Genomic DNA, 115,343 nt, shown 5'->3' on the forward strand with positions numbered 1-115,343 from the left:
AAAATGTGCTGTGGACGAACGCCGATGGCGACGTTCGAAGACGGCAAGCGAATCTGTCGAGAGAAGTCGATCGCGTAACTTGATCTGACAGACAATCACCGGAGAGCCGGGTAACTGTCAGATCGAGTCGAGACTAGTACATTTAAGCACATCGTCTGATAGCGTACAGCTTTTGTCGAAACTGCAATACTTGAGGTTCGAGCACCTCACTTGACATTCAGATCTGAGTTTGCGGGTTATATGGGGTTGGCGTGATGGCTCCCGCCTTCATGAACCTTCTCAATCCGCTCGATAGCCGCGAAGTCAACGCACGCTCCACTTTTCCAGCGCGCAGGTTTGGCATGGCCGCGAAGCCTTGACTCATCCAGTCTTATGCTGTGAGCAGACCCGAAGAAAAGCGCGTCGCATTGACCGCCCTGCCGCAGGCGGTCCCCGTCGGGAAATCTGTTGAATCTCTGCCTCGTCATGCGCAAGTTTCGGATGGCATCGTTTGCTGTGGTCTCAACGGTGTGGTGTCGAATGAAGGCGTGAAGGACCTGTATGAACGCCACTCCTTGCTGATTCGGGCGAGATGTGCACCAATTCAGGAACGAGCAACGAAGCAACCTGGTTTGATCGAGAGATTGCGCATGCTTCTTGGCTCGCCTAACGATTCAGTCGCCGACTGGATCCTCTAACTCGCGTTTCAATCAGATCTTCCGGCGTCGCCATCATGGGCCGGCGCCATGTCCAGCCCTCAGGCGAAGGGCGAACTTTACCTTGTATACATCTCGATCTATTTCTGCGACGACACGCTGTCATGTTCTCGCGATCCTTCGCACTTGACATAGGCGAAACTAATGATACGTAATTTCGCCTGAGTTTCCGCCTCCCGATTCTGGGACGCTGCTGTTCAGTCACGTCTCATCGAGACGTGGTGAGAGAATCATGATGAAAGGAATCATCCGGAGTTATTTGCCGGAAAAGAAGTACGGGTTCATCGAGGGGAGTGATGGCAAGGCTTACTTCTTCCATGAGAACGAATTTCGAAACAGAAGCCAGATCGCACAGCTGTGCGAACAAGCGATCGTCGAGTTCGACCAACAAGCCACCCCGAGAGGATATAAAGCGAGAAATTGCATCCTGGTCGATGCCTCGCAGGTACCTACCTATACGACACCTGATGAATTCATTGCTTCGCGATCAAGCAGTGTCCGGGGCTGGGAAATCATCGAGCGTGGGAATTGGATCGTTCACGGAACATCTTGCGACTCACCCGATTCAGCTCGCCAGGCTGTCAGGGAAAACGCTATGCGCGTCGGTGCCAATGCCCTGGTGGAACTTCATTATTACAAGACCACAGGCTCTGAAGCCGGCACTGGCTGGGGTACGCATCATTTCACCATTCACAACTATCGAGGACGCATCGTCACCCTCGCCAAGAGAACGGCCAGCGGCAGGTACACTGCGAGTCAGCTGGCCGGACTCAACCAACGCGCCGAATTGCTCAAGACGCATCTCGTACGACGAACAACAATGAGCAAGCGCAACCGAAATCTCTTCTGGTTGGTGGTTATCGTTCTGTCGCTGCTGTCGCTTGGCTTGGCACCAGCAGTATCGCTGATCTTGCTACTTGTGGGATTGGTTTTCGGCCGCTTCACTGATTACGACTGTTGGCTGCAGCGGGCCTAAACCCTTATAGGTGACCGCATCCGTGTTCCTGAGGCTCAAGAGGGAGCAAGGCGGAGCGGCGAACGCTCTATCCCTCGGGCAAGGAACGGAACACCCTCCCTCGAACCAACACTTACATCTTCTGACCTAATCGAGGTCAGTCGAATGCCGCACTCAGGCGACCATAGATTTGTCGGCCCGCAAGATCGCCCTGGGAAGGATCGAACCCGAGCGAACCGCCGACGTGCGCAAATGGCGGCTCCTCGTTGGTCACATTGAACGCCCCGGCCGTGAAGCGGAAATGATTTCCGATGTCTCGCGCGACGTGGAGATCCCACACTGCCCCGCCGCTCACACGGCGTTGCATCGGCTCACCCGTGATCAAATCCCTATCCCGATAAGAGGAGATCACGCGCGCATGAACGGATGCGCGCCACTGGTTGCGCGTATAGGTGAGCGATGCGATCGCGCGCTTTTTGGGAATAGTCCCGAATTCCGAAGCGGTGCCGGCGCGGTCCTCCCACCAACTGTTTCTGATCGGCAGATCGCTGTATAAAAACTTATCCGTCAGTGACATCAGCAATCTGGGCTGAAACGTGCCGACCGATGTCGTGAAGACCGCTTCAGCGGACAGATCCACGCCTTGGGTCGTCGCGCCGCCCACATTCGCTCGAGAAACATCGAGCCACGACAGCTTTCCAGGGCGTCCCATGCGCGCGTCTTCAGCCGAGGGAGGTTCTCGCAGGATTCGTCCAGGTAACACGAAATCCTCGTACGCGAGCAGCGTTCCGGGCGCCAACGCGGCGATATGGCCACGCGTCTTGATCCGCCAGTACTCCGCAGAGAGCTGCCATGACTCTCTTGGCTGAAAGGAGACGCTGACGCTGCTGGACTGCCGTGAGGTGGCCCGCAGTTGTGGATTGCCACCGGTGGTTATAGTAATGGGCGCTGTTTCGTCCCGTTTCGGATCGTAGATCACCATCGGAGCGACCACGCGTCGCCAATAGAGCTCGGCCAATGAGGGTGGCCGGAAGGATTCGGCGCGCGACGCTTGCCACCGGAGCGAATCGGTCATCTGCCAGGACACACCGAATTGCTGCTTGGTCACCCGACCAATGTCACTGTAGTTATCTCCTCTGATTCCGAGCCCCAGGTCCAACGCCTCAATCACTGGAAAGCTCATATTTGAATCAATGAGCGGGACCCGACACGCCGCGAAGCTTGACATCACCGCTCGATCGGCATCCTTGAGCCGCAGATTGAAACCCATGAGTTCGCGACGATAGTCCACGCCGACGTTGCAGCTCAAAGCACCCGCCGGCAACTGCAACAGCGGCCCGCGTAGAGAAGCCTGCACCTGCGATGCATTGGCCATATAACGTTCGACGGGCCCGTCCTCCAAGAGGTGCTCAGGGACCGCGACGGCGCGCGACGTACTGTACAAACTGAGCGCATCGCTCGGCTCCTCCGCAATGAGCGCCTGCGCAATCGCGGCCGGATCCGGCAAGTTGCGTAGCTGCGCCTTCGCCTCTTCATTCGCGCCGACTATGAATGCGTCGTACGTCCAGCGGCCCCAAGATCCTCCTAGCGCCACAGCCGAGCGGGTGGAAACGGTCTCCACCCGATAACGCTGCGCGGGTAAGCCTGCAAGCAGCGCATCCACGTGCACGGGCACATCATAGGGATTCTCTGGATGAGTGGCGCCCATCCAGCCGGATACGATCGAAGGATAGAATTGAAGTTCGCTCTCACGTCGGACCGCGAGGGCTTCCAGCGAAAGATCGATGGCACCCAGACGCGCAGAACCCTTCGCGACCAAGCTGGCCCGCGCGCCTTGAGGCACGATGGCCTGATATGCGCGCAAGCTGGTTCGATTCTCTCGGCCCGCGAGGAACTCGAACGTCCGGTGTCCGCGCTGATCTCCGCGACCGGCGCCGCCGTGCCCGGCAAATTCCCACCGTCAACCGACTGTATGTTCGGTGGCGAGGCGAGTCGTGAACGATAGTCGTAGCCTCCGAAGCGCCGAAAATCCTGGTCCCTCCATCGGTCACGCTCGCGGCCGAGCAACTCGTCCTGTTGCTCCGCATCGATAAAGATGGAGAGGCGCATCCGTTCGCTGCACGCGCCCCCACTAATGGACGCATGTTTCTGCGCCCCACCCCCGCGGAAACTCCCATATCCCACCGCCAGCGTCGGCTTGACCTGATCGCTCAGGATCACGTTGACGATCCCGCCGATCGCGTCTGTGCCCTGGGAGGCTGCGCTAGTGAGTGGGTTCGTTTGGGACGTAGATGAGCACCTTCGCCGCTGCCTGCTCGACCAGATCCGCGACTCGCGGCAGCTTCATCGTCTAAGTCCTGCCGCCTAGGACATCAGCCAAACAGGCGGCACTGTTGGACTATTCTCACCCTGCGAGTCATTCGTGTCGTGCTCCAGGTCCACCGTGCATTCGGTGAGCACCTGAAACAACGCTGCAGCAGCTTCCAATCTCCGTGCACGGCCGAATTGCGGATCAAATGCACAGAACAGCGCACTATCGATGTCGCTCATCGCGAGCAGTTCCTCGCGATGACTTGCGGACGCGTGCAACCACGCCCGCAGTTCTCGACGTTCGCTGACGGAAAGTTCACCGTCGATGCACCGGAGGTACCACCTGGCGGCAAACTCGGCCAACGATCCAGTAGCTGATGACATTTGCGTGACGCATCCTTGGGTGAAAGCGAACCCCCTTCCATGAGAGACCGGCGAGGCTAGGGAGTACACCCTCGTCGAAAGAGACACTGGCGTGAATGTGCAACTTCCGACTTGCCTGCGAGAGGCATCGGGAGGGGCAGCCTGTGAAGGCAAGTCTTTGTATCGACAGGAAAGGCGGCGCGCGCGACAGGGATCGAACCTGTGACTCCTTACCGTGTCAAGGGTACAATCAGTGAGCTGATTCAGGGGGACTCACAAGATCAAGCACGTCAAGCGAGACTTCGCCGTTTTCCAATCCGTTTGCATACAAATGCATCCGCATCAGAGCGAGGGCGGCTTGTTGCGCTCCTGAACCACTCCGATCCGCGTCTTGGAGGAGTTGGGCCGCTGATACACCTGTCCTGCCGTCAATTTCAAAGTCATTGCGCCGGCTTTGGCTTGCCGCTCGGTGACCCCGACGACTCCTTCATACACCTCCACGCGAACCGTCGGCGCGAGCGAGACCCGGAACTTCGTGCCCAGCGCAGTTGCTCTAAGACCATCCGCCAGCACGATGAATGGCCGATTAGGGTCTTTCGCAACGTCGAACGTCGCTCCACCCGCACGCAGGCGCACGACGCGCTGGCCCGGCGTGTAATCGACATCCACCGTGGCGTGGGCCGACAGCTCGATCTCGGTGTCGTCCTCAAGTGCTTGTGTGCTCACCTCATTAGTGCTGATCGTGAACGCAGTCGCCGTCGCGCTCACACTAGCCTGAGTAGGCGCCTGGGCCATCCTCGTCTTCATGAAAGCACTCAAAGCATTCACTGCGCCTAATGCATAGGCCGCCCCCAAGACTGTTGCGAGGGCGATGGAGCCGTAAGCGACGTTTCGCCGCACCTTCTCCTTCGGAGTCAACGACCTTCCATGCCACGGGCGTGGCAGCCTGATGACCTTACGTATCTTACTCTTTGATTCTTCGTTCATCGGCAGTTCGATCACCTGAGATTGTTGATTGATGTTTTCCTGCTCATCGAACTCGCAGCCGCATCTTCGACCGCGACGGCATCCTGCTCGCCGGAAGACTTCGTCCTGAGAGAGCGCGCCAGTTCGAACACATTGCTACAGGCGATCTGAGGCTTGGCACCCTCGCGGTTCACGTGTTTAGCCATTCTTGCGCTGTAACCCTTTTCCGCTGCCGGGCGCGATCGTCATCACTGAATCGTTGTTCTGCGATCGCCCCGGATGGTTGTTATCTAGCCACCATTGAATACATAGACCGAGCCGGGGCATCGGGCAGCCTCTGAGCAGCGCATCGCGCGATTTACGCCTCCCAGAGAGGGCCGCGTCGCAGCCTGAGCCGGTCTCCGCTGCATTTACGCGGGATATCTGCTGGTGCTGCGCACTACTTATTGACGTAGTTGTCACACCTGAGGACCGTATGTCGCGCGGTCATTCTTACCGGAGGATCCGCGCAATGAACGCTCAGCAACATGACGCTTTTGAGTTGTTAGATCTAGGTAACGCTAGTGCAGAAACAAAACAGCACTGGATATCACAGGAATACCCTGACCACATCTTTGGAAGAGGACCGTACCCCGGCTGGCTAGAACTTTCTGTTGATCGTGACGAAGATCTCGCGGCCCTCGAGCGAGCCCTGTGAACTATCGTAGCCTAGGGGGCCGCCCACATACGCATACGGCGGCTCCCTGTTTGTTACGTTGAAGGCGCCCAGAGTCACGCGAAGCCGATCCGAGAGAGCCTTGGAGACATTGAGATCCCACACGGTGCTATGTGGCACCTCACGCTGCATCGGCAGCCCAGTGGCGGGATCCCTGTCGCGATAGGAAGAGATAACCCGCGCGTGTACAGAGGCGCTGAATGCCCTGCCATCGTAAGTCAGCGAGAACACGCCTCGTTGTGCCGGAATGGTTCCATACTCGGAAGCCACGCCCACCCTATTTTCCATCTCCATTGACGCGGTCGGCAGATCGCCATACTCGAATTTGTCCGTGAGCGTTACTGCAACTCGTGGTGTGAACCAACCAATACTCGTTTTGATGGGCATCTCGGCCGCCACATCCACACCCTCGCCGAATGCGCCGCCGACATTGGCTCGCGAATAATCCACGTGCGTCAATCTACCGGGTCGTCCCGCCGCCAAGTCCTCCTCAGTTGGCATCGCTCGCCGGATGCGCCCAGGCAATGCGGCGTCCTCATGCGCCAGCAAAGTCATCGGCGCCAACAGTTTGACGTGGTCCCGAACTTTGATGCGCCAATACTCAGCAGACAGGCTCAAGCCACTCTCTGCCTTGAACGAAACACCGAGGCTGGTCGATTGCCCGGTGGATGGTCGAAGCTGCGGGTTACCGCCCGTCATCAACTCCACTGGCGTTGTTTCGTTTCGCTTCGGATCGACGAGTTCCATCGTTATAGCCACCCGGGGGAAATAAAGGTCGACCAACGAGGGTGGACGGAATGACTGGGTGGTCGCGATCTGAAGGCTCATCGATTCAGTCATTCGCCATAGCAACCCCAGCTGCTTTTTGGTGACAGTGCCGACATCGCTGTAGTGATCCGATCGCACGCCGAGGAGGAGTCCCACGTCGTATGCCCCCCAAACATCCATTGGCGGATCGATCAGCGGCAGACTCACGTGTGCGAAGCCAGAGGCAATCTCGCGCTGTGCTCCACGAATGCTCGTATCGAAATTCATGCGCTCGTGTCGGTACTCCACGCCCAGATGGGTGACCAGCCGACCTGCCGAAAGATGCAGCAGGGAGCCCTGCAGAGATCCTTGGAGGTGAGTTGCACTCGTCCGGTACCGGGCCGCCGGCGCGTTCACAAACAGAGCGGCGGGGATGGCTGTGGGACGCACCGTGCTATACAGGCTCAAGACCCCGTTGGGATCGTCGCCCAGCAGCCCGCTAGCAAGGGCAGCGTCATTGGGCGCGTTGCGCATGCGCGCCTCCGCTGCTTCGTCGGAGTGAACCACGAAAACAGAGTAATCCCAATCACCCAGCGGCCCGGCAACCTCCCCGACGGCGCGCATCGAGTCGGTGGTGTACTGCTGTCGCCGCGCAGGCAATCCGGCAAATGATGCCTCGACCCTGACCGGCACGTCGAATGGGTTTTCCGGATGATTCGCGCCCCAGATATACCCTGGAGCGATGGCCGGTACGAGTTGCAGTTCGTTGTCACGTTTGCTCGCGAGAAACTCGAGTGTCGCGACCGAACGACCGATGCGCAGCGAGCCGTTCGCCCACAACGTTGCCCGGTACCCCTCGGGAACGATGGCCTGAAATGCTCTAAGACTCGTGCGATTCTCTTCTCCAGCCCGGAAAGCGAACAAGCCTGTGTCCGGATCCACTGCGGCAACAGCCGTCGAAGCAGGCAGGCCGGGCAGATTCTCACCATCCACCGAGGTCAAGTTCGCTGGATATGCCAATCTTGAGCGATAGTCTCGGCCATCGAAACGCGTGAAATTCTGGTTGTTCCAGCGATCTCGCTCGCGCCCCAGCAATTCACTCCAGTGCTGATAATCGAAGTAGACCGCCATCCGGCCCCGGTCTCCGCGCGTGCCGCCGCTGATCGATGCATGCGTTTGTGAACCTCCCCCTGCAATGTAATCATGTCGCACCGTTGCGTCGGGCTCGACACTGTCGTTCAACACCACGTTGACGATGCCGCCGATCGCGTCCATTCCATGTACCAGGGAATTGGCGTCCAGGCTGACCTCAACCCGTTTTACTGCACTAATGGGAATGGCCGAGAGATCGAATGCGCTGGTTGTAAGGTCAGACGCGGTCCCGAAGGCGCGACGCCCATTGACCAGGACGAGTGTATATTCGGCGCCGAGCCCACGAAGTTCGGCGTACTGGGCTCCCGAGCCACGAAACCCTGAACTACGGTGAAACGCCGTCTGCGAAACATAACGTAGTAGATCAGGAATGCTGGGAGCCCCTGTTTCCTCGATGTTTCTACGATGGATCACCACGACCCTGCTCGGAATAGATTCTCCGAGCATCGGTAACGGAGAACTCGTCACCTGTAAGCTCCGAGACTCAACGGGCGTGAATTCGGGAAATCCAAAACTGCACGTGCACTTCGTCGTATTCGCAAATAGCATCATCTTCCCGGACTTGGCGTCGCGGCGCTCTTCCAAGCGACATACGCCATCTACCAGCGTCCGCCATGCCTCCTCGCCCGTGTACTGCCCATCAGGCAGCGGACCGAGCATCACGTTGCCGCATTCGCCCGGGTCTACCTCGTAGCCAGTGAGAACACCAAGACTGTCGGCGTGTTCACGAGCCGACCTGACGCCAGCAGATAAAGAGAATCGAATTTCACTCTCGTCGCCGTTCGGAGATGCGTCGCTCGGGGAAGTAGCGATGCATGCAGCGCTGACCAGCGTCAGGAGCACGGCCAGATGTGAGTAAGCGCACGTGCTCTTCCATGACAATGAAACGGACATGCCTGATGCCCTGAACCCCTGCCACACGCACTTCTATTCTTGTGAGTCAGTCCATCGATGCGACTCCGAGACGAGCGCGTGACACTTTGGGATCTCAAGAGCCGTGCATCCGTGCTGGTCCATAGTGCATATGACCGCTTCATTTGCGCCGCTGACTCTCACGTACTTAACACTTGGCGCAGTGCTCTCCCGATTCTGATTCTGTTGTGGCGACCTCGTACTCGAACGAGTGGGCGGCGCGGTCCACCATCCGACGTCGAGCTCACAGCAGGGAGCGAGTCAGGATCGCGAGTGATCAAGCCAGGCGAGTTCGATCAGGAATGGAGCTTCGGAGCGGTCCGTCCGTGCAGGGGGCTCAGGAAGGCTGTAGACCGCAGATCTGTAGCGATGATTTAAATGGAGGTCGACGCGAGACCGCGTGGACGATGATGCACACGCCACCAGGAGGTGCGCCCTGTTTCCAGGGATTGGACAGCGAGAGCGCGCGCAAGGACTTGCGCACCAGTTCGCCACCAGGAAGGCACCCGCCGGCCATCGCCGATGCAAGCTGTTGAATCTACTGCGATTGATGGTGCGCGCGACAGGGATCGAACCTGTGACCCCTACCATGTCAAGGTAGTGCTCTACCGCTGAGCTACGCGCGCATTTGGGTGCGGATCCGAAGGGGCCGGAAGGATAGCGGCGACTTGGGACGCTGGCAAGCGATCCCGCTTCGATTCCCCTACCCCGCCTTCGAGGTCGCGATCCCGAGGCTCGACTTCCGCAACTGGGCGATCTGGTCGCGCAGCTTGGCCGCCTCCTCGAACTCCAGGTTCCGCGCGTGCTTGAGCATCTCCTGCTCAAGCTTCTTGATACGCCGAATGACCTGATCCGGGGTCAGATGCGAATAATCCGGCGTCGCCTCCGCCACCTTCCTGAGTGGCCCGCGCTCCGCATCCGAGTACGCGCCTTCGAGGATGTCCGCCACCGCCTTCTTGATGCCCCGGGGCGTAATGCCGTTCGCCTCGTTGAACGCCAACTGCTTGGCGCGACGGCGGCTGGTCTCATCCAGCGCTTTTTTCATCGAGCCCGTCACGTTGTCCGCGTACAGGATCGCCTTGCCGTTGAGATGGCGGGCAGCGCGACCGATGGTCTGGATCAGTGAATTCTCCGAGCGCAGGAAGCCCTCCTTGTCCGCATCGAGAATCGCAACAAGCGACACCTCGGGCATGTCCAGGCCCTCGCGAAGCAGGTTGATACCGACCAGCACATCAAACTTGCCCAGGCGCAGATCGCGAATGATCTCCATCCGCTCGACGGTATCGATGTCCGAGTGCAGGTAGCGCACCTTCACGCCGTGCTCATCGAGATACTCGGTGAGGTCCTCGGCCATGCGCTTGGTAAGCGTGGTGATCAACGTGCGCTCGTCTTTCGCGACGCGCAGCTTGATCTCCGAGAGCACATCATCGACCTGCGTGCGCACGGGGCGAACCTCGACTTCCGGGTCGACGAGTCCCGTGGGGCGCACCAGCTGCTCGACGACGTCGCCCGCTGAATGCTCGAGCTCATAACGACCCGGCGTCGCTGAGACGAAGATCGCCTGCGGCGCGAGCCGCTCCCACTCCTCAAATCGCAGCGGACGATTATCGAGCGCCGAAGGCAGACGGAAGCCATACTCGACCAGGGTTTCCTTGCGCGACCGGTCGCCCTTGTACATCGCACCCAACTGCGGAATGGTCTGGTGGCTCTCATCAATGACCAGCAGCGCATCCTGCGGCAGATAGTCGAACAAGCACGGTGGAGGCTCGCCAGGCTCCCGGCCCGACAAAAACCGCGAGTAGTTTTCGATGCCGTTGCAATACCCGAGCTCGCGAATCATCTCGATATCGAAGCGCGTCCGCTGTTCCAACCGTTGCGCTTCGAGCAGCTTCCCGGCGTTCTTCAGCTCAATGAGCCGGTCATGCAACTCATCGCGAATCTGATCCACCGCCGTCACGAGCCGATCACGCGGCGTCACATAGTGCGTACCCGGGAACACTGTGTAGCGCGGAATCTTGCGCTTGATCTCCCCCGTCAGCGGATCGAACAGCAGCAGCGAGTCGATCTCATCATCGAAGAGCTCCACCCGGAGCGCCTCCCGCTCCGATTCCGCGGGGAAAATATCGATCACATCGCCACGCACGCGGTAGGTGCCTTGCGTGAGATCAAGCTCATTACGCTTGTACTGCATGTCCGTCAGCCGCCGCAGAATCGCGCGCTGATCGATATGCTCACCGCGGGACAGGTGCAGCACCATCGACAAATACGTCTCCGGCGCACCCAGGCCGTAGATCGCCGAGACCGTCGCGACGATGATGGAATCCCGCCGCTCCAGAATCGCCTTGGTCGCGGACAACCGCATCTGCTCGATGTGCTCGTTAATCGACGAGTCCTTCTCGATGTACGTGTCCGAGGACGGCACATACGCCTCGGGCTGGTAGTAGTCGTAATACGAGACGAAATATTCCACCGAGTTATCCGGGAAGAAATCCTTGAACTCCCCGTACAGCTGCGCCGCCAGCGTCTTGTTATGCGCGAGCACCAGCGTCGGGCGCTGGATCTTCTGAATCACGTTCGCGATGGTGAAAGTCTTGCCCGAGCCCGTCACGCCGAGCAGCGTCTGGTGCGCCAAGCCGTTCTCGATGCCTTCGATCAGCTTCGCGATCGCCGCCGGCTGATCGCCCGAGGGCTTGAAATCGCCCTTGAGCTGGAACGGGGTCTGGGCGGGCTTATCGGTCATGGATGGCAGCGAGCGCGGGGATACTGGCATAGAGGATCCGAAGACATAGGGCTCGAACGGCGGATTTCCAGGCAGTCAAGGCCGGTTCGTATAGAGCCGAAGACTGAATCGCTCTACAATCGCACGAAAACATCCCGTCGTTTGTCAGGGATTTTCCGTTCCTTCAGGTCATTCGGTGCCGCTGTGAGTCTACCAGTTTCAAAGCGCGTCCAACGCGTGAAGCCCTCCCCCACCGTGGCCCTGACCGGACGCGTCGCGCAGCTGAAAGCCGAGGGCAAGGACATCATCGGCTTGGGGGTCGGCGAGCCGGATTTCGATACGCCGACTCACATCGCGGACACGGGCGTCGAGGCCATTCGCAAGGGTTTTACGCGCTACACGCCGGTCGAAGGCGTGGCGGAGCTAAAAGACGCGATCATCGCGAAGTTCAAGCGCGAGAACGGCCTGGACTACAAGCGCAACCAGATCCTGGTGTCCACGGGCGCAAAGCAGACCATCTTCAATTTGATCCTGGCCGTGGTCGATCCGGGCGATGAAGTCGTGATTCCGGCGCCGTACTGGGTGTCGTACCCGGACATGGTGCTACTCGCCGATGGCGTGCCCGTCACGCCGTATGCCGGGCCTGAGCAGGGTTACAAGCTCACCGCCGCGCAGCTAGAAGCCGCGATCACACCGAAGACGCGCTTGTTCATCTTGAACAGCCCGAGCAACCCGACGGGCGCGGCCTACACGGCCGCTGAACTGCGCGCGTTGGGCGACGTGCTCGTGAAGCACCCGCAGGTCATCATCTGCACCGATGACATGTACGAGCATATCTATTGGGCGAAGGAGCCGTTCGTCAGCCTCGCGCAGGTGTGCCCGGCGTTATACGACCGCATCGTGACGACCAATGGCGTCTCGAAGGCGTACGCCATGACGGGCTGGCGCATCGGCTACTGCGGCGGTCCCATTGAGCTCGTCACCGCGATGTCCACCATCCAGAGCCAGAGCACCTCGAACCCCTCCTCGATCGCTCAGAAGGCGGCGATCACCGCGCTCAATGGCGATCAGAACTGCGTGCGCGAGATGAACAAGCACTTCAAGCAGCGCCATGACTTCGTAGTCGAAGGACTGAATAAGCTGCCAGGCGTCAGCTGTCTCGAAGGCGCCGGCACGTTCTACGCGTTCGCGCACGTGGAAAAGGCGATGAAGATCGTCGGCGTGAAGGACGACAACGCCTTCGCCGAGCACTTACTGATTCACGGCGGCGTCGCTGTCGTTCCGGGCAGCGGTTTCGGCGCGCCGAATCACATGCGCCTGTCGTTCGCCACCAGCATGCAGACGCTGGAGGAGGCGCTCAAGCGCATGGAGAAAACGCTGCGGGCCGCCCAGGCGGCGTAATTGGCCGCTTGACCTAGAGCACGCTCTAGGCCGTAAGAAATAGGTCGCAACCCAAGGAGGCGACCTATGACGAGCGTTACAGAAAGCAATCGAGCCATCGTCACGGGCATCATGGAGGCGCTGTCACGCGGTGACCTGCAGCCCTTCGGCGAGGCGATGGCGGATGACTTCACGTGGCACATGATCGGCACGACGCCCTGGTCGGGCACGTTCACGGGCAAAGCCCATATCCGTGAGCGCCTGACCCGCCCGTTGTTCACTCAGTTCGGAACCCACTACACGAACACGCCCAAGCGCATCCTCGCCGATGCCGACTTTGTCGTGGTGGAGTGTCGGGGCAACGTGACGACGAAGACCGGCAAGCCCTACTGCAACACCTACTGCCTGGTCATACGCATGCACGAGGGCAAAATGGTGGAGCTCACGGAATACCTCGACACTGACCTTGTGAACTCGGCGCTGGAGCCGCCCTCCTGGGCCGTCGCATGAGCCAGACCAGCACGCGCTTTCACATCGGCCGGCTCGCTCGCGAGACCGGCCGCAGCGTGCACACGATTCGCTGGTACGAAAAGCAGGGATTGATGCCCGGTGTGACACGCGATCCCGGCGGACGGCGCGTGTACACCTCGCACCATGTGGGGTGGCTGATATTCCTGGATCATCTGCGTTACGCCGGGATGACAGTACGGGAGATGCGCCGCTACGCCACCCTCGCCGCGCAGGGCAAGAAGACGATCCGACAACGGCTGGAACTCCTTGAGGCGCATCACGCCCGAACCTCCGCGCATATCGCGCAGCTTCAGTCCGCCCTGCGCTTCGTCGAGCGAAAGCAGGCCTACTACTTGAAATGGCTTGAGGATGACCGGCGACCGGGCGAGTTCGATCTCGCTCTGGAGGGCGCCGCAGGCCGACGATTGCCTACAGCCGTGAAGGTGGCTCCCCGGGCCGGACTCGAACCAGCGACCAACGGATTAACAGTCCGTCGCTCTACCACTGAGCTACCGGGGAACAGGCGGGTCAAATCGAAGGCGCGCGATTTTGCGTAATGCACCGCGGCTCTGTCAAGGAAAGCCGATCAGTTGGCTCGGATTTGTGAGCGGCGTCCGGCTAAGCCCGCTTGGTCGGCTCCATCGCATTGCGACTATCGCCAGCCGCCGACCACGGCGCCGATGTGATACGTGAGGACGATGATCACCGCCAGGAGCCAGCAGAGCCAGCCAATGAACCCGCAGTGGATGATGCTGGCGCCGTACGAGCTACCGAGCGTCAGTTCCAGCTGGATCCTGAACTCCTGCGCGGAGAGAGGCTCTCTGGCGCTGGATTTCAGCTGCTGTAGATCCTGTGCGCCCATGAGCAGAAAGCCGGAGCCGATGACCAGGCTGACGACGAGCGCCAGGTTCACTTCCCAGGGCCAAACCGTCTCGTTCATCGAGAAGAGCAGATTCGTCGCCATCGACAGCACGATCACCGCAGCGGTCTCGAGGCCCCGAGTCGGGAGCGTCAACCACAGCCATCTCACGAGCTTATCGATCATGATGCGGTGTCTCCTCCATCCGCTTCATCGTGTCCTGCATCGTCGGGCTCCAGAAGATCGCGGATTTCGGCGCTCAGCCGTTCGCACCGCTCCGCAAAGTCACCCGTCCCGTCCTCACACGCCTTCTGATATTCCTGCTGCTTCTTGCGCAGCAGAGCGGACTTGGCCACCGTGAGCTTTTTGCGCTTGAGCCACGTTTTACAGACGATAAAGATGTGCTCTTTTCCGGGCTGGTGGAAGGGCGATGCGTGCTTGGTGAGCCATTGGTCGTGATGGTCGAACTCAGCATCAGCGGCGAGGCTGTCGCCGCCCGGATTCTCCAGCGCTATGCCGTAGCGTGCCTCGATCTCATCACGGCGTTCCTCGATATTGAGAAACCATTCTTTGATCGCGTGGCCAATGCGTTCTGCCGTGGCTTCATGGTGATTCAACCACATCAGTGCCGGGATGGAGAGACCGATACCCAGCGGGATGTCGAGGCCGTGCTCGATATCCCAGATCTCCAGAGGCGGGCTCAACCCGGTAGCCAGCTCCTGCAATTGCAGGAATTCAGCCACGCCAAGATCGGAGACGACGCAGACAAACTCTCCGCGCTGGCGCTCAATCAACTCATCGAGAACTCCCCTCGCCTGCGCTCTTTGCAAACCATCGCGGAACGCCTGGGTGTGAATGACATGATTGTCATCAGGCTTCCTGTTTCCCAACATCTGCATGACAGCCCGGGCACGAGCGACTTTGACCTTTGGCAGAGAACGGCAATAGTCCAGCGTCTGAAGGAAGGTCGTGCATGCCTTCGGGTCCTCGATGGTGCGCGCCAGTATCTTCGGGGCGGCATGCCCGAGGCCGAAGTGGATGAATTGCGTTTTTCTCCAAGTGGCGCTACGCGCGATCTCCGCGATCAGCTTTCCGAATTCCTTGCCGGTGACATATGGATTGTTGGCCGGTCGCGGCTGCGGCCTCCAGTTCAGGTCTGCCAGTGCCTGCGCCATGCCGGCGGACATCACGATAGCGACGCGGCGCTGCTTGCCAAGAGGGATAACGCGCCAGGCGGCCCGACGATCGCCAAACAGATATAGCGGAAAAATCCCCAGCGTCGGCTGCAGTTCGTCCGCCCATTGAAACAGGTCGTAGCGCTCCGTCGGCTCTACGAAGTCGACCCTCGCGCACCGAACGTGTTTCTTGAAGGATTCATGCAGCCTCGTGAACTCCTGCCCGCCCCAAATGACCGGCACCGCCTTGAGCTGGCTGCCTTCGACCGTCGTCAGCCACCTGCGGATGTTGCCGGATGGCTCGATCCATTCCTTGCTGAAGGCCAGATGATTGCTCAGCTCCGTGGCCTCGCTCTCGCCGATCAGGCTGGCCACCTTGCTGAAATCCGGGCCGTTGCTCTGCCCTGCTCCGCTCATGACTCGGGTCCGCTCTCCCCATCACCCTGCAACCTGAAGCTGCTGATCTCCGGGTCATCGGTGCGGAAAAACGCCGCTTTACTCAGCTGCAGGCATTCTCCCGCGCTTCGCATGAAGATCACTCCATCGGCCACCAGTCGGGCGAGCTCCACGTAATGTGTAACGAACACCGCACACATCCCGCTGCGTACGACACGGTCGCGCAGACGCCGCATGATATCGAGCGCCAGCGGCGGATCGATGGAAGCGCTGATCTCATCGAGCAGCAGGACCCGAGGCTCGTAGATCAGCGACCGGGTGAGTAAAGCGCGTGCGTATTGTCCGCCGGAGAGTTGAGATGGATAGCGCGTCAACAACGAGTCGATGTCGAAGTCGCGCGCCGTTTGCATCAGGCGCTCTTGCAACACACCGTTCTTCGGCAACCCATAATCCGCGGCGAGCACCAGTGCGTTCTCATCGATGCGCAGGTATGGGAGCAACGCCTGCCCCTGGCCGACCACATGCACGCGGCGGCGCCAATTGTGTGCTGCCTCATCAACCTCGTGCAGCGGCAATGCGCCGAGCTCGTCGTGTTTCACGATGCCGCGCACACGCGGCAGAACGCCGGCGATCGCGCGCATCAGCGTGCTCTTGCCAACACCGCTCGGGCCCAGAAGCGCGATCAAGTGGCCAGCGGCGACATGCAGCCGATCGACGGTGAGCCAGAATCGGTCGCCCCGATGCACGAGCAGATCTGCGACCTCCAACGTCACCGGCGCTGAAGCGGTCTGCGCGCTCACTGTCGGAATGCCGCCAGACGCTCGACGCGCCGACCGAGGATCAGAATCGGTACGAACAGGAGGACGTAGACGATCGAAACCGCGATCCACGCCTCGAACAGCCGGAACGTGTTGGCTGCAGCTACGCGAGCAACGTAAGCGAGATCGGGTGCGCCAATAACGGACGCCAGGCTGGAGAGCTTGAGATTGCCTATCCACAGAGCGATGTGCGGCGCCCACGCCAGACGAAAGATGTTTGGCAGGTAGACATGCCGGGCAATGGCCTCGCGCGAAGCTCCCACGGCCTTGAAGCCCTCGATCTGCGCGGCCGGCACTTGCGGCACGACCGTCCTGATCACATCGAATGTATAGGCGCACTGCGCGATGGCGAGCCCGGCGATCGCCGAGGTGATCGGGCCGGGCGGCACGAGGCCGAACGAGTTGTAGGGAAAGTAGTAGACGAGAAAGATGATCACGAGGTTCGGCACGATCCGCACCACGTCGGCGGCGAGTACGAATGCGGGCTGCAGCGGCCCGCGCGAGACGCCCCACAGCGCGATGCCGGCGGCCGTGCCGATCACCGATGAGACTACTGTGATGAGCAGCGTCACCAGCGCCGCACGCCACAGCGCTTCGGGTGTGACGAAGAAGAACTCGAACATGGATCGTCATTGTCCGGGCGAAGGAGCAAATTCCCGCTGCGGAAATTCGTTGAACAGCCGCCACTTCGTGGCGATGCGCGCGAGCGTGCCGTCGGTCCGGAGAACTTCGATGGCGACATCGAGGAAATCGCGCACGTCGGATGCAGTGCTGGGAAGCAGGAAGCCTGCAGCGACGCGAGCTGGAGGATTGTCCAGGTTGAGGGCCTTGAGCGCATTGCTGTTGGCCTCCACAAACTGCGCGACTGTCGGTACGTCCTGCAAAGCTGCGTCCGCGCGTCCCGCGAGCACTTTCTGTAGCGGGACCGTGCCGTCATCGCCCACTGGAACGATGTCGAGTTTGGCGCGCGTGAATACACGCTGCGCATATTCAGTTGACGTCCAGCCCTGCGCCAATGCGATCGTGACGTCTTCGCGATCCAGATCGGCCACGGTGGTAAACCGGGTATCGCTCCGCCTCACGATGCCCACGCCGATGCCGAAGTACCCAAACGGCCGCGTGAACAAAAAGTCGGCGGCGCGGGGAATGGTTTGATAGACGGCGTCGGCGAAGATGTCCACGCGGCCCGTATCCATGTCGGCCCGCAGCGATTCAAACGTCACTGGCGTCCATTCGATCGCGAGCGGCGGATCCATTCGGGCTGCAATCTGCCCCAGTACGTCGACGACGAAGCCACCCGGCTTCGCGGCATCGGCGGGATTGGCGATGGTGTATGGCTTGAAGCCAGAGAAACCAGCACGAATCCGCCGCCGCTGACGAATCGCACTGAGTGCCGATGTGGCGACTGGCTGCTGTGCGCTTCCGCTGCTCTGTCTGCAGCCAGTGGCAAAGCCGCCGACGGCGCCAGCGCTGAGCAGAGCGATGGCGCCAAGAAGGCGCCGCCGGGCGCCGTTCGGCGCATAGCTCGAAACTTCTGGAATGGGCTGCGCTATCACGTTACGGCTCATTCGTGCGTCTCCAGCAATTCGTCGACCAGTCCGTGAGGAATCCATTGCTCATCGAGAGCGATGTTGGTGTCGAGGACCGCGTATTCCTGCATGACGTTGGAGATGGAATACCCACTCGCCTTCAGATCGGCCAGCATGCGGCCGAAGCACGCCAACGCGCTGTCGCGCGTGGTCTTGAAAAAACGCTGAGTGATGAACACACAGTAGTTGCCGTCGGCGAGCACGTTGGAAGGATTGCGCGAGAGATGCCCGTCATGGCGATCACACAATGCCATGAGTTCGCGGCTCGGCCCGGACGGAGGCACTGCAACCTTCACGTGACACTCGAAATACTGGCTGTCGAGCATGCGCTGCGCTTCGGCCGGCGAGTTCGGCACGATCGGGTTGTTGATCATCGCTTCCAGCTTCACCCGCTTGGTCGCAAATCCTCGATCGCGCAGCGCGGAGGCAGTCGCATGGGCTTGCTCCACAACGCGCGCGAACTTGCCGCGGTGGAAGGAACCGGTGATCGTTTGTCGCTGGACATCTCCGTCCGGCAGGATGATCTGGATGCACTTGATGCCGAGCTCCGCGCAGGCGCGACGGAAGCGCTCGAATTCCGCCGCGCTGGCACATTCGACGGTCAGGTGCAGCTCATAGACGTGGTTGGCGAGCAGATCGCCCGCCGCCTCGGCGATGTCATAGGCGAGCCGTTCGACCTTGCCCACCATGACCGAGGAGGAATGGATACGAGCCAGTGGCTTGTCGAAACCATCGGGCCGGAACAGATGACTCCAATGAATCCCGTCGCGAGAGGCCGCCGCTCGAAGACCCGACAGCAGAACGCCGGAACACGATCGCTGGTAGCGCTTGAGCTCACCAGCCGCATCGCGAACCCACGCCGAGAGGACCACGCATCCGGGCAGCGGACGACTCAGCACCGCGGCGCGCTGGTGCAGTTTGGTGAGTGGCGCACGACCGGCGTGGTCCGAGCCGCTTTCAAACCGTCCGACATAGAGGATGCTGCTCTCGGGCACGTGCGCCGCTACAGCGTCGTGCTCATCCGATATGCACAGGGAGTCGATGAGTGCTTCATCGCAAGCGCGAGCCGGTGAGGTGGTCCACGCAGGCAGGATCGCCTGTAATGCGTCCGCCAGTTGCCAGTCCATCCCTAAATAGCTGAAATGCTTCATCGATGCGGGATCCGTCATTCTGGTTTTGATGGCCGGAGCAATTTCTTCAAAGAGAAGCGCTACGGTAACGGAACCAGACGCTGGTGTTATCGATCCCGGCAGCCCCTGCGTCTTACACGTAATTTCCTGTCACGTGTTGCAGGGGCGTGAGCACTCGGCATTTAGTGTCGTTTGGGTTCATCGAAACTTACATTGATAGCCCCGCCTTCAATTCCGCCAGGCCCTGCGCGTCGCTGCCTTCAATTCTGCGAGCGACGCGGCCCTGGTCGTCAATGATCACGAGCGTCGGCACGTTCATCACCCGAAAGGAACGGAACAATTCGCCGGACTCATCGAGCGTGATGGGGATGCCGACGTTGTACTGCTTGCGGTAGTCACGCACATCGTCCTTCGAGGCCCAGATGCCGGAGGCGACGCCGAGCCAGCGGGCGCTACTGCCCTTCGCCTGCTGCTCGACGTGCTCGCGTACGGAGCGGCAACTTGCGGAGAGGCCCGGGCGGCTGGTGGACAAGTACGACTCGCACCAGGGCGATAAGAACACCAGCACGGTCGGACGCTTCGTCGCAGGCTCCAGCACTTTGAATGTGGCCCCGTCGACGGTGATGGCGGAGAGATTCGCGACGCTGTCGCCTATCTTGTACTGGGCCGCCTCATTCTTCTTGACTACAGCTGTTGAGACGGAGATCGGTGCGGCCGTTCGTGCGGCGACGAGCGCCGCTTCCAGTCGCTCGTCGGCGAAGTGACCGACGTACTGGATGCGCCCATCGCGACCAATGATGACGTGCTGGGGAGTGACGCGCAGGTTGAATGCCTCACCCAACTGACCGTCGTCGATCACCATGGGCATGGTGATACCGTGCTTCTTGCGGAACTCCTGTACATCGACGAGCGTGTCGTTGAAGCCTGCGTTGATGGCGATGACGGCCAGCTCCGGGCCCGCTTTCTGATACGTCTGCTCGAAGTGCGGCATTTGTTTGATGCACGGGACGCACCAGGTCGCCCAAAACTTCAGGTAGACGGCCTTCCTGCCGTACAGCTCGCTCAAAACGATGCGCTGACCGTCCACAGTCTTCAGCGTCAGCCGTGGCGCAGGCGTTCCAACCAGGCCGCGACTCGCGGCTTGGGCGTGGTCTTCGGCAGTCGCGGCGTACGCGTTGAACGTTTGACCGCAGGAGAGTGCCGCCAAAGCAACAAGACTCAGCAACCATTGACGCATGTTTATTCCTTGAAAGCCGCGAGGTCGATCATCAATTGGCGGCGACGGGCCGCGAGATCGGTTTGCCAACGTCCTTGACGAAGAACACGACGAGCTTCGCCGGTTCGGTCTTGCTGGCGTTCCGGGCGGTTTTGTGGATGTCGCCTGGAGCCTCGTAGAACGTCTGCCCTGCCGTGAGCGTCACAGGCGCCTGGCCTTCCACTTGCGTGACGATCGAGCCCTCGACCACATAGAGGAACACCTGAGCGTCGTGACGATGCGGCATCGACTCACCGCCCGGCAGATACTCCACACTCAACATGACCGCCTCCTTGCCGGGAACACCGATGAGCTCTTTGGTGAGCAAGGGCGTGGCCGTCACGGTGCTTTTCGAGGTTTGGGCGAAGACCCCGGCGCTGCCGGCGGGGAGCAAACAAACCAGGAATATGCATGCAATCCGCTTGCAGCCCTTGAGCCGTGAAACGTTCAGCATCGGCGCGCTCCTTGTGCGTTTCCGTTGAAACGATACTGCCAGGGCCTCGTGCTTTCAATCGTTGCGCCGGGAGACTCGCGTCCACGGGTCAAGATAAATAGGTCAAGTGGGTCACCGCATTTCCGGCACTTACTGTATATAGTGGCTCGGCGGGTCCGGGCGAGCCGGTGATCGGCTGTCGCACCGGAAAAAACAATTCTCATGGATAAAGGATCGATCTGATGGGTTTCAGGATCTGCGTACGGAATCTGTTGTTGAGCTGTGTGCTGGCGTCCGGTTTCGTCATGCAAGCTCAAGCCGAAGATGACCCAGCCTCGGAAGCCACGCCCCCGCCTGCAACTGACGAAGCTGACAAAGAGCGACGGGAGACGGTGGAATTCGAGCGGGTGGCCAAGCAGTATCAGAAGAGCGAAAAGGACGGCGAGACGCTGTACTGCCGGAAAGAGAAGACACTCGGCACCCGGATCGCCAAGACCGTGTGCCTGACCACCACACAGCTTCGCGATCGCATTCGCAACGCCGAGGCTCAAGGGGTCGCGAAACCACAAGTGGGCGGATGTCGGCCACCGACCTGCTGAACGCTCGCCGAGCCGGCAATACTTTCCCAATCGTGAAATTGTTCTTGCACTCGTCGGCGCGCGCCGCGATACTTTGCCAATTGGGAAAGTAATTGCGGCGGGCGCGGCTCCGCCGAAGGAGCTGACGTGTCTTTGAAACTCTATTCGCATCCGCTCGCGTCCTACTGCCACAAGGTGCTGATTGCGCTGTACGAGAATCAAACGCCATTCGAAGCGGTGCACGTCGATCTCGGGGACGCGCAATCGAGGGCTGCATTCATCGCTCTCTGGCCGACCGGGAAAATGCCGCTGCTGGTCGATGAACGGAACGCTCGCACGGTGCCGGAGAGCAGCGTCATCATCGAGTACCTGGATCAACATCATCCCGGGCGCTCGCCCCTGTTGCCGCACGATCGGGATGCAGCGCTCGACGTGCGGTTGTGGGATCGCTTGTTTGATAGTTACGTGATGACGCCGATGCAGGCGATCGTCGCTCAATTCTTACGGCCCGAGAGCGAGCGCGACGCGCTCGCCACCTCGAGCTGCCGTGGCACGCTCGACATGGCGTATGAGCTCCTGGAACGTCAGCTTGCGGGTAAAGCGTGGGCGACCGGCAGCGCCTTCACCATGGCGGATTGCGCCGCGGCGCCGGCGCTGTTCTATGCGAGCATCGTGCATCCGTTCCCCGCTGCTCGCCGCAATCTGTCGGGCTATCTCGAGCGACTCGTGACGCGCCCGTCCGTTGCACGAGTGCTGAGAGAAGCCCGGCCCTACTTCGAGTTGTTTCCGCTGAAGCACGACATTCCGTCACGCTTCCTGCACGATTGAAAGGAACACGGACATGCAACGCGTCGAGGATGGTCAGCAGCTGGATCGGATGTTTCACGCATTGGCCGATCAGAGCCGGCGTGGGATGTTGGATCGGCTGTCGAAAGGGCCTGCTTCAGTCTCCGAGCTGGCGGAGCCGCTGGAGCTCGCGCTGCCCTCCGTCGTCAAGCACCTCGCCGTGCTCGAACAAGGCGGCATCGTCATCTCACGCAAGGAAGGTCGAGTGCGCACGTACGCACTTGCGCCGAAGGCCTTCGACGCCATCGAAGCGTGGGTCGCACGACGCAAGCGCGGGCTCGATCGCCAGTTCGACCGGCTCGAACAGTTTCTGGCCAAAGGAGCAGGCCCTTCCGGAGAAGGTAAATGACCGAACGATCCGTTTCCCACACGAGTTTCGTCATCGAGCGGGACTTCCCTGCTCCGCCGGCGCGCGTTTTCAACGCCTGGTCCGATCCCGATGCGAAACTCAGCTGGTCGGACTGCCACACGGATGCGAGAGAAAGCGAGTTCAGCATGGACTTCAGACACGGTGGTCATGAGCGCTATCGCGTGCGGCTGCCGGAGGGGCTACTCATTGCGGTCGAAAAGGTGTTCTTCGACATCGTGCCCGACCAGCGAATCATTTTCGGCTATGACATCCTCATCGGCGATAAGCGCATTTCGGCTTCACTCGTGACCGTGAGTTTCGAATCCAGCCGCAAGGGAACTCACATGACCTACACCGAACAACTTGCGCTGCTCGACGGCTTCACCGACGTCGAAGAACGCATCCACGGCACGAAGGAAGGATTCGATCGGCTCGAACTGCTCCTGAGAGACGCGGCGCACGCCTGACCCTCAAATCGGCTCGGCCACGACGATGTAATCAGATCCGTGGCGGATGCCACCTTCACGAGCGACGAACGCCAGGGCGCGGTCGCGGAGCGCTGCGATGTGGGATTGCAAAGCAACCGCGACAGAGCGATCGCGCAGCTTGTCGAGGGCCTGGACGCACATGTCGAGCTGGCTGTTGACGAAGCGCTCGCCGTAGCGGACGGGAAAGCGCTGGGCATCGAGTACGCGGAACCTGGCGAGCTCCAGATGGCGCAGCACCCAATGCAGTGGATATTCGCGATACGGGCGATCGTTGCTCAATAACAAACATGCGTCGCGGAGCCGGCCGATCTCGTTGACGAGACGCCCTGCCGCATCGCTAGGAACGTGAGGGACGTAAGGCTCGAGACCCACCACATAGAGCCGTCCGCCGACATGTGGCCGCAGGCGTGGAAGCAGCTGGTCCTGCCAGTACGGCGCGAAGCCATCGACAGCGCCGAGCAGATAGTCTGCGAGCGCCACGTCGAACGTTTCGCCGGCGAGCAGCTCGGGTTCGAGCCAGTTGCCGACGATCAAGCGATCGTTCGATCGCATTTGCTCGCCGACCTGCTTGCGAACCACATCGGCCATTCGTGGCGAGCCGGTTACCGCGGTCCAACGATCGGTTGCGAGAGACAACAGCCACCGCATCGAACCCGGGCCGGTGCCTGCGTCCAGAACCGAGCCCCACGGCATGGCACCGTGGAGCTCGTGGATTCGCTCGTAAAGCGAAAGGTTCATGGCACGCCTAGAAGGACACGCGCAATCCCGCCGTCACGCCGCGCCCTGGCAATGGCACGACGTTGGCAAGGTACGACGCGTGATTCCACACGATCTCATCGAGCAGATTCGTACCGCGCAGATACATCACCGGGCCCGCGCCTTCTCCCATGCTGTAGCTCAACGTGAGATTCAGCATGTCGTAGCCGGGCGTGACGCTTTCGAAGTCGGCGATGTCGTCCTGCTCGTTCACGCGGTAGTACTCGAGCTCTCCCGAGATCCCTTCCGCCGTCGCATTGAGCCGCGTGCCATAACGTGCCGCCGGAATGCGAGGCAGATTGCCGCCGTCATTCAGCTCCGCGCGGACGTAGTCGCCGAAGACGGTGGCAGCAAACATCTCGTTCACTCGATACGTCGCCTCCGCTTCCACGCCTGTGAACTCCGCATCGTCCTGCGTGTACTTGATCAGTCGGAAGTCCTCGAACTGATCGAGGGTACGCGCGTAGATGTAATCGTCGATGTCATTGCGGAAGGCACCGACGGCGAACGTTACGTCACCGACGTTCTTCTTGAGCGTGAGTTCCACGTTGTTCGCTGTCTCCGTTTCCAGACTCGCGTTGTTCTCGATCCCACCGCAAGTGAGGGGATGCGGAACGAGCCCGCACTCATACGTGTTCGTGGCGAGGTGGATGCCCCGGGCATACAGTTCCTGGGCGTGAGGCATGCGCTCCGAGCGCGTGACGGCGAGCGTCAGTGAGTAGTCAGGCACGAACTCCCAGATCGCGGCCGCCGACACCGAGGTTGCGGAGTCATCGAACTCCGGCCGGCCACGGGTATCGTTGATCGGAGTGTGCTTCTGCCATTCGTGACGCCCACCCAGCTCGAAGTGCCAGCGGTCGTTCAACTCGATGTGCTCGACCGCGAACAGGCCGAGGGTGCGGCTCTCCACCGTAGGCATGAACGCCTCCGCCCCAAGCGCGCTGAATTCATTCTCAGCGAACTGCATGCCGATGACGCCTCGGAGCGGCCCGATCTCGGCATGCTGAACCTCGACGCGAGCCTCATAGCCATCATTCAAAAACGTGGTCGCGATCTCTCGCTCTTCCAGCTCGTAATGACGGTAGTCGGTGTGGCTTGCGCGCAGCCGGATTCGCTCGACACCCGCAAACGGCTCGGCCAGCTCGCCGCGAAGATCGAAGCGCTTGCTGAGCAGCGAAATCTCCGGGGCGGGCTCGTGCTCATGCTCATGATCGTGTTCATGCTCCTCCCCGCCATCGTCTTCATGGCTGCCACAATGCAGCGCGCTGCCGTGGGGATGGCAGCCTTCGTACTCGTGACTATGACCCGGAATTCCGTAGCCATCGTCGCGATAGGAATACGCAAGGCCCAGGAACCCGCGCTCGCCCACCCAGGACAGGCCCAGGCTCGCGTTTTCGGATTCGGAGAACGTGCCCTCGACACGGGATTCATCCAAACCACGGGCGCGGTAATCATCCGCATCGCGCATCATCGCCTCGGCATGCAGGACGAGGTGATCCGTTGCCCGCGCCGTGATCTCGAAGGCGCCCGCCTTCTCCTCCGCGGCACTCGAACCACGCAGGCCGAACGAGCCTTCGATGCGATCTTCTGGCAGCGCATCCGGAATCTTCTTGTCGAGCACGTTCACGACGCCGCCGATGGCGCCGCTGCCATAAAGCAACGTCGCAGGCCCCCGAAGCACTTCGATACGCTCGATGAGCAGCGGCTCCGCCGTGACCGCATGATCGGGCGAGATATCCGAAGCATCGAGCAGCAGCGAGCTATCCGAAAGCACGGCGACGCGCGGCGCGGTCTGGCCGCGAATGACGGGCCGGCTCGCACCGCCACCGAAGGTGTCCGAGTTGACGCCGGGGAGCGAATTCAGCGTGTCGCCGAGCGTCGGCTGGGAGCGCTCGAACAAAGATTGACCATCGAGAATGCTGTAGGACGCGGCGAGATTCTGCGGATCTTCATTCACGGCGCTCGCCGAAACGCGCACCGTTTCGATGACGCGATCCTCGCCGCCATCCTGCGCTTGAACGCCAAAAGCCGCGCCTGCGAGTGAGCTCGCGAGAGCCAGTCGAATACTCCATGCCAGAGTGTTGTGAGATTTCATGGGGGTCTCCGAAAAAATAAAACGAATTCGGGACCGGACAGGACGGACCACCGCGATCGATGACGGCGCAGCGAACGAATCGAGCGCGCGAGCGCCCGCAGCCGCGACACGCGCGATGAGGCGCAAACGTCATCGATGTAATCCAAGCTCTGTCCGGCGGCCGCGCGAACGACGCGCAGCCGAAGCGCCGCGAAGCGCAACGCGCGTCACGACGAACTCAAGGGACGATCAGCTGAAGCGGAATCGCTGCAAAGGAAAACTCACTCGGCGGCACGCAGCCGCAGCGAGCGAGAGATGCAGCGACGATCAGAGCGCCGGAGGACCCTGGCTCAGATAAAAGGTAGGAACATCGAACGCGACCCGCGGCACGTCGACGTCGACGACGGCGTCGACCGCGACCAGCACCAGCCAGGAAACGACGGTTTGAGTAGGCGCAGGGGCGCCCGCGGGCAGCGACAAACAAAAGCTACACGCCGTGGACGGCCCATTCGAGGGCAACTCATCGCCCGAATGGATGTGAGTCGCAAATGCAACCATCCACAAACACAACGCCAGCCCCAGCAGGACGACGCGGGAGCGTTGTCCTGCTTTCGATCCACGCAAACGTGACATCGAGGCGCTATGCATGCGCGCGAGTGTCGCAGTGCATGGCACGATTTTCAAGAGCATGGAATGTGCTTACGGAACCGAATGCTTCAGCGCGAATTGATGCGTCACATCCGCCGCCATGGGAGTGCTCTCATGCCACATCGACGCAAGAAATCCCTGAAGGAAGGTCGCCCGCCCAAACGTCGAGGCGCGAACCGTCGCAAGGCCAAGCAGGATCCGATTGCAGCCGGCTATGCGGCCAGAGAGGAAGAACGACCCACGGTTCGCACCAAACAGGCACGCAAAACCGCCGGCGGCAAACGCAAAGCCAGCGGCCCGGCCCGCAAGCGAGGCAAGAAGACGCAGGCTGTAAAGAATCCAACGCGACGCTCGAAGGCCCCACGGACCGCACGCGCCCGCTAAGGCGCCGCACCTCCAACGCGTGGATCGGTGCCGTCACTGACGCGGATTGCTATGATCCGACGCATCGTGCACCGGTCTTCGCCATGACCCTCACCGAACTGCGTTACATCGTCGCCCTCGGCCAGGAGCAGCACTTCGGACGTGCCGCCGAGCGATGTAACGTCAGCCAGCCGACCTTGAGCATCGCCGTCAAGAAACTGGAAGACGAGCTCGGCGTGACGTTGTTCGAGCGAGCCAAGCAAGGCGTCATGATCACCCCGCTCGGTGCGCGCATCATCGCGATGGCGAGTGGGGTGCTCGAGCGGACGGCGGAAATCAAGGATGTCGCCTCGGGCGATGCCAATCAGCTGAATGGCCCGGTGGCGCTAGGCACGCTGCCCACGGTGGGCCCCTACCTCCTGCCCCAGTTCATTCCCTTGCTCAAAGAGATGGCGAGCGGCATGCCGCTCTTCGTCGAGGAAGGCCCTCAGCAAACATTGGCGGCCAAGCTGCGCAATGGCGATCTGGATGTGCTGTTGCTCACGGCGCCCTTCAGCGAGCCGGACATCGTGACGCAGCCGCTGTTCGATGAGCCGCTCGTGGTCATGCTTCCGGCGCGCCATCGCCTCGCAAGCCGGTCCCACATCGATGTGAAAGATCTCGATCCTGCCGAGGTGCTGCTGCTCGATGAGGGTCACCTGTTTCGGGAGCAGGTCCTCGCGGCATTCCCACAGCTGCGCCCACAGGACGCGGCACACGGCTCGATGAGAGGCAGCTCCTTCGAAACCCTGCGTCACATGGTCGCCTCGGGGCTAGGCGTGACCATCCTGCCCCAGGCCGCGGCCCACGCCCCGCTCTACTCCTCCGATATCCTGGTGACGAGACCTTTTACAGACCCTGCGCCCAAGCGCACCGTGGTGCTCGCCTGGCGGGTGAGTTACCCCCGACACAAGGCCATCGACGTGCTCCGAAGGGCCATCCAGGCGAGCAGCGCCGCGTATTGGAATTACAATAGCGCCCGCGAGCCGGGATCTGCCGGCGTGATGGTCGAGAACCGGGACTGGTAGAGGAATGCAGCCGTTATCGAAAATCGTGGTGGTGGGCGGAGGCAGCTCCGGCTGGCTGGCGGCTGCCATGCTGTGCCATCACTTGAAGCGCGAGCTTTGCGAGATCGAGCTGATCGAATCCGAAGAAATCGGCACGATCGGCGTCGGTGAGTCCACCGTGCCGCCCTTCGTCGGCCTGATCCAGCGCCTCGGCATCGATGAGCAGGACTTCATCCGCGCGACGGATGCCACCTACAAGTTAGGGATCCAGTTCGTCGGCTGGCATCGACGCACTGACACCTACTTTCATCCCTTTGGCGGCATCGGTAAGCCCATTGGAAGCTACGATTTCTATCAATGCTGGCTCAAGGCCCGCGCGCGAGGTCACACCTCCTCGCTCCAGGATTTCTCACCATGCAACGTCATGGCCGAGAACGGTCGTTTCTTTCCACCCTCACGCGCACGAAATACGCCCATCGGCGGCGCCAACTACGCGCTGCACGTGGATGCCGCGCTCGTCGCCCGTTACTTGCGCGACTACGCCGAAGCGCGCGGCTTGCAACGAACCGAAGGCCGGGTCACTGACGTGCACCGCCGGGATAACGGTTTCATCGATCACCTGGTGCTCGAGGACGGCCGGCAGGTTCGTGGTGACTTCTTCATCGACTGCACCGGCTTCCGAGGTCTCTTGATCGGTAAGGCGCTCGGCGTGGAATCGATCGACTGGTCGGAGTACCTGCCCTGCGACCGCGCCATTGCCGTCCGAACCGAGAACCAGGGACCGCGACTGCCCTACACGCAAGCCATCGCGCAGAAATCGGGATGGATGTGGCGCATTCCGCTCCAGCGCCGCATGGGACAGGGCTATGTCTATTCCAGCCGCTTCTGCAGTGACGCCGAAGCAAGATCGACCCTGCTTCGCAATCTCGGCAGCGCCTGCCTGGATGAGCCGCGGGTCATTCCTTTCAGCACCGGCCACCGACGCGAGCTGTGGAAACATAACTGCCTGTCGGTGGGACTGGCGGGTGGCTTCATCGAGCCGCTCGAGGCGACGGCGATTCACCTGATCGCCCGAGGCATGGATTTCTTCCTGCGTTACTTTCCCGCGCGCGACTGCGATCCTGCGTTGATCCGCGAGTACAACCGCCGAATGACCGCAGACTACGAAGAAGTCCGTGACTTCATCGTGCTCCACTACAGCGCGACCGACCGTGACGATTCGCCCTTCTGGCAGGCGTGCCGGCAGATCCCGCTGCCTGAGTCGCTCGAGGAGCGCATCGAGCTCTTCAAGAGCCAGGGCGCGACACGAGAAGGCGTGGATGAGCTGTTCCGTGCCTCGAGCTGGCAGTCGATTTTCGAAGGCATGGGCATCCGGCCCCGCGCCTACTCACCCCGCGTCGACAACATCGACTACTCGCAGATCGAAGCGACCCTGCGCACGGCCCGCGCCGCCATCGCGGGAATGGTCGAACACCTGCCGACGCATGAGCAGTTCCTGAGCAGCCAGCTCGGCGAATCCGCCTCGCCATAGCGAGAATCAATCGACCGTCGATTGTGACCGTTGCTAGCGGTCTCTTATAAACTGGCCCACTGATGACGCTGTCCACGGACGCCGGCTCTCTGGCGGCCCGACAACAACGATGATGGGGCTCGAGATGTCGCTCGCCAAGCTGTCCGTAGCCTTTTTCCTGCAGATGTTTTTTATCCTGGCCACTTGCCGCCTGGTCGGCTGGCTGGGCCGCCGCTACTTGAAGCAGCCGCAAGTGGTCGGCGAGATGATCGCGGGCGTCATCCTCGGCCCCTCGCTGTTCGGTTTGTTCCTACCGGAGCTGCAGAAGGCGGTGTTCCCGACCGAAACCAAGGGCGTGTTGTACGTGGGCGCACAGCTTGGCGTCGGCCTCTACATGTTCCTCGTGGGACTCGGCTTCAGAACCGATCATTTCAAGCACAGCCTCGGCAAAGCCGCGGCCGTGTCGATCTCCGGCATGGCCGCACCGTTTCTGATTGCGATCGTCGGCACGCCCTGGCTCATGACGTTGCCGGGCCTGTTCTCGCCCGATGCGACACGCTTCGATGCCACGCTGTTCATGGGCGCAGCGATTGCGATCACCGCGTTTCCGATGCTCGCCCGAATCATCCATGAGCGCGGCTTGAGTCATAGCTCGCTCGGCACGCTGTCACTGTCCGCAGGCGCCATCGATGACGCCGCCGCGTGGTGTGTGCTCGCCGTGGTGCTCGCAAGCTTCGGTGCGGGCGCGAACGTCGCGATCACGGCGATCGTGGGCGGCATCGCTTTCGCAGGCTTCATGCTGCTGATCGCGCCCAAGCTGCTCGCGCCGCTGGGTCGCATGGCTGAGCGGGATCTGGCGCTCGGCCATGGGTTGAGCCCGACGCTGCTGTCGATCGTCCTCATGCTCTTCATGCTGGCGGCGTATGTGGCGGATCTCATCGGCCTGCATGCGGTGTTCGGTGGCTTCCTGCTCGGCACCGTCATGCCGCGAGGCGCGCTCGCCGATCAACTCCGAAAGTCGCTCGAGCCTTTCACGGTCGTGCTGTTCCTGCCCATGTTCTTCACCTACTCCGGGCTCAACACGCAGCTCACCATGGTGAACAACGTGGAACTGCTCTTCGTCGCGCTCGTGATCCTCGCCGCCTCCGTCCTCGCGAAGTTCGGCGCGTGCTGGGCCGCCGCGCGGCTGTCCGGTCAGGACAACGGCACGGCGCTCGGCATCGGCGCGCTCATGAATGCTCGTGGCCTCATGGAGCTGATCATCATCAACATCGGCCTGCAGGCCGGCGTGATTGGACCTGCGCTGTTCTCCATCCTCGTCTTGATGGCCATCACGACCACGCTCATGGCCTCGCCGCTGTTCGAGTACGTCTACGGTCGCGACGCCCGGGCTCGCGGCGAGCTAGACGCTCTGCAGAATCCGGCGAACTAAAGCCGCATGCGGCCCGCGCCCGCAAGTGCGCGGCGGTGTGCGCGAGGTCAATGGCGCATGGAACGTCATTGCCCGGCTTGTACAGCAACGTGCGGCGTGCACGCAGCGTGTCGTCCAGGATCGTGACGAAGTGATCTGAGGTTCGTTGCGCCTCCGAAGGCAGAAGATCATTCGCGACGTGCCGCGGAATGAAGCGACCGCCGGCTTGTGAGATCCAGTCGGCGCCGTCGCCGTAGCCGATGCCGATGCCGATGGGCCGCAAGCGCTGACTCACGAAGGCGTCGCGCACATAGACCAGCCAGCGATCCGCTTCGAATCCCGCGCCTCCGAAATCCTCCGGATGAGAGAACAGCAGCGCCCATCGACCCTCGAGCCACCGACGAAGCGGATCGGACGAGGTCATCGCATCGAAGGCACAGGTGCCGTAGTCGAGTCGTACCGACAGTTGCAGCATGGCTCCTCCTACTGATTCGCGAGTGCTTGAAACTTGCGAATACGATGCGCCGCAGGGCCTTTCATGTCAGTCGGGGCGCGGTCATATATCGGTCACCATCGCGGGCTGCCGGTCATACTTGCTTCTCTAGCGCGAGGCGTGAAAGCGGATTCCCACGCCATAACCTGGGCGCTGTCACTTTTACATATAAACAAACGCGAGCGGAGATTGCTCACAAATCCTGTTGACACCCAGCGAGCGGCGAGTAACATGCGCGCCCCCGGCACAAACCGGGTCTACCTCGGAGACGGACATGCACGCATCGCAAAATCTTGAAATGAACATGAACAACGCGCGTTGATCCGCAAGATGACTTGCGGAGCACGCCAGCTCCCCAAGTCAGGTGCGAAGCATATGTCTTCCGCGAAAGCCCCTGGCGGGGAAACCCGCCAGGGGCTTTTTGTTTCCCGCAGGGTTCTCGTGGGGGAAGCTGGCCTACACAAGGTTTTATTAGGTATGCCAGTACAAATCACTTTGAACAAAGCTCGGGTCCCGGTGAAGGTCTTCACCAACGACATCGAGCACGACGCCATTCAGCAGTTGCTGAACGTGGCGCAACTGCCCATCGTTCACGGCCATGTGGCCGCCATGCCTGATGTTCATCATGGCATCGGCGCGACCGTGGGCAGCGTCATTCCGACCAAGCAGGCCATCATTCCGGCGGCGGTTGGCGTGGACATCGGCTGCGGCATGAATGCCGTTCGCCTCAGGCTGCACGCCAAGGATTTGCCGGATAACCTGGCCAAGCTACGCAGCGCCGTGGAGGCACGCGTACCGGTGGGTTTCAACCAGCACGAAGCCGATAAGGTACGTGGCAGCGCTCACGCACGTCAGGGTCGCACGCTCGACGATCGACTCGACAAGATCGTCGGCAAGCATCCCGGCGTGATGAAGATGCAGCGTCAGTTCGCGCGGACCTGGGTTTGCCAGCTCGGCACGCTCGGCGGCGGCAATCACTTCATCGAGCTGTGCCTCGATGAAGAGCAGCGCGTGTGGGTGATGTTGCATTCGGGCTCGCGAGGCATCGGCAATGTGTTCGGCCGATACTTCATCGAGGCTGCGCGCAAGGACATGCGTCGTCACCAGATCAATCTGCCGGATCGGGACCTCTCCTATTTCAGCGAAGGCTCCGATCTGTTCGATGACTATGTCGAGGCGGTGGACTGGGCGCAGGACTACGCGCTCTTGAATCGCAGCATGATGATGAAGCTGGTGCTCGATGCGCTGGCCCCTCACCTGCCGCCGTTCAAGACCGATGGGGAGGCGATCAACTGCCATCACAACTACGTGGCGGTGGAACGTCACTTCGGCGAGAAGCTGTTCATCACCCGCAAGGGTGCGATCAGCGCGCAGGAAGGTCAGCTCGGCATCATCCCCGGCAGCATGGGTGCGAAGTCGTACATCGTGCGCGGCAAGGGCAATCCCGAGTCGTTCTGCTCCTGCTCGCACGGCGCGGGTCGGCGCATGAGCCGGACGGAAGCGAAGCGTCGCTTCAACCGCTTCGATCTGGCCAGGCAGACCGAAGGCATCGAATGCCGCAAGGATGGCGGCGTCGTGGATGAGATTCCGGCGGCCTACAAGGACATCGATGTGGTCATGGCCAACCAGTCGGACCTGGTCGATGTCGTGCACACCCTGAAACAGGTGATGTGCATCAAGGGCTAGGAAACAGGATGGCTCCGTGCAACGCGGAGCCATCCTTTCGCATCACACCTGCCTCACCATGGTCATCGCTCGTTGCTCGCGAGCGCGGTCCCAGATCACCACGGCCGCACCGATCGCCAGAATCGATGCGATGAATAACAAGCTCGCTGCGAAGCTGTTCGTGTAGGTCTTCGCCATGCCGATCGCGGCGGGCCCGAGGAAGCCGCCGAAGTTGCCGAGCGAATTGATGAGAGCGATTGCGCCGGCGGCCGCCGCACCCTGCAATCCCCGGCTCGCCAATGCCCAGAATGCAGGCAGGCCGGAGTAGATGCCGACGGCGGCGAGGCACAACGCTACGAATGCGATCAATGGCGAGGCGGTCCAGCCGCTGACCGTCAACGCAGCGGCGCCCAGCAGCGAAGGCAATGCGACGTGCCAGGAACGCTCCTCCGTCGCATCGGAATGTCGTCCCCACAGCACCAGCGCGATACACGCGGCCGTGTAAGGAATCATGGTGACGAGGCCGACCTGCGCGTTCGTCATGTCACCCAGTGACTTGATGATCTGCGGCAGCCAGAAACCGAAACCGTAGAGCCCGACGAGAATGCAGAAGTACACCAGACCATTGCGCCACACGCGCGGCATCATCAGCGCCTCGCGCAAACTGCTCGCGTGACCTTGGGTGTTGTCGGCGTGCTCGCGAGCCAACTCTCCCTGGAGCCAGCGCTTCTCTTCAGCGTTGAGCCAGTTCGCATCGGATGGACGGTCCGGCAATAGCGCGAGCACGGCCAGCCCCAACAGGATGGTGGGAACGGCTTCCAACAGGAACATCCACTGCCAGCCCTGCAAACCCAATGCATCGATGCCCAGCAACGAGGTCGAGATCGGTGCCCCGATGACGCTCGACATCGGCAACGCAATCATGAACAGCGCGATGATCCGGGCACGATGCTGCGATGGGAACCAGCACGTGAGATAGAAAATGATGCCGGGGAAGAAGCCGGCCTCGGCGATGCCGAGCAGGAAGCGTACGGCGTAGAAACTCGTCGGCCCCTGCACGAATGCCATCGTTGCCGACAGGATGCCCCAGCTGATCATGATGCGCGCGATCCAGATCCGCGCACCGAAGCGCTCGAGCATGACATTGCTCGGCACCTCAAACAGGATGTAGCCGACAAAGAAGATGCCCGAGCCGAAGCCGAACACGGCGGCCGAGAGCCCCAGATCCGCATTCATGGTGAGCGCCGCGAACCCGACGTTCACCCGATCCAGGAACGCGAAAAAGTACAGCACGCCCAGAAACGGAATCAGCCGCCACGCGACTTTGCGAAGCGTCGAGGCGCCAACGTCATCAGCCAATTGCGTCATCGACACTCCCTAAGCCGCCGGACATTGTTTGCTCGACCCGCGACAGCGCGGCGACCGATAGATCGAAGTGCATCGCCATCGCAGCCCCGGCACCCACCGCATCGCCCGAGCACACGCGGTCAACGATCGCTTCGTGCGCATCGACGATGCGCCTCAGCTCCTCATCACTGCGACGCCTGTCCAGATTGATGTGCAGCAGATGTTCGAGCGGCTCACGGAGCGCAGCCAGGAGTAGTGAGTTGAGTGGATTGAGACTCGCCTCGGCCAGCGTCGTGTGAATCGCGATATCCGCCGCCATGCGCCGTGCGTGATCGTGATCGTTCAACGCTGCGCGCATCTGTTGAAGCTGTTCCTGCAGACACCGCTTTTGAGCATCGCTCGCGTGACGCGCGGCGAGTTGGGCGCCCTGCACTTCGATCGCACGTCGAGTCTCGATGACATGCGTCGCGTTGACCTGTGCGGTGTTGAGCGCATATCCAAACACCTGCGCGAGCACATGCGCGCTCATCGCTTGCAATCGCGGACGACGGCCGCTTTCGATTTCGAGAATGCCGAGCGCCGAGAGAGTGCGATACGCCTCGCGAACACTGCCCCGGCTCACACCCAACTGCTTGCAGATCTGAACCTCGCTCGGCGCGGTATCGCCGGGCTTCAGGCGCTCGCGGGAGATCAGATCCAGCAGGTGACGCGCCACCTGCGCGGGCAACGTGGGTCGCGGCGACGTCGGCACGGATTGCAGTGTGCTCACTGAAGGCCCCCCTGAAGTGCGGGCGAATCTAGCAGCGGGTTTGCGAACCTGTCAAACAGGTGTCGCCGCCATCCGCGGCCTCTCTGCCCTTGCACTGCAATGGAGGCGTGACCTGTCGCATAGGTTGGATCCGTTCCGACCCGAAAAAAATAATCAAACTTCCCCCTCCCGTTCACGGGAGGGGGCCAGGGGGTGGGTCTTCCGGCGTGATCGCGTGACCATGTAATGAAGCAGCGTCGCTGAGCTGCAAGCTCGAGGTAACGCGAGCGACATCTTGGCTGCCTAGCCTTATGACAAAGCGCACTCCCCGCCCTGTCACAGGAAGCCAGGCATGTCCGATCAGACTCGCGATCCGCGTTTTTCCCGTCGTTCGTTCTTGCAACAGACTGCACTCGGCAGCGTCGCGCTCACCGGCATCGGCGGCATCCTCTATTCCAAACAGGCGCCCGCAGTCATCGCGTCGGATGCGGCGCGTCCGATGGCGAACTGGGGAATGCAGATCGGCGATGTGATCGATGGTCGCGCGATCATCTGGAGCCGTGCCGATCGCGCCGCTCGCATGATCGTCGAGTGGTCGTTGGATGAAACATTCAAGCGCTCGCAGAAGATTCGTGGCCCGCATGCGCTCGAGATCAGCGACTTCACCTCGCGCATCGATCTGACGCAGTTGCCCGCCGATTCGGAGATCTTCGTGCGCGTGAGCTATCAGGATCTGGATTCAGGCCGCGCGAGCAGCGAGCCACTCGTGGGTCAGTTCCGCACGCCGCCCTCGCGGCGTCGTGACATTCGCTTCGTGTGGTCGGGCGATACGGCGGGCCAGGGCTGGGGCATCGATCTCGGCTTTGGCGGCATGAAGATCTACGAGGCCATGCGCCAGGTGCGACCGGACTTCTTCATTCACTCCGGCGATACCATCTATGCCGACGGTCCGATGGTGGAGCGTGTGACCGATGCGACCGGTAATCTGCTCTGGACCAATCATTTCCTCGATCAGGTGCCCGAGAAGCTGAAGGTGGCGGAGACCCTGCACGAGTACCGCCGCAATCATCTCTACAATCGTTACGACGCGAACGTGCAGCGCTTCTCCGCCGAAGTGCCGCAGATCTGGCAGTGGGACGATCACGAAGTCACGAACAACTGGTCGGACAGCAAGGTGCTCGACTCCCGCTACACCGAGCAGCGCATCCAGACGCTCACCGCTCGCGCCACGCGCGCTTTTCTCGAACACTCACCGATGCGCTGGCATGATCAGGCCGAGGAAGAGCGGATCTATCGTCACATCCCGTACGGTCGCGACCTCGATGTGTTCGTCCTCGACATGCGCAGCTATCGCGGCCCGAACTCCCACAACACGCAGGAGCAACCGAGCGCGGAGACGGTGTTCCTCGGCAAGCCGCAGCTCGCCTGGCTGAAGAAGAAGCTGCAGGAGTCGCGCACCACGTGGAAGGTCATCGCTGCCGACATGCCGCTCGGCGTTCAGATTCCCGATGGCCGCGACGACCAAGGCCGCGCGCGTTGGGAAGGCCCGGCGAATGGCAATGATGGTCCCGCGTCGGGTCGTGAGCTCGAGATCGCCGAGCTGTTGCGCTTCATCAAGCGCGAGGACATTCGCAACGTGGTCTGGGTCACGGCCGACGTGCACTACTGTGCAGCTCACTACTACGATCCGAACAAGGCGCTGTTTCAGGACTTCGCGCCGTTCTGGGAATTCGTCGCCGGCCCGCTCAACTCCGGCAGCTTCGGCCCGAACGCCATGGACAAGACCTTCGGCCCGCAGGTGATCTTTCAGAAGGCCCCGCCGGTCGCGAACACGCCGCCTTCCGGCGGCTTCCAGTTCTTCGGTCAGATCGACATCGACGAGCACAGCAAGGCGCTCACCGTCTCGCTCAAGGACCTCAACGGCACGAAGGTGTTCGGCAAACGCCTCGACCCCCAGCCCCTGCGCCACGACCGCGGCGGCGACCGCTGGGACTGACCGGCCCGCATCGGCCACTCTCCATCCGCTCCCCGCCTCTATGCTAGGATGCGCGCCCCGAGCTGACCCTCGGGCCGCGCTCTTAAGCAGTGTGGAAGGGTGGCAGAGTGGTCGATTGCACCGGTCTTGAAAACCGGCAGGCTCTCACGAGTCTCGTGGGTTCGAATCCCACCCCTTCCGCCAGGAAGATGGAAGCCCCCATTGCGGGGCTTTTTTGTTTTTTTGGAGCTCAGCCATTCCAGCCCGTGGGTGGCAATCTCGAACGGGCGCAGGTTCGGGAGATGACGACTCGCGACCATCCCGAAAATTCAGCGCGCCTGGTCTGTGGATCACCCTCGGTGGGTATGGTGTTGACCGAGCCGGGCGGGTGGGTATCATAACCACCATGACCAGCGCGGACCTGATAAAAAAACTCCAACAAGCAGGCTGGAAGCTTCGCGCGGTGCGCGGTAGTCATCATGTGTTCCAGCATCCGGACCGCCCGGGGCACCTGACGGTACCGCACCCCAAGAAGGATCTGGGCAAAGGACTGGTCCACAAGCTGATGAAGCAGGCTGGACTCAAGTGAGGGAGACGACGATAGAGGATAGAGGGATCAATATGAAATTCACGATTGCGATCGAACCGGGCACCAAGAAGTCCGCCTTCGGCGTTGTGGTTCCTGATCTGCCGGGCTGCTTTAGCGCAGGTGACACCATCGAGGAGGCGTTCGACAACGCAATCGAGGCAATCGATGCCTTCTGCGAAATCCTCGCCGAGGACGATGGTGACTTACCGAAAACCCGACCGATGTCCGAGTGGCAGAAGGATCCTCAGTTCAAGGGTTGGACGTGGGGCGTCGTCGACGTACCAATCGAGAGGTACTTCGGGCCGGCGGAGAAGATCAACATCACCGTTCCGGCGCGCGTGTTGAAGCGCATCGATGAATTCGCCCGCAAACATGGCGAGACGCGCTCCGGATTCCTGGTGCGCGCGGCTGAGAAGGCCATGCAGTGAATGCGCCGGGCCCGTGAGTCGACCGAGGTAGGGCCGGGAGAAGCGTGACCCCGCGCCCTGCGCATAAATGAATTTTTCGCTCGGGATGGACGTCAAGGGCGGCTACTAACCCGCCATCAGCCTTGGTCGCTCATCGTGGGTGCGACCGCTATCGTTCGCAAGCTTTTACATGACGCGCACGGGCCATGTCGCTTAGCACCGCTGCGATGTACGCCGGATCGTCCGCCGCCTCCTCCATCACAGCGTCGAAACAAGCCGCCAAATCTTCTTCGCTATTGAGGTAACGCGCCGCGTCCCAGCGGCGGTATCCGGACGGCGATTGTTCCTTCACGTGAGCGTGGCGCAAGTTTTTTGCGTGAGCGCTCGTAGCCATACCTTCCAGTTCATCCGCCATCTCGATCGCACGTGCGATTCGACGGCCTTCAAACATGCGCGCAGGTGTAAACAATCATCTTCAGCTGGTCAACCGCATTCAGTCGATCTGTGTCATCGTCCCGTGGACCTGGGATGAGGGTAGGCCCTTCGACCGCCCGCGAGCGGTCGAACGCGCCGGGGCTGGATCATTCCGACGAATCGCAGCCCGGCTAACGCAAGCCAATTTGCGAAGCACTCCCTGCGGCCGTACCGAAGTCAGGATCGCCCTTGCCAAGCAGCGGCGAGCCCTCCTGCAGGCGATACTCCGCATCCACCTTCGGATCAGCCTCGATCACATTCGCCCCTTTGCGCACGATCGCCGAGTCCTTCGCGAACAGCGCATTCTCATTCCCAAACATCGCGCTATACCCCACCCAGATCTTGCTGTTTCCCGTAGCGCGAGCCACGTAAGGCTCATTGTTCAGGAAGATCGAGTTGGTCGCATAGATCGTCGCCTCCTGCTCCCCATACAACGCATCGTCGAGGTTGCGATCGAACACCGAGTTCGACACATGCGCAGTCGAATTCGTGTAGGCGGCGACGCCCGCCGAATCGTTGCCGCGAATCAGCGCATTGCTCAAGCGCAGATGCGCATACTCATCCAGCCAGATGGCGACGTGGCCATCCAGGATGCGCAGGTCTTCCACATCGAGATCGGTATCACCGCGTCCGGTGAGCCCCATCTTCTGATACTTCTCGATGGTCACATCGCGAATACGCACGCGGCTGTTCATGGCGAAGATTCCATGCCCTTCGTAAATCTCGTCCTCTTCGACATCGAACTTGAAGCCGGTGAGCTTCAAGCCACGCACCTCGACCGTCGATCGATTGATCACGAGCCCCGTGGTGCGAGGCCCCGTGCTGCCATCGAGCACGACGCCGGGTTCGCCTACCAGGCTCAGGCGTTTGCCATCGACGACCACGAAGCCGCGAATCGTGTGAATCTTGTAAGGCACATCACGCACGGCCGTGGGCGTGTAGGTGCCGGCGCGGATCTGCACGATGTCGCCATCGGCTGCCGCATCGACGGCCGCCTGAATCCCGCTACCCCCGCCGAACGCACAGTCCGGCGCCATCGAGCGCGTCGGGCACACGAGATGAATCCTCGGCCCCGGTGAGCTCGTCCCCGTATGAGGCGAGCTCGCCTGCGGGCTGCGCGAGCAACCGGCCAGAACGCTTGCGATCAGAACGACGAACAGGCTCAGGCTTGCGGGCATGCGGTTACTCACGACGTTGGTGAGTCAAGTATGTTGGCAAGCTGCCGATGCCCGGAGATGCGAAGTTGGCCCCGCCTGGTGCCGGGCACACACCGCAAGGACGTGGGTGAAGCACGGACTTTTTCGTGCGAGTGCCTCTCATGACAGGTCTCGGTCAGCCCCGCCGCCTATGCTGCGCGTTTTGCAGCGTGCTCTCTTCTCGAGATCGGTAGTTGTTGAGAATGAATCGCGATCACAAACATTCGCGCCGACGCCGGAGCGTCCGTCATGCGGTTGCTGCTGGTTGAGGACAATCCGCAGCTGGCCGAGCTGGTCCAAGAGGGCCTCGCCCGCCAGGGCTTCGCGATCGATCGCTGCGGCTCGTTGAAAGACGCCTTAGCCGCGCGTACGGCGGCGAGCTACGACTTGATCCTGCTGGATCTCGGCCTGCCCGACGGCGATGGCATGACCCTCGTGCGTCAGCTGCGTCAGGCGAACGACTCCACTCCGATTCTGATTCTGACCGCGCGTGGCGGATTGAATGATCGCTTGATCGGCCTCGATAGCGGCGCCGATGACTATCTGGTGAAGCCCTTTGAAATCGCGGAGCTCGCCGCGCGCTGTCGAGCGCTTCTGCGACGGCCCGGTGCGAGCCTCGGCGTGGTCCTGCAATTGGGCAACGTGGCACTCGACACGACCTCACGCACGGTGTCGGTCAACGCAGAGCGCATCGAAGTCCCGCCCCGCGAAGTCGCCCTGCTCGAACAGCTGCTTCGACGTGCAGAACAAGTCGTCCGCCGCAATCAGCTCGAAGAGTCCCTGTACTCCTTCGGCGAAGAAGTCACGCCCAACGCACTCGAAAGCGCGGTGTCACGCCTTCGCAAACGGTTGACCGCAGCCGAAGCCAACGTCGTCGTGCGCACCGCGCATGGCATCGGCTACGCGATCTTCCAACAGGCCTGAGGCCATGACGTCCGGTCCCAGCCTCGCTCGACAGATCTCCGCACGCCTGGTCGCGGCCGCGGTGCTGGTCTCGTTGCTGGAGATCGTCGGCGTGCTGTTCCTGTACAGCGCCAATCGACCCAAGCTCGCGGAGGAATGGGTGACCGCGCAAGCCGAGCGCATTCACGAATCGCTCGCGAACGGCGACGCCGCCCAGCTCGCACGGCTGGAGTTTCCGTATGGCGCCGATGATTGGACCTTCACGGTCCATGACAGCAACCGCACTACGATCTTCCAGCAGGCGCCCCGAAGCGGCGCCCGCTTCGAACCCCTGCCCACTCCGATCGATCACGAGTGGACGCGCATCGCCGGCGACGGCGCCCCTCTCGTGCTGTATGGATCACGACACCTGCCCAACGATGCATGGGTGACGATCGGTGTCACCGGCAACACGTTGCCTCTGTTCGCGCCCGTGTTCCTTCGCGAGGCGTACACGCACGTCATCGTGCCCGTCGCGCCCGTCACCATTCTTCTGCTGGTCCTCAATGTTTATATCGTGCGGCGGATGCTGGCCCCGCTGTCCGCAGCTGCCGCCGAAGTCGATGCGCTCGACCCATCACGAATGGAAACGCGATTGACCGTTCCAGCGACGCCTCGCGAGGTGCGCGCGCTGGTGCTTGCCATGAATCGGGCGCTCGATCGGCTGGAGCAGGCCATGCACACGCTCGAATCCTTCACCGCGGATGCCGCTCACGAAATGCGCACGCCGCTTTCGATCCTGAAACTGCGAGTCGAGGCGCTCGATCCCGGCCCGGCCAAGAACGCGCTGCGCGAGGACGTGACCGCCATGACGCGCCTGGTAAACCAGATGCTGGATCTGGCCCAGGCCGACACGCTCGACTCGCAGATCAACCAGACGGTCGAGCTCCCGAGCCTCGCTCGCGACGTTGTCGAGCGCATGTTGCCGGTCGCAGTCGCCCGTGGTTGTGACATCGAGCTCAAGAACGACGGCGGCGGCACGGTCAAGGGCCACGCCGAAGCCTTGTCGAGAGTCCTCACCAATCTCATCGACAACGCCATCGCCCATTCACCCAAGGATCGCAGCATCGATGTCGTCGTGGGTCCCGGCTCGCGCCTGGTCGTGCGGGATCGCGGCCCCGGCTTCTCGCGCGAGAACGCCGAGCATCTGTTTCGAAGATTCTGGCGCGGCGCGACGCCGGGTCGCGCCGGCGCAGGCCTGGGCCTCGCCATCGCGCAGAGCATTCTTTCCAGGCACGGCGCAACGATCACTGCAGACAACGCCACCGACGGTGGCGCTGTATTCACGATTCAATGGACCCAAGAAACCCTGTCATGAGAACTTCGAGCGTGCCTGCCCTCCTCGCGGCACTGTCACTGCCGATCTACGCCGATGCGACCGAGTCGCCCGATGACTCTGGCGCCGCGCTCACCATCGAGGCGGCGTACACCGGCGAAGCCTGGCGCAACGTCGCAGGTGGCGTGCGTCGCGACGGGACGTATCTCGAGAACATCGATCTCATTGCAACGCTCGATGCAGAGCGCGCCTTCGGCTGGACCGGCACGACCTTCCTGGTCTCGGGCCTGCACAACAACGACTCGACGCTCTCGGATCGAATCGTGGGCGACATCCAGACGGTCAGTAACATCGACACCGACGGCGCGACCCGCCTGTACGAAGCCTGGGTCGAGCGCGCTTTCGATGCGGGCGCGGTGAAGGTCGGTCTGATCGATCTGAACAGCGAGCTGGATGTGAACGAGACGGGCGCGCTGTTCATCAACAGTTCGCACGGCATTGGGCCCGACTTCAGCCAGGTCGGCGAGAACGGCCCCTCGATCTTTCCCATCACCGGACTCGGCGCCGTGATGCGCTGGGATTACAGCGAGCGTGTGCAGGCAAGGATCGCAGCGTTCGAAGGCACAGTGGGCGATCCCGATCGTCCGCATCGCACGACGCTCGATCTGGAAGGCGGCGAAGGCGCCCTGCTTGCGGCCGAACTCACATTCCGCCCCAGCGAGGCCAGCCGATATTTGCTCGGCGTGTGGCGTCACACCGGACGCTCGGCCGATTTCGCCGATGAGGAATTGCAACATCGCACCGAATCGCTCGGCGTGTACGGCATCGCCGAAGGAACGCTGCTTAAGAGCGGCGAGCGCTCACTGAATGGCTTCGTGCGCCTCGGCGTTGCCGATGCGGACGTGCATCAGGTCTCGCGCTATGTCGGCGCGGGCGTCGTCTGGTCGGGGCCGTTGCTTGCGAGCGCTGAGCGCGAGGAACAGTTGGGACTCGCGGTCGCCACCATCACCAATGGCAGCTCGTTCCGTCGTGCCCAGGCGCAGCTCGACTCGACGTTCGAGCGCCATGAGACAGCAATCGAGCTTACCTACCGCGTGCAGGCGCTGTCGTGGCTCGCGCTGCAGCCGGACGTGCAATACGTGATCAATCCGGGCACCGATCCTGCGCTCGAGGATGCGTGGGTGGTGGGACTTCGCTTCGAGCTCAGCTGGAGCAAAGAGGCGGGCTGAGCGCCCGCCTCTACCAAAACACTCTCGAATCAGACGGGGACGTTGGCCGCCTGCTGCTTGCGGGCGCGCTGGCGCTCTTCGACGCGTCGGCGATCGAGATACATCATCCAGCCGGTGATGACGAACAGCGGCAGCGCGAGGCTCGATAGCATCAACAGCACCGATCCGATGACCCCGAAATAGCCGCCCTTGTGAATCGAGAGCATGCTCGCGAGCAGCCGGGCGCCCGTGGTCTTGTCTGCATAGCGCTCGTGCGTCAGCAGCTGCGAATTGGTGGGATCGATCTTGACGGTGCTGAACGCGGTCGCGTGCGGCGGATCGAAATCCAGATACTGGATTCGCAGCGGCTCTTCCGCTTCCTTCGGCAAACGGAAGCTGATCTGACCGACGCGCTGTCCCGCCGTCGCCTGTTCGAACGCGCTCCACACCTGCGCCACGTCCGGCGCAACCAGCGGCTTGCCAGCCATCTGTTCCTCGGCCACCGGCGACACACCCGCCATGCGCTCGAGCATCGAGCTGTACCAGTTGTAGGCGAAATACAGTCCGGTCAACGCCGACAGTAACAACAGAGGCAACACATAGGTGCCGATGACCGCGTGCAGCGAATAAAGAAACCCGCGGCCACGCAGCTTGCGGTCGATGACGAACCATGCCCGCCAGTTCGTCGTCCGGCGCGGCCAACGCAGATACAAGCCGGTCGCAACCAGCCCCACCAGCAACACGGCCGCGGCATCCAGCACCCGACGGCCGACGTACTTGCCGCCCACGCGATCGGTGATGAGGCCCCGATGGATCTCCTCGACGATCTCGAAGAACTTCTCGCCGCGAGCGCCGCCGGTTTGCCATTGCGCCGTATAAGGATCGAGATAACGAACGATCTCGCTGGGCCCGGACAGGAACAGCACCCGCACGGCGCCGTCCGCATTCTGAGGCGCAGTCACCGTACGCACGCGTGCGCCCATACGCTCAGCTTCGGCTTGGGCATGCGCCACGATGACCGGCATCGCGAGCCGCTCGCCCTGCACCGTCACCTTGCGCGCATCGGCGTTCAGCGCCTCCAGGATCTGATCCTGAAACGACATCGTTGCGCCTGTGATTCCCATCAGCGCGAGCAACACGCCCACCGTGATGCCGACCAGCCAATGGGCCTGAAACCAGAACCTGCTTTTAGCCATGCGCTTGGGGGAGAGGGAATGGAAGAAAGGACGGTGGCAAGCCTAGCCGCAGCTTGCTGACAGAGACCTGACACGGCATCGCGGCAATCCCTGAAATGCCGAAAAACCAGAGAGCCACCTCACGGTGCAAGGAACTTAACCACCCGGCTACACGTGTATTTCCCAGCTGCATCCTGGCCTTCGAATCCGACGCCATGCACGTCGCATCGATGCAGCAACGAGTTCGAATGTAACGAACTGTAAGGGGGGTGTCCCATGAACGCTCGCACCTGCTGGCTCGGCGGATTACTGGCGGGCTGGCTCGCGCCGTTGGCGGTGTCAGCGGGTCCCAGAGTGTTCGAGGAGACGGCGAGACTACCCGCGCCAGATGCCACTTACACGTTTCCCATGAGCGTCGCCATCGATGGCGACTGGCTGATCGCCACGGGCCAGAAGGAGGTGGTTGGCGAGATCTTCACTCAGGACAACTCCGCCTGGCTGTATCAGCGGCAGACGAACGGCAGCTGGACGCTGGTACGCCGGCTGCTGCAACACTTCAGTGGTGCGGATCCCGACGAGCCGTTCCTGCACGTGGACATGCAAGGCGGCGTCTCGGCCTTCCTCAAGGAAGGCGCGAGCTATATCTTCGAGCGCTCAGGCACGAATTGGGTCTCTGTCCCCTCGCCCATTGCAACCGATGGCATGGACGTGGAAGTGGACGCCGGCACGATCACCGTCACCGCGGGCAGATGCGCGTGGGCCACCAACAGCTATCGCAAGAACTCGAACGGCGCCTGGGTCCTCGCGCGACAGACGCCGGCGGAGCCCTCGCCCGATTGTGAGAACGAAGACCTCCGTGGCGATGTGGATGTTTCAGGCAACGCCGTCATCGTCGCGACGTTCTTCGACGGCGTGAACCCACCCTCGGCGCGCATCTTCGAAGGCCCCTTCGGCACGACGCCCATCATGACTCGCCTGGTCGCGCCGCGAGGCAATCCATTTGCATTTGGCGAACCGGTGGCTATCTCACTTCCGGCCGCCGTGGTCGGTGACAGCACCCCGGATATCGGTCCACAGGCCTACACCAAAGACTCCGCCAGCCAATGGGTTCGCACCGGCGCCCTGCTTCGCCCGGACAATCTTGCGTTACAGACGCCTTCGCAGATCGAGTTGCGTGGCGGACTTGCGATCGTGAGCCAGGCCGATGACAACGCATACGGCACGCGCTCTGGATCCATCTCGGTCTTTCAACGCAACACCAACGGCTCGTTTCGCTATATCGCCAAGCTCCTCGCGAGCGATCGAGGGCCGGAACAGGGTTTCGGCTTCGGCGCCGAGATCAGCGGCCGACGAGTCGTTGCAACCAACCTCGGCACGCGCGCGGCCTACGTGTTCGAGCTGCCGACCGATCTCACGCAACCGGCGGCGATGCAGGACAACTTCGAAGATGGCAATGCGGCGGATTGGACGCCACAGGCGGGCGGACTGTTCTCGGTCGCAACCACCACGACCTCGCGCGTGTACAGACAAGCCAGCACCGCAGGCAATGCAACCTCGCTCTGGAACAACACGACGCGCGGCAATCAGGCGGTCGAAGCAGACATCAAACCGACGGCTTTCTCGACGACGAGCGGTGACAAATGGTTCGGTGTGGTCGCCCGCTACACGAGCCCCACCAATCATTACTACATCACCTTGAGAAACAACAACACGCTGTCGCTGCGAAAGATCGTGAACGGCGCAGTCACTGCGCTCGCCTCTGCGCCCTTGACGGTCACGCTGAATCGCAGCTATCGGGTGCGTCTGGAAGCCATCGGCACGCGCTTACGCGTCTACGTGGACAACCGGCTGCTTCTCGAAGCCTCCGACCGTGCGCACGCTCGGGGACAGGCAGGCGTCGTCACGTTCCGAACACGGGCCGACTTCGACAATGTGCTCGTGAGCTCGAATCAGCACACGACGCTTGCGACCTACAGATTTGGCATCAATGACGAAGGGGACTCCTTCAGCAACTGGCAGTCCGTGGGCACCTGGACGCGGGATGCCGTTGCTGGCGTCTATAGACAAACGAACACGACCGCGAGCGCACGCTCCATCGCAGGCATCGCGACCGACGATCAGACCGTCACCGCGCGCCTGCGACGGATCGGCTCATCGGGCACGAGCCACTGGTTTGGCCTCGCCGCGCGCTATCGAGATGCCGGCAATTACTATTACGTGAGCCTTCGTAGCAACAACACGATCTCACTTCGTAAGCTCGTGAACAACGCCATCACCGAGCTCGACGTAGCGCCCTTCACGGTGACGACGAACACGTGGTATCGCGTGCGACTCGAAGTGGTCCGCACGCATCTGCGCGTGTATGTGAATGACGTGCTGCGATTGGATGCCACGGATGCCTCACATACGCAGGGCCGATATGGTCCGGTGATGTTCCGATCCGCCGCCGAGTACGACGAAATCCTGGCGGTCCAGCCGTAAGAACATGATCCGCGTCCCGGAGCCGGCACGCCCGGCTCCGCTCGACTCGATCGCGCCGCGGCCGCGTACGCCGGGAAATCGGCGGCCGAGATCGCAGGCTCGTGCGGCGCATGAATGTGATCGAGCAGTAAACCGCCCCCTCCGTGGAGGGGCGCGAGCCCGGCCCGCGAGCGCGTAGAGTCCGATCCGTTCATAACAACGGATTGGCTCGCTACGGAGAGAACCCATGCTCAAGCGCTCAGGGGGAGTCGCCCGGTTCGGGCGATGGTTGGCGTCGAGCGGCGCATTGTTGATGGCATCGATGATTGCGCCCGCGGTGCAGGCCGCACCGTCCTTCATTACATTCGAAAGCGGTCACGTGCGACCGCTCGCGTTATCGGCCGACGGCTCGAAGCTGTATGCCGTGAACACGCCCAACAACACGCTGGTCATCTACAACGTCACCTATTCCGGCATCGTCAAGCACGCCGAAGTCTCGGTGGGTATGGAGCCGGTCGCGGTCGCGATTCGTAACAGCGGCGAAGTCTGGGTCGTCAACCATCTTTCCGACAGCATCAGCATCGTGTCGGTGTCCGGGACGCCACGGGTCACACGAACATTGCTCGTCGGCGATGAGCCTCGTGACATCGTGTTCGCCGGCGCCGGCGGTCGCGCGTTCATCACGACGGCGCACCGTGGCCAGCAGCGCACCGATACATCGATTGCATCCGTCCCCGGCGCGGGCGATCCGCAGTTCACCACGCCGAGCGTGGGCCGCGCGGACGTGTGGGTGTTCGATCCTGCGAATCTCGGCACGACGTTCGGTGGCACGCCGCTCAAGATCATGACTTTCTTCAGCGATACCCCGCGGGCGCTCGCCGTCAGCCCCGATCGCAAGACCGTTTATGCCGCGGCGTTCAAATCGGGCAATCAAACCACCACGGTGTTCGAACTGATGGTGTGCGACGGCTTCGATCCGAACACGCCCTGCACTTTTGCCGGCAACACCTTGCCCGGCGGCAACCCCGGCCCGCTCACCAACTTCGAAGGCAAGCGCGCGCCGGAAGTGGGCCTCGTCGTCAAATTCAACCGCGCGAGCGGCCATTGGGAAGATGAGCTCGGCCGCAACTGGGATGCAGCGGTTCGCTTCCGCTTGCCGGACCAGGACGTGTTCTCTATCGACGCGAACGCGCTGACGCAGAAGGCCTCGTTCTCGCACGTCGGCACGACGCTGTTCAACATGGTCACCAATCCACGCACCGGCAAGCTCTATGTCGCCAACACCGAAGCAGTGAATCAGGTGCGCTTCGAAGGTCCGGGCGTGGTCGGCGGCTCCACGGTGCAAGGCCGGCTCGCCGAGACTCGCATCAGCGTGATCTCCGGCACGACCGTGACTTCACGGCATCTCAACAAGCACATCAACTATGGCTTGCTCGCGAACGACCCGGGCTTCGATCCGACGGTGAAGAATCACAGTCTGTCGACGCCGCTCGACATGGTCGTGAGCCGCGATGGACGCAAGCTGTACGTTGCGGCCTTCGGCTCGAGCAAGGTTGGCGTGTTCGACACTGCGGCGCTGGAAGCGAACACCTTCAATCCGGTGACCGCGAGCGCCAACTACATCACGGTGAGCGGCGGTGGCCCGAGCGGCCTTGCGCTCGATGAAAGCCGCAATCGCCTGTATGTGATGACGCGCTTCGACAACTCAGTGAAGGTCATCAATCTCACGACCAAGGCGGAAGTGGCCGCGCTGCCCTTGTTCAATCCTGAGCCTGCGCACGTGGTGGCGGGTCGTCCGCTGCTCTACGACGCGGTGGAAATGTCGGCCAATGGCGAGGCGGCTTGCGCGAGCTGTCACATCTTCGGTGACAACGACGATCTGGCCTGGGATCTCGGCAACCCCGACGACATCGTCACGAGCAACCCGATTCCCATCCGCCTCGGCTTCGCCGCGCTCAATACGCAGCCGCGGATCAATGGCACGGGCGTCGTCAACGAATTTCACCCGATGAAAGGGCCGATGACGACGCAGACGCTGCGGGGCATGCGTCATCACGGCGCCATGCACTGGCGCGGCGATCGCTCGCACGGCTTCTTCGGCACCGATGCGTTCGACCCGGAGCTGTCGTTCAACAACTTCGTGGTGGCGTTCGACGGACTGATCGGCCGGTCGACCTTGCCGGATCTGCCGACCATGCAGCGCTTCACCAACTTCCAGCTGGAAGTGCAGTTGCCGCCGAACCCGGTCCGCAATCTCGACAACTCGCTCACCGATTCTCAGCAGCGCGGACGTGACTTCTACTTCGGTCCACGTCGTGCTGACGGTGCGCCGCCGGCCGCAGGTCCAGGCACGGGCTTTACGTGCGAAGGCTGCCATCGCCTGGATCCCTCACAAGGATTCTTCGGCACGGATGGCCAGGCGAGCTTCGAGGGCCTGCCGCAGATCGTGAAGATCCCTCACCTGCGCAACGCCTATACGAAGGTGGGTATGTTCGGCTTCCCCAGCATGCCGTTCTTCACGACGCCCGACACGGGCAACACGGGCGATCAGATCCGCGGCTTCGGCTTCCTGCACGACGGCTCGATCGACACGATGTTCCATTTCTTCTCGGCAGTGCTGTTCGCGCCGACGCCGGAAGTGGGCTTCCCGGCAGCGACGTACGAACAGACCCGGCGTGATGCGGAACAGTTCATGCTCGCCTTCGAATCGGATCTCGCGCCCATCGTCGGTCAGCAGATCACGCTGACCAAGACGAATGCAGCCGCCGTCGGGCCGCGCATCGATCTGCTGCAGGCACGAGCCGCCGCGCCGTTCACCTCCAAGCTTCTGAATGGCACGGTGACCGAGTGCGATCTGGTGGCGAAGCTCAACCTCGCCGGTACGCCGAAAGGCTTCCTGTACAACGCGAGCGCCGATGCGTTCGTGGCGTCGGGCAGCAGCGTCAGCGTGCCCGATGCGCTGTTCCGGTCGCTGGCGCTGATTTCGGGACAGGAAATCACGTTCACCTGCGTGCCGCCGGGCTCCGGTGCGCGCATCGCCGCCGTTCCCTGACCGATAACGAACTCGAACTGCAGACCCTTCTCAGGTCGCCGTCACCCCACTCTGACGGCGACCTTTTTTTATCGCGCCGGGAGCGAGGGCGGTCGCCCATCGACCAGGCGCAACTCCTGCGCACGGAACACCGCTTCCATGCGCGTGCTCACACCGAGTTTCGCGAACACGTTCTTCAAATGCCATTTGGTGGTGAGCAAAGTGATGTTGCTGCGTTGACTGATATCTCGATTGCTCAAGCCCAGGCAGACGAGCTTCAGCAGATCCAACTCACGCTGCGTGAGCGAGGCTGCGGGCTCGATCACCGGACACGCCTCGTAGGGATCGAACTCCAGCACGTCGCGGAATCGCTTGAAATATTCCGCCGAGGGCAGCTTCGCCACGCGTGACAGCTTGAGGGCGGCAGCAAATACTTTGGGCAGCCCGAAGACGTCGTCGAACACGGCCCGGCTGAATCCTCGATGCTCGGTCAGCGTGAGCGCGTGATTCATCCAGCGAAACGCAGCCTCTTCATCGTGCGCGTGCCAGTTGCACGTCGCAAGGGCCGCTTCCAACCTCACCCGACCATAAACATCGCCCGCCGCCTCCGCCCGCTCGCACAGATGCTGCAAATGACTCGCCGCGATGTCGAACGAGCCGCGATGAATGAGTATCGCAACCCGCGACAACGCAAACTCCTCCCAGGAATGTGCCGCTGCCCGAGCATCGTCCAGGTGAAACGATTGGCCGCAATCAGCGAGCACCTTGAGCGCCCGCAATGGCTGTTCCTGCAGCAGCCACAGCCGCACTTTCTCGAAGCACACGCGTGCGAGCAGTCGCTGGCAGTTGCTGCTTTCGAGCACGCTGTGCAGATAATCGAGCAGGCGCAGCGCCTCGCCATGGCGCGCCGATGCGCACTTCAGACGCGCAGCGACGACGTGCGCGACGGTGAGATTTTCGAGCGACGGCGCCATCGACACCAACGGCAGCACCTCACTGCACAGCGCCTCGGCCTGCGCCAATCGATTGTGGTGATAGTGCACCGAGGCGGCCGCCGTGGTGGCGGTGACCCAGATGGGATTGCGACGCCCTGCGCGCGCCCGCGCGTAGAGCTGCATGCAAGTCTCAGCCGCCTCTTTCGCATGCCCTTCGGCGCGATCGATCAGCATCAGCACGACGGAGGCCTGCGCCGCGGCGTACAGGTGCTGACTTGCCTCCAGCAGCTCCTTGCCACGCAACGCGAGACGCCGAGCTGCATCGAACTCTTTATCGACCAGCAACTGATACGCCGCGACGTTGAACAGATTGGCCGACAGATACGGATCCTCGGCGATGCTCAGCGCCTCGACATCGGCCGCCGTGAGCTGCACACCGGCGTCGGTCATGATGTCCAGCATCAACTTCAGCGCAGGCAGCGAACGTCGCTGCGGATCATCGCAAGCGGCGTGCTCTGCGGCCTGCAGCGCGAGGCGCGCCCGGTCGAACTGGCGTAGAAAGATCAGACTCATCAGGTGCGCATCGCGGACTACGACGCTGCTCATGATTTCGGCTTGAGTCAGCCGCGCCGTCCATTGCAGCACTTCGGGAAATTCGCCGGTACGCAGCCACACCGACACACATCGGGCGAGCACCTGCACGCACCATGCGCGATCGTCGGTTGCGAACGCGTGATGCAAAGCTTCGCCTGGCCGATCGTGCCCGGCAAACCACTCGCTGCTGATCCGATGCAGTCGCTCGAGTAACCGGGGTTCGAATCCCCGTGGGGACGCCATCTCTTCCGAAGGCGTCGGTAAGCCACGAGACCCGTGGGCAGGCTCCAGCTTGCGCAGCTGAGCGAGCAGGAACTCGCGATACAAGCCGTGATAACGGAACCAGTGATGTTTGCCATCGAGCGGGCGCACGAACAGCTGCAGATCTTCGATCTCCTCGAGATACCGCGCAGCGGTGTCGCTCCCAAGCAAGTTGGTCGCAAGCTCACTGCAAAATCGCTCCGGAACGCACGTCGCGAGCAGAAACTCGCGCAATGGCTCGGAGAACTCCTGCCATGCGGCCGCTGCCAGATATGCGCTGATGTCGTGATTGAGCCCTTCGACGCCCTCCGCTGCGCCACTCTCCAACAGTATGAGCTTCACGCCTGCTGCCCACCCTTCGGTGCGGCGACAGCACTCGGTCGCATCGGACGAGGACAGCTCGGCGCCACGGAGCAACCACGCAAGCTCGCGGATGTGCTCGGGCTCAAAGGCAAGCTCGGCGGCATCGAGCAGCGTCAGCGCGTCATCGAGCTTCAGGCGCTGCAGATCGAAACGGGGCACACGTCGCGTGGCGAGCACCCAGCGAACGCTCGGTGATGAATGCAGGATGAGCGATGACAACACCCGCTCGCCCTCCGCACAGTCGAGACGGTGCAGATCATCGATCGCGATGATGAGGTCCTGGTCGAGCGAGCCGAGCTGCTCTCTGAGCGCATCGATGATGGGATTGTCGGCCTGCCTCACGGAACATTGCAGCGCCTGCTCGATGCTGGCGGCAAGACAGGAGAAGAACTGCGCGGGCTCGCGATCGCGGCCGTCACATAACAACCACGCAATCGCGTGCCCTGCTCCGAACCGAGCGTGCCATTGGGTCAGCAGCGCCGATTTGCCGGATCCGGGCGGTGCGATCAGCAGGACCACCTTGCCCGCGTTTTCGATCCGAGCCTGCAACTGCGGGCGTGGAATCAGCGCCGCGGCGCCTCGCGGTGCGCTGTACCTGGCAAGGCTCCGTGCCGTGCCGACGATCTGCGCCAGATCGCGCTTCCTTGCCGTGCGCATAGGTCCCCATGCAGGCGTTGCGATGGACGAGCCACCGCAAACCGATGCGGCGGCAATCAGTTGGGCCAGGCCGGCGAATCTACGAGCCTGCTGACAGGAGTGTCAATGCGCCTGCCCGGCGCTTGCCCGCGCCGGATCGTGACTTCCTTATGACAAGCCAGGGGCCACGGAACCCCTTGCAATTCACAGCGTTGCAACCACATAGTCGCAACCGCTCCCGTGCCTGTAGAATGCCCGGGATGGCGCGCCGGCCCTTGCAACTCGCGAGGCGGAACGCGGTCCAACAGGACGACATACCGGAGGAGTTGAAAACTCATGGCCCAATATCCAAGCACAGTCGCAAGTACGACCCGCGGCTCCGCGCTGACGACCAATAAAGTTCTGCGCAACACCTACATGTTGTTGGGCGCGACGCTCGGATTCAGCGCGTTGACCGCCGGCATCTCGATGATGCTCAACCTGCCCCATCCGGGCCTGTTGATCACCCTGGTCGGCTACTTCGGCCTGCTGTTCGCGGTCCACAAGACAGCCAACAGCGCCTGGGGTCTGCTGTTCGTATTCCTGCTGACCGGCTTCATGGGCCTGACGCTGGGTCCCATCATCAGCGCGTACCTGAAGTTCCTGCCGAACGGCTCGGAGGTCGTGACGACTGCGCTCGGCATCACGGCGATCACCTTCGTGGGTCTCTCGGCCTACGCGGTCAAGAGCCAGAAGGATTTCAGCTTCATGGGCGGCTTCCTGATGGTCGGCATCCTGGGCGCCTTCCTGCTGGGCCTGGTGGCGATCTTCTTCCAGCTGCCGACCCTGTCGCTGGTCGTCTCCGGCGTGTTCGTGGTCGCGATGGCTGGACTGATCCTGTACGAGACCAGCAACATCATTCACGGCGGCGAGACGAACTACATCCTCGCGACGGTGACGTTGTACGTGAGCATCTACAACCTGTTCACCAGCCTCTTGCACCTCTTGGGCGCGGCTTCGGGCGACGACTGATCACGCCGCCACGCGTGGCAAAAAACAAAGGGCGCTGCGAATGCAGCGCCCTTTTTATTTGGGACGACGGTTCTGTTTATGGCCGGCGGATGACGTCCAGACCGCCCATGTAGGGCTTGAGCACCTCGGGCACTTTCACGCTGCCGTCGGGCTCCTGGTAGTTCTCCAGAACGGCCACGAGCGCCCGGCCGGCGGCGACGCCGGAGCCGTTCAAGGTATGCAGAGGCTCGGGCTTGCCGGTGTCGGGATTGCGCCAGCGGGCCTGCATGCGACGGGCCTGGAAGGCTTCGAAGTTCGAGCAGGAGGAGATCTCGCGATAGGCCTCCTGCCCCGGCAGCCACACTTCCAGATCGTAGGTCTTGGCGGAGCCGAAGCCGATGTCGCCGGAGGCGAGCGCCATCACGCGATAAGGAAGATTCAGCCGCTTCAACACTTCCTCGGCATTGCGCGTCAAGAGGTCATGTTCCGCATAGGAATCCTGCGGCCTGGACAGATGCACGAGCTCGACCTTCTCGAACTGATGCTGACGGATCATGCCGCGCGTGTCCTTGCCATAGGAGCCCGCCTCGGACCGGAAGCACGGCGTGTGCGCCACATAGCGAATCGGCAGCTCGTCGGCTTCGATGATGGTATCGCGGGCCAGGTTCGTGACCGGCACTTCGGCGGTCGGAATCAGGTACAGGCCTGACTCGCCCTTGATCCCGAACAGGTCCGCTTCGAATTTTGGCAGGTTGCCGGTGCCCGTGAGCGAGGCTGCGTTGACGAGATACGGAACGTACGTCTCGCGATAGCCATGCTCGCTCGTATGCAGGTCGAGCATGAACTGAATCAAAGCGCGATGCAGGCGAGCGAGCGGCCCGGTCAGCACGGTGAAGCGCGCACCGGAGATCTTGCCGGCGGCGGCAAAGTCCATCTGACCCAGCTTCTCGCCGAGCTCGACGTGATCGAGCGGCTTGTACGCAAATTTGCGCGGCTCGCCCCAGCGGCGAATCTCGACGTTGGCGGTTTCGTCCTTACCGACGGGCACGCTCTCGTGGAGCATGTTGGGCAGGCCAAGCGTGATCTTCTCGAGCTCCGCCTGGACCTTGACGAACTCCGCCTCGGCCGCGGCCAGCTCAGTACCGAGCGTCTCGACCTGCTTCAAGAGCGGCGCGATGTCCTGGCCCTGCGCCTTGGCTTTGCCGACGCTCTTGGCGTGCACGTTCTTCTCGTTGCGCAACTCATCGGCGCGCACCTGCCATTTCTTGCGCGCCTCTTCTAGCGAGTTCAGCTGAGCCACGTCGAGCTTGAAGCCACGTCGCGCGAGGTTGGCGGCGACCGCCTCGGGGTCGGAACGAAGGAGTTTCGGGTCGAGCATGACGATCGGGTGACTGATGACGACAATCGCGGCAGTTTACCACCGCCGCTAGGCTTAACGTCCGCGGACAACAAGCCTATTTCTTCCGGCGTGCCAGGGCCTCGGCGATCTTGATTTCCATGCCTCGTGGCACGGGCTGGTAATAATTCCGCGGCTCCATCCCTTCAGGGAAGTAGTTCTCGCCGGCCGCGTAGGCATCCGGCTCGTCGTGGGCGTAGCGATAATCCTTGCCGTAGCCGAGCGACTTCATGAGCTTTGTCGGCGCATTGCGCAGATGCAATGGCACATCGAGCGAGCCCAAGGTCTTGGCGTCCTGCATGGCCTCATTGAACGCCGTGTAGACGGCGTTGCTCTTCGCGGCGCAGGCCAGGAACACGACCGCCTGCGCGATCGCAAGCTCTCCTTCTGGCGAGCCAAGCCGCTCGAAGACTTCACACGCTTCGAGCGCCAATGTATGCGCGCGAGGATCGGCAAGGCCGATGTCTTCCGAAGCCATGCGCAATACACGCCGAGCGATGTATCGCGGATCGCAGCCACCATCCAGCATTCGACACAGCCAATACAACGCCGCATCCGGATCGCTGCCTCGCACGGATTTATGCAGCGCCGAGATCTGATCGTAGAACGCCTCGCCCTGCTTGTCGAAACGTCGCAAGCCGCCGGAAGCCACTTCACTTGCGATCGCCTCGGTGATCACCGATGGATCATCACCACTCGCCAGATCCATCGCGAGCTCGAGCATGTTCAGCGAGCGCCGCGCGTCGCCATCGGCGGCTTTGGCCATCAATTCCAAGGCGCGCTCATCGGCAGTGACCTTCACATCGCCCGTTTGTCTCGCGAGCGCACGATCGAGCACCTGCCGGATATCCGCTTCAGTCAGCGCACGTAACACATAGACGCGCGCCCGGGAGAGCAACGCGTTGTTGAGCTCGAACGACGGGTTCTCCGTGGTCGCACCGATGAAGACCAAGGTGCCATCCTCCACCCATGGCAGAAACGCATCCTGCTGCGCCTTGTTGAAACGATGCACCTCATCGAGGAACAACACGGTGCGACGCCCCGCCCTGCGCGCGTCCGTCGCCTGCTCGGCGGCGGCGCGAATGTCTTTGACGCCGGCCATCACCGCCGAGAGCGCAATGAACTGCGCATCGCACTGCTGAGCCACCAGCCGCGCGAGCGTCGTTTTGCCAGTGCCGGGCGGGCCCCACAGAATCATCGAATGCAGATGGCCGCCTTCGAGCATCCGGCGCAAGGGCTTGCCGGGGCCGAACAGATGGCTCTGGCCGATATATTCATCGAGCGAAGCCGGCCGCATGCGATCCGCGAGCGGTCGCGCGTCCAGGGCTTGCTCGAGCGGCAGATTCACGATTTTTCGACCTGAAGCTTGCTCACCAGCGATTCAACCCATTGCACCCAGGCGCCCAACCCGAACCAGCACATCGACAGCCCCGCGAGGATCCCGCTGGAGTTGGCGATCACGTCCCGAAAGTCGCCGTGACGGCCGAGGCCCATGCCGCTCTGGGCGAACTCGATCAATACGCCCATAACGAGCAGGCCCACCGCAATGATCCAGTAACGGCCACGCTGATAGATGCCCGCGAACCACACCGACAGCATCAGGTAGGCGATGAAGTGCTCGGCCTTGTCGCTCAACGTGGGCGGCTGCGGTAGCTTCTCGATGGGAACCAGGCAGACGGCGATGGCAGACGCTACAGCCAGCCAGCCCAGGCTGAGCCATAGCCGAGGAAATCGCAAAGGCAACATGTATTCCTGTTGAGCAGTCTTGATAGACGCGCTTTCAGCGCGATGCATCGCCGATCACGTCGGCCCCAGGCGGCACCGTAAACGTGAATCGTGACGGATCGAGGGCAGGATTGCGTTCCAATTGTGTGAATTCGAGGCTGGTGGTCTGACCGAGCTTGTCGGCCAGCTGCATGAACCTGAGCGCGGCGCCCGAGAAGCCGAGCCGCACCCATTTGAAATCCGTGTCATCGCGCTTGGGCTCCATGCGCACCCAGGACACCCCGTTCTCCTCGGAGGTTTGGGTGACCGTGAAGTTGTCCTGCAGATTGCCTTGCCCACTGAGCAACATCGCAGGCGTCGCAGACAATGTGTCATCGAGCTTGCGCACCGTGACCTGCTCGAGATCGGCGTCGTACAGCCAGATGCGCGAGCCATCGGCGACGATCACCTGTTCGTTCGGGTCGCGATAGTCCCAACGGAAACGATCCGGCCGGCGAATCGCGAGCGTGCCGCTCGCCTCCTCGACCTTGAGCCCGTTGCGATCGGTGAGCGTTTGTCTGAACTGCGCCTGCAGCGACTGCAGGCCCTGCAGAAAGCCTTCGACCTTCTGCCGGCCGGCCGCAGGATCGGACGCCGCGAGCGTGAGCTGAGCGATGAAGCCAAGAAACAACGCGGTCACGATGCGAGCCGCAGACAGAAAACGTGTCATCGCTATTCTTCCGCCGGCGGCGGCGCCAGCACTTCGCGCGAACCATTGGATTGCAGCGGCCCGACCAGACCCGCCGCCTCCATGGTCTCGATCATGCGCGCGGCGCGGTTGTAACCAATCTTGAGGCGACGCTGGACACCGGAGATCGAGGCCTTGCGGGATTCGACCACGATCTTGACGGCCTGATCGTACAAGGGATCCGACTCGCCATCGGAGCCCTCGCCGCCTTCGCCGCCGCCCTCGTCCTCCTCGCCTTTGAGACCAGGAATCGGCGCAGAAGGTCCCTTCAGAATCTCATCCACGTACGACGGCGGTGAGGCGCCCTTCAGGCTGCCGACCACGCGATGAACTTCCGCATCCGAAACGAACGCACCATGCACGCGTACCGGCACGGAGGTGCCCGGCTGCAGGAACAGCATGTCACCGTGACCGAGCAATGCCTCGGCGCCCATCTGATCCAGAATCGTGCGCGAGTCCACCTTCGCGGACACCTGGAAGGCGATACGCGTCGGAATGTTTGCTTTGATCAAGCCGGTGATCACGTCCACGGACGGACGCTGAGTCGCGAGGATCAGGTGGATGCCCGAGGCGCGCGCCTTCTGCGCGAGCCGCGCGATCAGCTCTTCCACCTTCTTGCCGACGATCATCATCATGTCGGCCAACTCATCGACGATGACCACGATGAACGGTAGCGGCTCGAGGAACGGCACCTCGTTGGGATTGCCTTCGGGCCCCAGCATCTTCATCAGCAGCGGATCGCGGATCGGCTCCTTGGCCTCCTGCGCTTCCTTGATCTTGCGGTTGAAGCCTGCGAGGTTTCGCACGCCGAGCGCGGCCATCAATTGATAGCGGCGCTCCATCTCGGCCACGCACCAACGCAACGCGTTGGCCGCCTCCTTCATGTCGGTCACGACCGGCGCGAGCAGATGCGGAATGCCTTCGTACACCGAAAGCTCCAGCATCTTCGGGTCGATCATGATCAGCCGCACGTGCTCGGCGGATGCCTTGTACAGCAGCGACAGCACCATCGCATTCACCGCCGTCGACTTACCGGAACCGGTGGTGCCACCGACCAGCAAGTGCGGCATGCGGGCGAGATCCGCGCAGACCGGACCGCCACTGATGTCTTTGCCGAGCACCAGCGCGAGCGGCGACGCCATATCGTCATAGGCCTTGGATTTGATGATCTCGCCCAAGGTGACGATCTCGCGCTTCTCGTTGGGAATTTCCAGGCCGACCGTCGACTTGCCCGGGATGACCTCCACCACGCGCACGCTGATCGCGGACAGCGCACGGGCGAGGTCCTTCGCGAGGTTGCTGATCTGGCTGACCTTGACGCCGGTGCCGAGACTCAGCTCGAAGCGCGTGATCACGGGGCCCGGATTGACTGCCACCACTTCGGCCTCGACGCCGAAGTCACGCAGCTTGAGCTCGACCAGGCGCGACATGGCCTCGAGCGCCTCGGAGGAATAACCCTGCTGCTTCGGCGGCGGATCATCGAGCAACGACAGCGGCGGCAATTCCTTCGAGGCCGGCGCCTCGAACAACGCGACTTGACGTTCCTTCTCGACGCGCTCGCTCTTCTCGACTTTGGGCGCGACGGGCTCGATCTTCGGCGGCGGACGCGAAGCGACGCGTTTCTTCTCCTCGCGGATGACTTCGCTGCGCGCCTCCTTCACCTCACGGCCTTGTTTGATCTCACGTGCGGTGCTGAGCCGACCCGAAAGCCATTCGAAGGCCTGCAACGTGGCGCGGCCCGTGGCGTCCATCACCTGAATCCAGGAATGACCGATGAAGAGCGACACGCCCGCGAGCCACAGCGCGAGCAACAACAACGTCGCGCCGAGAAAGCTCAAACCCGCATCGAGCCCCTGGCCCACGAGCGAGCCGAGCACGCCGCCGGCGGAATCCGGATAGCTGCGGATCGTGAAGTGCAGGCTCGCAAGACCACAACTGGTCGCAAGCGTCAGCAGGAAGCCGAAGCCACGAAAGGCGAGCGTGGCGCGCGACTGCGCGTCGTCCTTGCTGCGATCCCGATACAGCAGCCAGCCGGCGAACGCGATCATCACGGGAAACAGGAACGCCGGCGCGCCGAACAGCAGCACCAGCAACCCCGCCATGTGCGCGCCGAGAGGGCCAATGACATTGGCGATGGGTCCGGGCTCGCCCGTCGTCGCGAACGACGGATCGTTCCTGTCGTAGGTCAGGAGCGCCGCCAGCACGATCAGCGCGAGCGCACCGAACACCCACAGCGCTCCCTCGCGCAGCGAGCGCACGACCGTGGAAGCCAACCCCAATCCGTCGCGAACCTCAGCCCTACTGGCCAACTCGATTCACCCCAAAAGATTGCATAAGAAAAGCTGCGTAAACGCCTGAAAAGTCAAACAGTACTACTATACAGCAACCGGGCCTTGCCGGGCTAAGCCGAAACCTGAACGCCGCGGCTGGGGCGCGCCCTCGTAAGTGTCCGTCGATCACCGGCATCGAGGCAGTCTATTTGGCGGGGCCAGGGCGCATTTCATACCATTCGCGCCCGGGCGCAGGTTGCCGTTCAGGTCGAACGGCGCGGCGTTGCTATTGGCAGCCCTCGCCCTCACAGATTGTCAGACTGTTACGTCCACGCTATAGGACCGTGAAGGTGAATCATACATGACCACTCCCCGCCACTCCCGGTTGATCATTCTGGGGTCGGGCCCCGCGGGCTACGCCGCCGCGGTCTACGCCGCGCGCGCCAATCGCAAGCCGCTGCTCTTGACCGGCCTCGAGGAAGGCGGACAGCTCATGACCACCACCGAGGTCGACAACTGGCCGGGCGATCCGCACGGTCTCACCGGTCCCAAGCTGATGGAACGCATGCGCGAGCACGCCGAGCGTTTCAACACCGAGGTCGTGAACGATCACATCAATAGCGTCGATCTGTCGCAACGTCCGTTCAGACTCGAAGGCGACCGCGGGGCCTACACCTGCGATGCGCTGATCATCGCGACCGGCGCCACCGCCAAGTATCTGGGCCTCGAGTCCGAGCAGAACTATCGCGGCCGCGGCGTTTCGGCCTGCGCCACCTGCGACGGCTTCTTCTTCAAGAACCAGAAGGTCGCGGTCATCGGCGGCGGCAACACCGCGGTCGAAGAGGCGCTGTACCTCTCGAACATCGCCGCGCACGTCACGCTCGTGCACCGTCGTGACAAGCTGCGCTCGGAGAAGATCCTGCAGGACCACCTGTTCGAACGCGAGAAGGCCGGCAAAGTTTCGATCGTGTGGAATCACAACGTCGATGAGGTGCTCGGCGACGACAGCGGCGTGACCGGCGTGCGTCTTGCGCCCGTGGCCGGGGGTCCCAAGAAGGACCTGCAGATCCACGGCTTGTTCATCGCCGTGGGCCATGCGCCGAACACGCAGCTCTTCGAAGGTCAGCTCGAAATGAAGGGCGGCTATCTGATCACGAAGTCCGGCCTCACCGGCATGGCCACGCAGACCAGCGTCCCCGGCGTGTTCGCAGCCGGCGACGTGGCCGATCACGTGTACCGTCAGGCCATCACCTCGGCGGGCACCGGCTGCATGGCGGCGCTCGATGCGGACAAGTATCTCGATCAGATCGATGCGGCTAATCTCAAGGGCTGATGGCAGCCACTCTGCAAGCCCGCTTCGTCAGCAGCATCGATCGCCTCCCCGCCGCGCAATGGAATGCGCTGGCGCTCGGGGGCAATCCGTTCGTTCGGCATGAGTTTCTGCTCGCGCTCGAGCGCACCGGCTGCGTAGGTGCAGCCGCCGGCTGGTCGCCCAACCATCTGGTGATCGAGCGCGACGGAGAACTCCTCGCGGCGATGCCGCTGTATCGCAAGGCCCACTCCTGGGGCGAGTTCGTTTTCGATTGGAGTTGGGCGCGCGCTTACGATCAGGCGGGTCTGCGCTACTACCCGAAACTCGTGAGCATGCCGCCCTTTACGCCTGCGACCGGGCCGCGCCTGCTGCTTTCGCCGAATGCCTCGCCCGAGGCGCGCGTGCGCCTGAGTCAGGAGCTGCTCACCTACGCGAAGGCAGAGCGCATGTCCTCTGCGCATCTATTGTTCCTCACCGATGAAGACCGCGCGGCGCTTTCGGGTCAGGCTTTTCTGTGGCGCAAGGACTGCCAGTTCCACTGGTACAACCGCGGCTACCGGACGTTCGATGATTTCATCGCGACCTTCCGTGCCGACAAACGCAAGAAAGCGTTGCGCGAGCGCAGACGCGTTCGCGAAGGCGGCGTCACCTTCCGCACGCTCACCGGCGCCGACATGGATGCAAAGCTATGGAACATCGTGTTCGGCTTTTCCGCCGCGACCTTCGAATCCCACGGCCACGAGCACTACTTGAACGTCGAGTTCTTCCGCACGGTGTCCGAAGTGATGCCCGAAGCGGTCGTGATCAAGCTCGCGGAATATCAGGGTCACCCCATCGCCACGGCCATTTTCTTTCGCGGCGATCAGGTGCTCTACGGCCGCTACTGGGGCGCGGCGGCCAACTTCCACAGCCTGCATTTCGAGACCTGCTACTACCAGGGCATCGAGTACTGCATCGAGCAGGGACTACAGCACTTCGAGCCCGGCACGCAGGGCGAGCACAAGGTGCCGCGCGGCTTCGAACCGACGGCCACCTGGTCGGCGCACTGGATCGCCGACCCGCGGTTTCGCCGCGCGATCGACAACTACTTAAATGATGAGCGCGCGGCGATTGATCAATATATGCTGCAGGTCGAGCAACACGTGCCGTTCCATCGCAATCGCGGTGGAAGCGAGGTGGACCATGCAGAGCCCGAATAGACGGACGAGAAAGTGGCGGTGGCAGTGGCAGTCCAGATGCGGGCATTGACCCATGCGCGGCTCCATCGTTTGGCTTTCGGAGCACGATTCCCCTGACGCTTTCCCCCCGGTCGACCGCGCGCTGGTCGAGCCGGACGGCCTGTTGGCGGCAGGCGGTGACTTGTCACCGACGCGGTTGCTCGCCGCGTATCGCCGCGGCATTTTCCCGTGGTATTCGCGCGGCCAGCCCATCCTGTGGTGGTGTCCCGATCCGCGCGCGGTGCTGATGCCCGATCAGCTCAAAGTGTCGCGCAGTCTGCTCAAATCCAGTCGCAATCGTGGCTTCGTCACGCGCATGGATACGGCGTTTCGCGACGTGATCCGTGCGTGCGGCAGCAGCGAGCTGCGTCCCGGCGGCACCTGGCTGTCACCCGAAATGCGCGCGGCCTACATCAAATTACACAAGCAGGGCTTCGCGCACTCGGTGGAAACGTGGCTGGACGACAAGCTCGTCGGCGGCCTGTACGGCGTCGCCCTGGGGCGCATGTTCTTCGGCGAATCCATGTTCAGCACCGAGCGCGATGCTTCGAAAGTGGCGCTGAAACGCCTGTGCGAAGAACTGCTTGCCCGCGGCTTCCACATGATCGACTGTCAGATGTCGACCCCGCATCTGATGAGCCTGGGGGCGCAGATGATCCCCCGGGCGCAGTTCACCGAGGCGCTCACCGAGCACGTCAACGGCCCCTTCGAGCCGGGGCACTGGAATGAGGCAGCCGTCCCGCTGGGGAACGAAGCACCGCCCGCGAACGTATGACGAGATGAGGGCGGCCCCGGCTTTTCGAGCAGGGTCGCCAGCGGACGGCTACGGCAACGGGCTTGCGTCAATTGCAATGCCTGGGGGCTTTATGCACAATTCGCGCGCCTTGCCGGTGGGCCCTGCCGGACAGTCTAAGAGAGTGCATGTCGAAAGAAGATGCGATTCAGATGGAAGGCCGCGTGATCGATACGCTGCCCAACACCACATTCAAGGTGCAGCTGAACAACGGCCACACCGTGATTGCGCACATCTCGGGCAAGATGCGCAAGAACTATATCCGTATCCTGACGGGTGACGCGGTCACCGTCGAGCTCACGCCCTACGACCTGACCAAGGGCCGCATCGTGTACCGCGGCCGCTGACGCGGCCGCTTCCGCTTTCCTTACTTCGATTCTTCCAGCAGCGCCTGCTCCGAGTCGGCGCGCGCTTCCACTTTGAGCTTGTCGTCGGATCCGACGGTGACGAACGCGTGACCGCCGCCGACCAGTCGTCCGAACAACAACTCCTCGGCGAGCGGCCGCTTGATGGCTTCCTGGATGACCCGGGCCATGGGCCGTGCGCCCATCTTCGGATCGTAGCCCTTGCGCGCCATCCACTCGCGGGCCGCGTCGTCGATGTGCAGCTGCACGCCCTTCTGCTCCAGCTGCGCCTCGACTTCGACCAGCAACTTGTCGACCACGCGCTGAATCGTGCGCGGATCCAGGCCGCTGAACTGGATGATGCCGTCCAGGCGGTTACGGAACTCGGGCGAGAACAATCGCTTGATCGCCTCCATGCCGTCGGTGCTGTGGTCCTGCTGCGTGAAGCCGATCGACGGACGGTTCATCTCGAACGCGCCGGCGTTGGTCGTCATGACAATGACCACGTGGCGGAAGTCCGCCTTGCGGCCGTTGTTGTCGGTGAGCGTGCCGTGGTCCATGACCTGCAGCAGCAGGTTGAAGACATCCGGATGCGCCTTCTCGACTTCATCGAGCAGCAGCACCGAGTGCGGATGTTTGTTGATGGCTTCGGTGAGCAGGCCGCCCTGGTCGAAGCCCACATAGCCCGGAGGCGCGCCGATCAGACGCGACACCGTGTGGCGCTCCATATATTCGGACATGTCGAAGCGGATCAGCTCGACGCCGAGCGCGATCGCGAGCTGGCGCGTGACTTCGGTCTTGCCGACGCCGGTCGGACCTGCGAACAGGAACGAACCCACCGGCTTGCGCTGATCGCCGAGGCCCGAGCGCGACATCTTGATCGCCGAGGCCAGCGACTCGATGGCGGGATCCTGACCGAAGATCACGAGCTTGAGATTGCGCTCGAGATTCTTCAGCACGTCCTTGTCGGAGGTCGAGACATTCTTCGGCGGAATGCGAGCGATGCGCGCGACCACGTCTTCGATCATCTGCGTGGTGACGGTGGTTTCGCGCTCGCCTTCGGGCTTCAGCCGCAGGCGCGCGCCGGCCTCATCGATCACGTCGATGGCCTTGTCGGGCAACTGACGATCGTTGATGTGACGAGCCGCGAGCTCCGCCGCCGCGGCGAGCGCGTCATCGGCGTACTTCACGTTGTGATGCTCTTCGAAGCGCGTGCGCAGCCCTTTGAGGATCTCGACCGTCTCCGGCACCGTCGGCTCGACGATGTCGATCTTCTGGAAACGCCGCGCGAGCGCATGGTCCTTCTCGAAGATGCCGCGGTATTCGGTGTAGGTCGTCGAGCCGATGCAACGCAGCTCGCCGTTCGCGAGCGCCGGCTTGATCAGGTTGGATGCATCCATCACGCCACCGGAGGCGGCGCCCGCGCCGATGACGGTGTGGATCTCGTCGATGAACAGGATCGAGCCCGGATTCTTTTTCAGCTCGCTGAGCACGCTCTTCAAGCGCTTCTCGAAATCGCCGCGGTACTTGGTGCCGGCGATCAGCGCGCCCATGTCGAGCGAGTAGACGGTGCTGTCGGAGAGCACGTCGGGGACTTTGTCCTCGACGATCATGCGAGCGAGACCTTCGACCAGCGCGGTCTTACCGACGCCCGCCTCGCCCACGTACAACGGATTGTTCTTGCGACGACGGCACAGGATCTCGACCGTGCGCTCGATCTCCGTGCGCCGACCGATCAGCGGATCGATGCGCCCTTCCATCGCCTGCTTGTTCAGATTGGTGGTGAACTTCTCGAGCGCCGTGCCGCCATCGGGCTCACCGCGCTCGGCTTCGGTCCCAGGCGAGGCTTCGTCCTTGTCGGTACGGTCCTCGGCGATCTTGGACAGGCCGTGGGAGATGTAGTTGACGACGTCGAGCCGCGCCACGTCCTGCATGGACAGCAGATAGGCGGCGTGCGAGTGCTTCTCGCTGAAGATCGCGACCAGCACGTTGGCCGCGGTCACTTCCTTCTTGCCGCTCGACTGCACGTGGAACACCGCGCGCTGCAGGACGCGCTGGAAGCCCAGCGTCGGCTGCACCTCGCGGTCGTCATCATCCTTTAACCGGGGTGTGGTCTGATCGATGAAATCCTTCAGGTCCTTGCGCAGCCGGGCGACATCCGCGCCGCAGGCTCGGAGGATTTCCCGGACTTTCGGCGTGTCCACGATCGCGAGCAGCAGATGCTCGACGGTCATGAACTCGTGCCGCGCTTCGCGCGCCGACTGGAAAGCCTCGTTGAGACAGATTTCGAGTTCGCTGCTTAACACGGACTGACTCTCACCAATACCTAATAAATGGACCGCCGCTTGCGCCGGAGGTTCGGTGCCACGCCCTCAACGGTTTCCAGGCTGACCTGTGCAACCTGGATTGGCACACGAACGGATGCGGTGAACGGCTTCACGTTTCTTCCATCGTGCATAACAGAGGATGCTGGTGCTGACGCGCGTATGTGGTCACCTGCGCGACCTTGGTCTCGGCGATTTCGAAAGTGAAGACGCCGCACACCCCTTTGCCCTTGGTATGCACTTCAAGCATAACGCGCGTGGCGGTCGTACGATCCATGCCGAAAATACGTTCCAGCACGTCGACAACAAACTCCATCGGCGTGTAGTCGTCGTTCAGCAGGACCACCTGATACAACGGAGGTCGCTTGAGCTTGGGCTCCGCTTCCTCGGCGACCAGTTCCCGCTCATGCCGTGTGCTCTCTTCCGTCATCAACTTAACGCGCCACCAGTTCGCACTCTTTATAGGGGGGTTCCTCGGACATTACAAGGCAGCACCTATCGCACCGCACTTCGCCCGTCCGAGGCGGTCCAAGCGCCATTACTCGAGCGGGGCGCGGCGACGCGTCACGACGGCGCGACGGCCGAGGACTATCATCGTTCGCGTCCGTTCGTGTCGGCCGACGCCGTCACCACGGCCCGGAATTCGGGCATTTGCGACAGTGTTTTCTGCAGTGGGAACAATCTCTTGTGAGAAACTAACGCCACTCCGTATCATGTCGGGCCATGGTCGGCCGGGCAAGCCCGTCGGGTCGGGCCATTCGGTAGACCGGTTCGCTGCCCAACCAGCACTGAACCGCCACCGGCTGCGAATGGGTGGATGAAAAGCCGTTACTACAACCGCCGCACTGGTCACGTATTCGAACGATGCCCTTGTCCGCCAAATTGCACGAATTTCAGAACCTGACGCCGCAGCAGTGGCTCGACCGCGTGTCGCACACCGCTCCGCAGGTCGTGATGGTGGTGCTCGTGATCGCCATCGCGTGGCAGCTCGTTCAGCTCACCTGGCTGCTGCTCGATCGCGGCCCGCAGCCGCTGCCGGCGACCGCGCCGCCGCCGGTCAACGTGGCCCCCGTGCGCAGCGGCGTGGACATTCAGGCAATCGTGAACGCGCACCTGTTCGACGTGGCGGCGGTCGAAACCCAACCCGATGCGGCCAACGCCCCTGCGACCCAGATGAATTTGGTGTTGTCGGCAGTATTCGCTTCGGAGGATCCGGCAAAGGGCCTGGCCATCATCGGCGAGTCGGCGCAGTCGGCAAAAGTATTCGCCGTCGGCGGCACGGTGCGCCCCGGCACCAAATTGCACGCCGTGTATATCGACCGCGTCATTCTCGACCGCAACGGCAACCTGGAAGCACTGTCGCTGCCCAAGCGCGGCTCGGGCGCGCTGCTCGCCGTCAATCGCCCTGCGCCGCCGCCGCAGAATCAAGCCGTGGAGAATCTGCGACGCATGGCGGAGACCAACCCGAGCGCGTTCGCCGAAGTCATCCGTCCGCAGCCCGTGTTCGCCAACGGCGTACAACGCGGCTATCGCGTCTATCCCGGCCGCAATCGTGCGCAGTTCAGCAAGCTCGGGCTCGTGCCCGGCGATCTGGTGCTCTCGATCAACGGCACGCCGCTCGACGATCCTCAGCGCGGCATGGAAATTTTCAACACCATCGGCAGCGCCGATCGGGTCACGGTGACGGTGGAACGCAACGGTCAGTCGCAGGAGCTGACGTTGAACATGGCGCAGGTGAGCGTGCCTGATCCGAACGCCAGCCCGACGCCGCGACCCGGACAACGCCCGAACATGCCGCAGCCGCCCGCCGAATGAGCGGTTGCAGCTCAAGAACGAACGTACGCCTTTGCACAGTCAAGGACCGTCCATGACGATCTCTCCAACCTACCAAGCAGGGAAGCCGGCGAGCGCGCTCAGCGGCAAACGCTCCGGTCTCCTCGCGCTCTCGTTGACGTGCCTGCTCACGTGCATGTCGGCGTCGGCGCAACAGCAGCAGCCCTCACCGCAAGCGACCATCACGCCGGCGTTTCGTGACGCGGAGCTGACGGAAATCATCGACGCGGTCGCGACCATCACCGGCAAGACGTTCATCGTCGATCCGCGCGTGCGAGCGCAAGTGACCATCCGCTCCTCGACGCCGATGACGCCGGATGCGTTCTATCAAACGTTCCTGTCCATCCTGCAGGTGCATGGGTTCATCGCGGTGCCGAGCGGCGACAACATCAAGATCCTGCCCGACGCCAATGCGCGTCAGATCCCGGGCAACGATCTGCCGAACAACGTGAACCCCGAGTCGGACGAAATCGTCACGCAGGTGATCTCGGTTCGTAACATTAACGCGGCGCAGCTCGTGCCGGTGCTGCGTCCCTTGATCCCGCAGAACGGACATCTGGTCGCCTACCCCGCTTCGAACATGCTGATCATCTCGGACCGGGCCAACAACATCTCGCGCATCATGCGCATCGTGCAGCGCCTCGATCAGGCGGGCGATGAAGAGATCGAAATCGTGCGTCTCGAGAACGCGAGCGCTTCGGAGATCGTGCGTGTGGTGAACGCGCTGTCGCAGGGCGCCCAACAGCAGGGTGAAGCGCCTGGCATGCAGGCCAAGCTCGTGGCCGACGATCGCACCAACAGCGTGCTCATCTCCGGGGAGAAAGGGCAGCGCCTGCGCCTGAAGGGCCTCGTGATGCATCTGGACACGCCGCTCGAAGCCGGCGGCGACACGCAGGTGCGTTATCTCAATTACGCCGACGCCGAGCAGCTCGCCGGCAAGCTCAAGGAACAAGTGACGGGCATCACGCAGGCCGCCCCCGGCGCACCGGGCGGTGGCGCCGCCGCTGCTGCCCCTGCCGCCGCTCAGGATCGCAACACCACCATCTGGGCCGACAAACAAACCAACGCGCTCGTGATCACCGCCGCACCCAAGATGATGCGGCAGATCCTCTCGGTGGTGGACAAGCTCGACATCCGCCGCGCGCAGGTGCATCTCGAAGCGATCTTGGTCGAGATCACCACCTCGCGCGCCGCGGAGCTCGGCGTGAACTGGGCGGTCTTCAGCGAAGAAGAAGGCACCACGATTCCCATCGGCACGTTCAACCAGACGGTCGGCGGCACGAGCTTGGGCAGCCTCGCCTCCGCCATCATCGATCCAGACTCTTTGGAATCCGGCAACGTGACGCTGCCCACGGGCTTGACGCTCGGCGCCGGCATGATCGAAGAAGGCGGCTTGAACTTCGCCGTGCTGTTGCGCGCGCTTCGTAACGATGGCAGCAGCAACATCCTGCAGACGCCCTCGATCACGACCCTGGATAACGAAGAGGCCGAGATCAAGGTCGCGCAGGAAGTGCCGTTCATCACCGGCCAGTACACCAACACCGGCACCACCAATCAGGGCGCGGTCAATCCGTTCCAGACCATTCAGCGCGAAGAGGTCGGCAACATTCTCAAGATCACGCCGCAGATCAACGAAGGCACGGCGGTGCAGTTGAAGATCGAGCAGGAGAACTCGAACCTCACGCAAGGCGTGACGGGCGCGGTCGACCTCATCACCAACAAGCGCACCATCTCCACGACGGTGCTGGTCGAGGACGGCGGCATGATCGTGCTCGGCGGCCTGATCACCGACAGCGCCAACGAGGGCGAGGCGCGCGTGCCCATCCTCGGCAATATTCCGATCATCGGTGAGTTGTTCAAGACTCGAAATGGCTCCAAGGAAAAGCGCAATCTGATGGTGTTCATCCGTCCGACCATCTTGCGCGACGGCGTGGCCGCGGCGATCGAGACCAACGCCAAGTACAACGTGCTGCGTAATCAGCAGCTGCAGCGTAAGAAAGGCAAGGTCACGTTGCTGCCGGGAGAGAAGCAGCCGCTCTTGCCGCCGATCGAGGATCTGTCCAAGTACGCCGATCCGACCGCCGGCGCCGAGGAGCCCACACCGGGCACCGAGCGCGAGCAACCGCCGCCGGCCGAAACTCAACCGCTGCCGGAGCAGCAACCGCCTCCGCAACAACCGAGGCCGTGATTGACTCCGCTGCAGCCAAGGACCCGCTGTCATGAGCGCACAAGTTGAAACTCCCGTCGTCGCGCGTGGCGCGACGACAGCTCCAGTATCAGCATCGGCACTATCGTTCACGTTCTGCAAACGCCACGGCGTGCTGGTGCAGAAGGTCAACGAAACAGCCGCCGAAGCGGTGTATCGCCCCGGCGCGCATCCTTCGGCCATCGCCGAATTGCGTCGTGTGCTCGGCGTGCCCTTGCAGCTGCGCCGCGTGGAAGCCGAAACATTCGATCAGCTGCTGCGTCAGCAGTACGAGGCCGGCAACTCGGCCATGCAGGCGGCCGGCGCCGGTGTCGAGGAAGACACCGATCTTGCGCATCTCGCGCAGGATCTGCCCGAGCCTTCGGACCTGCTCGAAAGCGACGATCAGGCGCCGATCATCAAACTGATCAACGCCATTCTCACCCAGGCGGTCAAGGACAACGCCTCCGACATTCACATCGAGCCGTTCGAGAATCGCCTCGTCGTGCGCTTCCGCGTCGATGGCGTGTTGCGCGAAGTGTTGCAGTCGAAGCGCGCGGTCGCGCAGCTCGTCGTATCGCGCATCAAGGTCATGTCGAAGCTCGACATCGCCGAGAAGCGCTTGCCTCAAGACGGTCGCATCTCGCTGCGCGTCGCGGGTCGTGCCGTCGACGTTCGCGTCTCGACGATCCCCGCAGGTCACGGCGAGCGCGTGGTGTTACGTTTGCTCGACAAACAGGCCGGCCGGCTCGAGTTGAATGCGCTCGGCATGGATCCACGCTCGCAGAAACTCATCGACGAGCTGATCCACAAGCCTCACGGCATCATCCTCGTGACCGGCCCCACCGGTTCGGGTAAGACGACCACGCTGTACTCCGCGCTCGAGCGGATCAACGACAACACGCGCAACATTCTCACCGTCGAAGATCCGATCGAGTATTACATCGACGGCATCGGCCAGACCCAGGTGAACACCAAGGTCGAGATGACCTTCGCGCGCGGCCTGCGCGCCATCCTGCGTCAGGACCCGGACGTGGTGATGATCGGCGAAATTCGTGACCTGGAAACGGCGCACATCGCCGTGCAAGCCTCTCTGACGGGTCACCTGGTGCTCTCAACGTTGCATACGAACACCGCGGTCGGCGCAGTCACGCGTCTGCGCGACATGGGCGTCGAGCCCTTCCTCTTGTCATCGAGCTTGATCGGCGTGCTGGCGCAGCGCCTGGTGCGCGTGCTGAATCCCGAGACACGCGAAGCGTATCCCGCCGGTGAATACGAGCGTCGTCTGCTCAATGTGCCAGAGAATGCACCCTCACCCACGTTGTATCGGCCGGGCGCGGATGCAACCCAGGGCTTCAAAGGTCGAACCGGCATCTACGAGCTGGTGCTGGTGGATGACACCATGCGCACCATGATCCACGATGGTGCAAGCGAGCAGGAGCTGGAACGTTACGCCCGCACCCTCACCCCGAGCATTCGCGATGACGGTCGATCCAAGGTGCTCTCGGGCGTGACCACGGTGGAAGAAGTGCTGCGTGTCACGCGCGAAGATTAAATAACTATGGGTGCTTTCGAATATACCGCGGTCGATGCTGCCGGCCGCGAGCGCAAAGGCGTGCTGGAAGGCGATACCGCCAGGCAGGTGCGCCAGTTGCTGCGCGATCAGGCGCTGTTGCCGCTCACGGTCAGTGAGGTCTCTCAGAGCGAGCAGAAACAGCGTGAGTCGCGCTTTACGCTCAAGCGCGGCGTCTCGGCTGCCGATCTCGCACTGCTGACACGACAGATCGCGACGCTCGTGCGCTCAGGTCTGCCGCTGGAAGAAGCCCTGGCCGCGGTGTCAGAGCAGACCGAGAAGCCGCGAGTGCGCAGCATCGTCATGGGTGTGCGCGCGAAGGTGATGGAAGGTCACACGCTCGCCGACGGCTTGTCTGATTTTCCTACCGTATTCCCAGAGCTCTACATCGCAACCGTCGCGGCCGGCGAACAGTCGGGCCATCTCGACACGGTGCTGGAGCGACTCGCCGACTACACCGAGAATCGCGAGCAACTGCGCAGCCGCACCGTGAACGCGATGCTGTATCCGGTTTTGCTGTTCATCGTGTGTATCTCGATCGTCGCCCTGCTGCTCACCTTCGTGGTGCCAAAGATCGTCAAGCAGTTCGAGAATTCCAAGACCGAGCTGCCCATGCTCACGCAAGGTTTGATCGCGATCTCCGACTTTCTGCGCGACTGGGGCTGGTTGCTCGTGGTCGGAATCGTACTCGCCGTCATGGGCTTCAGGCGCTGGTTGCGCGATCCCAATGCGCGACGCCGCTTTCATGCCACACTGCTGCGTCTGCCCTTGTTCGGCAAAGTGGTGCGTGGTTCGAACACTGCGCGTTTCGCGCGCACCTTCTCCACATTGACCTCGAGTGCGGTGCCAGTGCTCGAAGCGCTGCGCATCTCCGGCGAAGTCGTCACGAACCTGCCGATGCGCGACGCCGTTCAGGATGCCGCCACGCGCGTGCGCGAAGGCGCGCCCATTGGCAAATCGCTGGGCACCGCGAAGATATTCCCACCGATGATGATCCACCTCATCTCGAGCGGCGAGAGCAGCGGCGAGCTGGAAACCATGCTGGACCGCGCGGCCACCAACCAGGAGCGCGAGATGGACTCGATCCTGACCGCGGCGGTGGGCCTGCTCGGACCCCTGATGATCCTGTTCATGGGTGGCATGGTGCTGATCATCGTGCTCGCCATGCTGCTGCCAATTTTCCAGCTCAATACGTTGATTAAATGACCAATGCGTCTCGGCCGAGGACGGCCGGGCGCCGACCGGTTCACCGAATTGGCAAAGACGCTATTGCGAGAGTGCAGCGTTCCCTCTATATACTCGCGCCATAACTCACCCTGGGGCGCTGCGGCAAATTGCGGGATCGCAGTCGATGAGCGAGAAGCCGGAATCCGAAGAGTTCGACGATGAAGAGGACGACGGCGGCGCCGTCGAGTCCGAAGACCTCGATGTCGATCATCTGATCGCGGACATCGACAAGCGCAAGAAAAACGTCACGAAGGCTGGCGAGCCCGCGTGGCGCAGGCTCGAGCGCATTCGCGAAGAACGCGAAACCGCCGCGCAGCTGTCCGATTTCGACGACTACGAGATCGGCATGGACGACGACGGCACCGGCAGCGACGACGAGTCCATCGACGAAGCCTAGCCGCACGCCGGCAATCCTCTGACGCGGTCCGCATCGCTCGGAACCGATGCGAGTGGATGCCCGTTCCAGCATGCGTCTGCATGGACGGATGCACGGCATGATCCACCCAACCCCATCGACGAGAGCTCCACGTCGCGCGCCTGCAAAGAAGAGCGCACGTGGTGAGTCTCGATCACCGACGGCGACCGCCCGGCCACTCGCACGGTCACTCAACGCGTTGCGCGAAGAGGCCGAGCATTGCCGTGCCTGTCCACTCTGGAAGAACGCCACACAGACGGTGTTCGGCGAAGGCCGTGCGGCTGCGCGCATCGTGCTGATCGGTGAACAACCCGGTGACCGTGAAGATCTCGCCGGCAAACCGTTCGTGGGACCCGCTGGCAAGTTATTGGATCGCGCTCTGGAGGAAGCCGGCGTCGAGCGCGAGGCGACGTATGTCACCAACGCCGTCAAACATTTCAAGTTCGAGCCGCGCGGCAAACGTCGCATCCACAAAAAACCCAACGAGCAGGAAATCTCGGTGTGTCAGCAGCAATGGTTGGATAACGAGCTGCGCATCATCGAACCAGAGCTCGTCATCGCCATGGGTGCGACAGCGGCGCGTGCGGTGTTCGGGCGCGCCACCGCGATCGGCAAGAACCGCGGTCACGTCATCAAGGACAAAACATTGGCGAGCGAGATCACGGCGGATGTGATCGTGACGGTGCATCCGTCTTATCTATTAAGAGTGCCCGATGAGGATCGCGACGCTGCGTTTGCCCAGTTCGTCGAGGATCTGAAGCTTGCGAGGAAATACGCCCCGGCGTGACGCTCGGGGTCAGTTCGGACGGAAATCCAGACGCTCGTTGCTGGCGGTCGGCACGCAGAAGATGCCGATGGGGCTCGAGCGACCTCGCAGCACCAGCGAGGGCAATGGCATCGCGCCCACATCGACGCCGCGCTTGTCGAGCAACGTCTTTACCGCATCGGAGAACAACATCTCCCCTGCCCGGGCGCGCTGACCGAGCCGGGAAGCGACGTTCACCGTGTCGCCGATGATGGTGTAGTTCATGTACGAGGGCGAGCCGACATTGCCCGCGATCACCTCGCCCACATTGATGCCGATACCGAGCCCGGTCTCGACCCCATAGCGCTGCGTCCAGCGATGCGCGAGCGAGGCGAACTGCTCGAGCATGAGCTTGGCGGCGAGAATGGCGCGCTCGGCGCCGTCTTCCTGCGCGACCGGCACGCCGAAGCCGACCAGCAAGCTGTCGCCCGCCATGCTGAACACCGTGCCTTCGTATTCGAAGGTGATGTCGGTCAAGAGCTTGAAGAATTCGTTCAGCAGCTCGACCACCTGCTCGGGATTGAGCCGCTCGGAGAGCGCCGTGAAACCGCGCATGTCGGCGAACATCACCGCGACCTGCGTGCGCTTGTTGGTGCCGGCGAACATCGAATCGAGCAGCTCGGGGCTCGCGAGAATCTGATCGGCGAGCTTCGGAGAGATATAGCGACGGAAGGCGGCGCGAATCAGCTCGCGGCGCTTCACCTCATCGGCCAGCTGCTCGGCCGCCAACTGACGGCGCGCGGCGCTCACCTTCAACAACGAGCGCACGCGGACCATGAATTCGTCCCGGCGTACTTGATGCGTGAGGAAGTCATCGACGCCCGCCTCGAACGCGAGCAGGCGCTGTTTCGCGGACTTGGCGAGGCCAACCAGCGGCACCAGCAAGGTCGTGGGATTGGCTTTGAGCACGCCGCACACGCGAGTGAGCGTGGTGGCGTCCGCTTCGACATCGATGACGATGAGATCGGGCGCGCGCCGTGCGACGCTCGCGATCACCTGATCGGGCTCGACCATGTCGTCGATGACGATGTCGGAGCCGTCAAGCAATCGATGCAGCAGCGTCCGACTCGTGTCGGAGCTGCTCACCAGCAATGTTCTGAACGTCGCGGACAGGGTCGCGGACATCGTCCGTAATTCCTCGTGGTCTCTGCTCGTCCCCACTCGTCATTCTGGCCATTCAACGTTACGGCCACTCATTCGTTGAATGAGCGCGCCGCAGGGATAGCCCATCTTTTTCGGCAAGACGATCAGGGCATGTCACACGGAACCTGCCGCCATGCGGAGACATGACGGAAAGTGCGTAAAGACATTCACATGGCGACGCATCCTACCGTCATTGCGGAGCTAACGCCAAACGGGTTCACACAAGGGCCGGTTTCGTCAGGTTGGCGTCGGAGTTCTGTCAAAAAGGTGTCATTCGCCCGCAGCAAGGCGCCCTCCCCGACTAAACTATGGCCTCGACAGGAGAGGCCCCGAGTTGAGCCCAGAGTTGAGCCTACAGTTGATCCCACACACGGCCCGACGACCGGTAGCGCTGTTCATGTGGCTTGCGCTGCTGACAGCCGCTCCCGCCGCCCTCGCAGCCAAAGTCGCCTACTACGACGCGACCTACCGGGCCGCCTTCAAGCCGGGGATCCCGCACGCCCAGGTGCAGCTCGATCTTGCTGGCGAGAAGCTGCCGAGCAAGGTGGTGTTGCGCATCGACCCCAAGCGCTATCGCAACTTCCGCTCGAGCGAACCGATCGAGGTCACGGACGATGAGGTGACGTGGCGTCCGCAGGGCAATCGCTCGAGCCTGAGCTACGAGTTCGTGGTGAATCATCAGCGCTCCTCGGGCAGCTACGATTCGTACATCACGCCGAACTGGGCGCTCTTCCGTGGCGATAAGCTTGCGCCCAGCACACGAGTGACGGCGGCACGCAATCTGCGTTCGCGCACCACGATCGAATTCGATCTGCCCAAGGGCTGGTCGGCCGTCACGCCCTATGCCTCCTCTGGCGAGGAGCGCTTTCGCATCGACGATCCGAAGCGCCGCTTCGATGAGCCGGAGGGCTGGATGCTGGTCGGCAAGATCGGCGTGCGCAGCGAGCGCATCCAGCACGTGAACGCCGTGATCGCAGCCCCCGAAGGCGACAGCGCCCGGCGCCAGGACGCCCTCGCCTTCATCAACTGGAATCTCCCGAAGCTGCTGGAAGTGTTTCCGGACTTTCCCAAGCGCCTCTTGATCGTCTCCGCCGGCGATCCGATGTGGCGTGGGGGCCTGTCCGGTCCGGGCTCGATCTTTTTGCATTCGGACCGGCCGCTGATCAGCGAGAACCGCACGAGCCCCCTGCTACACGAACTGGTGCACGTGGCGCTCGGGATTCGTGGCGATAAGGAAAGCGACTGGATCGTCGAAGGGCTCGCGGAGTTTTATTCCATCCAGACGTTACGTCGCTCCGGCGGCATCGGCCAGAACCGTTACGAGCAGGCGGTCGAGAACCTCAAGAAATGGGCGCGACGCGCGCCGACGCTGTTCGGCAAGAGCTCGACGGGGGCGACCACTGCCCGCGCCGTGCTGGTGTTTCAACAGGTCGATGCGGAGATTCGCAGTCTGACCAACAACACCGCGAGCCTCGATGATGTCGCCCGCAAGCTCGCCGCGAAGCGCGGCGAGATCAGCCTGACCGAACTGCAGGAAGTGGCTCAGCAGGTGGCCGGCAAGCCCGTGCAATCGCTGCGGCGGGAAGAGCTCACGAAGCCTGTGGTTGAACGAGAGCCGTGATCTTCATCGCCGTCTCGAGCGCACGCAGTCCGTCTTCACCGGTGACGACTGGCGTACTGCGCTCACGCACCGACTTCAGGAACGCTTCGATCTCGGCGAGCAGCGCGTCGCCCTGATCGAAGGATTGCTCTTCAATCGACACCTGGGCGGGTGACTCGACGGGCGCCTCACCCTCCTTCTTCTTGATGACGGTGAGAATCTTCTGTTGCATGTCGACGGACAGATACGCGTCGTCCTGGAAGATGCGAATCTTGCGCTCCTGCTTGAGGCTGATGCGGCTCGCCGTGGTGTTCGCGACGCAGCCGCCCTGGAAGCGCAGCCGCGCGTTCACGATGTCGATCTCGCCAGAGAAAACCGTCGCGCCGACGGCGTCGATGCTTTCGATGGGCGTGCCCACCAGCTCCTGAATCAAATCGATGTCATGAATCATGAGATCGAGCACGACGCTCACATCCGTGCCGCGTTGTTTGAACGGCGCCAGGCGATGTGATTCGACGAAGCGCGGCGTATGCAGGCGCGCCGCTGCGGCGAGCACGGCGGGATTGAAACGCTCCAAATGCCCGACCTGCAGGATGCGCTCGTAGGTTCGCGCGAGCTCCACCAGTTCGCGCGCTTCGGCGACGGTGGTCGCGATGGGCTTTTCGATCAGCACGTCGATGCCCTGCCTGAGCAACTCGCAGCCGATCTTGTGATGCAACGGGGTCGGCACCGCGACACTCACCGCATCCACCGCGCCAAAGAGCTCGCGATAGTCATGCACCGCTCGCACGCCCAATTCGGCGGCGACCTTGGCGCAGGCCTCGACGTTTGCATCCACCACGGCCACCAGCTTCGAACCAGGAATCTGCGCGTACTTCTGCGCATGAAACCGGCCCAGGTAACCAACGCCAATGACGGCGGTGCGTAGCGGCGCGTGGGTTGCTTCTGACATTGGCTACCTCAGCCCATGAAAAAGAGCGCGATGATAAGATGCGCGGAAATTTTTATCTGCATACGGGACTTGATACTCACCGCATGAACGCAGCCGCCCATACCAGCGACGATGACGCTCTGTCCGAGGAGGAGCGCCGCCACCGTCGTCTGCGCTTCGAGGTGATCTTCGGCAGCCTGTGGCTCGCGTTCGGACTGTTCGTGCTGCCGGCGCTGATCTTCTGGGTGGGCTCGGCGCTGCTCGGCGCCTACGGGGAAAACGCGGGTCTGAGCACGTTCTACGTCGACTTCTTCGGCGACCTGGCCGACGCCTCCGGTCGCGCCTGGAGCCTCGCCTTGGGTCCCGTGCTGCTGATCTATCTGTTGCGCGCGATTTTCATCGGCGTGAAAGCTGAACCCACCACGGGCGAGGATGTCGAAGACGAACCTGCCCCGAGTCCGCGCCATCGCGCGCCGGTCAGGAAGGAACCGAAGGAAGCGAAGCGTCCGGCCGGCCGGTCTCGCGTCGAGCCCCGCATGGGCGGGGAATGACCCCGCTCGAATCCACGGTTTCCGCCCCAGCGAATTCAATGCCGGAGCCATGTGACCCAGTTCACAGTTCCGGGTCAAGAAATGCCGCGCGCCGCGACCCGGCGTGTAGGCTGCAAGCGTTTGAAAATACAAAGATTCTGTTGGATTTTTTTACACTTTGCTTGGGAAGAAGAATGCGCGCTTGGTTCGCCCGTTGGTTCGGCGGCCGGAAGGTGCACGATGACGATGAGCCGCGCTACGCGCAGCCCTCGCCGCGGCCTGTCCGGTCTGTGAAAGGTTCGCCCCAATCCGGCTTAGCTAGGTCCGGCTCGTCCAAGATCGGCACGGCCAAACGTGGTATCCATGCCGACAAGGTGGCCGACAAGGTCAAAAGTGGTTTCGATCCCTACAACAGCGGTTCCTTCGAACGCAATAACGCCTGGGAGCGGGTCATCCGCCGCTAGCCGCAACCGCGGCTCCCAGGTCGAATTGAGGGTTTGTCCCCGGGTGGATTCGGGGGCAAATCCCGCCCCGTCGGCGCAGTCTGGCCGCTATTCGGGCCAGTACAGGATGCCGATGCCGGCCACCACCGCCCACATCGCGAGTTGCGCCGCCCAGCGCCATTTGAGCGTCTTGAGCAGCGCGAACAGGCTCGCCCCCGACACCGCCGCAAGCACGGCGAACACCGCGCTACTGCGTAAGAGCGCGGGAAACTCACTGCTCATTGCCGGGTTGCTCCCCTTGAGGACCAGGAAAATGACCACCACACCTAGCAGGCCGAAGGTAATCGCGGCGGCCGAGCCGAACACGATGGCGTTCAAGACGGCGAGCGGACGCATCAGCGACTCCCGTCCTGCGCAGCGAACCGGCAGGCGCCGTGCTGAACGGCCACCGACCTGGGTCCCTCGTTGCCGTAGCACTTGGGTACGGTCCGTACTTGATCGGAGTGCAGCGTCTCTCTAGCCTTGCCCATAGAATGGATCTGTCCCGCCTAGCTTTTGATTCATGTTTCGGTCGATATTGGGCCCGGCGTGGCCGAAGCCCACAGACGAGCCCCCTGATGAGGATGTGAAACAGTGTATCAGTCGCCCTCGCACGAACCCGCCAAGCAGCGGCGCAATACGTTGATCTTCAGCTTGCCGGCGTTGCTGGTGGTCTGTGCGTTGCTGGCCGGGACGGCGCAAGCCCCCGTCGCCAAGGCGGTCGCGACCGCCAACTCGCAGGACCTCTCGCCCACCGAGCGCCAGCGTCGCGTGAGCAAGCTCGTGAGCAACGTGATCGAGCGCTCGCATTACCGCCAGTCGCCGATCAACGACCCGGTGTCCTCGCTGGTGCTCGACCGCTTCATCGAGCAGCTCGACGGCAGCCGCAGCTACTTCCTCGCCTCCGACATCGCCGAATTCGAGCGCTATCGCTATCAGCTCGATGACGCCGTGGTCGGCGGGCAGCTCGAGCCGGTGTTCGCGATCTTCAATCGCTTCCAGGTGCGTAACAAGGAGCGCGTCAACTACGCGGTGGAGCTGCTCAAGACCGAGCCCGATTTCACCGTCAACGAATCGTTCGAATTCGATCGCGCCAAGGCGCCGTGGGCCAAGACCAGCGAAGAGCTGAACGACATCTGGCGCCGTCGCGTGAAGAACGATGCGGTGTCGCTGATGCTCACCGAGAAGACCTGGGCGGAAACCAAGGACATCCTGCAGAAGCGCTATGAGCGCGTGGTGAAGCGCACCGAGCAGGTCACGAGCGATGATATCTTCGAAGTGTTCATGAACTCCTTCGCCCATGTCTTCGATCCGCACTCGAGCTACTTCTCGCCGCGCAATTCCGAGGAATATCGCATTCAGATGAGCCTCTCCTACGAGGGCATCGGCGCCTCGCTGCAGCTCGTCGATGACTACGTGACGGTGCTCAACGTGCTGCCCGGCGGCCCGGCCGCGATCAACGGCACCCTGGGCGCGAACGATCGCATCATCGCGGTCGGCGAAGGCAAAACCGGCAAGATGGTCGACGTGATCGGCTGGCGGCTCGATGACGTGGTTCAGATCATTCGCGGCAAGGTCGGCACGACCGTGCGCCTGAACATCCTCCCCGCGGGCGCCGCCCCGGGCTCACCGGAAAAGGTGCTGGAGCTGCAGCGGAACAAGGTGTCGCTCGATGCGCAGGCCGCGCAGAAGGAAGTGCACACCATCAAGCGTGGCGATCGTGAGATGAAGGTCGGCGTGATCAACGTGCCGAGCTTCTATCAGGACTTCGAAGCGAAGTCCTCGGGCGCGAAGGACTATCGCAGCACCACTCGCGACGTGCAGAAACTGATCAATGAACTGAAGACCGAGAAGGTCGACGCGTTGGTCATGGACCTGCGTGGCAACGGCGGCGGTCATCTGACCGAAGCCACTGCCCTCTCCGGTCTCTTCATTCCGAGCGGCCCGATCGTGCAGTTGCGCGAGACCGGTGGCCGCGTCGAAGTGCTCGACGATCCTGAGCCGAACACGGCGTGGGATGGCCCGATGATCGTCCTGGTCGATCGCTACAGCGCCTCGGCCTCGGAAATCTTCGCCGCCGCGATTCAGGACTACGGCCGCGGCATCGTGGTCGGTCAGCAGACCTACGGTAAAGGCTCGGTGCAGAACCTGTATCCGCTGGATCGCTACGCGCTGGGTCCCGATCCGGGCTTCGGCCAGCTGACCGTGACCATCGGCAAGTACTATCGCGTCACTGGCGAGAGCACCCAGCATCGTGGCGTGCAGCCGGACATCTCCATGCCGACCGCCATCAGCCCCGAAGAGGTCGGTGAGAGCACGCGCGAGAGCGCCCTGCCCTGGGATCGCATTCGTCCGGCCGAGTTCGCGAAGGAAGGTCAGCTGACGCAGGCCATCGCGGCGCTCGAGCAGTCGCACGAGCAGCGCATCGCCACCGACCCGGACTTCCGCTCGCTGCTCGCGGATCTCGATTCGTTCGAGAAGGTGCGCACGCAGAAGCAGCTGTCGCTGAACCTGCAGACCCGCATCGCCGAGCGCGAACAGCTCGAGCAGGAGCGCCTCACGCGTGAGAACGAACGTCGCAAGGCTCGCGGTCTGCCGACGGTGGCGAAGCTTGCCGACCTGACGGGTCAGGATCCGCCGGATGCCGTGCTGGATGAGACGGTGGAGATCGCCGCGGACCTGAGCGGCATGACCAATCTGTACCTGTCGCGCCTGAAGGCCGAGAGCGATCGCTCCGGCACCAATCCGTAATTCCAGATAGTAGAGCCGCCCTCGATCGAGGGCGGCTCCTGGAATCTCACATTCGACGACCGGCGCTCATTGCAAGAGCGCTTGATACAAATCCCAGTAGTCGTCGACCAGCACGTTCACGCCCGCTTTGTTGCCTGCTTCGAGCCCCGAGACCAGCGCGGGCGGCATCGGCATCGTTCCGATCGAATCGGTGAGCGGCACCGTGTCCGCATCGCTGCGATAGGCAGCTACGGCGCGTAGCGCGTCGGTGCGCTCCTTCAATCCACTGAGATCGTCCTTTTCGTTTTTGATCGCGGCGAGCGCCTCACGCAGCAGCAGCATCAAACGTGCGCATTCCTCGCGAGTGCCGTATTGCATGTCGAACACCCGTTTGGTGGTTGTTTCTTTCGCGAGCACCGCAAGTCCGCCGCCGGACATCGTGGCGACCAGCTGCTGCGCATAGGCGATGACGGCAGTATTGACGATGCGACGGCCATCGATGGAAATGCCTTCGAGCGGCGGCGGCGGCTTGTCTTCGAGCGCGGTCCGGTCATCGCTCAGGTCGGTGACCTCGGTCATGGCCAGATCCCATTCCGCGCGCTCGGCCTCGATTTGTTCCGCGAGCTTGCGCCGACGCGCGTAGTTCCAGAAGCCGCGCATCTTCTCCAATCGCGCCTCTTCCAGCTTCACCTGCGCATCGAGCGTTTCGGCGCGTGAGCGGGCGCTTCCGATGCGACGGTCGAAATCGGCAAGCTGCTGCCGGCGGGTGCGATCGAACTCGATGTGCAATCGACGCTGCTCACGCTCGGCCTGTTGCTGCTGAAGCTGCTGCGCGAAGCGTGCGACTTTCGCCGACGTCGCCCGCCATAGCGAGCGCAGCTGGAAATAAACCAGGGCATGCGCGCCGGTCTCGGGATTGCCGAGAAACTCCTCGAGATGCAGCAGCTGTTCGCTGTGACGGACGAAGGTGGCTTCGTGGTTGCGCAGTTGCTCGAGCAGCTTGTGACGCTCATCCTGCAGACGGGTGAGCTCTTTCTTGAGCTCGGCGCGATTCCAATAAAGCTGCAGCAGCCGCTCGTCTTCGGCGGGTTGCCGCGTGCCCGGCGCGAGAAGCTCGCGTAGCTTCAAGCGGTGGCGAGGGCCGGGAAGTGATGACCGCGCTCGACGCAATAATCGAGCCACTTGTTGAGCATGACGTTGCGCAGCCAGCGATCGCCCAGATCGCGCGCGAGCTGCGAGCGCAGCGATTCGAGCAACGCGTGACGGTGCCAGCGAGCGCAGGCCTGCACTTCGGCCAGGCGCGCGTCGCGATACACCCGGATCAGCAGATCCGGATCCGCGAGCGGCCCCGCCTCGTCATCGAAAACATAGGTCAATCGCAACGTGGTGGTGTAGCGGCTGCGCTCTTCGATCGCCAGGTGCAACGGGCAATCGCCGTTCACCACGGAGATCTGCGTGGCCGCGGCTTTTTCCAGGTCCGGCACCAGCCAGCCCAGACGGATGTAATTGCTCTCGTACAGCGACATCAGGCTGACGAAGCTGCCCGGACGGGAGCGCCAGCTGACGGGGCAATTCACATCGCTTGCTGTAAGGTCTATCGACATGGTCCGAATATAGCACAGCAATTTCGCACTACTGCCAGTAGTGTGAGACTTGTGTCACGGGTCATTTGCAGGCATGTCCGTGCGTGGGCCGGAGCGTGCACGACGCGTGCCGGACACGCACGTTCTTAAGGGCGCGTATCCTCTGTGCGTCCCTAGGGACGCAACCGCCTCTCCACGCCAGTCCGATCGAGGATGCGACTCGCGATCTCTTCGATGGAACATTCCGTGGTGTTGATGCTTGGAATATCGTAACGACGAAAAATCGCCTCGGCGGTGCGAACTTCGAAGTCCACTTGTGAGGGTGAAGAATAATTGCTGTTGGGCCGGCGCTCGTTGCGGATCTGTTGCAGACGTTCCGGCGCGATGGTCAGGCCGTACAGCTTGCGTTGATGCTTGACCAGCGCCGCCGGCAACCGCCCGGTCTCCAGCTCCTCGTCAGCGAATGGATAATTGGCGGCGAAGATGCCGTATTGCAAGGCCATGTACAGGCAGGTCGGCGTCTTGCCGGTGCGCGAGACACCCACCAGGATCAGATCGGCCCGTTCGTAGTCGCGCGTGACAGCGCCGTCATCGTTCGCCAGGGCGAAGTTGGTGGCGTTGATGCGCGTGGTGTAGGCGCCGATGTCGGACATGCCATGCGCCCGGCCCTGCGCCCGCGAGGACTTCAGCTTCAGTTCCATCTCGAGCGGGCCCAGGAAGGCGTCGAAGAAATCCAGGAACAGGCCATTCGCGCGCTTGATGATCTCGCGCATGTCCTCCTGCACCAAAGTGCTGAAAATCACGGGTCGGACGCCCTCCGCCTCGGCCGTCGCGTTGATGCGACGGACGGCCTCCTCCGCCTTGTCAACAGTGGAGATAAATGGCAGAGTCACCTGCCGAAATGCCTGCCCATCGAACTGCGTCAGCAGGCTATGACCCATGGTCTCGGCGGTCACGCCGGTCTGGTCGGAAACGAAAAAAACCGTTCGTCGTTCCATTCTTCTGTCGCCAAGACTCACGCGTCATCGCGCGTTGCGGTTAAAATCCCAAGGCTTTGGTCGCTCGCGACCAGCGTTTCATCGAGTGTTTCATTGATCGGGCCCGCCACACAAGCGGGTTCATGAGGACAGGCCTTGACCGCTTACACAGTACCCTTCGAGAAGCTCGGGCGCCACGACGTCGACACGGTCGGCGGCAAGAATTCCTCGCTCGGCGAGATGATCAGCCACCTGGCCAAGATGGGCGTGAGCGTGCCCACGGGCTATGCCACCACAGCGCAGGCTTATAGGGATTTTCTCGCGCACGAGGGCCTCGCCGATCGCATCTCCAAGGAGCTCGCCGCGCTCGACGTGGACGATGTGGAGAAGCTCACCGAGGTGGGCGCGAAGATCCGTCAGTGGATTCTCTCGACGCCGTTTCCGCCCAAGCTCGAGCAGGAGATCCTCGCCGGTTACGAGCGCATGGGCGGCGGTCGCGATGTCGCCGTCGCGGTTCGCTCCTCCGCCACCGCCGAAGATCTGCCGGACGCCTCCTTCGCCGGCCAGCAGGAAACATTCCTCAACGTGCGCGGCAAGGAAGCGCTGATCAAGTGCGTGCACGAAGTGTTCGCCTCGCTATACAACGACCGCGCCATCGCCTATCGCGTGCACCAGGGCTTCAAGCACGACGTGGTCGCGTTGTCTGCTGGCATTCAGTACATGTGCCGTTCGGACGTGGGCGCAAGCGGCGTGATGTTCACGCTCGACACCGACTCGGGCTTCCGTAATGTCGTATTCATCACCGCCTCCTACGGCCTCGGTGAGACGGTGGTGCAAGGCGCGGTGAATCCCGATGAGTTCTATGTTTACAAGCCGACGCTGAAGTCGGGCCATGCGCCCATCCTGCGTCGTACGCTCGGCGCCAAGGCCATCAAGATGGTGTATGGCGAGCCAGGCAGCGGCGAGCGCGTCAAGACCGTCGATGTGTCGACGGAAGATCGCAACAAGTTCTCCATCACCGACGCCGACATTCTGGAGCTCGCCAAGCAGGCGCTGATCATCGAAGAGCACTATGGATGTCCGATGGATATCGAGTGGGGCAAGGACGGCGAGACCGGCAAGATCTATATCCTGCAGGCGCGTCCGGAAACCGTGCAGAGCCGCGCCGGCCGCACCGTGCAGCGCTACTCGCTGAAAAAGAAATCCAAGGTGCTCTCGAGCGGCCGCTCCATCGGTCAGCGCATCGGCGCGGGCCCCGCTCGCATCATCCGCGATGTGAAGGAAATGACCCGCGTGCAGAGCGGTGACGTGCTGGTCGCCGACATGACCGATCCTGACTGGGAGCCAGTGATGAAGCGCGCCTCGGCGATCGTCACCAATCGCGGCGGGCGCACCTGTCACGCCGCCATCATCGCGCGCGAGCTCGGCATTCCTGCGGTCGTCGGCTGCGGGGATGCGACCGAGACGATCAAGGAAGGCACCGAAGTCACGGTCTCCTGCGCCGAGGGTGACACCGGCTTCGTCTACGAAGGCGCCCTGCCCTTCGAACAAAAGATCATCGAGCTCGATGCGCTGCCGGCCATCAAGACGAAGATTATGATGAACGTCGGCAATCCCGACCGCGCCTTCGACTTCGCCAGCATCCCTCACAAGGGCGTGGGCCTCGCGCGTCTCGAGTTCATCATCAATCGCATGATCGGCGTGCATCCGCGCGCGCTGCTCGAATTCGACTCGTTGTCTAAGGAGTTGCAGCAGACCATTCGTCGCCAGATGAATGGTTACAAGGATCCGGTGAGCTTCTACATCGATAAGCTGTGCGAAGGCATCGCGACCATCGCCGCGGCGTTCGCGCCCGAGCCCGTGATCGTGCGCATGTCCGACTTCAAGTCGAACGAGTACGCCAATCTCATCGGCGGCCGTCAGTACGAGCCGCACGAAGAGAATCCGATGATCGGCTTCCGCGGCGCGTCGCGCTACGTGGATGAAACATTCCGCCCCTGTTTCGAGCTCGAGTGCCGCGCGCTCAAGCGCGTGCGCGAGGAGATGGGACTCACCAACGTGCAGGTGATGGTGCCGTTCGTGCGTACGCTCAAGGAAGCAGAGCAAGTCACGCAGCTGCTGGCCGAGAACGGCCTGAAGCGCGGTGAGAACGGGCTGAAGGTCATCATGATGTGCGAGCTGCCGACCAACGCGCTGCTCGCCGATCGTTATCTGCAGTTCTTCGACGGCATGTCGATCGGCTCGAACGACATGACGCAGCTGACGCTCGGCCTGGATCGCGACTCCGCGATCATCGCCAAGCTGTTCGATGAGCGCGACGATGCGGTGAAGGCGCTGCTGAAGCTCGCGATCGACGCCTGTCGCAAGAATGGCAAGTACGTGGGTATCTGCGGCCAGGGTCCTTCGGATCATCCGGACCTGGCGCGCTGGCTGGTCGAGCAAGGCATCGAGAGCATCTCGCTCAACCCCGATACCGTGGTCGAGACCTGGCTGTTCCTCGCCGGTGGCTCCGCCGTCGCGAAGTAGTCGAGAGCGACCTCCGCGCCGTAAGGCGCGGAGGAAGATCGCGCCTCAGGCGCGCAGAAAATTAGTGCGGTAGTGCTGCAGCTCGCGAATGGAATCGCGAATGTCATCGAGCGCCAGGTGCGTGGAGCTCTTCTGGAAGCTGCTGTACACCTCCGGCGCCCAACGCCGCGCCAGCTCCTTGAGCGTGCTCACATCCAGATTGCGGTAGTGAAAATACCGCTCCAGATCGGGCATCTCGCGCGCCATGAAGCGTCGGTCCTGGCAGATGCTGTTGCCGCACATGGGGGACACGCCCGGCTCGATCCAGCGGCTCAGAAAATCCAACGTCTGGCGCTCCGCCTCCTGGACCGAGATGGTGCTGGCGCGCACGCGGGCGGCAAGCCCCGAGGCGCCGTGCTGACGGCGGTTCCAGTCGTCCATCGCGTCCAGGACTTCGTCCGGCTGGTGAATGGCCAGCACCGGCCCTTCGGCCAGCGTGTTCAGGTGCTTGTCGGTGACGACGGTGGCGATTTCGATGATGTGGTCGCTGTCGGTCTTCAGGCCCGTCATTTCCAGATCGATCCAGATCAGACGGGTCGGGTCACGGTCGGTCACGATAAGCTCTGCCCCAGGTTCAAAGGTTCGGAAAAACGTGTCGTTGCCTCATCATAGCAGCTGACGCTAGAGTCTCCCGCGGCGATATCGAGGCACATAATGCATTGGTTTACCGGCTTGTTTGTATTGCTGCTGCTCGCCTCCACGGCCATGCGCAGCTGGCTCAATCAGCGCCAGGTCGCGGCGGTGCTTCGGCATCGCGGCCAGGTCCCCGAGGCGTTTGCCCGGCAGATCGACCTCGCCGCTCACCAGAAGGCAGCTGACTATACCGTCGCCGGGGCCGCCCTGAACCGCTGGGATGTACTGCTGGATGCGGGCATCGCCCTGGTGCTGACCCTGGGGGGCGGCATCGACGCCGTCGATCGGCTGTGGCAGCCCGCGGGTTTATCCCCCGCCTGGCACGGCACGGCCGTCGTGCTGTCCACGTTCCTGATCGTCGGCGCCGTGGGTCTGCCGCTCGCACTGTGGCGCACTTTTGGTATCGAAGCGCGCTTCGGCTTCAACCGCACCACCCTCGGGCTGTATATCGCCGATTTGTTCAAGAGCCTGGTGCTCAGCCTGTTGCTGGGCGGCCCGCTGATATTCGTGATCCTCTATCTGATGCAACAGGCGGGCGCGCTGTGGTGGCTGTATGCCTGGCTGGTCTGGGTCTCCTTCACCGTGTTCATCACCTGGGCGTGGCCAACGGTGTTCGCGCCGATGTTCAACAAATTCACGCCGCTCTCCGATGAGTCGCTCAAGCAACGCACCGAGGCGCTGCTCGAGCGCTGCGGCTTCGCGTCCAAAGGCGTGTTCGTCATGGACGGCTCGCGGCGCTCGGTCCATGGCAACGCCTACTTCACCGGCGTCGGCCGCAACAAGCGCATCGTGTTCTTCGATACGCTGATCGAGCGGCTGCAGATTCCGGAGGTCGAAGCGGTGCTGGCGCACGAGCTCGGTCACTTCCGACTGCATCACGTGCGCTCGCGCCTGATCCTCTCGCTCGGCATGGGCTTGCTCGGGCTCGCGTTGCTCGGCGCGCTCGCGCAGTGGCCGCAGTTCTATCTTGCGCTCGGCGTGAGCACACCCTCCGCGCACGCGGCGCTGCTGCTCTTCATGTTCGTGCTGCCATCGTTCACTTATTTCCTGACGCCGCTGGGCTCCTGGTGGTCGCGCAAGCACGAATTCGAAGCGGATGAGTTCGCGGCTCAGCATGCCGATGCGCGGCAGCTCGCCGATGCGCTCGTCAAGCTCTATCGAGACAATGCAACCACGCTGACACCGGACCGTCTGCACTCGGCCTTCTATGACTCGCACCCGCCCGCGCTGGTGCGGATCGCGCGCCTGCAAACGCTGGCCACCCAGCGCTCATGAGCGACGCGGCTGAGACGCCCGCGCGCGTCACGGAGTCCTTCGGCCGTCGCGTCATCGTCGAGACTGCGGCCGGCGTCCGGATGCCGGCTGAGTTGTTCGGCAAACGTTTGAATTGCGTGTGCGGCGATGAAGTGCTGATCCGCGGTCCGTCACAAAGCAGTGGCGATGTTGCGAAGGTGGTCAGCGTGTCATCGCGCCGCTCTTTGTTTGCTCGCACGGATAGTCGCGGGCGCACGGAGCCGCTCGCTGCGAATCTCTCGCTGCTCATCGTCATCATCGCACCGGAGCCCGAGCCCGACCTGTACATCGCCGACCGCTACCTGGCGGGCGCCGCGCTCGCGGGCATTTCCGGCGCGCTGATCGTGAACAAATCGGAGTTGCCCGGTGCGGAGGATCCTGACTTTCAGGCCCGGGTAAGCGATTACGAGCACGCTGGCTTTCCGGTGCTGCACGTGTCGGCGAAGAATGAGCCGACCGTCGCCCCCGTTCGCGAATTGCTCACCGGTGCATGCGCCATGCTGGTAGGTCAATCCGGCGTCGGCAAATCGACGCTGACCAACCGGCTCGCTCCAGAATCCGAGCGCGCCACTCGTTCCCTATCGGACTCGACGGGCGAAGGCCGTCACACGACCGTGTCGTCCGCACTCTTCAAGTTGGCGAGCGGTGGCGAACTGATCGACTCCCCCGGCGTCCGCGATTACGCCCCGCCGCCGGTGGAAGATGCAATGGTTCAGGTCGGCTGGCCTGAAATCCTCAAGCTCGCCCCCGAATGCCGCTTCAACAATTGCCTGCACCTCCGCGAACCCGGCTGCGCGGTCACCACCGCCGTCGCCAACAAGGCCCTCTCCGCTCGTCGCTACGAAAGTTACAAACGCCTGCTCAACATCATGCGGGGCCTGGCGCCGGAATACGAACGTCGGCGCTGAAAACGAATCGGCCCGCGAGGGCAGCTGTTTGCTGCCGACGCGGGCCGTGTTGCACCTGACCGCGAATGTTACTTCGGGTAACCGTTGAGGAACGGCAAGGTGGTCGACACGAGACCGGGCGAGTACAGGATGTCGTAGTGCGTGGCGTTCGGCAGGATGGCGAGGCGATTCTGCGAAAGGTTCTCGCGCATCCAACCCGCATCCTTCAAGCCGCCGCCGAGGATCTGATAGAACTTGATCATGTGCTCCGGCCGATACATGTCGCCATCGCCGAACACGAGCATCACCGGCATCTTGAGCTTCGGCACGTCAGCCGAGTAATCGTAGTCCTTGCGCATGAAGTCGCCGATCGCTCCCAAGAGGCGCGGGAACTCATCCGGCTTCGGCGCCACCTTCACGTACGACTGATACATCGGCGTGTCCTTCATGAACGCCATCGCATCCGCGTTGATCGTGTTCTGCTGCGCGCGAATGTCTTGAAAGAAGCCTTCCGACGCATAGCCGGCAGACAAGAGCACCAGACGCCGCACATACTCCGGATGCTGTACAGCCAGCCGGAAGCCCACCCCGCCGCCCAATGAGTAGCCGAGCACATCCACTTGCTTGTAGCCCAGCTTCTCGAGAATGCCCTTCATGTCATCGCCCATGCCTTCCAGGCTGAACTTGCGATCGCCGAGCGCCGTGCGGCCGTGACCTTGCAGATCCACCGCGATCACCTGGCGCTCTTGAGCGAACGCCGGCAGCACCGGGCCGAACATATCGATGGAGCCGAGGCCGCCATGCAGGAGCAGCAACGGCTCGCCCTTGCCGCGGATCTCGTAGTAGTAATTGAGGCCGTTCAAGGCAACCCGCCCCGACTTGTCGGGCGCTGAGATCGCGGGAGCCGCGGCCGGCGCCGGCTCGCTGTCGGCCAGCGTCGAAAAAACGGGAGCCATCAGCGCCACGGCGGCCAAAGTCTGGGTCAGCAATCGCTTCATTGTCATTCTCCAGTGTCGTTAAATGTGCGTTCCTGACCCAAGGACGCCCCCACTTCGCGCTTTCCGACACTCGAATCGAAAAAATTCGTCGGGAACGACGCCGCCCCGCCAGGACTTCAGGTTCAGCGATCCGCCAGGAGAACGGCCATGGGTGTCACCTTCCCGAACGAGTCCGCCGAATATCGCAGTGCCCGCAATGCGCTTCTCGAACAGGAAATCGCATTGCGCCGGCTGACGGAGAGCGTGGCTGCGCACCGTCGTGCGCTGCCTGCCGGTGGCAAGATCCCCGAGGATTATGAGTTCGACGGATTGGGTGCGGATGGCAAGCCCACAAAGATCAAACTCTCGGCGCTGTTCCGCGACGGCGCCGATTCGGTGGTGTTCTACAACTACATGTTCCCGCGTCACAAGTCCGATACGCGGGAGCCCGCCACCAGCGGTGAGACATCGCAGCTGCCGACGCTGGAACAACCCTGCCCTTCGTGTACCGCGCTGATCGACCAGCTCGACGCGGCCGCTCCTCACTTCGAAGCGGCGGGCGGCAACTTCGCGGTCGTCGCCAAGGCCCCGCTCGCGCAGCTGCTTGGTGTCGCGCGCGATCGCGGGTGGAAACACGTTCGTCTGCTGTCCTCCGCCCATGCGCCAAATTTCCGGCGCGACTATCACGGTGAGGACGATGAAGGTCAGCAGTTGCCCATCACGCTGGTATTCAAACGCGGCCGCGACGGCGCGATCCGTTTCTTCTGGGCCTCGGAGCTCATGTTTGCTCCAAGCGATCCCGGCCAGGATCACCGCGCCGCAGGCACGCTCGAACCCCTCTGGAACCTATTCGACCTCACGCCGGAAGGTCGGCCCGAGTTCAACGAACAGCTGCAGTACGACTGCTGCCAAGATCACGCTTCGCGGAACTGATGGGCGTGGGTGAGCGCTGAACCGCCGCCGAGGCTTGCGCAATCTGCTCGAGCGCCGGTGCGACGGCTCGTGCGTAAGTGCGAGCAGTCTCGGTCGCAATCACACCTCGTGCTCGCCGCACGAATAACGTCGCCCCGAGAAACGCTTCGAGCTCCTTGATCGTGCGACTGACGGCCCCTGGGCACACGCAGAGCTCGCGGGCGGCGCCGACGAAGCTCTCGTGCCGAACCGCGGCCTCCAGCACGCGCACCCACAACAACGGCGGCAGATTCATTCGCATGGACACCTACCAACGTTTGGTGACGGACGCCGAAACGAAACGCCCCATGGCGTCGGCGTTGAAGACATCGAAACCCACTGGAAACAGCGGCGAGATCGCGCGCGGCGGCTCGCGGTCGGTGACGTTGCTGACCCCGACCGCGATGCGCGTGCCTTCCAACAGCGAGGACTGAGTGCGCCCGTCGAAGTCATAGCTCACATTCAAATCGGCCGTGGTCCACGAGCCGATCGGCACATCGATGGCCTGGCTGTCATTCACGTAACTGTCGGCGTGATTGACCGCCACCGTCGTGCTGAGCCCACCTCGGATCCAGGTGCCCATCAGGCGAAAACGCCAGTCGAGCGGCTGGTTGTAAGTGTCGACCACCTCGAACCGTGGGGTGTCCTCGGCCAACGAGGTCAGGATCTCGCCCAAATGGGTGACATCGAGCTGCAGATCGAAGGCGTCCCGGGCGAGGTTGAATTTGTATAGCAGCGTGGCGTCGAACCCTTGCAGCTCGGTTCGGGCGGCGTTTTGCTGCCGCAGATCGTACAGATAACGCACGCCGGTCGAGCCGATGCCCTCCCAGTCCATGAACACCCAGCCTTCGGCCAGACGGTCGGCCAGCCAGGCCGCCGCCGCATCGTCGGGGATCTCGGAGATGAACTGGCCGAACTCATCGCGCCGGGACAGCGCGCCCTCGTCATAGGGGACGGCCTCGATGCGGTTCGTATATTCGATGTGGAAAGAATTCAGCGACAGTTCCAGGCCTTCGAGGCTGCGCGGACGGAACGTGAAACCCAACGCGACGTTGTCCGACTCCTCCGCCGTCAACTCCCGGCTGCCGTTCAGATAGAAGATCGGAATGAGATCTCCGGCGCCGCTGGGATCGAACAAGTATCCCGAGGAGATCTGCACAGGCCGGCGCACCAACGCCTTCTCCGCGACGTTGGGTGCTCGAAACGAAGTGCTGTAGGTGGCTCGAAGATCGAGGCTGTCCACCGGCGTCCACACCACGCCGAACTTTGGATTGAAGGTGCTGCCGAAGTCGGAATAGTCGTCATGCCGACCGGCGAGCGACACATCGATCCGTTTGGCCCACGTGAGGTCCTGTTCCGCGCCGACGATGGGCACATACAATTCGGCATAGAGTGAAGTCACATCACGCGTGTCGTCCGCTCGCACCTCGAAGCCGGTATTGGGCACGGTTCGATAACGCGTGGAGATCAAGTCATCTTTGCGATACGAGCTGCCCACCGCAAGGCGCATCGGCCCGCCGGGCAGCGCGATGAGCGTGCCGTCCGCTTTGAGATCGCTCGACCAGGTGCGGTACTTGTCGCGATAGTCCTGGAGCTGATCGGTCATCTCGCCCGTGTCCAGCCACCAGTAAGTGAAATCGCTATTGGTTTCGACGCGGGCGATCGACCCATCCAGCGAGATCCGCCAATCGCCGGCAGGCTCGTAGCCCAGACTCAGCCCGGCGCTCCATTGGTTGGTATCAGGCGTCTGCTCTTCCAGATAGCCGTGCATGGTATTGCGAACATCGACCTCTTCGTACGAGTACGTGAAGTGGGTCGCGAAGTCGAAGTTCGCCGGCAACTGCTGATCGAGAGTGAACACCATCGTGCCGAGCTTGCGATGGGGCAACAGATCCGAGGGCGTCTCCGCGCCCGCCTCCAGAATGTAGTCGCGGTCTTCGATGGAGAGATTGCTGCGCCGATAGTACTCGGCAATGAACAATGCATTGCCACTCTCCCAATTCGATCCCGCCATCTGCGACACGCGGTGCTCATCGAGCGAGCGATCGGTGGTCGCGCCGTACTCCCAGCCTGTCTCGGCGCCCTGGAAATCCTTGCGCAGAATGATGTTGACCACGCCGGCCACGGCATCCGCGCCATAGATCGCCGAGGCCCCATCGGTCAAGATCTCGACACGCTCCACCGCCGACATCGGGATCGTGCTCACATCCACGAACTGTCCCTGCGCCGAGGGCGCGACGCGACGACCGTTGATGAGTGTCAGCGTCGCGACCGATCCCAATCCGCGCAGGTTGAACCCCGTGCCGCGCGTGAGATTCTGGCCAACGTTCGGCGCCATCCCGAACGCGGCGACTTCCGTCGCGCCGGAGGTGCCGCCTTTGAAATTCATGGGCAGCGAGCTCACCAGCTGCATCAGATTGGTGAAACCGGAGCGCTCAATATAACGCCGATCGAGGACGGTCACGGGCGCTGTCTCGTTGAGCACGCCGCGAATGTGCGAGCCTGTGCTGATGACTTCCTCGATGATGGAGTGACCAGGGGCGACGGGCTCGTGAGTGGTGCGCGCTTCAGACCGCTCGGCGGCCCGCGCGATGCGCAGAGGCTTGGATCGTGGCGGCGCGGCCGCCGTTTCATTCGAAGTGGCCGTGACATCTTGCGCCGGCGGCGCCGGATAAATCGCCAAGGTCCGCGGATCGATGCGTTCGAAGGTCAGCCCGCTCGCCTTCAACAATAGCTTCAGCGCCGCTTCGGCAGTCAATGTGCCGGACACCTCGGGCGCGGTGTGGCCTTCCGCAATCTTGGTGAAATACGAGATCTGCAGTCCGGTCTGATCGGCAAACTGGCGCAGCGCCGACTGCAGCGAGGCGCCGCGAATGTTGAACTCATAGGTGGGATCGGCCAGCGCGAGTTGCGTCACCAGCAGCAGAGGAGCCATCAGTGCAACTGCGCGCCTGTCCATGATGATGCTCCTGCGCTACCTGCGCGGCGTGAGAACGATGGTGTCGTTGTTCACCTGGGCCGGCTCGATGACGTTGGCGCGCTCCAGAAACCGCACCAGCGCCTGCGGGTCGTTGGCATCGAATACGCCGCTCAACTGCTCGGCCGATAGCGCCGAGTCCTCGAGCACGATCTGCTTTTGGTTATAACGGTTGAACTCGGCGACAACCTCGGACAGCGGCTGGCCTTCGAACATCAGCCGTCCGGTCTTCCACGCGGTCACCGCCGCGAGATTCGACACCGGCGTCGTTTGTATCTCTTCCGAGGCGACATCCGCTCGCATGCCAGCGGAAACGTGCAGGGCGTTCGCCGGTACATCGACCGTCGCAGCAAGCCGGATCTGATCGACGCGGGCCACGGCGACCTGCCCTTCGATCACGGTGACCACCGTGTCATCGGCGTTCCTGCGCACGAGGAAGGACGTACCCACGGCCTGCGCAATGGCGCGATCGCTCAGGACACGGAAAGGACGCGCTGGATCCCTTGCAACGTTGAACAGGGCTTCGCCTCTCACGAGATCCACTCGACGCAACGTGTCGGTCAGCTCGACGCGGATCGCGGTGTTGGTGTTGAGCGCGACGGTCGAGCCGTCGTCCAATCGGATCGTGCGTTGCTCGCCGATGTCGGTCGCGTATCGCCCCGCTACCAGCGTCTGAAATGAGAAGAACGCCGCGAGCGCGAGCACCGCGCAGGCAGCGATGGCCGCGCCGAAATGCCGACTGGAGCGTCGCTTGACCAACGGCGGCGGCGCAGCCGCACCGAGCGCAAGCTCAACGACATTTCCCTCCTCGACCGCGAGCAGTTCCTCGATGTTCAGGGTCCTGCTCCGATCGACGTCGGCGAGCTCGGCCCACGTGCACTCCAAGCGCAGATATTCGCCGAGGTGCACCGGCGAGCGCTTCAGCCAGGCGACGAACGCCCGTCGCTCCTCCATCGATACATCCGGCGAGCTGAGCCGCACCACCCACTGAGAGGCTTCGTCGATCACGGCCTCAGCCGCCTTGTCGCGCGCGCTGTCCATGACTACTCCTCCCCGTCCATTTGCTTGTGGCAGGCCGCGAGACCCTTGGCCATGTACTTCTTCACCATCGCCACCGACAGCTGCATGCGCTCGGCGATTTCCTGGTAGGTCATGCCGTCGCGACGATGCATGAGCAGCACGGCCTGACATTTCGGGCTGAGCGTGGCGAGCACCTGTCGCAGCTCGTGCAGCCGGTCGTTTTCTTCCAGCAGGTCGGCTGGATCGGCGAATTCCGCAATGAGCTGCTGCAACTCTTCCTCCGAGTGCTGCAGGCGATTGCGGGCGAGCATCCGCCATTCGTGGGCGGCATGGGCCGCGAGATGGATCACAAACGAACGCGGGTTGCGGATCAGCCCCACATCATCCATGCGCAGCAGGCGCAGATAGACCTCCTGCGCGAGATCCTGAGCCACGTCGCCGTGTCGGAGCCGCGAACGCAAGAAGCGCAGCAGGTCGCCGCCGACATTGGCAACGAGGTCCTGAAACCAGCGCTCGCGACGATCGGGTTCGGTCTGCAAGGGGCGCCTGGGCAAGTTGATGAGATGTTATTGGCAATGACGGGCTGACCCGCCGCCAAAGGCTACCGCAGCCGCCGGGATTTTCCTGCCTCAGCCCCAGATTTCAGTGAGCACGCGGGCGAAGTTGCCGCCGAGGATCTTCTGGATCCGGGCGTCGGAATGGCCACGGGCCGAGAGCATCGCGCCGAGCGTCTCCAGACGCCGCGGATGATTGAGATCGGGAATGAATGTATACAGATCCGCCGGGCGACCCTTCTCGAAAATCCCGCCCTCCACCATCCCGGCGATCATCGTGCGGTTTTCGGCTTCGAACTGCGGGGTTCGGTCGATCTCGTTGACGCTCGAGTCGGTGCCGATGCCGACGTGGTCCTCGCCGCAAACATCGATGGCGTGCTCGATGTGCGCGATCACATCCACAGCCATGGGCTGTTCCAGTTTGCGCAGATACGGCCAGAAGATGATGCCCGTCACCCCGCCACGATCGGCCAACGCCCGGAGGATGTCGTCGGGTTGATTGCGCGGCAGATCGCTCAGCGCCGCGCAGCCGGTGTGCCCGATCAGCAGCGGCTTTTTCGCCGTCTCGATCGCCTCGATCGTGGTCCGCCGGCTCCCATGCGCCAGATCGACCACGATGCGCCTGGCCTCCAGCGCTTCGATCATCTGGTGACCGAAATTGCTCAAACCCGCATTGCCCGGCTCGGTCGCGCCATCGCCCACCAGATTGCGACGGTTGTGGGTGAGTTGAATCACGCGGACGCCGCGCCGATGGAACGAATCGATGCGGCTCAAGTCCTCACCGATGGGCGAGGTGTCCTGAAAACCGTAGATGACCCCGACGCGTTTTTCTCGATGGGCACGACGCAGATCCGCGCCGCTTCGAATCGACGTGAATGTCTCGGGATGCTTCGCGAGCCGGCTTTCCCAGAGCTGCAACTGGCGCTCGCACTTTTCGGCCGCCTCGGCGTCGAACCAGAACATTCCCTGCGGCGCAAGGGTCACATTGATGGCGCTCAGGCCGCTGGCTCGAACTTCGGCGAGCTCGGTTGGATCGAGGGATTCATCCGCGGCGCCGGGCCACTTGCCGACGCCAGCCAGCATATCGATGGCGATGGTGTCCGCGTATGGCGCCCATCGCAGATGCTCGCTCCTGCTCGCATTCGACGCAGGCGCGAACGCCGCCACCATGGCTGCGGCGGCACTGCCTACCGTGAACTCTCGCCGGTTCATTTCCCCACCTCATCGCTGCATCGGCCCGTCGCCGAGGCAGAGAGGGGTTCATTGCGGCGAAAGAGCTACCTGCCCGCGTCCCTGCCAGAGCCGCCACACCCCATAGGTCAACACCGGCACCACATATACCGCGATCAAGACATAGGCGAGGCCGCGATAACCGCGCGCGATCAATGTGACGAGGCCGAAGCGCTCGGCCAGTAACATCGCGATCACCAGGAGCACGCCGGCGGCAACGAACCGTGAGCGCACCGAAAGATCCCTTCCGAATCGCGCACGCCACACTTGCTCGATGCGCTGATTTACTGCGTGTACGCTGCCCGTGCCGCTTTCCAGCAACGCCGCGAAGATCATCAGTTGGAACGCGGCATGAAACAGCGGCGCATCCAGACGCTGCAGCAGGAAGTCGGAAGGCAGCGCCTGCGCTTCGATCTGCGGGTAGTACGCCACCATGCAGATGAAGAACAGAAGCGCCGGAATCATGGCGAGCGGACCCGACAACGCACCGGCAATGATGGCGTCCCTGTTGCTCGTGAGATGACGCAAGACCGGCAGGATCACGACCGCGCCGACGATGTTGTATCCCGCGTAAGTGATGCCCGCGAGCGCCCAGCCATCCGTAGGCGCGTCCAACGCGAAGTTGGCCGAGATGCGATCACCGAACGCGCCGAGCGCGAGCACCACGAATACGCCGTACACCCCGTACAGAAAGAACGAAACCCATTTGAACAGCCGCTCGACGGAGGTATTCCCGAATGCGACGAACAGTGCGATGCCCAGCATCAGACACAAGGTGCCGATGAGCGGTGGCCAGCCGAGCAACGCTGCGCCAATCGCGCCCGCCGCCGCGCCGAACACGGCGAGTATCAACACGATGAACAGGCAGTACGCGATCTCGAAGACGATCCAGCCACGGCCGAGCAGATGGCGAAAGAACGTCCGATAGTCTTCGCTGTGCGTGGCGCGCGCGAACAGAAACGTCGCGATACAGACGACGCTCCAGATCACCGCGGCAAGCCCCATCGCGAGCAAGCCGCCTCGGGGACCGCTCGGCAGGAAGAACTCGACCAGCTCACGACCCGTCGCATAGCCGCCGCCGATGACGACGGCCTTGAAGGCAAAGCCCGGTAACAGATAGCGCTGAAACCAGGTGGAGCTCATCTAAGACAGTGATCCAACAGATGCTCGAACTCCTCACCGCCACGGATCGGATCGGCGACCGGCACCCCGAGCCGCCTGCTCTCGGTCGCGAACAACTCGCGCGCCTCGGACGCCGACAGCTTCGAGGTGTTGAGACTCACGCCGCCGCAGCGAATGGCAGGATTCGTCCGCCGCCCGAGGCGCAGGTTGAGATCGATGGTTTCTTCCAGACTCGGCAGCGGAAAATCCGGCAGGCCGATGATGTGTGTCCGGCCGGGCTCGTGACAGACGACGATCACGTCCGGCTGACTGCCATGTAACAGTCCGAGCGACACGGCGGCATACGAGGGATGAAACAACGAGCCCTGTCCTTCGATCACATCCCAATGATCCGGCGGCGCATCGGGTGTCAGCATCTCGGCCGCGCCGGCCTCGAAGTCCGACACCACGGCGTCCATGGGCATGCCGCTTCCGCTGATCATGATCCCGGTCTGACCCGTGGCTCGGAAATCCGCGTTCAGGCCGCGTCGTTTGAATGCTCTGGCAATGGAAAGCGCGGTGTATTTCTTTCCCAACGCGCAATCCGTTCCCACCGCCAGCAGACGCTTGCCACTGCGCTTGCGGCCCGTGGCCGTCGGAATTCCGCGGGGTGGCGTGCGAACGTCGATGAGACGACGTTGATGACGTTCGGCAGCGGCCACCAGCGCCGGCGTATCGGCAAGTCGCGTATGCATTCCACCCACCAGATCGAGCCCTGCTTCGAGCGCTTCCAGCAGCGACGGCATCCAGCTGTCGAGGATGCGCCCGCCCATGTTCGCGACGCCGATGATCATGGAGCGCGCTCCCCGCGCCTTCGCTTCCGCCGGTGTGAGCTTGGGCAGGCCGAGGGTGACTGCGTCTTCCGAGCAGGCGAGCTCGCCCACGCATTGCTCGGGTGCCCAGTCCCTCAAGCCGAACGCAGTTTTGGCGTAGCCCGCCTCTGTCGTATCGCCGAGGAACAGCAGATACGGTTGCGGCAGGTGGAGTTGAGTCGACACGCTGGCTGTTGAATTCACGTTGTCTCTTGAAACTCGAAATCAATAGTTCGCGTCGAACGCGATGAGATGGAATGCGAACGCCACCCAGAGCAGCACCAGCAACGAGAGCGCCAGCACGACTGCCCAGACTTTCGCATACCACTTGCGCGCGCTGCGAACGACCATCCACGCGTTCCAGACACCCAGCGCCGCACCGCCGAGGAACACCACGAGCGACAGCAGCTGCATCAGCCACACCCAGCCATCGAAACTTTCCGAGAGCATGCTGAGATCGCTCATCATCATACTGATCGTGGCGGCCCACGCGATGCAGATCGCAACCGAGGCGGTGGCGGCGATCCGGATCCAGCGATGCGCCCTGGCATCCTCACCGGACAAGCCGTACGGAACGCCATAATGTTTGCGAGCGAGCGCCGACACCGGCCATGCCAGGCTCGTCAACAGCAAAGCGATCAGACCGAGCACGAGCGCCGGCAGCAGCCAGGTGGGCGATCGCGACGCCGGCGTGCGATCGAACATCATGAACGGCGACAGACCATCGAAGCTGAAACGTACCACCTTGCCGTCCTCGGCGACCGCGGCCAGCAAACTCTTGCCATCCGCATCGCTCCACACGAAAGGCTCGATCTCGCGCCATTTGACGGGCGCGCCCGCCAGCGCGTCCGCGAGCGAGACGCTGATGGTGTGGTCCGCATTGGCCACGACTTTGACCGGCCCGGCCAGGCCGAGCAGGCTGAAGAAGCTCGACTCGAGCCGGCGCGAGTTTTCGTAGACGCCGGCAATCATGCGCGCATGCTCGGCTGCCGTTTGCTCATCGACCTTGCCCTCGAACTTCGGGCCCGGCAGATAACGGTCGGCGAACTGATCGAACAACTTGCTGCGAATCCGATGACTGGCCGGCCCGTCGCCGGCGCTGTTCATCGAGATATACATGCCGACGCCGTCGTCGATGAACAGATGCAGGTCGCTGTGGAACCAGTTCGTGTCGCCGCCGTGACCGAGCGCGCGGTGACCGTTGTAGTTCTGCTCATAAAAGCCGAGCAGCATCCGATGCACTCGCGGCAGGATGGTGAGCGCCGTGCTGTGCATCTGCTCGGCCGTGCTCTCCTGCAGGATGCGCGTCGAGCCCAAGGCGCCCTTCTGCAGATGAGCGATCATGAACTTCGCCATGTCCGCACCCGTCGCGGACAGGCTGCCCGCGGGCGAGACGCCGACGATTTCAAAAGGCTTGGGCTCGCCCGAGGCGACCTCGTAGCCCTTGGACATGAGGGGCTTCAGCTTCTCGGGCAGCGGCTGCCGGAAGGTGGAGTGCTCCATGCCGAGCGGCTGGAAGATGTGCTGATCGATGTAATCGTCGAACGGCACGCCCGAGACGCGCTGAACGATGTAGCCCGCGAGCGCCGTCGCATAGTTTGAATACGCAGGCGTCCTGCCTGGCGCGAAGATGCGCGTCGGCACCCAGGCCTTGAGGCGCTCTTCGAAGCCTGCGACGGGCTTGCCCTCCTCGCCCATCAAGCCCTTGAGCTGCTCTTCGAATCCGGCCGTGTGCGTCATGATGTTACGCAGGGTCACGGGCTCGCCATCCCGCGGCGGAATCTCGAAATCCAGATATTTGTTGACGTCGGCGTCCAGATCGAGCTTGCCCTGCTCCACCTGCTGCATCACCGCCGTCCACGTGAACAGCTTCGAGATCGAGCCCGGACGGAACAATGTGAGATCCGGATCGACCGGCGTGCGCGCGGCCACGTCCGAATAGCCGTAGCCCTTTTTCACCAGCACTTCGCCGTCCTTGACGACGACCACGACCGCGCCGGCCACGCCGCCCGTTTGCAGCGCGTATGGCAGATAGCCATCCAGCCATGCTCCCACATCGGCTCGCGTGAGCGGCGCCGCGCCAGGCGGCGCTTCGGCTCGGGGAACCGAGGCTTCGGTGGCAGGTCCCGGCGGCGACAGCTGCGCGCCTTCCTGCGAGCACGCGATGCCAGTCAGAAAACAGAGGGCCGCCATCAAGGTCGTCGCCCTGCGTACGCGCATCGCCATCCTCACCCCTGTGCTGGCGCCGCTCGAGGAGCGGCGGTATTTTCTCTTATTGGGAATAATAGTCCTGATTGGAGAATCGTCAACCCGATTGTGCAAATCGCCGAAGTAAGACCGAACCGTCATCCGGTAGAATGAACCCCGATGAAAACAGCCAAGCCCGCAGACAAGCGCGGCGCCGACAAGCGCGCCGACCGACCCGCCGAGAAACCCACGCTGGGTCGTGTGATCCGTGCGTTACGCACGCGCAACGACTGGACGCTCAAGGAAATGAGCGATCGCACCGGCATTCCGCTTTCGACCCTGGCCAAGGTCGAGCACGACCGGCTCACGCTCACCTACGACAAGCTGTTGCAGCTGAGCGAGCGCTTGAAGATCCGCATGTCGGATCTGTTCGCCGAGCCCACCGAGGCGGCCTCGCAGCCCGTCACCGCCCGGCGGAGCATCGGGCGGATCGATCGCGCCATCCGTGTCAACACGCGCAATTACGATTACTACTATCTGTGCGGGGAGCTGCGACGCAAACGGATGATCCCCGTGCTGACGCGCATTCGCGCCAAGACGCTCGAAGAGTTTGGGGAACTGGTGCATCACTCGGGCGAGGAATACATCTTCGTGATCGAGGGGCAGATCGAGGTGCACACGGAGTTCTACGATCCGATCGTGCTCGAGGCGGGAGAATCGATTTATATCGACTCGAACATGGGGCACGCCTACGTCGCCGCCGAAGGCTGCGATGAGGCGACGGTGCTCGGGGTGTGTTCGAGTGCGGAGGAGGAAGACCTGATGGAGTCGCTGATGGAGCTGCACGGCGAGGATCAGGTCCGCCTGTCGCCGCCGGCGGAGCCTAAAAACGCGCCTCAGGCCGCCAAACCGAAGCCGCGGGCGAAGAAGACTGCCGCTTAGGTCAACGTGCGTCGGCCGGCGAGCGCGTGAGCGAGCGTGCCGCCATCGACGTACTCGAGTTCCCCGCCGATGGGCACGCCATGCGCGATGCGGCTGGATTTCACATTGTGACGAGCCGCGATTTCGGCAATGACATGCGCGGTCGCGTCGCCCTCCACCGTGGTGCTGGTCGCGAGAATGGCTTCGCTCACCGAGCCTTCGGCCAGCAATGTTTCCAACTGCGCGAAGCCGAGCTCATCGGGCCCGATGCCATCGAGTGGCGAGAGGTGCCCCATCAAAACGAAATACGTACCCCGATAACTGCCCGACTGCTCGATGGCCGCCACGTCGGCCGGCGACTCCACCACACACAACGTCGCACGATCGCGCGCCGATGAGGCGCAGATCGGGCACAGCTCGGCATCCGCAAACATGCGGCAGCGCTGGCAACGCCCGACGCCCGACACCGCCTTGGCCAATGCGTCGGCCAGCAGGCCGGCGGCGTTGCGGTCCTTTTCCAACAAATGAAACGCCATCCGCTGCGCCGATTTCGGCCCGACGCCGGGCAGGCAACGAAACGCTTCGATCAGACGAATGAGGGACGGCGGATAAATCATAGGAGGGTTAGTTTAAACCGCGCGGCGCGCGGATGTATTTCGCCGCTGCCGCACGCTGCCAACGGACCGGCTGACCCGAGATCCGGCTACTCCTTCCTAAGAAGGAAGAAAAAATTAAACATTTAGTTCCCCCTCCCGTACACGGGAGGGGGCCAGGGGGTGGGTCTTCCGGCCAAGGCGGAGCGATACAATCCAACGAGCCGCGCAGCGGCCCGATATCGTCAGAACGGCATCTTGAAACCGGGCGGCAGATTCAGCCCGCCCATCAGGCTGGACATGCGTTCCTGGGTGGTGCGATCGACCTTCTGCACGGCGTCGTTGATCGCGGCGGCGATCAGGTCTTCGAGCATGTCCTTGTCGTCGCTGCTCACGATCGAAGGATCGAGCGTCACGCGGCGGACTTCATGCTTGCCGGTCATGACCACTTTCGCCATGCCGCCGCCCGCCTCGCCCGTCACCTCGAGCTGGGCGATTTCGGCTTGCGCGCGCTGCATATTGGCCTGCAGCTGCTGCGCCTGTTTCATCATGTTGCCGATATTGCCTTTCATAACTCAACACTCCGTCAATGATTGTCGGTCGGCCGGATCGACTCGGGCGTCACCGTCGCGCCGAAGATTTCTTTCATGGCGCGAATATTGGGATCGTTCTCGATGGAGGCGCGCGCGTTCTGCAAACGATCGTCGGCCGCCGCCTTGAGCTGCCGCGCCGGCGTATTCATCGTCTCACTCACGCCCTCGACGAACTCCAGCACCACCGCCTCGCCGTAGTACGTGCTCAGCGCCTGCTTGAGCTTCTCTTCCATCAAAGCGGTGCGGTAGTGCGCGCCTTCCGGATCAAGCGACAAGCGCACTTTGTGACCTTCCCGGCCGAGGAACATGCAATGCACGGCGAGCTGACGCGTGATGCCGCCCAGATTCATCTGCGTGACCATCGAACCCCAATCGCTACTACCGTTCGATGCAGCCGCCGGCGCCGCTTTCGGCGCGGACGGTGCGACATTCGCAGCCGGCGCAGGAGCGGCCATTGGTGCCGGCGGCGCGGCCGCCGCGGCACGCACCGAAGCTGGCACACCGCCACCGGTGGACGCGCCTGATGAGCGAGCCGGAGCCGCAGCCGGCGGCGCACTGCCTGCCGCTGCAACGACTTCCTGCGCACTGAACGCCAACATTCGCAGCAACACCATCTCGAACCCGCCGCGCGCATCCGGAGCCAGCTCCAGATCCCGACGGCCAACGATGGCGATCTGATAGAACAGCTGCGCGTCTTCCGGCGTGATGGCGGCCGCGAGCTTCTTATAAGCCTCGACGTCTTCGGACTCGTCGATCTGCAGATCGGGCACCGCCTGCAAGAGCGCGAGCTTCTGCAACAGCGCCGCGAGTTCGGCGAGCACTTCGCGATAATCCGGGGCGTGCTCATCGAGCTCGTTCACGGCGTCGAGCACTTTGCGAGCATCGCGCGCGATCAGCGCTTCGACGATGCCGAAAACCTGCGCACGATCCAGCGTACCCAGCATGGTCCGGGTGTCTTCACCGGTGAGCTTGCCGCCGCCGAATGCGATCACTTGGTCGAGCAGACTCAGCGCATCGCGCATGCTGCCTTCGGCCGCGCGCGCGACGAGACGCAACGCTTCGGGTTCGAACGCGATGTTCTCCTGCTCGCAGATGAACTGCAGCCGCTTGAGGATCATCGCCGGCGGGAAGCGCTTGAGATTGAATTGCAGACAGCGCGACAGCACGGTCACCGGCAGTTTCTGCGGATCGGTGGTCGCGAGCAGGAACTTGACGTGCGGCGGCGGCTCTTCGAGCGTCTTCAGCAACGCATTGAACGAATGCGTCGAGAGCATGTGCACTTCGTCGATCAGGTAGACCTTGTAGCGACCGCGCGCCGGCGCGTACTGGACGTTATCGAGCAGCTCGCGCGTGTCGTCCACCTTGGTGCGCGAAGCGGCGTCGACTTCGATCAGGTCGACGAAGCGGCCTTCGTCGATCTCGCGACAGGCGCTGCAGACACCGCAAGGCGTCGGCGTCATGCCGGTTTCGCAATTCAGCGACTTGGCGAGAATGCGCGCGATGGTGGTTTTGCCTACACCCCGCGTGCCGGTGAACAGAAACGCATGATGGACCCGCCCCGTCTGCAGCGCGTTCACGAGCGCGCGCATGACGTGATCCTGGCCAGCCAGCTCAGTGAAACTGCGCGGCCGCCATTTGCGGGCTAGAGCGAGATAGGACATGCGGGAACCTTAATGGAGACGGCCCGCGCCGGCGCTTCTCCGGCGCCCGATATCACCGTTACCGTTGCTCCCTTCCGGGCCTGGCGGGGTTCGCGGCTGATCGTCGCGGAGAAACCGACGCGAGCCGCCATAGAAGCCCACGGGTCAAATGCGGCGGCGGAATATACCAGAGCTGACGGCCTTCGGTGCACTCAGCCTCTGCCCCGGTAACCGGAGACGCCTTGATCCGGCAGCCAGAGCCCCTCGGGGGGCTTGCCCGTCTGCCAGAACACATCTATGGGGATGCCCCCGCGCGGATACCAGTACCCACCGATGCGCAGCCATCGCGGCTTCAGAAAGTCCACGAGCCGTGCGCCGATGGCGACCGTGCAGTCCTCGTGAAACGCGCCGTGGTTGCGGAACGAGCCGAGGTAGAGCTTGAGCGACTTGCTCTCCACCAGCCACTGCTTGGGCACATAGTCGATGACCAGATGCGCGAAGTCGGGCTGCCCGGTGACCGGACAGAGCGACGTGAACTCCGGCGCGGTGAAGCGCGCGAGGTACATCTTATCCGGATGCGGATTGGGCACGCGCTCGAGCTGCGCCTCGTCCGGCGAGACGGGCCATGCGACGTTCGAGCCCAGCTGAGTCACGTGCTGCGCCACTTCGTCGGCCTGCCGCTTCTTACCTTTCGCCAATGCACTTACCTTTTAAAGAATCTCGGACGCGTAGTCCGCCAATCGCGAGCGCTCACCGCGCATCAGCGTGATGTGACCGGCATGCGGCCAATCTCGGAAACGGTTGACGACATAAGTGAGGCCCGACGTGGTCTCGGTCAGATACGGCGTGTCGATCTGCGCGATGTTGCCGAGGCAGACCACTTTGGTGCCCGGCCCGGACCGCGTGACGAGCGCCTTCATCTGCTTAGCGGTGAGATTCTGCGCCTCATCCAGAATCAAGAACCGATTCAAGAACGTGCGCCCGCGCATGAAATTGAGCGAGCGGATCTTGATGCGATTGCGCAGCAGGTCGTTGGTCGCGGCCCTGCCCCAGTTGCCGCCCTCCTGGCTTTGCGTGAGCACTTCCAGGTTATCCATGAGCGCGCCCATCCACGGCTCCATCTTCTCTTCCTCGGTGCCCGGCAGAAAGCCGATGTCCTCGCCGAGCGGAATGGTCACGCGCGTCATGATGATCTCGCTGTAGCGATTGCTTTCCAGCGTCTGCGCCAAACCCGCGGCCAAAGTCAGCAAGGTCTTGCCCGTGCCGGCCGGCCCGAGAATGGTGACGAAGTCGATCTCCGGATCGAGCAGCAGATTCAACGCGAAGTTCTGTTCGCGATTGCGCGCGGTGATGCCCCAGATGCTGTGCCGTTCGTTGCGATAGTCGCGGATCAGCTCGAGCGTCGCTTCGTTGCCATCGATCTTGCGCACCAGCGCTTCGAGGCCGTTGGCGTCCTGCTGGAACAGGAACTGATTGACGTGCCAGTCGCGCACCATCGGTCCGTGCACGCGATAGTACGTGCGCGTCTGCTCCTGCCAGGAGTGCATGTTCTTGCCATGCTTCTCCCAGAAGTTCGCGGGCAGCTCCTGCAGGCCGGTGTATAGCAGGTCCGCATCTTCGATGGTCTTGTCGTTGTAATAGTCCTCGGCGTAGACGCCGATGATGGAGGCCTTGATGCGCAGGTTGATGTCCTTGGACACCAGCGTGACGCGCGCCTCCGAATGTTCCTTCTGCAAGGCCAGCGCCTGGCCGAGGATGGCGTTGTCCGCGCCGTGACCCGGCAGCGTGTCCGGCAGACCGCTCGCGAGCACCTTGGTCTGGAAGAACAGCCGCCCCGCGATCTGCTTTTTCGAGCCATTGATGTACTTGCCCGAGGGCAGCTCGATGCCCGCATCGATGCTGGCCTTGCCCGCGTTCGCCATCAGCTCATCGAGGAAGCGGCTCACCTGGCGCACGTTGCGCGCGGCCTCGGACAAGCCTTTCTTACCGGCATCGAGCTCTTCCAGCACGATCATCGGGATGTAGACGTCGTGCTCGTCGAAGCGAAAGATCGCGGTGGGATCGTGCATCAGGACATTGGTGTCCAGCACGAAGATGCGACGCTGGCCCCGCTTGCCGGTGCGACCACGCTTGTCGCCGGCTTTGTGTTCGCTCGATTCGGCTCTGGTCATGAGAGGTGTCGTCACTCCTATGCGAGATGGCGGACTTGAGACTAGCGGCGGGCTGTTACAAAGCCCATCACAATGAGCGGGCGGCGGCGAGCACCGCGTCGGCGTGGCCCGGCACTTTCACCTTGCGCCATTCCTGACGCAGCACGCCGCTCGCATCGATCAGGAACGTGCTGCGCTCCACGCCCATGAACTTGCGCCCGTACATGCTCTTTTCCTTGATCACGTCGAACAGCTGGCACAGCGCCTGCTCCTCGTCCGAGAGCAGCTCGAACGGGAATTGGTATTTCGCCTTGAACTTCTCGTGCGAGGCGATGCTGTCGGTGGACACGCCGAGGATCAGCGTGTTCGCCTTCTTGAACGCCGGTGCGAGATCGCGGAACGCTTCCCCTTCGGCGGTACACCCGGTGGTGTTGTCCCGAGGATAGAAGTAGATCACGAGATTCTTGCCCGCAGCCTCGCTCGATTTCCACGAGCCGCCGCCGGTGACGAGACTGGAGAACGCCGGGACTTTCTTGCCGACCGCCACCTTGCCGGCGGGACCTGCCTTGGTCGCCGGAGCCTTCACGCCCTGATTTTTAGCGATATGTGCCTTCGCGGGCGCTTTGGTGACCGTCTTTTTCGCGGCGGCGGACGCTTTTGTTCCGGGCATCTCTTAGGACTTCACGGGTTCGAGAATGGCGTCGAGGTTGAGCTGATCGCACAGATCCATGAATTCCTCGCGCAGCGCCGCGATGTGAATCTTGCCAGGGATGTGGACCACCATCTGTACGGAAAACATTGGCGCGCCGGTATGCGCGGCCGCGTAGCTGCGCGTGTTCAGCTCGGCGATGTCGATGCCCCGCGCGCTGAAGAATCCCGCCAGGTTGTGGACGATGCCGGGCTGGTCGAGACACACCACGTCGACCGAGTAGGTCACCACGTCCTTGCGCGGCGGGCGCTGATCGGTGCGCCGCAGGCTGATGGTGACGCCGGAGGAGTCGCTGAGCTTTTTCAGCTCGGTTTCGAGCTTGGCCAGGGTGTGCCAGTTGCCCGAGACCAGTAACAGCATCGCGAACTCGCTGCCAAACGAGCTCATGCGGCTGTCGACGATGTTGCCCGAGCAGTCGAGCACCACGCGAGTCAGGTCGTAGACGAGACCGGTGCGATCGCTGCCAAGTGCGGAAATGACGATGAACTGCATCGCTGCCTTAATGCTGCTGACGGGCCGACAGTTTACACGCAGGGGCGCGGCTGTCGGAACGCGAATTCCCATCCCGAGCCCCGCTCCGTGGCGGGCCCCCGCCGGTCGGAGCTTTACGTGCGTAAATGCCGTTAACTTGTTAGGATCCCGGCCCTTCCCCTTCGAGGATGACCATGTTTAGCGGCAGCATCGTGGCGCTCGTTACGCCGATGCAGGCGGATGGCTCTGTGGATAACAGCGCCCTGGACCGCCTGGTCGACTTCCACGTGTCCAACGGCACCAATGCCATCGTCGCCGTCGGCACCACCGGCGAATCGCCGACGCTGAGCGTCGAGGAGCACATCGGTGTGGTGAAACGCGTGGTCGAGCGCGCCGCCAAGCGCATCCCCGTGATCGCCGGCGCCGGCGCCAATTCCACTCGCGAGGCCATCGAGCTGACCCGGCTCGCGAAGGACGTGGGCGTGGATGCCTGCCTCTCGGTCGTGCCCTATTACAACAAGCCCACCCAGGAAGGCTTGTATCAGCATTTCAAGGCCATCGCGCAGGCCGTCTCCGTGCCCATCCTGTTGTACAACGTGCCCGGTCGCACGGTGGTCGACATGAAGCCTGAGACCGTGCAGCGGCTGACGGAATTCCCGAACATCGTCGGCCTGAAAGAGGCCTGCTCGCTGGAGCGCAATCGCGAGCTGATCAATCGCGTCGGCGGCCGCCTGGCGCTGTTCTCGGGCGATGACGATCTGGCCTGCGAAGCGGTGCTGGCCGGATTCCAGGGCGTGGTTTCGGTGACCGCCAACATCGCGCCGCGCCAGGTCCGCGCCGTGATGGACGCCGCCCTCGCCGGCAAGCGGGACGAGGCCCGCAAGCTCGACATGAAGCTGCAGCCTTTGCACAAAGCCATGTTCCTGGAGAGCAACCCCATCCCGGTCAAATGGGCCGCCGCCCGCCTCGGCCTGATCACCGACGCGGTCCGCCTGCCGCTCGTCCCGCTGTCCCGGCAGCACCAGGGCCCGATCCTGGAGGCCATGCAGTCGGCGGGGATCGCGTTCGCCTGATTTTGCAATTTGAGTGACGCGTCGTTTGCCAGGAATCGGTATCGACGTGTAACCTTCGCGTTCCTGACCGGAGAGATGGCCGAGTGGTCGAAGGCGCTGGACTGGAATTCCAGTAACATCCTCACAGGTGTTCCAGGGTTCGAATCCCTGTCTCTCCGCCACCTTCAATGGGTTACGCGCTCTCCTCCGAGCGGCGCGCAGTGGTCATCCACCCCCTCAGTACCCATTTTGTACCCACGCTGAATTGTTTCTTTCATCAGAGCGGCCATTCGATCGCTCACTCCGTTGGGCGGGTACAATTGCCACGTGTCGACGGCGCGTTTGGCCGCTTCGGCGATTCACGGCGTTAGAATCAGTGCCGCCGCGCACTCCGCCGGCTCGCATCCGCGGACTCACATGCCAAGAGATCTGAAAATCGCCACCACCCAGTTCGAGAACCGCAGCGGCGACAAAGCTTCCAATCTGGCAACGATCAATCGGCTGTGCGCGAAAGCTGCGGAAGCCGGCGCAGATGTGGTCGCCTTTCACGAGTGTTCCATCACCGGCTACAGCTTCGCACGTCGCCTGTCGAAGGCCGAATTGTGGGACCTCGCCGAACCGATCCCGACCGGAGCAAGCATCGCGGCGCTCACTGACATCGCTCGTCGCCACCGGATCGCCGTGCTGGCAGGCCTGTTCGAGCGAGGCGACGACGGCGAAGTGTACAAAGCGCACGTCTGCGTGGACGGAAACGGCCTCAAGTCGAAGTACCGCAAGATCCATCCGTTCATCAACCCGCACATCAAGCCCGGCAACCAATATTCGGTGTTCGAGCTTCACGGCTGGAAGTGCGGGATGCTCATTTGCTACGACAACAACGTCATCGAAAACGTGCGCGCGACCGCGCTGCTCGGCGCCGAGATCATCTTCATGCCGCATGTAACGATGTGCACGCCCTCCCCCCGCCCCGAAGCGGGCTTCGTCGACCCGGCTTTATGGCACAAACGCCAGAGCGATCCCGCCTCACTGCGCGCCGAGTTCGATGGGCCGAAAGGTCGGGCGTGGCTGATGAAATGGCTGCCGGCCCGGGCCTACGACAACGGCGTCTACGCCGTCTTTTCCAATCCCATCGGCATGGATGACGATCAGCTCAAGAACGGCTGTTCGATGGTCCTGGATCCTTACGGCGACGTCATCGCGGAGTGCCGCTCGTTCGACGACGACATCGCGATCGCGACCTGTGTCCACCATAAGCTCGCCCTGGCCGGCGGCAGTCGCTATCGTGCGGCCAGAAAGCCCGAGCTGTACGCTCACATCCTTGGAGCCGAACACCGCTCAGAACAGAAGGTCGCGTGGCTGCCTGCGGACGCCAGTAGATCAGCGTCCGGTAAATAGATATGAGTTGGAGGTGATCGGCCTGCGTACGGTGTCGCCAACCCGAAGCACGCCACCCTTCGGCCGCCAATGAGAGAAATCTCCAGCTCCGGACGTTCATCCATGTTTGTCGGTTGACCACCAAGGCCGCTTCGAGCACACGCGCCAGCGCATGCAGACACAAGGGGTGCATCTACTGAATATGCCCGACGTTCTTCGAAGTCGATCTGAGAGTAATTTCCGCGACGGCGCTCACGGAGCCGCCTTGTCTGCGTCCGTTGCAGCTTTCGCTGCGAGCGTCGATATTTGCTGCGGGAGAATGCGGCGACTGAGCTACCGCCTGTCGGCGCAGCCCACGCCCATTAGCGCAGGCCACCGCCGCACACCAACGTCTCACCGGTGATGTAATTCGACTCCGGATAACAAAACAAAGCCACCGCGCCCGCCGCTTCCTGCGCCGTGCCGGCGCGGCCGAGCGGAATGAAGCTCTCGATGGCTTTCACGTCGCCACCAATGCCGACCTGGATCTTGCGACCCTCGATATCGATCGTTGCGCCGCTGCCTGCTTGCGCCGCAGTGAGGCGCGTTTTGATCACGGCGAAAGCGACCGCGTTTACATTGACCTTGTAACGGCCCCATTCCTTGGCCAGCGTCCTGGTCATGCCCAGGATGCCCGCCTTGCCCGCCGAATAGTTGAGCTGGCCGGCGTTGCCGCCGATGCCGGCGATGGAGGAGATGTTGACCACCTTGCGGAAGTTCTCGATGCCCTGCGCAGCTTCGTTCTTGGCGGCTTCTCGAATGAAGCCGGAGGCGGCGCGCAGGATGCGGAAAGGAGCGGTCAGGTGCACATCGAGCATTGCGCTCCACTGCTCATCGGTCATCTTCTGAATGACGCTGTCCCAGGTGTAACCGGCATTGTTGATGATGATATCCAAGCCGCCGAACCGATCGAGGGCCGTCTTGACGAAGCGCTCGGCGAAATCGGTGGCCGTAACGCTGCCGACACATGCCACAGCCGTGCCGCCAGCGGCTTGCACAGCCTGGACGGCTTCGGCTGCAGGCTCGGCATCAAGATCGTTGATTACGACGGCCGCGCCTTCCGCAGCCAACTTGAGCGCGACCTCGCGCCCGATGCCGCGACCCGAACCCGTGATGAGTGCGACTTTGCCTTGTAGCTTGCCCATGGATGTGCTTCCCAATGAATCCCGTGAATCGCCGCGAATATGTATCGTGCCGCGAACGCTGCTCGCCGCCTTTACCCTGATGACTGCTCGAGACCGAGTCGCTGAATGACCGCATCTCGAACGGCGCTGCGCCGGACTTTACCGGCGTCGTCCCGCAGCTGCTCGCTCACGAACTCAATGGAGCGCGGCACCTTGTAGCGAACGATTCTCTCATTGATGAACTGCACCAGTTCCTCGGGTGTGATGCCAGGCGCGACATGCACAACGGCGTGGACGCGCTGTCCCAGGTCCGCATCTGGAATACCGACGACGGCACACGATTGCACCAATGGATGTGAATCGATCACCGCTTCCACTTCCGCCGGATACACGTTGGCGCCGCCCGAAACAATCATGTCGGTGCGTCGATCGCTGATGTAGAGATAGCCCTGCTCGTCCATCCAACCCAGATCACCCAGGGTTTCCCAGCCGTCCCTTTCCCGCTTCTGAGCGCCGACGTAGTGATAACTGGGCGGAGTGCCCGGAGGTCCGCGCATATATATCTCGCCGACTTCTCCGGGCGCTGCGACTTCACCGGCCTCGTTCAGAACCTTCATGTCGCCGCCGAAAGCCGGCTTGCCCACCGAGCCCCGATGTTCGAGCCACTCGCTGCCGTTGATGCAGGTCACTGCGATGGCTTCGGTGCCTCCATAGATCTCCCAGATCTTCTCCGGCCCGATCAGGTCTATCCAAGCTTGCTTGAGCCATGGCGGACAGGGCGCGGCCATATGCCAAAGCAGGCGCACCGAAGACAGATCGAAACGTTTCGGCTGCTCCCGGATGACTTTCAGCATGCGCGACATCATCGTGGGCACGAGGTTGAGCACCGTGATGCGATGTTCCTGGATGGCCCTCAGCGCCTTTTCGGCGTCGAACCTTGGCATGACCACCAGATGCTGACCCAGCAGCAGCCCACCCAAGGAGAAGATGAAGGGGGAATTGTGATAAAGGGGGCCGCAGATCAGCGGACGATCGTCGGGGCCCAGATAGTACGCCGTGGCCAGTCCCGCCGGACCTTCCGCAGCAGTGCCACTCAGTATCAACTTAGGACGGCCGGTGCTGCCTCCCGAAGTGACCGCCTTGGAGATCGGCGAAACGCGCTCATCGAGCGGCGCATCGCTCAGCGAGGCATCCGGTCTGAAGCCTATGGGCAAGCAGCGCCGGCCTGGATGATCTTGCGCGCTCGCGCCGACCACCAGCTTGGAGTTGGCGAGATCCACGATCGCCTGGCGCTCGACCTGTGGCAGGCGATGCGAAACCATCTGCGGTACGGCTCCAACTTTCCAACAAGCGAGCAGCGCTTCGAAGAACGCGATGGAGTTGGGAAGCGCGAGCGTGACGAAATCTCCTTGCGTCACACCTGCAGCCTCGAACGCGCGAGCCAGCTTGTTGCTCGCCTTGTCGAGCTGACCGCGTGTGATGGTCTCGCCTTCGCAGGTAATAACCGCGGCGTCGGGCTCCAATTCCGCCAGCTCGCGCAGAATGCGTACGTAAGGCTTTACTTTGGCTAGTTCTTCCATAGTCGGCATGCGATCGCGCAACGCTGATCTCTGAGTCCCCGGATGATTCCCCCGAAGCCGCAAGCTACAGGCTCGGTGTCGGCATTCCCCCCCTCTATTGGTATGGGCCGGCGCGCACGCGGCACACATCCCCACCAAACGGCAGGGGTGCCGCGATGCGCCGCTGCATCTACATTCGATGGCTGTGCTGTCACGACACCCACCGATGTCCTTTCCGCCATGACTGACGAGCCGCTCCGAGATCTCACCTATCCGTGGGGAAGAACCACTGCGCCCGCGGGCGCAAGCCCGCTGGAAGTTGCGCCCGGTGTGCACTGGGCGCGCTTTCCCATGCCTGGTTCCCTGGACCACATCAATCTGTGGTTGCTGGAAGACGGCGAGGGCTGGACGATCGTGGATACCTGTCTCGACTTGCCCGCCAGCCGCGAACTGTGGGAGCAATTGTTTGCTGGTTTCATGGGTGCCAGACCCGTGACGCAGGTCATCTGCACTCATCTGCATCCCGATCACGTGGGACTCGCCGGCTGGCTCTGCGAGCGATTCGGCAGCGAGCTGCTGATGACGCGCGACGAATTTCTGACGTGCAAGACATTGCTCGCCAGCGTGGGTAAGACTGTGCCGAAGTCTGCGCTCGGCTTCTATCGTGCGGCTGGCTACAGCCAGCGCGAACTGGAGGACCTGGAGCGACGATTCGCCGGTTTTGGCGCCGCCGTTCATCCCCTTCCCGATCGTTATCGGCGACTCGTCGCAGGCGAGGAGCTTTGCATCGGCGACAACCGATGGCAGGTCGTCGTCGGCAACGGTCATTCACCCGAACACGCCTGTCTGTATTGCCCCGCGCTGAAACTATTGATCTCTGGCGATCAAGTGCTGCCCAACATTACCTCCAATGTCAGCGTGCTGCCGCTCGAACCGCATGCGAATCCATTGCGCGACTGGCTGGACTCCTGCCGCAGGCTTCGCCAAACGCTGCCTTCGGACTTGCTCGTTCTGCCGGCGCACGAGTTTCCTTTCCGCGGCCTCGAGCTGAGGCTGACGCAGCTCATCGACTCGCACGAGAGCGACCTGCGATCGCTATGGGATTTTCTCGACACCCCCAAGCGCGTGGTGGACTGCTTTCCCGTGCTCTTCAAGCGAGAGGTTCATGGCTCTCAGAAGGGAATGGCCACGGGCGAGGCACTGGCCCACCTAAATTACCTCGCCGACATGAAACAACTAAACCGCATCACGGATGACGAAGGCGTGCACTGGTATAGCCGATAAAACATTACGCGCCGCGGCGCGCGACCAGGTCCGCAATGATCTCCGCATGTCGCTTTCGATCCACGCGATAGAACAACGCGAGCGCGATGGCGAAAAGTGCGATCAACCCTGCTCCCGGCCCGCCGGCGAACCCCAGCCAAGCCACGGTCTGCTCGGGAATCATAGCCGCCGCAGCCGCCGTGGATTCCGAAACATTCTCGGGGAAGCGGATCAGATGCAGTACCAAGCCGGCAATCAACAAGCCCGCGCCGTGCGCCGCCTTTGTCGCGAACGACCAGCCGGCGAAGTAGAGCCCTTCACGACGCGTACCGAACTGATGCTCATGCTCGTCGGCTGCGTCCGGAATGATGGAGATGAAAGCGATGGCGGACAGCGCGAACATCAGCCCGAGGATGAACGACCCTGCGGTGAGAAACGCGATCAACGCGGTGCCGGTGAAGGGCAACAGGCCGAGCAGCCGCAGCCCGGCTGGAACGCTGTAACAGATCATCAAGCCCGTGATACCCACGATCAGCATCGTGCGCTTCTCTACTCGCATGCTGAGCGGGCCGA

The 115,343-nt window shown here is 62.5% G+C and carries 99 protein-coding genes, 4 tRNA genes, 1 other RNA gene and 2 pseudogenes (1 of these 106 running past the window's edge); 46 read left to right on the forward strand and 60 right to left on the reverse strand.

Annotated features, from left to right (window positions below):
• Nucleotides 1–927: 927 nt before the first annotated feature.
• Nucleotides 928–1,671 carry a cold shock domain-containing protein gene (locus VGD45_RS07010; protein ID WP_331154566.1) on the forward strand — a complete coding sequence of 248 codons (744 nt, stop codon included), beginning with the start codon at nt 928–930 and terminating at the stop codon, nt 1,669–1,671.
• A gap of 136 nt (nt 1,672–1,807) precedes the next feature.
• On the opposite strand, the gene VGD45_RS07015 is transcribed toward VGD45_RS07010, so the two are convergent.
• From VGD45_RS07015 to uvrB, 7 genes and pseudogenes are all read right to left on the reverse strand, one after another.
• A complete protein-coding gene (locus VGD45_RS07015) occupies nt 1,808–3,514 on the reverse strand; it encodes a TonB-dependent receptor domain-containing protein (RefSeq protein ID WP_331154567.1) in 1,707 nt (568 codons plus the stop codon).
• A 500-nt stretch (nt 3,515–4,014) separates the two neighbouring features.
• On the reverse strand, nt 4,015–4,200 hold the full coding sequence (locus tag VGD45_RS07020) for a hypothetical protein (protein ID WP_331154568.1): 186 nt from the start codon (nt 4,198–4,200) through the stop codon (nt 4,015–4,017).
• Nucleotides 4,201–4,218: 18 nt separating this feature from the next.
• A pseudogene (locus tag VGD45_RS34310) lies at nt 4,219–4,344 on the reverse strand (FecR/PupR family sigma factor regulator); the annotation flags it as partial.
• Between the two features lie 321 nt (nt 4,345–4,665).
• Complete coding sequence (locus tag VGD45_RS07025) at nt 4,666–5,130, reverse strand: FecR domain-containing protein (protein WP_331154569.1); 465 nt, start codon at nt 5,128–5,130, stop codon at nt 4,666–4,668.
• 799 nt (nt 5,131–5,929) lie between these two features.
• Nucleotides 5,930–8,797 carry a TonB-dependent receptor domain-containing protein gene (locus VGD45_RS07030; protein WP_331154570.1) on the reverse strand — a complete coding sequence of 956 codons (2,868 nt, stop codon included), beginning with the start codon at nt 8,795–8,797 and terminating at the stop codon, nt 5,930–5,932.
• 569 nt (nt 8,798–9,366) lie between these two features.
• Nucleotides 9,367–9,441: transfer RNA gene (locus VGD45_RS07035), tRNA-Val, on the reverse strand.
• A 77-nt stretch (nt 9,442–9,518) separates the two neighbouring features.
• On the reverse strand, nt 9,519–11,555 hold the full coding sequence (gene uvrB / locus VGD45_RS07040) for an excinuclease ABC subunit UvrB (protein WP_331154826.1): 2,037 nt from the start codon (nt 11,553–11,555) through the stop codon (nt 9,519–9,521).
• Nucleotides 11,556–11,738: 183 nt separating this feature from the next.
• On the opposite strand from uvrB, the gene VGD45_RS07045 reads away from it, so the two are divergent.
• The 3 genes and pseudogenes from VGD45_RS07045 to VGD45_RS34060 all read left to right on the forward strand — a co-directional run.
• Nucleotides 11,739–12,935 (forward strand): pyridoxal phosphate-dependent aminotransferase, encoded by a 1,197-nt coding sequence (locus VGD45_RS07045; RefSeq protein ID WP_349263231.1) that lies wholly within the window; start codon nt 11,739–11,741, stop codon nt 12,933–12,935.
• Between the two features lie 66 nt (nt 12,936–13,001).
• The gene (locus VGD45_RS07050; protein ID WP_331154572.1) at nt 13,002–13,424 is read left to right on the forward strand and encodes a nuclear transport factor 2 family protein; all 423 of its coding nucleotides are present in this window, start codon (nt 13,002–13,004) and stop codon (nt 13,422–13,424) included.
• A pseudogene (locus VGD45_RS34060) lies at nt 13,421–13,732 on the forward strand (MerR family transcriptional regulator); the annotation flags it as partial. The gene VGD45_RS07050 and the pseudogene VGD45_RS34060, both read left to right, overlap by 4 nt.
• A 136-nt stretch (nt 13,733–13,868) precedes the next feature.
• Here VGD45_RS34060 and VGD45_RS07055 read toward each other — a convergent pair.
• The 9 genes from VGD45_RS07055 to VGD45_RS07095 form a co-directional block, all read right to left on the reverse strand.
• Nucleotides 13,869–13,943, reverse strand: a tRNA-Asn gene (locus VGD45_RS07055).
• Between the two features lie 133 nt (nt 13,944–14,076).
• A complete protein-coding gene (locus VGD45_RS07060; protein ID WP_331154573.1) occupies nt 14,077–14,469 on the reverse strand; it encodes a hypothetical protein in 393 nt (130 codons plus the stop codon).
• On the reverse strand, nt 14,466–15,875 hold the full coding sequence (locus VGD45_RS07065; RefSeq protein ID WP_331154574.1) for a hypothetical protein: 1,410 nt from the start codon (nt 15,873–15,875) through the stop codon (nt 14,466–14,468). The genes VGD45_RS07060 and VGD45_RS07065 overlap by 4 nt, the downstream gene beginning before the upstream one ends.
• Nucleotides 15,872–16,654 (reverse strand): ATP-binding cassette domain-containing protein, encoded by a 783-nt coding sequence (locus tag VGD45_RS07070; protein WP_331154575.1) that lies wholly within the window; start codon nt 16,652–16,654, stop codon nt 15,872–15,874. Before VGD45_RS07070 ends, VGD45_RS07065 begins: the two co-directional genes overlap by 4 nt.
• Complete coding sequence (locus VGD45_RS07075; protein ID WP_331154576.1) at nt 16,651–17,295, reverse strand: ABC transporter permease subunit; 645 nt, start codon at nt 17,293–17,295, stop codon at nt 16,651–16,653. Before VGD45_RS07075 ends, VGD45_RS07070 begins: the two co-directional genes overlap by 4 nt.
• Before the next feature lie 6 nt (nt 17,296–17,301).
• Nucleotides 17,302–18,240 (reverse strand): substrate-binding periplasmic protein, encoded by a 939-nt coding sequence (locus VGD45_RS07080; RefSeq protein WP_331154577.1) that lies wholly within the window; start codon nt 18,238–18,240, stop codon nt 17,302–17,304.
• A complete protein-coding gene (locus tag VGD45_RS07085) occupies nt 18,237–19,412 on the reverse strand; it encodes a hypothetical protein (RefSeq protein WP_331154578.1) in 1,176 nt (391 codons plus the stop codon). The genes VGD45_RS07080 and VGD45_RS07085 overlap by 4 nt, the downstream gene beginning before the upstream one ends.
• A gap of 187 nt (nt 19,413–19,599) precedes the next feature.
• A complete protein-coding gene (locus tag VGD45_RS07090; protein ID WP_331154579.1) occupies nt 19,600–20,628 on the reverse strand; it encodes a TlpA disulfide reductase family protein in 1,029 nt (342 codons plus the stop codon).
• Between the two features lie 31 nt (nt 20,629–20,659).
• Nucleotides 20,660–21,100: a cupin domain-containing protein gene (locus tag VGD45_RS07095; RefSeq protein WP_331154580.1), complete on the reverse strand. Its 441-nt coding sequence runs from the start codon at nt 21,098–21,100 to the stop codon at nt 20,660–20,662.
• 221 nt (nt 21,101–21,321) lie between these two features.
• Between VGD45_RS07095 and VGD45_RS07100 the strand changes: the two genes are divergently transcribed.
• The 4 genes from VGD45_RS07100 to VGD45_RS07115 all read left to right on the forward strand — a co-directional run bounded on the left by VGD45_RS07100 (nt 21,322) and on the right by VGD45_RS07115 (nt 23,319).
• Nucleotides 21,322–21,678 carry a hypothetical protein gene (locus VGD45_RS07100; RefSeq protein WP_331154581.1) on the forward strand — a complete coding sequence of 119 codons (357 nt, stop codon included), beginning with the start codon at nt 21,322–21,324 and terminating at the stop codon, nt 21,676–21,678.
• 126 nt (nt 21,679–21,804) lie between these two features.
• The gene (locus tag VGD45_RS07105) at nt 21,805–22,485 is read left to right on the forward strand and encodes a glutathione S-transferase family protein (protein ID WP_331154582.1); all 681 of its coding nucleotides are present in this window, start codon (nt 21,805–21,807) and stop codon (nt 22,483–22,485) included.
• 13 nt (nt 22,486–22,498) lie between these two features.
• Nucleotides 22,499–22,852, forward strand: a complete 354-nt coding sequence (locus VGD45_RS07110) for a metalloregulator ArsR/SmtB family transcription factor (RefSeq protein ID WP_331154583.1) — start codon at nt 22,499–22,501, stop codon at nt 22,850–22,852.
• On the forward strand, nt 22,849–23,319 hold the full coding sequence (locus VGD45_RS07115) for an SRPBCC family protein (RefSeq protein ID WP_331154584.1): 471 nt from the start codon (nt 22,849–22,851) through the stop codon (nt 23,317–23,319). The genes VGD45_RS07110 and VGD45_RS07115 overlap by 4 nt, the downstream gene beginning before the upstream one ends.
• Nucleotides 23,320–23,322: 3 nt before the next feature.
• Here the strand turns inward: VGD45_RS07115 and VGD45_RS07120 are convergent, their stop codons facing one another.
• The 3 genes from VGD45_RS07120 to VGD45_RS07130 form a co-directional block, all read right to left on the reverse strand.
• A complete protein-coding gene (locus VGD45_RS07120; RefSeq protein WP_331154585.1) occupies nt 23,323–24,078 on the reverse strand; it encodes a class I SAM-dependent methyltransferase in 756 nt (251 codons plus the stop codon).
• 7 nt (nt 24,079–24,085) lie between these two features.
• Nucleotides 24,086–26,191, reverse strand: a complete 2,106-nt coding sequence (locus tag VGD45_RS07125; RefSeq protein WP_331154586.1) for a TonB-dependent receptor domain-containing protein — start codon at nt 26,189–26,191, stop codon at nt 24,086–24,088.
• A gap of 306 nt (nt 26,192–26,497) precedes the next feature.
• The gene (locus tag VGD45_RS07130; protein WP_331154587.1) at nt 26,498–26,803 is read right to left on the reverse strand and encodes a hypothetical protein; all 306 of its coding nucleotides are present in this window, start codon (nt 26,801–26,803) and stop codon (nt 26,498–26,500) included.
• A gap of 129 nt (nt 26,804–26,932) precedes the next feature.
• Here VGD45_RS07130 and VGD45_RS07135 point away from each other — a divergent pair, with 129 nt between their 5' ends.
• The 4 genes from VGD45_RS07135 to VGD45_RS07150 all read left to right on the forward strand — a co-directional run bounded on the left by VGD45_RS07135 (nt 26,933) and on the right by VGD45_RS07150 (nt 31,169).
• Entirely contained in the window at nt 26,933–27,202 is a 270-nt protein-coding gene (locus VGD45_RS07135; RefSeq protein WP_331154588.1) for a hypothetical protein, read from the forward strand.
• A gap of 83 nt (nt 27,203–27,285) precedes the next feature.
• Nucleotides 27,286–28,248: a hydrogen peroxide-inducible genes activator gene (locus VGD45_RS07140; protein WP_331154589.1), complete on the forward strand. Its 963-nt coding sequence runs from the start codon at nt 27,286–27,288 to the stop codon at nt 28,246–28,248.
• A 4-nt stretch (nt 28,249–28,252) separates the two neighbouring features.
• A complete protein-coding gene (locus VGD45_RS07145; protein ID WP_331154590.1) occupies nt 28,253–29,758 on the forward strand; it encodes a tryptophan halogenase family protein in 1,506 nt (501 codons plus the stop codon).
• 124 nt (nt 29,759–29,882) lie between these two features.
• Complete coding sequence (locus tag VGD45_RS07150) at nt 29,883–31,169, forward strand: cation:proton antiporter (protein ID WP_331154591.1); 1,287 nt, start codon at nt 29,883–29,885, stop codon at nt 31,167–31,169.
• On the opposite strand, the gene VGD45_RS07155 is transcribed toward VGD45_RS07150, so the two are convergent.
• On the reverse strand, nt 31,081–31,623 hold the full coding sequence (locus VGD45_RS07155; RefSeq protein WP_331154592.1) for a hypothetical protein: 543 nt from the start codon (nt 31,621–31,623) through the stop codon (nt 31,081–31,083). The two genes, VGD45_RS07150 and VGD45_RS07155, sit on opposite strands and share 89 nt — an antisense overlap.
• Nucleotides 31,624–32,118: 495 nt before the next feature.
• Between VGD45_RS07155 and VGD45_RS07160 the strand changes: the two genes are divergently transcribed.
• Nucleotides 32,119–33,327: an RtcB family protein gene (locus VGD45_RS07160; RefSeq protein WP_331154593.1), complete on the forward strand. Its 1,209-nt coding sequence runs from the start codon at nt 32,119–32,121 to the stop codon at nt 33,325–33,327.
• A 42-nt stretch (nt 33,328–33,369) separates the two neighbouring features.
• On the opposite strand, the gene VGD45_RS07165 is transcribed toward VGD45_RS07160, so the two are convergent.
• A complete protein-coding gene (locus tag VGD45_RS07165) occupies nt 33,370–34,674 on the reverse strand; it encodes an MFS transporter (protein WP_331154594.1) in 1,305 nt (434 codons plus the stop codon).
• Nucleotides 34,658–35,422 (reverse strand): FadR/GntR family transcriptional regulator, encoded by a 765-nt coding sequence (locus tag VGD45_RS07170; protein ID WP_331154595.1) that lies wholly within the window; start codon nt 35,420–35,422, stop codon nt 34,658–34,660. Before VGD45_RS07170 ends, VGD45_RS07165 begins: the two co-directional genes overlap by 17 nt.
• Nucleotides 35,423–35,753: 331 nt before the next feature.
• Between VGD45_RS07170 and VGD45_RS07175 the strand changes: the two genes are divergently transcribed.
• The 4 genes from VGD45_RS07175 to VGD45_RS07190 all read left to right on the forward strand — a co-directional run bounded on the left by VGD45_RS07175 (nt 35,754) and on the right by VGD45_RS07190 (nt 38,393).
• Nucleotides 35,754–37,397, forward strand: a complete 1,644-nt coding sequence (locus VGD45_RS07175) for an alkaline phosphatase D family protein (protein ID WP_331154596.1) — start codon at nt 35,754–35,756, stop codon at nt 37,395–37,397.
• Between the two features lie 93 nt (nt 37,398–37,490).
• Nucleotides 37,491–37,580, forward strand: a tRNA-Ser gene (locus tag VGD45_RS07180).
• A 202-nt stretch (nt 37,581–37,782) separates the two neighbouring features.
• A complete protein-coding gene (locus tag VGD45_RS07185; protein WP_331154597.1) occupies nt 37,783–37,965 on the forward strand; it encodes a type II toxin-antitoxin system HicA family toxin in 183 nt (60 codons plus the stop codon).
• Nucleotides 37,966–37,997: 32 nt separating this feature from the next.
• Nucleotides 37,998–38,393, forward strand: a complete 396-nt coding sequence (locus tag VGD45_RS07190; RefSeq protein ID WP_331154598.1) for a type II toxin-antitoxin system HicB family antitoxin — start codon at nt 37,998–38,000, stop codon at nt 38,391–38,393.
• A 148-nt stretch (nt 38,394–38,541) separates the two neighbouring features.
• Here VGD45_RS07190 and VGD45_RS07195 read toward each other — a convergent pair whose 3' ends face one another.
• Nucleotides 38,542–38,841, reverse strand: coding sequence for a hypothetical protein (locus VGD45_RS07195; protein WP_331154599.1), 300 nt, complete (start codon nt 38,839–38,841; stop codon nt 38,542–38,544).
• A gap of 136 nt (nt 38,842–38,977) precedes the next feature.
• Nucleotides 38,978–40,024, reverse strand: coding sequence for a right-handed parallel beta-helix repeat-containing protein (locus VGD45_RS07200; protein WP_331154600.1), 1,047 nt, complete (start codon nt 40,022–40,024; stop codon nt 38,978–38,980).
• 267 nt (nt 40,025–40,291) lie between these two features.
• Here VGD45_RS07200 and VGD45_RS07205 point away from each other — a divergent pair, with 267 nt between their 5' ends.
• The 3 genes from VGD45_RS07205 to VGD45_RS07215 are packed head-to-tail and all read left to right on the forward strand — an operon-like array spanning nt 40,292 to nt 43,489.
• Complete coding sequence (locus VGD45_RS07205; RefSeq protein WP_331154601.1) at nt 40,292–40,966, forward strand: response regulator transcription factor; 675 nt, start codon at nt 40,292–40,294, stop codon at nt 40,964–40,966.
• A 4-nt stretch (nt 40,967–40,970) separates the two neighbouring features.
• Complete coding sequence (locus tag VGD45_RS07210) at nt 40,971–42,302, forward strand: HAMP domain-containing sensor histidine kinase (RefSeq protein ID WP_331154602.1); 1,332 nt, start codon at nt 40,971–40,973, stop codon at nt 42,300–42,302.
• Nucleotides 42,299–43,489: a carbohydrate porin gene (locus VGD45_RS07215; RefSeq protein ID WP_331154603.1), complete on the forward strand. Its 1,191-nt coding sequence runs from the start codon at nt 42,299–42,301 to the stop codon at nt 43,487–43,489. Before VGD45_RS07210 ends, VGD45_RS07215 begins: the two co-directional genes overlap by 4 nt.
• 29 nt (nt 43,490–43,518) lie before the next feature.
• On the opposite strand, the gene VGD45_RS07220 is transcribed toward VGD45_RS07215, so the two are convergent.
• Nucleotides 43,519–44,664, reverse strand: coding sequence for a PepSY-associated TM helix domain-containing protein (locus tag VGD45_RS07220; protein ID WP_331154604.1), 1,146 nt, complete (start codon nt 44,662–44,664; stop codon nt 43,519–43,521).
• A 255-nt stretch (nt 44,665–44,919) separates the two neighbouring features.
• On the opposite strand from VGD45_RS07220, the gene VGD45_RS07225 reads away from it, so the two are divergent.
• Together VGD45_RS07225 and VGD45_RS07230 are read left to right on the forward strand one after the other, a co-directional pair.
• Nucleotides 44,920–47,124 (forward strand): hypothetical protein, encoded by a 2,205-nt coding sequence (locus VGD45_RS07225; protein ID WP_331154605.1) that lies wholly within the window; start codon nt 44,920–44,922, stop codon nt 47,122–47,124.
• 226 nt (nt 47,125–47,350) lie between these two features.
• Nucleotides 47,351–50,155, forward strand: a complete 2,805-nt coding sequence (locus VGD45_RS07230; protein WP_331154606.1) for a hypothetical protein — start codon at nt 47,351–47,353, stop codon at nt 50,153–50,155.
• Between the two features lie 68 nt (nt 50,156–50,223).
• Here the strand turns inward: VGD45_RS07230 and VGD45_RS07235 are convergent, their stop codons facing one another.
• Nucleotides 50,224–52,944, reverse strand: a complete 2,721-nt coding sequence (locus VGD45_RS07235) for a LuxR C-terminal-related transcriptional regulator (RefSeq protein WP_331154607.1) — start codon at nt 52,942–52,944, stop codon at nt 50,224–50,226.
• 315 nt (nt 52,945–53,259) lie between these two features.
• Here VGD45_RS07235 and VGD45_RS07240 point away from each other — a divergent pair, with 315 nt between their 5' ends.
• Nucleotides 53,260–53,934: a Bax inhibitor-1/YccA family protein gene (locus tag VGD45_RS07240; RefSeq protein WP_331154608.1), complete on the forward strand. Its 675-nt coding sequence runs from the start codon at nt 53,260–53,262 to the stop codon at nt 53,932–53,934.
• A gap of 76 nt (nt 53,935–54,010) precedes the next feature.
• Here the strand turns inward: VGD45_RS07240 and serS are convergent, their stop codons facing one another.
• The 5 genes from serS to VGD45_RS07265 all read right to left on the reverse strand — a co-directional run bounded on the left by serS (nt 54,011) and on the right by VGD45_RS07265 (nt 60,034).
• Entirely contained in the window at nt 54,011–55,291 is a 1,281-nt protein-coding gene (gene serS / locus VGD45_RS07245) for a serine--tRNA ligase (RefSeq protein ID WP_331154609.1), read from the reverse strand.
• A 76-nt stretch (nt 55,292–55,367) separates the two neighbouring features.
• Nucleotides 55,368–56,606 (reverse strand): replication-associated recombination protein A, encoded by a 1,239-nt coding sequence (locus VGD45_RS07250; RefSeq protein ID WP_349263233.1) that lies wholly within the window; start codon nt 56,604–56,606, stop codon nt 55,368–55,370.
• A 47-nt stretch (nt 56,607–56,653) separates the two neighbouring features.
• Nucleotides 56,654–57,103: a VanZ family protein gene (locus VGD45_RS07255; RefSeq protein ID WP_331154611.1), complete on the reverse strand. Its 450-nt coding sequence runs from the start codon at nt 57,101–57,103 to the stop codon at nt 56,654–56,656.
• Nucleotides 57,090–57,743: an outer membrane lipoprotein chaperone LolA gene (lolA, locus tag VGD45_RS07260; RefSeq protein ID WP_331154612.1), complete on the reverse strand. Its 654-nt coding sequence runs from the start codon at nt 57,741–57,743 to the stop codon at nt 57,090–57,092. Before lolA ends, VGD45_RS07255 begins: the two co-directional genes overlap by 14 nt.
• Nucleotides 57,744–57,745: 2 nt before the next feature.
• A complete protein-coding gene (locus tag VGD45_RS07265) occupies nt 57,746–60,034 on the reverse strand; it encodes a DNA translocase FtsK (protein ID WP_331154613.1) in 2,289 nt (762 codons plus the stop codon).
• 358 nt (nt 60,035–60,392) lie between these two features.
• Between VGD45_RS07265 and trxB the strand changes: the two genes are divergently transcribed.
• From trxB to infA, 4 genes are all read left to right on the forward strand, one after another.
• Entirely contained in the window at nt 60,393–61,364 is a 972-nt protein-coding gene (gene trxB, locus VGD45_RS07270; RefSeq protein ID WP_331154614.1) for a thioredoxin-disulfide reductase, read from the forward strand.
• The gene (locus tag VGD45_RS07275) at nt 61,364–62,542 is read left to right on the forward strand and encodes a GNAT family N-acetyltransferase (protein WP_331154615.1); all 1,179 of its coding nucleotides are present in this window, start codon (nt 61,364–61,366) and stop codon (nt 62,540–62,542) included. The genes trxB and VGD45_RS07275 overlap by 1 nt, the downstream gene beginning before the upstream one ends.
• 52 nt (nt 62,543–62,594) lie before the next feature.
• Nucleotides 62,595–63,335 (forward strand): leucyl/phenylalanyl-tRNA--protein transferase, encoded by a 741-nt coding sequence (gene aat, locus VGD45_RS07280; RefSeq protein WP_331154616.1) that lies wholly within the window; start codon nt 62,595–62,597, stop codon nt 63,333–63,335.
• 146 nt (nt 63,336–63,481) lie between these two features.
• Nucleotides 63,482–63,700 (forward strand): translation initiation factor IF-1, encoded by a 219-nt coding sequence (gene infA, locus VGD45_RS07285; RefSeq protein ID WP_116810962.1) that lies wholly within the window; start codon nt 63,482–63,484, stop codon nt 63,698–63,700.
• A gap of 20 nt (nt 63,701–63,720) precedes the next feature.
• Here infA and clpA read toward each other — a convergent pair whose 3' ends face one another.
• Together clpA and clpS are read right to left on the reverse strand one after the other, a co-directional pair.
• Entirely contained in the window at nt 63,721–66,003 is a 2,283-nt protein-coding gene (clpA, locus tag VGD45_RS07290; RefSeq protein WP_331154617.1) for an ATP-dependent Clp protease ATP-binding subunit ClpA, read from the reverse strand.
• 130 nt (nt 66,004–66,133) lie between these two features.
• On the reverse strand, nt 66,134–66,451 hold the full coding sequence (gene clpS, locus VGD45_RS07295) for an ATP-dependent Clp protease adapter ClpS (protein WP_129645834.1): 318 nt from the start codon (nt 66,449–66,451) through the stop codon (nt 66,134–66,136).
• Nucleotides 66,452–66,891: 440 nt separating this feature from the next.
• Between clpS and gspC the strand changes: the two genes are divergently transcribed.
• The 6 genes from gspC to VGD45_RS07325 all read left to right on the forward strand — a co-directional run bounded on the left by gspC (nt 66,892) and on the right by VGD45_RS07325 (nt 74,041).
• A complete protein-coding gene (gene gspC, locus VGD45_RS07300) occupies nt 66,892–67,836 on the forward strand; it encodes a type II secretion system protein GspC (RefSeq protein WP_331154618.1) in 945 nt (314 codons plus the stop codon).
• A 52-nt stretch (nt 67,837–67,888) separates the two neighbouring features.
• A complete protein-coding gene (gene gspD, locus VGD45_RS07305; protein WP_331154619.1) occupies nt 67,889–70,042 on the forward strand; it encodes a type II secretion system secretin GspD in 2,154 nt (717 codons plus the stop codon).
• A gap of 31 nt (nt 70,043–70,073) precedes the next feature.
• Nucleotides 70,074–71,594 carry a type II secretion system ATPase GspE gene (gspE, locus tag VGD45_RS07310; protein WP_331154620.1) on the forward strand — a complete coding sequence of 507 codons (1,521 nt, stop codon included), beginning with the start codon at nt 70,074–70,076 and terminating at the stop codon, nt 71,592–71,594.
• Between the two features lie 6 nt (nt 71,595–71,600).
• The gene (gspF, locus tag VGD45_RS07315) at nt 71,601–72,818 is read left to right on the forward strand and encodes a type II secretion system inner membrane protein GspF (protein WP_331154621.1); all 1,218 of its coding nucleotides are present in this window, start codon (nt 71,601–71,603) and stop codon (nt 72,816–72,818) included.
• Nucleotides 72,819–72,963: 145 nt separating this feature from the next.
• Complete coding sequence (locus VGD45_RS07320; RefSeq protein ID WP_331154622.1) at nt 72,964–73,236, forward strand: hypothetical protein; 273 nt, start codon at nt 72,964–72,966, stop codon at nt 73,234–73,236.
• Between the two features lie 97 nt (nt 73,237–73,333).
• On the forward strand, nt 73,334–74,041 hold the full coding sequence (locus VGD45_RS07325) for a UdgX family uracil-DNA binding protein (protein ID WP_331154623.1): 708 nt from the start codon (nt 73,334–73,336) through the stop codon (nt 74,039–74,041).
• 9 nt (nt 74,042–74,050) lie between these two features.
• On the opposite strand, the gene VGD45_RS07330 is transcribed toward VGD45_RS07325, so the two are convergent.
• Nucleotides 74,051–75,184 carry an adenylate/guanylate cyclase domain-containing protein gene (locus VGD45_RS07330; RefSeq protein ID WP_331154624.1) on the reverse strand — a complete coding sequence of 378 codons (1,134 nt, stop codon included), beginning with the start codon at nt 75,182–75,184 and terminating at the stop codon, nt 74,051–74,053.
• 415 nt (nt 75,185–75,599) lie between these two features.
• On the opposite strand from VGD45_RS07330, the gene VGD45_RS07335 reads away from it, so the two are divergent.
• On the forward strand, nt 75,600–76,823 hold the full coding sequence (locus VGD45_RS07335) for a hypothetical protein (protein WP_331154625.1): 1,224 nt from the start codon (nt 75,600–75,602) through the stop codon (nt 76,821–76,823).
• On the opposite strand, the gene VGD45_RS07340 is transcribed toward VGD45_RS07335, so the two are convergent.
• Complete coding sequence (locus VGD45_RS07340; protein ID WP_331154626.1) at nt 76,792–77,754, reverse strand: Gfo/Idh/MocA family oxidoreductase; 963 nt, start codon at nt 77,752–77,754, stop codon at nt 76,792–76,794. The two genes, VGD45_RS07335 and VGD45_RS07340, sit on opposite strands and share 32 nt — an antisense overlap.
• Between VGD45_RS07340 and VGD45_RS07345 the strand changes: the two genes are divergently transcribed.
• The gene (locus VGD45_RS07345) at nt 77,742–78,284 is read left to right on the forward strand and encodes a hypothetical protein (RefSeq protein WP_331154627.1); all 543 of its coding nucleotides are present in this window, start codon (nt 77,742–77,744) and stop codon (nt 78,282–78,284) included. The two genes, VGD45_RS07340 and VGD45_RS07345, sit on opposite strands and share 13 nt — an antisense overlap.
• Nucleotides 78,285–78,457: 173 nt before the next feature.
• On the forward strand, nt 78,458–78,727 hold the full coding sequence (locus VGD45_RS07350; RefSeq protein WP_331154628.1) for a hypothetical protein: 270 nt from the start codon (nt 78,458–78,460) through the stop codon (nt 78,725–78,727).
• Between the two features lie 87 nt (nt 78,728–78,814).
• Here the strand turns inward: VGD45_RS07350 and VGD45_RS07355 are convergent, their stop codons facing one another.
• Nucleotides 78,815–79,102, reverse strand: coding sequence for a hypothetical protein (locus tag VGD45_RS07355; protein ID WP_331154629.1), 288 nt, complete (start codon nt 79,100–79,102; stop codon nt 78,815–78,817).
• A 237-nt stretch (nt 79,103–79,339) separates the two neighbouring features.
• Between VGD45_RS07355 and VGD45_RS07360 the strand changes: the two genes are divergently transcribed.
• Nucleotides 79,340–81,496: a carboxy terminal-processing peptidase gene (locus VGD45_RS07360; RefSeq protein ID WP_331154630.1), complete on the forward strand. Its 2,157-nt coding sequence runs from the start codon at nt 79,340–79,342 to the stop codon at nt 81,494–81,496.
• Between the two features lie 66 nt (nt 81,497–81,562).
• Here the strand turns inward: VGD45_RS07360 and VGD45_RS07365 are convergent, their stop codons facing one another.
• The 3 genes from VGD45_RS07365 to ppsR all read right to left on the reverse strand — a co-directional run bounded on the left by VGD45_RS07365 (nt 81,563) and on the right by ppsR (nt 84,056).
• A complete protein-coding gene (locus VGD45_RS07365) occupies nt 81,563–82,603 on the reverse strand; it encodes a hypothetical protein (protein WP_331154631.1) in 1,041 nt (346 codons plus the stop codon).
• Nucleotides 82,600–83,052 carry a DUF1249 domain-containing protein gene (locus tag VGD45_RS07370; protein WP_331154632.1) on the reverse strand — a complete coding sequence of 151 codons (453 nt, stop codon included), beginning with the start codon at nt 83,050–83,052 and terminating at the stop codon, nt 82,600–82,602. The genes VGD45_RS07365 and VGD45_RS07370 overlap by 4 nt, the downstream gene beginning before the upstream one ends.
• 179 nt (nt 83,053–83,231) lie before the next feature.
• Nucleotides 83,232–84,056, reverse strand: a complete 825-nt coding sequence (gene ppsR / locus VGD45_RS07375) for a posphoenolpyruvate synthetase regulatory kinase/phosphorylase PpsR (protein WP_331154633.1) — start codon at nt 84,054–84,056, stop codon at nt 83,232–83,234.
• 135 nt (nt 84,057–84,191) lie between these two features.
• Between ppsR and ppsA the strand changes: the two genes are divergently transcribed.
• Nucleotides 84,192–86,561 carry a phosphoenolpyruvate synthase gene (gene ppsA / locus VGD45_RS07380; RefSeq protein WP_331154634.1) on the forward strand — a complete coding sequence of 790 codons (2,370 nt, stop codon included), beginning with the start codon at nt 84,192–84,194 and terminating at the stop codon, nt 86,559–86,561.
• A 45-nt stretch (nt 86,562–86,606) separates the two neighbouring features.
• Here the strand turns inward: ppsA and orn are convergent, their stop codons facing one another.
• The gene (gene orn, locus VGD45_RS07385) at nt 86,607–87,155 is read right to left on the reverse strand and encodes an oligoribonuclease (protein WP_331154635.1); all 549 of its coding nucleotides are present in this window, start codon (nt 87,153–87,155) and stop codon (nt 86,607–86,609) included.
• A 99-nt stretch (nt 87,156–87,254) separates the two neighbouring features.
• On the opposite strand from orn, the gene VGD45_RS07390 reads away from it, so the two are divergent.
• Together VGD45_RS07390 and rsgA are read left to right on the forward strand one after the other, a co-directional pair.
• A complete protein-coding gene (locus tag VGD45_RS07390; protein ID WP_331154636.1) occupies nt 87,255–88,508 on the forward strand; it encodes a M48 family metallopeptidase in 1,254 nt (417 codons plus the stop codon).
• Nucleotides 88,505–89,434 (forward strand): ribosome small subunit-dependent GTPase A, encoded by a 930-nt coding sequence (gene rsgA / locus VGD45_RS07395; protein ID WP_331154637.1) that lies wholly within the window; start codon nt 88,505–88,507, stop codon nt 89,432–89,434. Before VGD45_RS07390 ends, rsgA begins: the two co-directional genes overlap by 4 nt.
• A gap of 68 nt (nt 89,435–89,502) precedes the next feature.
• Here the strand turns inward: rsgA and VGD45_RS07400 are convergent, their stop codons facing one another.
• Nucleotides 89,503–90,411 carry an alpha/beta fold hydrolase gene (locus VGD45_RS07400; protein ID WP_331154638.1) on the reverse strand — a complete coding sequence of 303 codons (909 nt, stop codon included), beginning with the start codon at nt 90,409–90,411 and terminating at the stop codon, nt 89,503–89,505.
• 147 nt (nt 90,412–90,558) lie between these two features.
• Here VGD45_RS07400 and VGD45_RS07405 point away from each other — a divergent pair, with 147 nt between their 5' ends.
• Complete coding sequence (locus VGD45_RS07405; protein ID WP_331154639.1) at nt 90,559–91,323, forward strand: DUF899 family protein; 765 nt, start codon at nt 90,559–90,561, stop codon at nt 91,321–91,323.
• Here the strand turns inward: VGD45_RS07405 and VGD45_RS07410 are convergent.
• From VGD45_RS07410 to VGD45_RS07445, 8 genes are all read right to left on the reverse strand, one after another.
• Nucleotides 91,271–91,603: a LysR family transcriptional regulator gene (locus VGD45_RS07410; RefSeq protein WP_331154640.1), complete on the reverse strand. Its 333-nt coding sequence runs from the start codon at nt 91,601–91,603 to the stop codon at nt 91,271–91,273. The two genes, VGD45_RS07405 and VGD45_RS07410, sit on opposite strands and share 53 nt — an antisense overlap.
• Nucleotides 91,604–91,609: 6 nt before the next feature.
• Nucleotides 91,610–94,300: a TonB-dependent receptor gene (locus VGD45_RS07415; protein WP_331154641.1), complete on the reverse strand. Its 2,691-nt coding sequence runs from the start codon at nt 94,298–94,300 to the stop codon at nt 91,610–91,612.
• Nucleotides 94,301–94,315: 15 nt separating this feature from the next.
• A complete protein-coding gene (locus VGD45_RS07420; protein ID WP_331154642.1) occupies nt 94,316–95,359 on the reverse strand; it encodes a FecR family protein in 1,044 nt (347 codons plus the stop codon).
• A gap of 2 nt (nt 95,360–95,361) precedes the next feature.
• A complete protein-coding gene (locus tag VGD45_RS07425) occupies nt 95,362–95,877 on the reverse strand; it encodes an RNA polymerase sigma factor (protein WP_331154643.1) in 516 nt (171 codons plus the stop codon).
• 90 nt (nt 95,878–95,967) lie between these two features.
• The gene (locus tag VGD45_RS07430) at nt 95,968–97,104 is read right to left on the reverse strand and encodes a dipeptidase (RefSeq protein WP_331154644.1); all 1,137 of its coding nucleotides are present in this window, start codon (nt 97,102–97,104) and stop codon (nt 95,968–95,970) included.
• Nucleotides 97,105–97,152: 48 nt separating this feature from the next.
• Nucleotides 97,153–98,265: a hypothetical protein gene (locus VGD45_RS07435; protein ID WP_331154645.1), complete on the reverse strand. Its 1,113-nt coding sequence runs from the start codon at nt 98,263–98,265 to the stop codon at nt 97,153–97,155.
• A complete protein-coding gene (locus tag VGD45_RS07440; protein WP_331154646.1) occupies nt 98,262–99,299 on the reverse strand; it encodes a DUF1611 domain-containing protein in 1,038 nt (345 codons plus the stop codon). Before VGD45_RS07440 ends, VGD45_RS07435 begins: the two co-directional genes overlap by 4 nt.
• A gap of 21 nt (nt 99,300–99,320) precedes the next feature.
• Nucleotides 99,321–101,315 (reverse strand): serine hydrolase domain-containing protein, encoded by a 1,995-nt coding sequence (locus tag VGD45_RS07445; protein ID WP_331154647.1) that lies wholly within the window; start codon nt 101,313–101,315, stop codon nt 99,321–99,323.
• Between the two features lie 147 nt (nt 101,316–101,462).
• On the opposite strand from VGD45_RS07445, the gene VGD45_RS07450 reads away from it, so the two are divergent.
• Nucleotides 101,463–102,224: an XRE family transcriptional regulator gene (locus VGD45_RS07450; protein WP_331154648.1), complete on the forward strand. Its 762-nt coding sequence runs from the start codon at nt 101,463–101,465 to the stop codon at nt 102,222–102,224.
• Here the strand turns inward: VGD45_RS07450 and recR are convergent.
• From recR to VGD45_RS07490, 8 genes are all read right to left on the reverse strand, one after another.
• On the reverse strand, nt 102,221–102,820 hold the full coding sequence (gene recR, locus VGD45_RS07455) for a recombination mediator RecR (protein ID WP_331154649.1): 600 nt from the start codon (nt 102,818–102,820) through the stop codon (nt 102,221–102,223). The genes VGD45_RS07450 and recR overlap by 4 nt on opposite strands.
• Before the next feature lie 221 nt (nt 102,821–103,041).
• On the reverse strand, nt 103,042–103,368 hold the full coding sequence (locus VGD45_RS07460) for a YbaB/EbfC family nucleoid-associated protein (protein WP_331154650.1): 327 nt from the start codon (nt 103,366–103,368) through the stop codon (nt 103,042–103,044).
• A gap of 14 nt (nt 103,369–103,382) precedes the next feature.
• On the reverse strand, nt 103,383–105,050 hold the full coding sequence (gene dnaX / locus VGD45_RS07465; RefSeq protein ID WP_331154651.1) for a DNA polymerase III subunit gamma/tau: 1,668 nt from the start codon (nt 105,048–105,050) through the stop codon (nt 103,383–103,385).
• A 23-nt stretch (nt 105,051–105,073) separates the two neighbouring features.
• Nucleotides 105,074–105,170, reverse strand: an RNA gene (gene ffs, locus VGD45_RS07470) — signal recognition particle sRNA small type.
• A gap of 71 nt (nt 105,171–105,241) precedes the next feature.
• Nucleotides 105,242–105,694, reverse strand: coding sequence for a preQ(1) synthase (gene queF, locus VGD45_RS07475; RefSeq protein ID WP_349263235.1), 453 nt, complete (start codon nt 105,692–105,694; stop codon nt 105,242–105,244).
• Nucleotides 105,695–105,739: 45 nt separating this feature from the next.
• Entirely contained in the window at nt 105,740–107,098 is a 1,359-nt protein-coding gene (locus VGD45_RS07480; protein ID WP_349263236.1) for a PhoH family protein, read from the reverse strand.
• A gap of 169 nt (nt 107,099–107,267) precedes the next feature.
• Nucleotides 107,268–107,849 (reverse strand): peroxiredoxin, encoded by a 582-nt coding sequence (locus VGD45_RS07485; protein ID WP_331154654.1) that lies wholly within the window; start codon nt 107,847–107,849, stop codon nt 107,268–107,270.
• A 3-nt stretch (nt 107,850–107,852) separates the two neighbouring features.
• Complete coding sequence (locus tag VGD45_RS07490) at nt 107,853–108,380, reverse strand: glycine cleavage system protein R (RefSeq protein ID WP_331154655.1); 528 nt, start codon at nt 108,378–108,380, stop codon at nt 107,853–107,855.
• 173 nt (nt 108,381–108,553) lie between these two features.
• Here VGD45_RS07490 and dapA point away from each other — a divergent pair, with 173 nt between their 5' ends.
• From dapA to VGD45_RS07505, 3 genes are all read left to right on the forward strand, one after another.
• A complete protein-coding gene (gene dapA, locus VGD45_RS07495; RefSeq protein WP_331154656.1) occupies nt 108,554–109,432 on the forward strand; it encodes a 4-hydroxy-tetrahydrodipicolinate synthase in 879 nt (292 codons plus the stop codon).
• A gap of 69 nt (nt 109,433–109,501) precedes the next feature.
• Nucleotides 109,502–109,593 (forward strand) — tRNA-Ser (locus VGD45_RS07500).
• A 235-nt stretch (nt 109,594–109,828) separates the two neighbouring features.
• A complete protein-coding gene (locus tag VGD45_RS07505) occupies nt 109,829–110,806 on the forward strand; it encodes a nitrilase family protein (RefSeq protein ID WP_331154657.1) in 978 nt (325 codons plus the stop codon).
• 341 nt (nt 110,807–111,147) lie between these two features.
• Here VGD45_RS07505 and VGD45_RS07510 read toward each other — a convergent pair whose 3' ends face one another.
• Nucleotides 111,148–111,969 carry an SDR family NAD(P)-dependent oxidoreductase gene (locus VGD45_RS07510; protein ID WP_331154658.1) on the reverse strand — a complete coding sequence of 274 codons (822 nt, stop codon included), beginning with the start codon at nt 111,967–111,969 and terminating at the stop codon, nt 111,148–111,150.
• Between the two features lie 71 nt (nt 111,970–112,040).
• Nucleotides 112,041–113,528 (reverse strand): AMP-binding protein, encoded by a 1,488-nt coding sequence (locus tag VGD45_RS07515; RefSeq protein ID WP_331154659.1) that lies wholly within the window; start codon nt 113,526–113,528, stop codon nt 112,041–112,043.
• A gap of 219 nt (nt 113,529–113,747) precedes the next feature.
• On the opposite strand from VGD45_RS07515, the gene VGD45_RS07520 reads away from it, so the two are divergent.
• Nucleotides 113,748–114,791: an MBL fold metallo-hydrolase gene (locus VGD45_RS07520; RefSeq protein WP_331154660.1), complete on the forward strand. Its 1,044-nt coding sequence runs from the start codon at nt 113,748–113,750 to the stop codon at nt 114,789–114,791.
• A gap of 4 nt (nt 114,792–114,795) precedes the next feature.
• Here VGD45_RS07520 and VGD45_RS07525 read toward each other — a convergent pair whose 3' ends face one another.
• A protein-coding gene (locus VGD45_RS07525; protein WP_331154661.1) for an MFS transporter crosses the window boundary here: on the reverse strand, nt 114,796–115,343 show its 3' end. The gene runs 943 nt beyond the window's last position; only the last 548 of its 1,491 coding nucleotides appear in the window; its start codon lies off the right edge, out of view — the gene reads right to left on this strand; it ends in the stop codon at nt 114,796–114,798.

The sequence above is a fragment of the Steroidobacter sp. genome, assembly GCF_036402275.1.
GTDB lineage: Bacteria > Pseudomonadota > Gammaproteobacteria > Steroidobacterales > Steroidobacteraceae > Steroidobacter.

What these genes read in the sequence shown, in the direction of transcription:
- VGD45_RS07010 (WP_331154566.1), top strand. Translation starts at nt 928, where the DNA reads ATGATGAAAGGAATCATCCGGAGTTATTTGCCGGAAAAGAAGTACGGG.
- VGD45_RS07020 (WP_331154568.1), bottom strand. Translation starts at nt 4,200, where the DNA reads ATGAGCGACATCGATAGTGCGCTGTTCTGTGCATTTGATCCGCAATTC.
- VGD45_RS07025 (WP_331154569.1), bottom strand. Translation starts at nt 5,130, where the DNA reads ATGAAGACGAGGATGGCCCAGGCGCCTACTCAGGCTAGTGTGAGCGCG.
- VGD45_RS07030 (WP_331154570.1), bottom strand. Translation starts at nt 8,797, where the DNA reads ATGTCCGTTTCATTGTCATGGAAGAGCACGTGCGCTTACTCACATCTG.
- uvrB (WP_331154826.1), bottom strand. Translation starts at nt 11,555, where the DNA reads ATGACCGATAAGCCCGCCCAGACCCCGTTCCAGCTCAAGGGCGATTTC.
- VGD45_RS07050 (WP_331154572.1), top strand. Translation starts at nt 13,002, where the DNA reads ATGACGAGCGTTACAGAAAGCAATCGAGCCATCGTCACGGGCATCATG.
- VGD45_RS07060 (WP_331154573.1), bottom strand. Translation starts at nt 14,469, where the DNA reads ATGATCGATAAGCTCGTGAGATGGCTGTGGTTGACGCTCCCGACTCGG.
- VGD45_RS07065 (WP_331154574.1), bottom strand. Translation starts at nt 15,875, where the DNA reads ATGAGCGGAGCAGGGCAGAGCAACGGCCCGGATTTCAGCAAGGTGGCC.
- VGD45_RS07075 (WP_331154576.1), bottom strand. Translation starts at nt 17,295, where the DNA reads ATGTTCGAGTTCTTCTTCGTCACACCCGAAGCGCTGTGGCGTGCGGCG.
- VGD45_RS07080 (WP_331154577.1), bottom strand. Translation starts at nt 18,240, where the DNA reads ATGAGCCGTAACGTGATAGCGCAGCCCATTCCAGAAGTTTCGAGCTAT.
- VGD45_RS07085 (WP_331154578.1), bottom strand. Translation starts at nt 19,412, where the DNA reads ATGAAGCATTTCAGCTATTTAGGGATGGACTGGCAACTGGCGGACGCA.
- VGD45_RS07090 (WP_331154579.1), bottom strand. Translation starts at nt 20,628, where the DNA reads ATGCGTCAATGGTTGCTGAGTCTTGTTGCTTTGGCGGCACTCTCCTGC.
- VGD45_RS07095 (WP_331154580.1), bottom strand. Translation starts at nt 21,100, where the DNA reads ATGCTGAACGTTTCACGGCTCAAGGGCTGCAAGCGGATTGCATGCATA.
- VGD45_RS07100 (WP_331154581.1), top strand. Translation starts at nt 21,322, where the DNA reads ATGGGTTTCAGGATCTGCGTACGGAATCTGTTGTTGAGCTGTGTGCTG.
- VGD45_RS07110 (WP_331154583.1), top strand. Translation starts at nt 22,499, where the DNA reads ATGCAACGCGTCGAGGATGGTCAGCAGCTGGATCGGATGTTTCACGCA.
- VGD45_RS07115 (WP_331154584.1), top strand. Translation starts at nt 22,849, where the DNA reads ATGACCGAACGATCCGTTTCCCACACGAGTTTCGTCATCGAGCGGGAC.
- VGD45_RS07120 (WP_331154585.1), bottom strand. Translation starts at nt 24,078, where the DNA reads ATGAACCTTTCGCTTTACGAGCGAATCCACGAGCTCCACGGTGCCATG.
- VGD45_RS07125 (WP_331154586.1), bottom strand. Translation starts at nt 26,191, where the DNA reads ATGAAATCTCACAACACTCTGGCATGGAGTATTCGACTGGCTCTCGCG.
- VGD45_RS07130 (WP_331154587.1), bottom strand. Translation starts at nt 26,803, where the DNA reads ATGTCACGTTTGCGTGGATCGAAAGCAGGACAACGCTCCCGCGTCGTC.
- VGD45_RS07135 (WP_331154588.1), top strand. Translation starts at nt 26,933, where the DNA reads ATGCCACATCGACGCAAGAAATCCCTGAAGGAAGGTCGCCCGCCCAAA.
- VGD45_RS07140 (WP_331154589.1), top strand. Translation starts at nt 27,286, where the DNA reads ATGACCCTCACCGAACTGCGTTACATCGTCGCCCTCGGCCAGGAGCAG.
- VGD45_RS07145 (WP_331154590.1), top strand. Translation starts at nt 28,253, where the DNA reads ATGCAGCCGTTATCGAAAATCGTGGTGGTGGGCGGAGGCAGCTCCGGC.
- VGD45_RS07150 (WP_331154591.1), top strand. Translation starts at nt 29,883, where the DNA reads ATGTCGCTCGCCAAGCTGTCCGTAGCCTTTTTCCTGCAGATGTTTTTT.
- VGD45_RS07155 (WP_331154592.1), bottom strand. Translation starts at nt 31,623, where the DNA reads ATGCTGCAACTGTCGGTACGACTCGACTACGGCACCTGTGCCTTCGAT.
- VGD45_RS07160 (WP_331154593.1), top strand. Translation starts at nt 32,119, where the DNA reads ATGCCAGTACAAATCACTTTGAACAAAGCTCGGGTCCCGGTGAAGGTC.
- VGD45_RS07165 (WP_331154594.1), bottom strand. Translation starts at nt 34,674, where the DNA reads ATGACGCAATTGGCTGATGACGTTGGCGCCTCGACGCTTCGCAAAGTC.
- VGD45_RS07175 (WP_331154596.1), top strand. Translation starts at nt 35,754, where the DNA reads ATGTCCGATCAGACTCGCGATCCGCGTTTTTCCCGTCGTTCGTTCTTG.
- VGD45_RS07185 (WP_331154597.1), top strand. Translation starts at nt 37,783, where the DNA reads ATGACCAGCGCGGACCTGATAAAAAAACTCCAACAAGCAGGCTGGAAG.
- VGD45_RS07190 (WP_331154598.1), top strand. Translation starts at nt 37,998, where the DNA reads ATGAAATTCACGATTGCGATCGAACCGGGCACCAAGAAGTCCGCCTTC.
- VGD45_RS07200 (WP_331154600.1), bottom strand. Translation starts at nt 40,024, where the DNA reads ATGCCCGCAAGCCTGAGCCTGTTCGTCGTTCTGATCGCAAGCGTTCTG.
- VGD45_RS07205 (WP_331154601.1), top strand. Translation starts at nt 40,292, where the DNA reads ATGCGGTTGCTGCTGGTTGAGGACAATCCGCAGCTGGCCGAGCTGGTC.
- VGD45_RS07210 (WP_331154602.1), top strand. Translation starts at nt 40,971, where the DNA reads ATGACGTCCGGTCCCAGCCTCGCTCGACAGATCTCCGCACGCCTGGTC.
- VGD45_RS07215 (WP_331154603.1), top strand. Translation starts at nt 42,299, where the DNA reads ATGAGAACTTCGAGCGTGCCTGCCCTCCTCGCGGCACTGTCACTGCCG.
- VGD45_RS07220 (WP_331154604.1), bottom strand. Translation starts at nt 44,664, where the DNA reads ATGGCTAAAAGCAGGTTCTGGTTTCAGGCCCATTGGCTGGTCGGCATC.
- VGD45_RS07225 (WP_331154605.1), top strand. Translation starts at nt 44,920, where the DNA reads ATGAACGCTCGCACCTGCTGGCTCGGCGGATTACTGGCGGGCTGGCTC.
- VGD45_RS07230 (WP_331154606.1), top strand. Translation starts at nt 47,351, where the DNA reads ATGCTCAAGCGCTCAGGGGGAGTCGCCCGGTTCGGGCGATGGTTGGCG.
- VGD45_RS07235 (WP_331154607.1), bottom strand. Translation starts at nt 52,944, where the DNA reads ATGCGCACGGCAAGGAAGCGCGATCTGGCGCAGATCGTCGGCACGGCA.
- VGD45_RS07240 (WP_331154608.1), top strand. Translation starts at nt 53,260, where the DNA reads ATGGCCCAATATCCAAGCACAGTCGCAAGTACGACCCGCGGCTCCGCG.
- serS (WP_331154609.1), bottom strand. Translation starts at nt 55,291, where the DNA reads ATGCTCGACCCGAAACTCCTTCGTTCCGACCCCGAGGCGGTCGCCGCC.
- VGD45_RS07250 (WP_349263233.1), bottom strand. Translation starts at nt 56,606, where the DNA reads ATGCGGCCGGCTTCGCTCGATGAATATATCGGCCAGAGCCATCTGTTC.
- VGD45_RS07255 (WP_331154611.1), bottom strand. Translation starts at nt 57,103, where the DNA reads ATGCATCGCGCTGAAAGCGCGTCTATCAAGACTGCTCAACAGGAATAC.
- lolA (WP_331154612.1), bottom strand. Translation starts at nt 57,743, where the DNA reads ATGACACGTTTTCTGTCTGCGGCTCGCATCGTGACCGCGTTGTTTCTT.
- trxB (WP_331154614.1), top strand. Translation starts at nt 60,393, where the DNA reads ATGACCACTCCCCGCCACTCCCGGTTGATCATTCTGGGGTCGGGCCCC.
- VGD45_RS07275 (WP_331154615.1), top strand. Translation starts at nt 61,364, where the DNA reads ATGGCAGCCACTCTGCAAGCCCGCTTCGTCAGCAGCATCGATCGCCTC.
- aat (WP_331154616.1), top strand. Translation starts at nt 62,595, where the DNA reads ATGCGCGGCTCCATCGTTTGGCTTTCGGAGCACGATTCCCCTGACGCT.
- infA (WP_116810962.1), top strand. Translation starts at nt 63,482, where the DNA reads ATGTCGAAAGAAGATGCGATTCAGATGGAAGGCCGCGTGATCGATACG.
- clpS (WP_129645834.1), bottom strand. Translation starts at nt 66,451, where the DNA reads ATGACGGAAGAGAGCACACGGCATGAGCGGGAACTGGTCGCCGAGGAA.
- gspD (WP_331154619.1), top strand. Translation starts at nt 67,889, where the DNA reads ATGACGATCTCTCCAACCTACCAAGCAGGGAAGCCGGCGAGCGCGCTC.
- gspE (WP_331154620.1), top strand. Translation starts at nt 70,074, where the DNA reads ATGAGCGCACAAGTTGAAACTCCCGTCGTCGCGCGTGGCGCGACGACA.
- gspF (WP_331154621.1), top strand. Translation starts at nt 71,601, where the DNA reads ATGGGTGCTTTCGAATATACCGCGGTCGATGCTGCCGGCCGCGAGCGC.
- VGD45_RS07320 (WP_331154622.1), top strand. Translation starts at nt 72,964, where the DNA reads ATGAGCGAGAAGCCGGAATCCGAAGAGTTCGACGATGAAGAGGACGAC.
- VGD45_RS07325 (WP_331154623.1), top strand. Translation starts at nt 73,334, where the DNA reads ATGATCCACCCAACCCCATCGACGAGAGCTCCACGTCGCGCGCCTGCA.
- VGD45_RS07330 (WP_331154624.1), bottom strand. Translation starts at nt 75,184, where the DNA reads ATGTCCGCGACCCTGTCCGCGACGTTCAGAACATTGCTGGTGAGCAGC.
- VGD45_RS07335 (WP_331154625.1), top strand. Translation starts at nt 75,600, where the DNA reads ATGTGGCTTGCGCTGCTGACAGCCGCTCCCGCCGCCCTCGCAGCCAAA.
- VGD45_RS07340 (WP_331154626.1), bottom strand. Translation starts at nt 77,754, where the DNA reads ATGTCAGAAGCAACCCACGCGCCGCTACGCACCGCCGTCATTGGCGTT.
- VGD45_RS07350 (WP_331154628.1), top strand. Translation starts at nt 78,458, where the DNA reads ATGCGCGCTTGGTTCGCCCGTTGGTTCGGCGGCCGGAAGGTGCACGAT.
- VGD45_RS07355 (WP_331154629.1), bottom strand. Translation starts at nt 79,102, where the DNA reads ATGCGTCCGCTCGCCGTCTTGAACGCCATCGTGTTCGGCTCGGCCGCC.
- ppsR (WP_331154633.1), bottom strand. Translation starts at nt 84,056, where the DNA reads ATGGAACGACGAACGGTTTTTTTCGTTTCCGACCAGACCGGCGTGACC.
- VGD45_RS07390 (WP_331154636.1), top strand. Translation starts at nt 87,255, where the DNA reads ATGCATTGGTTTACCGGCTTGTTTGTATTGCTGCTGCTCGCCTCCACG.
- rsgA (WP_331154637.1), top strand. Translation starts at nt 88,505, where the DNA reads ATGAGCGACGCGGCTGAGACGCCCGCGCGCGTCACGGAGTCCTTCGGC.
- VGD45_RS07400 (WP_331154638.1), bottom strand. Translation starts at nt 90,411, where the DNA reads ATGAAGCGATTGCTGACCCAGACTTTGGCCGCCGTGGCGCTGATGGCT.
- VGD45_RS07405 (WP_331154639.1), top strand. Translation starts at nt 90,559, where the DNA reads ATGGGTGTCACCTTCCCGAACGAGTCCGCCGAATATCGCAGTGCCCGC.
- VGD45_RS07410 (WP_331154640.1), bottom strand. Translation starts at nt 91,603, where the DNA reads ATGCGAATGAATCTGCCGCCGTTGTTGTGGGTGCGCGTGCTGGAGGCC.
- VGD45_RS07415 (WP_331154641.1), bottom strand. Translation starts at nt 94,300, where the DNA reads ATGGACAGGCGCGCAGTTGCACTGATGGCTCCTCTGCTGCTGGTGACG.
- VGD45_RS07420 (WP_331154642.1), bottom strand. Translation starts at nt 95,359, where the DNA reads ATGGACAGCGCGCGCGACAAGGCGGCTGAGGCCGTGATCGACGAAGCC.
- VGD45_RS07430 (WP_331154644.1), bottom strand. Translation starts at nt 97,104, where the DNA reads ATGAACCGGCGAGAGTTCACGGTAGGCAGTGCCGCCGCAGCCATGGTG.
- VGD45_RS07435 (WP_331154645.1), bottom strand. Translation starts at nt 98,265, where the DNA reads ATGAGCTCCACCTGGTTTCAGCGCTATCTGTTACCGGGCTTTGCCTTC.
- VGD45_RS07445 (WP_331154647.1), bottom strand. Translation starts at nt 101,315, where the DNA reads ATGCGCGTACGCAGGGCGACGACCTTGATGGCGGCCCTCTGTTTTCTG.
- VGD45_RS07450 (WP_331154648.1), top strand. Translation starts at nt 101,463, where the DNA reads ATGAAAACAGCCAAGCCCGCAGACAAGCGCGGCGCCGACAAGCGCGCC.
- recR (WP_331154649.1), bottom strand. Translation starts at nt 102,820, where the DNA reads ATGATTTATCCGCCGTCCCTCATTCGTCTGATCGAAGCGTTTCGTTGC.
- VGD45_RS07460 (WP_331154650.1), bottom strand. Translation starts at nt 103,368, where the DNA reads ATGAAAGGCAATATCGGCAACATGATGAAACAGGCGCAGCAGCTGCAG.
- dnaX (WP_331154651.1), bottom strand. Translation starts at nt 105,050, where the DNA reads ATGTCCTATCTCGCTCTAGCCCGCAAATGGCGGCCGCGCAGTTTCACT.
- VGD45_RS07480 (WP_349263236.1), bottom strand. Translation starts at nt 107,098, where the DNA reads ATGCACGATCCCACCGCGATCTTTCGCTTCGACGAGCACGACGTCTAC.
- VGD45_RS07485 (WP_331154654.1), bottom strand. Translation starts at nt 107,849, where the DNA reads ATGCCCGGAACAAAAGCGTCCGCCGCCGCGAAAAAGACGGTCACCAAA.
- VGD45_RS07490 (WP_331154655.1), bottom strand. Translation starts at nt 108,380, where the DNA reads ATGCAGTTCATCGTCATTTCCGCACTTGGCAGCGATCGCACCGGTCTC.
- dapA (WP_331154656.1), top strand. Translation starts at nt 108,554, where the DNA reads ATGTTTAGCGGCAGCATCGTGGCGCTCGTTACGCCGATGCAGGCGGAT.
- VGD45_RS07505 (WP_331154657.1), top strand. Translation starts at nt 109,829, where the DNA reads ATGCCAAGAGATCTGAAAATCGCCACCACCCAGTTCGAGAACCGCAGC.
- VGD45_RS07510 (WP_331154658.1), bottom strand. Translation starts at nt 111,969, where the DNA reads ATGGGCAAGCTACAAGGCAAAGTCGCACTCATCACGGGTTCGGGTCGC.
- VGD45_RS07515 (WP_331154659.1), bottom strand. Translation starts at nt 113,528, where the DNA reads ATGGAAGAACTAGCCAAAGTAAAGCCTTACGTACGCATTCTGCGCGAG.
- VGD45_RS07520 (WP_331154660.1), top strand. Translation starts at nt 113,748, where the DNA reads ATGACTGACGAGCCGCTCCGAGATCTCACCTATCCGTGGGGAAGAACC.